The sequence below is a fragment of the Neolewinella persica DSM 23188 genome (genome assembly GCF_000373105.1).
Classification (GTDB): domain Bacteria; phylum Bacteroidota; class Bacteroidia; order Chitinophagales; family Saprospiraceae; genus Neolewinella; species Neolewinella persica.
Genome location: NZ_KB890415.1, coordinates 46222 through 161564 on the forward strand (window position 1 = coordinate 46222; position 115343 = coordinate 161564).

The window sequence follows — 115343 nt, forward strand, 5'->3', positions numbered from 1 at the left end:
AGGGTATAGTTGTAGGTGCCGTAGGGGACGTCGGTGAAAGCAGTAAAGCCGCCGGTGACCAGGGTCTGGTCGTAGGACAGGTCGTCGTTGTAGAGGCGCACGGTTACGCCGGTCGGTGGGAAGCCAATGCCGCCCGGAGGTGTCAGGTTGATGAACAGGTCGTTGGTGGTGCTTAAGGGCAATACCGCAGTTTCTGAAGCATTAGCCCCGGCAATATCCACGGATCCAGAACCGGCCTCATAGCAATCAGCGGTAACGGTGAAAGGATAAGTCCCATCGGCTAATCCGGAAAATACGGCATCTCCATTACCATCGGTGAGAACTGTTGTTGAGTTGAGGGTTACGGAAGCACCTGTAATTGCAGTAGCAGTTCCATCTTGGACTTGTATCGTTGCAGTTTGTCCGAGCATCGTCGTAAACGATGCTAAGAGAAGAAAAGACAAAAAGGTGATGTTTTTCATAAAATGATATTTAGCAAGCATTTTTACATACTTGATTTTTAAGTGAGTGTTGAATAGATTTAGTGGCTCTTTTGGTTAAGCGCAGCGATTACGGATCAAGAATTATTTATTATCTAAAAATTGTTAGGTCTCCGGTTCTTTTTTCGTTTATAATCAAGTCGCTATCTAATCCTTGATGAACAAATTTGATCAGGTAGGCATAAACTCCCGTAGCGCTTATCTCACCTCCAGGCAGGTTACCGTTCCAGGAGCCGTCTATGTTGTCACTTTCATATACAACTCCTCCCCATCGGTCAAAAATGATAATTTCATACTCCAGGATTTGACCGATTGCATCAACCTCAAACTTGTCATTGATACCATCTCCATTTGGAGAAAATGCATTCGGTATATACATATTGACCAGGTTGTTTACTGAGACTTGATACGTCGTTGAGTCAATACAGTTGTTTGAAGAAGTGACCAAAAGTTGGACGTCATATATCCCTGGTAAATCAAAGGTTGTCACGGAATTAAATGAACTACTTATCTCCCCATTTCCAAAATTCCATATCACCTCTTCAACGTCTCCCACTGTAGTATTTTCAAAATGGACCGTTGGCATAATATTAGAAGGTACAAAAGGGCTGTAAGTGAAATTAGCTTCAGGAGGATCAAAAACGCTGATTAGGTTTTGAGCATAGAAAGTGTTTTTGCAGTTTTCAGAAAAAACAACTTCTAAACTCACATCATACTCTCCTGCTTCATCATAAGATGTTGTAGCGTTTAAGAAGCCATCGCTGACCGTACCATTTCCAAAATTCCATTGATAGGCAATGCCAGGCGTAGGACTCAGATCATTAAATTGAACTTCTAATGGAGCACAACCTTCGAGAAAATCAGCTTCAAGGTCAATGACCGGCGCAGGGCTGACTTCAACCTTGATAGTGAAATTTTCGCTACAATCTGCATCTGATTTATAAGTGATAAAAAATTCTCCAGCCCCCGCTAAGTCAGGATCGAAAAGTCCTTCTGAAGCATCAATAATCCCTTGTCCACTCCATGTTCCACTTGCTATATTGGGCTCCAGTATCAAAGGATCTGCTCCCACACAAATACTTTGCCCTACAAAGTCAAAAATCTCTTCGTCAATAATAGTTACAATAATAGAATCCCTGATGGAGCAAAGTGTGCTGTCTAGTGTGCGGACATAGTAAATTGTTGTAGTGTCCGGGCTAAGGATCCTACTATTTCCTGCACTATTATCATCTTCCCAGTATATGGGGAAATTTGAAATGGCTTCAAGCGTCACAGTTTCTCCCCTGCAAATCGAAATGTCTTCATTCAGGGTAAGTTGCGGGTCAATACGGGTAATGATGACTTCATCAATCCACACATAGAAACCAAGAAGAGGATCGTCGCCTGCGATGGAATAATTTGCGGTAGCATAATCTCCCATATAACCTATATGGGCATATTCAAAATCTTCACTTGCCTGGTATTCAAGTTCTACTTTTGTCCACTCACTTCCAGCGATTACTTCTTCACAGGCTACCCAGTGGTCTGACATCGCGGCGTAGTTAGCAATATCCGGGCTGAAAAACGGGATGCGATCGTGATCGAAAAACAGGCCCCATTGATTGGTTTTAAATTCATTGTCAGGATCGTCCTTTTTGTTTTGGACCCAAAATGATATTTTGTAACATCCTCCGGCAACCATCGGCTCGGAGAGTTTTATTCCCGCCCATTCTCTGGAGCCATCAGCTCCATTGCCTTTCCAGCATCCCAATACTCCTTGCCCTTCGTAGGGAGTGCCACACTCTGAATTTCCTTCTCCCGTAGGACAATCTTCAAGGCTTGTTAAGTTGCTGCCAGGAGGGTGCTGTTGATGATGGTAATCTGATGTACCATTAGAGTTATACCAATAATTTAAGGAGCTAAGGGTATTCGGTGTGGCAGGATAAACAACGTTCCATAACTCAAAACCAGGGTCGGGAATAAGGTTTTGCGTATTTGCAGTATTGACTACTGCGAATGTTGCTGCCACAAGTAGAATTGTTTTATGAAGGAAATTCATAATCAATTAAATTTTAATCATTCTTTTAGCAGCTACTCCTTCATTTGTGAAAAAGGTAATCAGGAAAATTCCTGCAGGTAAGTCATGGATATTAATGCTCAGGTTTTGGTTGCTGAACACCGAATCTATTTTTAAGTGTTTAATGACCTTTCCAGCATAATCACGTATTTCAATACGAAAAGGAACGATACCTTCAGTTCCGAAGTCAATATGAATAAACTCAGATGATGGATTAGGGAATACCTTAATCTGGCTGGCTAAAACTGATTCATCAAGACTTGTTACCGAGTCTCCTTCTCTACAATCCTCATCTATTCCATTATCCGGAATTTCGATCGCATCAGGATTAATGTTCGCATTAGTATCGTCACAATCAGCGACAAAGTCAAAGCCGTCCATGTCTTCGTCTATTAGGTTTCCATACCGCATAACCAACATGTCATTACCTGAAATACCAGCCCACGCACCGGCAAGTACAACCTTTCCATCACTTTGAATCTTCACATCATTAGCCAAAGACCCTAAGCCCGTTGGAATTGGAGTAACCACATAACCTTGTTCACCCCAAGCGGTGTCCAAAACACCCATTGAATCTATTCTGACCGATAGAAATCCGCCAGGATCGCCCATTTGGAATGCACCTCCTGAAGAACCTACGGCGATTATTCTCCCACCGGGTTGCTCAATCAAAGAGCGGCCTCTGTCGTTCACATTTACGTCAAGAACAAAAGCTCCGTCTCGACCAAAGCTGAAATCAGGGGTTCCATCCTGGTGGTAAGCTAATACAATGAGGTCCGTACCGTTGACTTGGGCATTAGTTCCCGTCACCAGTATCTTACCACTTGAGTGAATGATCATTCCTTCTGCTCTATCTCCAAAAGGAGCTAATACTTCTCCATTAGTAGCAAATGAAGAATCTAGTGAACTTCCATCTTCCAGGATTTTGTAAATAGAAAGGCGGTCAGCTGCTGATGGGTGACTAAATCCACTTACCAGGATGTTTCCATCATCCGCAATCGCGATATTTTCCATTCCATTTGCGGTCCCATTGTCATTCCAAATGAAAATGCCATTATCTGAAAAGGTGGAATCTATAACTCCATTTTCATTGAACCTGCAAACTACATTCCTTCTGAAAAAATCAGACTCTTCACTTTGGCTTTGGCCAGCAACTACAATTTTCCCTTCGTCTGTTATAGCAATGCCACGAGCATAATCTTCTTCTGGGCCAATTGGTTGAATGGCTACTCCATTTGTGCCAAATGTGGTGTCTGGTGTCCCATCCGAATTTAGCTTTATAAGTAAAAAATCTGGATTAACGCGAGAGGAACCGTGTCCTCCCGCCGCTAATATTTTGCCATCATCTAAGACCAGAATATCATAGGCAAGATCACTGTAAAGGGGATTGACATGGTGGTGAATCCCATTTACAGCGAAAGTAGAATCAATAGTGCCGTCTACATTGAGGCGGACAATGGCAACATCGAAATTACTAACCGTTGAGAGGTCAGTGGACAAAACAAAAACCATTTTCCCATCATCTTGAAAATCCATGGCTGAGACCAGATCATGCCCACCATCGATGTCCCAACTGAAAATTCCATCATCGGCAAAGGATGAGTCCAACACCCCTACTTGGGCAATTATATTGGCTGAAAATAAAAGCAGAAAAAGAGTAGTGACTATTCCTTTCATAGTACAGGGTTAATTTTGAGGTTGCTGTTTAAGCAAATAAGACAAGAGTTGATTAGGGAAGGACTTCTGAAGTCCTAGTCTGGATGTACCGAATCGCACGATTGCAAGGCGTTATTGATGTTAGCTCCAGCCCTAACAGGATCCTGCCAACATCCAGGGTTGAAAGCATTTTAGATTGGAAAGATGCTTAAGTTTAGTTCTGGTTGTTTTGAGTATAATGTAAACTTAGGAAAACACAGGGCAAGAACTTGAGTATGCTCAGTCTTAAGGGTTGCGGAATATTCCGTTTTTGCACAACGTGTTGATATATAGGTGTTTATGGTAAATACCTCCTTCGGGTGGTACAGCGTCAGAAACATTGATTTAAGGGAGCTAGGCATACTTGTCCTTCACTAATTCTGCCTGCAGGGAAGGAAGGTGGTGGTTCGAAAAAGTCAGGTTCCGAGGTAATTTGCACCATCTTTTGGCGACACACTTCGCCAGCAAATAGCTTTCGAAGCGACCATTTTCACTGGATTGTTTTGACCACCTAAGCGAACTGGTCCGAACCATCTTAGCCATGAATCATTGCTTAGCGGCGTCTTGGCTATCTCTAGATGCACCACACCGAGAGACAGAAGAGAGCACTTAATTCCGCTTTGCTTCCGCGTCCCAAACCATGGCACCCGCGTCCGCGCCTGAACATTATCCTGGTAATAAGGAGGGCGGGGACGCAGGTGCGGGGGAGGTTGAAAAGCATAGACACACCTACGCAAGGATGAAATAATTGGTCAGTACTGATCCTCAGCGGTAGGGCCGATGTTTAAATAGTGATCGTCGAAGCTAAGTTAATATATTATTTAGTCTTATGTATCTTTGGTATTCACGTTCAAAATTCTTAGTGATTCCTGATCGTTTTCTGGTTTTAATCACCTCTTCGTCCCTGTACTCGTCTTGGTCATTGGGTAAATAAGTAGTAAAATAATACCGGTCTTCGGCATCGTCATTGTATTCTACCTCGACATTTTTGAAGTGAACGATGTAGTTTTGGTTGATCTGGGAAAAATGGAAGTGTGACTTGTAACTCAGTTCAGCCATCAGTTGAGAGAGTTGGCCCCGTTGTTCGATAATCGTTTGGTCCTTTAAGAAAATATAGGAAATCCTGTTTTGATACCGAATATAAATAATCTGTTCCAGGAGGATGTTATGGTTTCCGAGCGTGATGGATTTTTCCCTTTGTGATTCGTAAGCATTTACTAATAATTCCAGGTCTTCATTTTGATCCTGGATAATAGTGTTTTTAAGCAATAATTGCCGATTCTTTTCTTTTCGAAACCTGGCTCTTTGATAAAACACCCAGGCACTTAAAAGAACAATCAGAAAAAACACCCCTAGCGTAATTGCGATGTTTCGCAGTCGTAAAGTTTGAAGCTCCGTTTCTAAAAGGGCTTTATCTTTTTGAGCAATTACCCGCTTTGACTTTTCTTCATTAAACTGTTTTTCCAAGCGATTGACAGTTTCAAATTTCTGTTGATTATATAAACTATCTTGAAGTACCTGGGCCTGCTTCCTTAGTGCTAAACTACGGCTGTACTCACCTTTACTTTCAAAAATTTCCGATAAATTTTCCGTGCTGAATTGCTCTGTCTCTAAAAAGGAATGTTCCTTTGAGATTTTAAGTGCCTGGCTGGCCAAATCCTCAGCCCTTTCGAATTGCCCCATCGTAAAGTAAACCATACTTATGTTTGCTAACGTATTGGCTTCCCCCCAATTATCTTTTTCCTCCTGATACATTTCCAGGGCCCTCAGGTAATAGTTTAAACCTATCTCAAAGCTTCCTAATCTTTCGTGAGAGGCTCCAATGTTATTAATAGCAGTGATGATAGTTCTATAATCTCCGGCTTCCTTCGCTTTGTCTTGCGCAGTCTCATAAAACTCTAAGGCAAGCGTATACTGTTCCTGATCAAAAAAGAGGTTGCCGCGGTTAAGCAAAATACCCGGAATACCTTCAGATCTGCCTGCCTTTACCATAAGATCCTCCGCTTTCTCACTGTATAAAAGCGCTTGTTCAAAATTTTTGATAAATCTGAAACTTTCCGAAATATTGGCATACGAAGTAGCAATGTTTATCGAATCTTTTATCCTTTCGAAATGGACCAAGGCCTTCAGTTCCAGCGTTAAAGTATTTGCGTAATCTCCCTTCCGCCGTTCCAGAATACCTTGCAAAATATAGGTACTGCCAGTAAGTTTATGATAAAACGAAGAATCAACTGGGGAAAGAATTTTCAATTTCTCTAATACAATTTGACAGTTGTCCTCCGCCAGACCGTCTTTACTCAAGAGAAAGTATGCCGCTGCTTTGTTGAAGAATCCTTTGATTTCACCTTCTGGGTAGTCGATTTCTTTGGACGACTGGATAATACGGTCGCATAAGGTAACGGTAGAATCCGGAGAAGAGGCCCGCAGGTCAATGGCATATTTAATTAGGCTATCTACTTCTTCCTTTTGTGTAAGGACAGGTGCTGTCAGGTCAGTTTTATTTTGACAACTCCATGTCCACGTGCAAGCTATAATTAATGAGATGAAAAGGTAAATAGTCGTTATTCTCATACCGTCGGGTAGTTGGAATTAGTGGTCGACTTCATATGTATTCGACCATCCAATTTGCCATCGCGGCGCTGAAGTGAGCTTCGCTGCTGCCTGGCGGTGATCCTGCCTGAAAGCCTACCGTTGCTGCGGTTATGCTGAACTATTATCCATTCGTTCAGCAGTACACTAGGGGTGCTAAATGTTTGAATAATCATGAATTCAACCACCAGATAGCAAAATATGTAAGTGAGCTGAGCGTAATTTTTTTGTCCATCAGTCTTTTGTTCACAGACAAATATACAATCTGCCACGGAAGCAACAGGTTGCGCGCTGAAAACGACATGCCCGGCAATGGCTGGTAAACCTTCCTGGACTATTTCATCGCCCTGTCCAGGAAATAGACGGTCAGGCAATGGAGTGGTCGCAGCTTTTGGGAAGATTAGAAGACCTCTACCAAAGAAAAAAGGAGCTACGGCAAAACGCCGTAACTCCTTTATAACGTGGTCGGGATGACAAGATTCGAACTTGCGGCCCCACGCCCCCCAGGCGTGTGCGCTACCGGGCTGCGCCACATCCCGAATGGATGTTTAAATAACGGCCTCCGAAGAAGTCGTCAGGGGGAATTTTGGGGTGGTCGATACAGGGCTCGAACCTGTGACCTCTGCAATGTCAATGCAACGCTCTAAACCAACTGAGCTAATCGACCCTTTGTGCTTTTGCTGCTCCAGCAACGGCCGTTCGTACACGGAAAGTTGCGGGAGGAAGACGACTGATAACCGAAGTAGCGTCTTAAGCGGCTGCAAATATACAACGGTTACGGAATTAGGGAAATGCTGGGGCAATTCTTTTCCACAAAAGTTGAATTGGTGAGTTGGCGGATCACTGAGTTTCTCCCGCAAGTACCATGCGATGCGCTTCGCTTACTCCCCTTAGGCGAAGAAGCGTAGCGCAGTGAGTAGTAACAGCGGTAGCAACTCAGTGACTCGCCAACTCAAAGACTCTCTAGGCTTGAGCCGTAGGCGTAAAGCTCATTGGCGGAAAATTCGGCCCGTTATTGCCACCGCCGGCAGGCTCACCTATTGGCCCAAACTGCTTCTCATACTTCTTGATGTTGTCTGCCAAAGCACTGAGCAGGCGCTTAGCGTGCTGCGGGGTAAGAATGACCCGGCTTTTGACCTTCGCCTTAGGAGCATTCGGCACGATGCGGACAAAATCCACCACAAACTCGCTGTTGCTGTGGGCAATGATTGCCAGGTTGCTGTAAATTCCTTCAGCAATGTCTTCGGGTAGCTCGATGTTGAGCTGGTTGCCCTGAGGTTTTTTCTTTTCGTCAGCCATTTTGGTAATATTGGTCTGTTAGTCTATTGGTCTGTTAGTCTGTTGGCTTTAGTTGGTCTGCTAGAGTACCGGTCCAACAGACCAATAAAACGAACAGACCAATAGCACCAATCTATTTCTTCTTTGCTGGTACCTTTTTCTTCTTTTTGGGCGCAGCTTTCTTCTTTGCCTTAAAGGCCCCGGGCATTTCGAGCTCGATGAGTTTCTTGACCTCTTCAATGCTCAATTCCGCCGCTTCTTCCCGGGTCATCCGTTCCCCCTTCGAGTTTTTGGGGATCTTGATGGACTTTTTCTTGAAGCGAATGAATGGCCCCCAACGGCCTTGTTCAACGTCGATTTTCTCGGTGGTAAAACGTTGAATGTAGCGGTTGGCTTCCTTCTCTTCCTTTGCCTGGATCAGCTCGATCATATCATCTTTGCTGAGGTTGTCCGGGTCATAGCGTTTTGGGATGTTGATGAACATGCCGTTCCACTTGAGGAAAGGGCCAAAGCGACCAGCTCCTTGCGTAACGTCGAGTTCTTTGTAGGTCATCACCGGAGCATCGGCTTTCTTCTTCGCCGCAATCAGTTCCTTGGCCCGGGAAATTTCCACGCTGTGCGGATCTTCTCCTTTGTCAAGGCTGATGAAGGTTTCGCCCCAACGGACGTAAGGGCCAAAGCGACCGATACCAACAGCAGTTTCCCGTCCTTCGATATCGCCCAAAACTTTGGGGAGTGCGAATAATGGCAGGGCAACCTCGACTTCGACCTCCTCCATGCTCATGCCGGGAGGGAGGTTGGCGTATTTCGGTTTTTCGTCTTCCGCCAGTTCATCCGGAGCACCAAGCTGGAGTACTGGCCCGTTCCGACTTAGGCGGACGAGAATCGTCCGGCCAGTCTCAGGGTCCGTACCAAGAATACGTTCTGCGGAAACCCGCTCCGCGTTTTCGGTCGTATCCTCTACTTTTTCGTGGAAAGGGTTGTAGAAATCCTTCAGCATCTGCGTCCAGGAAATCTGTCCTTCGGCTACTTCGTCAAACTTCTCCTCCACGTCGGCCGTGAAGTTGTAATTCATTACGTCGACGAAATTCTCGTCGAGAAAATCCGAAACGGCCAGGCCGATGTCGCTGGCAAACAGACGGTTCTTCACCGCACCGGTCACCTCGGTTTTCTTCTTGCTGGTAACGTTGTTGTTCTTCAGCGTGAGTACGTCATACTCCCGGTCTTTACCTTCACGGGTTTCGCTGGTTACATAGCCGCGCGCTGGGTCCATGATTTTGGAAACGGTTGGGGCATAGGTAGAAGGACGGCCAATACCGAGTTCCTCCAATTTTTTGATCAGGCTCGCCTGGGTATAGCGGCTGGGCGCACGAGTAAACCGTTCTGTAGCGGTCATTTCCTTTAGTGGAAGCACCTGACCCTTACTGAGGGGCGGGAGAATGCCTTCTTCCTGGGCATCGTCGTCGTCATCGTCGTCTTTGCTCTCCAGGTAGACCTTCAGGAAACCATCGAACTTCAACACTTCACCCTGGGCGCGGAGATTTGCGTCTGGGACGGTGGAGATGCCAATGTTAACGGTCGTTTTCTCCAGCTTAGCGTCGGCCATTTGGCTGGCGATGGTCCGCTTCCAGATCAGTTCATACAGTCGCTGCTCGTAGCGATCGCCGATGTTGACCGTGTGGCGGTCAATGTAGGTGGGGCGAATGGCTTCGTGCGCCTCCTGAGCGTCCTTTTTCTTGCTTTTGAAGCGACGTACCTGGCTGTACTTATTGCCGAAGGCAGATTTTACCTCTTTCTCGATGGCGCTCAGCGCCGTCTCGGAGAGGCTGATGCTATCGGTACGCATGTAGGTGATCAGTCCCGCTTCGTACAGGCGCTGTGCGGCCCGCATCGTGTTTTCGGGATTCATGTACAGTTTGCGACTGGCTTCTTGTTGCAGGGTGGAGGTGGTGAAAGGCGCGGCAGGCTTACGCTTGGTTGGCTTCACCTCGATGTCGTTGATCTTGAATTCTGCGCCTACACACTTTTTTAAGAAACCTTCTGCTCCGGCTTTATCGTCAAAACGTACGGGGCTTTCGGCTTTTAGTAATACGTTCTTGCCCTGCTCGTTACGAACGGTGAAGATGGCATTAACCCGGAAGAAGGGACTCGGCTCGAAGGCCATGATCTCACGTTCGCGTTCCACCACGAGTTTAACCGTTACACTCTGAACCCGACCGGCACTCAGGCCGAATTTTACCTTTTTCCACAACACACCAGAGAGCTCATAGCCCACAAGCCGGTCGAGTATACGACGAGCTTGTTGAGCGTTGACCAGGTTGACATCAACTAATCTTGGATTATTGATCGCAGCGGTGATGGCGGGGGCGGTGATTTCCCGAAACACTATACGCTTGGTGGTTGCTACCGGTAGTTTGAGGACTTCACAAAGGTGCCAGCTGATGGCTTCTCCTTCGCGGTCTTCATCCGTTGCCAGCCAAACTTCGTCAGCTTTAGCCATGGCGGCTTTGAGGTCCTTAACCACCTTCCGCTTTTCGGGGGAAACAACGTATTTGGGGGAGAAGTCATTTTCAACGTTGACCGCTCCGTCGCCTTTATCCAGGTCACGTACGTGACCGAAGGAAGACTTTACGGTATAATCTTTTCCGAGAATTTTCTCGATGGTTTTCGCTTTAGCCGGCGACTCGACAATCAGAAGATTTTTAGCCATGGGATGTAATAGTGTGAAACGGGTAGTATATAAGGTTACGGTTTTAGGCGGCAATAAGTTGTGATGCCAGTTTTTTAAGTGCTTCATCCGTTGGGCCATGCACCATTTCGCCAGCATCGTTCAGGAAGGTATCTACATTACTAAGCGGCAGCTTATTGGGGCAAATCCAGCCGCCCATGTGATTCACCACGGTAGCAAGATGGTCAAGACCCCGTAAATTACCCGCTCTGCCGGAGGAAACACCGATCAGGGCAATGTGTTTGCCCCCCAGGTTTTTCGGATATTCATTTACGGAAATTCCGTCGATGAACAGCTTGACCACTCCTGGGAAACTGCCGTTGTATTCCGGAACGATGAACACAATTTTCTTCACGTCAAGGATAAAACGCTTCTGTAGTACAACGAGTGCCGGCGACATTTTTTTAGCGTCATACATCTCCTCGACATAATGCGCCATATCGATTTTCGCCAGGTCTAGTAACTGTGCCTCCACACCAGAATCTTTGATCAATGCCGTAAAGTGACGGGCAATCTGCAGTGTTCGGCTGTTGGAACGATTGGTACCAGAAATAACGGTGATCATAAGCATATCGGTTTTAGCACCGGGGCGCAAACCTACGATACAATTTCGGGATGGGAATGGTTTGGCAGTAAGAATGAAAGAATGGAGGAAGTAGGAAATAGCTGCTGCAGGTGTCGTTCAGAGTGCTTCTCTTGCCTGCTTTAGCCGGGACAGCCTAACGAATAATTGATGAATCAGAGGAGGTCTGAATGGTCGAATTGCTGCCGTAAATACCGTTTGCAGCCCTACGCTTGCTTAGGTGTAAGGCAATTGAGCGCAGCGAAAGGAGTGGTCTATTCGGTCACCCTTCCGTTATGCTCGCCTTCATTCCTTTGGGCGGGGCCGCGGGTGCAGGGGAAGTTTTTGGAGAAGGTGGGACGGAAAGCCAGTCGCAAAAGATGCCGGCAAGGTTGACCTGAAAACGCTGCAGGATCATCGGGCAGTACCACTGAAGAAGCTAAAGTTTCCGTCATTAACCCGACCATTAGCGGCCATCCTGCAAAGTAGCGCCCCTTCCCATTGTACCTTAGCCAATCCGCGCCAGGTCAGCGAGAAAACTTTTGCCATGAAGTCGTTCGGTAAGTTACTCCTTCAGCTTTTTCTTTTTATTGCTTTTGCAGGTATTGCTGAAGCCCAATCTCCCGATCAACAACTCATCGTCCGGTGGGAGCGTGGTGACGCGGCGGTAAAGACCAGCCTCCACCCGGCGGTGCAGCGCCGATGGTTGGCTAAGCCACTGCACATCGAACTGCTCACTTATCCGGACCCTGCATCCTGCGCCCTCGCCCAAAAAAAACTGGCCAGCCACCGGGGCGTCCGGGCCCTTGAATTCAACCAGGTAGTGTCCTTTCGGGCCGATCCCAATGATGCTTCTTTTAATGAGCAGCGGGACAATTTTGATCGCGCTGGCTACCGGGATGCCTGGGACCTAACCGCCGGCGGCAGTACTATTGAAAATCAAGACATCGTCATCGCCATCCTTGACGCAGGCTTCGACATCACCCACGAAGACATTCAACCAAACCTGTGGATCAATCCGCACGATGTACCAAACGATGGGGTTGATAACGACAATAATGGCTATGTGGACGATCGTCATGGCTGGGACATGACCGGAGATGACCCTAACCTTCCATCAGACAACCACGGCACCCAGGTTATCGGTCTGCTGGGCGCCAAGGGCAACAATGGAATTGGGGTGACCGGGACCAACTGGGACACAAAAATGATGCTGTTCACCATCCGGACCACGGCCCACATCATCGAAGCCTACGAATATATCCGAGAGCAGCGTCGCCGTTACAACGAAAGCAATGGCGCTGAAGGCGCGCTGGTAGTGGCGACCAACGCCAGCTTCGGCATCGAAGGAGGTACTTGTATCAACTACGCAGTGTGGGGCGGCCTGTACGACGAATTGGGGCAAGTAGGAATTCTTACGGCGGCAAGTACTGCCAACCGGTCTTGGGACGTCGATGATTTTGGCGATATGCCCACCGATTGTCCTTCAGATTACCTCATTGGGGTCGCTAACCTGGGGGAGAACGACGCGCTGTGGCGTTCCTCTGGTTTTGGCCGGGAGAGTGTGGACCTGGGCGCACCCGGAGAAATGAGTTTTTCTACCATACCGGCGGACCGGTACGGTTCCTTCGGCAGTACAAGTGCGGCGGCCCCCTACGTTACCGGCGCCATTGCCTTAATGTACGCAACTCCCTGCCCGGCGTTGCTGGACAAAATGAAAACCGATCCCGCAGGAGCGGCGTTGTTGGTTCGGGACGTTATTTTGGGCAGCACCCGCGAAAGCTCTTCGCTGCAATTCCGGACCTCCACCGGCGGTGTGATTGACGTAGCCGAGGCCCAGCGAGCCCTCTCGCTTATTTGTGATGGGACGGACCTACAGGACTTTACCATCAGCAGTGTCTCACCTAATCCTGCTGCAGATTTTGCCGTCCTGGAAACCAATGCCATTGTCTTCAGCTCCGGCGCAAGAGTGGACCTCTTTGATGTCATGGGGCGCCACGTAAGTAGCCGGATAGCGGAAAGGATTGGTTTTAATCCGATTAAGGTTCGGGTTGATCTCGTCGGGATTCCTGCGGGGGTGTATGTTGTTCGTTTGTCGGAACGGGACCGGGTAGCGGAGGCTAAGTTGGTGGTGCGATAGCCTTGGGAGAGGGTTTGTAACCCGACTTTCGCCAACGGCGAAAAACAACTCCCGGCACGTCGAAGTCAACCAATTGGGCTATGAGTACATTACCAATTTAATTAAAGCATCGGGCAAAGCCGCTACACTCTCCTGCTTAAGTCGGGCTGCAAGCCCCCCACCATTTAGACCATGAAAATTGCCCTCGCCCAAATTGCTCCCATCTGGCTAGATCGTGCTGCCACGCTAAAAAAGATCATCTCCTGGGTAGAAGACGCCGCCGCAGGCGGCGCCGAACTCGTCGTCTTCGGAGAGACCATCCTGCCCGGGTATCCCTTTTGGCTGGATGGCACCGGAGGCGCGAAGTTTGATGATGAAGTTCAGAAGGACTTGTTCGCGCACTACGCTACTGAAGCAGTTTGTATTGAAGAAGGGATGCTGGACCCGCTTTGCAGCAGTTGCCGGGAGCTTGGAATTGCTGCTGTAGTTGGGGTATTGGAGAGACCGCTGGATCGGGGAGGGACTTCGGTTTATTGTTCCCTGGTGTACATTGACGCTGATGGCATAATTCAGAACGTACACCGAAAACTGCAGCCAACCTACGAGGAGCGGTTGGTCTGGAGCCCGGGAGACGGGCATGGCCTGAAGACTTTTCCGATTGGGGGCTTCCAACTAGGCGGCCTCAACTGTTGGGAAAACTGGATGCCCTTACCACGTGCAGCGCTCTATGGCCAGGGAGAGACGCTCCACCTCGCCATCTGGCCAGGGAACGCCCGGAATACCGAAATTCTGACCAGGTTCTTAGCCCGGGAAGGCAGGAGCTACTGTGTATCCGTCAGTGGAATTATGCGGCCAAAGGATGTGCCCAAAAGCGTGCCTCATCGTAAACTGATTCTGAAGACACTGGGGGATATGCCAGCCAACGGCGGCTCCTGCGCAGCTGCACCCGACGGCAGCTGGATCATCGAACCGATTGTCGGTGAGGAAGCTCTGGTCTTTGCTGAGCTCGACCCCCGCCAGGTACTACGGGAACGGCAAAACTTCGACCCGTCCGGACACTACAGCAGGCCCGACGTTACCCAGCTGACGGTGAACAGGGAAAGACAACGGGTTGTACGGTACCGGGACTGATCCGTCTGTGTCTGTAACCGTATTTTGCACCAGCGTCCGCGCCTGAAAATTTTTCACCATTCGATTTACTTTGTCCCGGTTGAATAAATTAGAAGAATTTTAACGTTTAATGCCTGTTGCTACAATTCATGGATTGAACATCCCGGTTGATCCTCTGTTTTTAAAGCATTCGGCCTGATTAAAACGTGCCGATAATTAACCAACAACTTTACAGAGAACCAACAACCACCCAAACTATGCGTATCCTATTTTTAGTCAGTCTAGCCCTGATGGTTAGCTTTTCTTCTTGTGTGAGCAAGAAACAATACGATGAGTTGCAGGCCTCCACTGCCGCTAAACTCGATGCTCAACAGCAAGCTATTTCCAAGCACAACCAGGAAATTAACCGTTATGCCGAACGCCTCGCTGAGTGTGAGCGCCGAGAAGCAGTGGTGATCACTCGCGTGGAAAATGCGGAATCTCAGATCCGTAACCGCGACGAGCAAATTACCGACTTACGCAAGCAGCGTGATCAGCAGGTTACCCAAGTAGGTGATTTGACGGTATTGAGCCAAGGTGCCAACCAAAACATCAACAATACGCTCAAGCAGCTGGAGGGCAAAGACAAATACATTCGCCTGCTGCAAAACGCTAAATCTAAGGCCGACTCTATCAACCTTGCTTTGGCCGTTAACCTGAAAAGCGTACTTCGTGATGGCATCAATGACCAGGACGTAGACATCAAAGTTGACAAGACCGTTGTTTACATCAACCTCTCTGATAAAATGCTGTACAAAAGTGGCAGCTACGAGATCACCAGCCGTGCCGGTGAAGTGCTGGAAAAGATCGCTGCTATTGCTAAGAGCCGACCTAACCTCGACCTGATGGTGGAGGGGTACACGGACAATGTGAGCATCAATACCAACTGTATCAAAGACAACTGGGACCTCAGCGTACTTCGCTCCACCTCCGTAGTTAAAGCGCTGCAAAACACCTACGGCATTGATCCTAACCGGTTGATCGCTTCGGGCCGTGGTGAGTACAATGCACTTGTTGGCAACGATACGGCTGAAGGTCGTAGCACTAACCGCCGTACGCGGATCATCCTGCTGCCTAAGCTCAACCAGTTCTACGACTTGCTTGACCCAAAGCAGGTACCTGAATAGTCAGGAGAATCGGTCGTAGTCCACGATCAAATTACGGCGGGCTCTATCGGCAACGGTGGGGCCCGCTGTATTTAGGGGACAGAATTCAGGGCTTTCATCCTAGGCGGGCCAACGGCCCTACTGTAAGGGTACTGGCAAGGTGTCAAAAAGTCCCATCGGAAAAGGCCGCTGCGCAGCGCGCAAAGGAGTAAAACAAGTTAGTACATCCTGAGACTTGAAACCTTTATCCTAATTGCTGATCCCTGAATTCTGAATCCTAAAATACTGATCGCTGAACACTTTCTTCGTAGCTTACCCCTCCCTTAAACCAAATATTTTCATTCCATGCGTCTAATGCAACATAAGCGCGAAGCCTATTGGTTCTATCGCTATCTTTCTATTTTCTATGATAAGCTGGTAAATCCTTTATTCTGGACAGAGCGGATGCGCGAAAAATCGCTCGACGTAGGTTACTGGGATGAAGGAGATGACCTGACCGTAATTGACGTTGGCTCAGGCACAGGATTCACCACGGAGGGCATAGTACGTCGGGTACCGGCACGCAACGTAACCTGTGTGGATCAAAGTCCCCATCAAATGGAGCACGCCAAAGTAAAGCCAGCGTTGGCGGGCTGTAGCTTCCAACTTGGTGATGCAGAGAACATTCCTTTTGCCGATGATACTTTTGATCGCTACGTGTCTGCCGGATCCATCGAGTACTGGCCAGATCCTCAGCGTGGTCTCAACGAAGCTTACCGCGTCATCAAACCTGGTGGCTGGGCGCTGATGATTGGCCCGCTGGAGCCAGTTAATCCGATCAGTAAGTTTGCCGCCAATACCTGGATGCTATTTCCGCCAGAAGAAGATTACTTCCGCTTCATGGAAACGGCGGGGTTTGACCGCATTGACTATACCTACGTAGCGCCACAGTGGCAACGCAACGAACGCTACGGTATCGCCATCGTCGGCCGTAAACCAAAAGCAGGTAAAAGCCCGAACCACTATGAGGCAGTGGCGGAAGAGCAATCTCTGGTCGCCGTTTCTAATGAAGGTATGAGCCTCGGCCGTGGCATGTTGCTGGCCGGCCGCGTGCTGGCGGGTTCTGCTGCTGGTTTCATCTTTATTCCGATGGCTCTGGTCGCCTCCATAACCGCGCCACTGCGCGGTATCGATGCCAAGCCCGAACCATTGAACAAGCACCAGAAGGTGGCTTTAGCGGCGGTTGGAGTTGTGGCGGCCATATTCATCGTCAACCGGATTACCCGGAAATAATCAAGTTTTCACGTCATCGGGTTTTCAAGTTGTCGAGTTTTCTGGTTGTCAAGTTTTACCCATCCGACAACCCGACAACCCGATAACCCGACAATTCGACAACCCAACAACATGAACCTCAACACGCGAATTAAAGACTTCTATGACGCTTCCACACCCCTGTGGTTGAATACGTGGGGAGAGCAGATGCACCATGGCTTTTACGGCCAGGATGGCAAGCGGAAGGTTGGCCATCAGCAGGCTCAGCTTGATATGATTGAGGCCATGCTGGAATGGGGGCAGGCACCGGCCAGGGTTCGAAGGTTTCTGGATGCGGGTTGCGGTGTTGGTGGTAGTAGCCGATACCTGGCGCTGAAGTATCCTGCTGCTCTGGGATTAGGGGTTACACTGAGCCCGGTGCAGGCACAGAATGGAAGAAAGTATAATGAGGAGGCCGGGGTAGGGGACCGGCTGGCCATACGTGCTCAGGACGTCTATTCATTAGATGAGGAAGAGGACGGCCCTTTCGATCTCATCTGGAGTATGGAAAGCGCCGAACACATGGAGGACAAAGTTGCCTTGATGGACCTTTTCAACCGGCTGCTAAATCCGGGCGGGCAATTGATCATGGCAACTTGGTGTCACCGTCCGGAGCCTCCAATGTTGACCAAAAATGATCATCGGGTACTAGGTAAAATTTGTGACCTTTATCACTTACCTCCGCTGGTGAGCGTCCCGGTGTTGGGCGAAGCCGCAACCCAGGTGGGATTTACCGATGTGGTGACCGATGATTGGTCCGCAGCAGTAGAGCCATTTTGGGGCGCTGTAATAAATTCCGGGCTCGATCCGCGCAACTGGCCGGGTTTGATCCGTGCCGGATCAAGTACCATCAAAGGTGCCTGGGCCATGAAATATATGAAAGAGGGCTTCCGTACGGGGGCGATTCGCTACGGCGTACTGCGTGCCACTAAAAGTAAGTAGAGTCAGTAGTTAGTGGGTAGTACGTAGTGCCTGCATGCATGCTACCGCAAGTACAGGCAGCCACACGGCGCTTACCTTATTTATTCAATTTTTTAAAGCGACTGGGATATTAGCTTTTCGGTCACGCAGGATACACGGCACTACATACTACCTGCTACCCGCTACTGACTACCCACTACTTACTACAATATGATCACTTTTCTCCGTTTCGGCCGGGCACATACGCTGATTGGTACTTCGCTTTCGTTGTTGGCACTGTACCTAATGGCGTCCCGGCACGTGGGCGCGCATGACTGGCTGATGTTTGGCCTTAGTTTGTTCAGCTGCCTGGCGGCCAACGTCTACATCACCGGCCTGAACCAAGTGACGGATGTGGAGATAGACCGGATCAATAAGCCTTACCTGCCACTTGCGAGTGGAGCTTACACTATGCAAACTGGTAAGCTGATCGTAGGGGTTTGTGGTGTTTTAGCGGTAGTGTCGTGCCTGATCTACCGACCGTGGTTAATGGCTACGGTCCTGTCTAGTCTCGCCATCGGCACGGCTTACAGCTTAGAACCCATTCGCCTTAAGCGGTACCATTTCTGGGCAGCGTTCTGCATAATTGTCGTTCGCGGATTGATCGTTAATTTGCTGCTGTATTTGCACTTTCGAACGGCATTAGGGGCGGGGCCGCAGGTGCAAAGTTCGGTTTGGCTGCTGACCGCGATCATCTTCGTTTTCGGCGTCATCATTGCCTGGTTTAAGGACCTTCCCGATACCGAAGGAGACGAAGCTTACGGTATCAAGACCCTGACTTTGCTGCAATCTCGGGAGTGGGTCTATTCCCGGGGAGGGTTGTTACTCACCCTTACCCTGTTTTTGGCCGCCGCTTACAGTTTCTGGGTAGAATGGATATGGCTCGGCCTCGGACTGACAGTGCTACTGGCGGGCTACCGGTTTATTTCTTCCCGCCTCGACTTGTCCGACCAAGCCTCCATCGCCCGCTTTTATCAGGGGACGTGGGTGGTGTTTTTCGGCGTGTACATCGTGTTTGGGGTTTTGGGGTAGCCGCTAGGTTGCCCGGACGTCCAAAGCTGTATTTTGCCAGGAAGAAGTCCCAACCCCACTCCGTAGAAATGAGGTTGAAAGTGTCCAGGTTCGGGTCGAAATCAGCGGTATCTCCATACCACCCCGTCAACAATAAGTTGCCGTCCTTATCTAGAGGCAACTCGCTTCATTCGCTGGTAAGGCGATCCCTCCAATCACCCAATTGCCCCGGCCGCAATCCTGGTAGACGTCTTCCTCGTTTACGAGTACGATATTCTCGAAGGTTTCCAATAGTGGAAAACCCAGGTTGAACCGATTTGTCTCGGCAGCAAGTTCATAATCGAATAAGCCGGAAGCGCCGGCGCGGTTAAGGACCAATAAATTATTGTTGGCCTCGCCAAGCAATTGGAAGTTGAATTCGAGATTGTTGTACGAGTTATTGCGGAAGACAACGCTCTGGGTAGCCGCGACATCAGACCCCGATAATTCGCCGCTGGGCAAAAGCCATAGCCCCTGTGGTGCGTCGCTAAGGACAAAGCCCGTAAGGTTAGCGAAGCATTCATTATTGGCTACGAGGGTGTGGCGACTGCTGGCCCAGATTCCTGCTTGGTAACCAGTGACCGTGTTGTTGCGAACCCGGGCGTGGTCGCCTTTCATGGTCACAATGCCTGTAGCAAAAGGGGTGTCCGGGCGCGCGTAGAGCGCCTGAGCTATGAAGCGGTTGCCTGCGATAGATACGTAGTCACTACCCTCGAGAAGAACCCCGAATTGGTGGTTGGTAATGGTGTTATTCGCAATGATCGACCGTTTGCTGTCCTCCACCAGGACCGCTACGCCGCCCACGCTGCCCGATGGGCGGATGTCGATTCCGGCGATGAGCGACTTGGGCGCATTACGCAGGTGCAGGGCGGGGTCAAGAAAGCCGGCAATGATTTGGTAAGTTGTCGTGGTTACCTCGAGTACGGCTCCCTCCTGCCCGAGCAGATTGAGGGTATAGGGGATGACCACAGAGGACGATTCCCGGTGGAGGCCACTGGCCAGCCGCACCGTTCCTCGGGGGCCAGCTGCTGCGATGGCTGCCGCAAGTGCATCGACGGAACCCGCCGGTACGGTCACTACCGCTGCTTTTTGGTTAGACCCAAGCCGGGTCTCCAACTGCTTTCGGTCGGCGGCTAATTCGGCTTCCGCCTTATCGACTTTGGCCCTTACGGACGATAGGTCTACCACCGCAGCATCGACGGGAACGAGGCGGTCGGTTTCACAGGAGGATACCCCGCAAGCAAGGCAGCACAAAAAGAAAAGATAGGATAGCGTACGCATGATCTATATTGGTTAAGGTTGAGAGGTAAATGAGGAGGATGTAGCATATCCGGTAGTGGCCCCACGGTATTGATGGGACCACTATCAGATAAGCAGGGAATATGAAGCAGAGAATCCTTAGAAACAATTTACCTCATCGGCTGGCACCTCCTCGCCTCCCCAGATGGTGTTATCCGTGCCGCAATCGACGTAGGTATCTCCGGCGGGCAGCAGCGCGCGGTTCCTGAAAGTCTCCGGCAGGAGAAAACCCAGTGAGTACCGGTCGGTCTCCATGGTGAATTCGTAGTCAACCCGGCCGGCATTGTCGGTACTGTTGAAGACGAGCAGGTTATTATTTGCTCCATCGATCGCTTGGATGTTGACGTCAAGGTTGTCATGCGCACTGTTCCCAAATACCAGGGTACGGAAGGCTGAAAAGTCCGAGCCGGAGAGCTCCCCACTGGGGAGTTTCCAGGTGCCCGGCGTCGCCCGGCAAAGCACTAAGCCGAGGAAGTTAGTTTGCATTTCATTGCCGATCACCCGGCCGAAGCGGCTACAGGCCCAGATGCCGATGAAAAATCCAGAGACGTCGTTGCCGGAGACGCCGGCCCGGTCCCCCTTCATCGTCAGGATCCCGGTGGCGAAGGGAGCCTCGTTGGTCTGCCAGAGTGGAGTGCCGATCACCTCATTGCCGATAATAAATACCCGGTCGCTCGCTTCCAGCAATACCCCGAACTGGAACTGGTCGATCCGGTTTTCCCGGAGGTAGGTCCGCGGACTATCCTCCACCAGGATGCCCACGCCTCCGGCCACGCCGGTAGGACGGATCTCGATGCCGGTGATGTAGGTACGTGGAGCGTTTAGGACATGTATGGCGGGATCGAGCGAAGTCGTTGCGAAATTATGCAGGCCGGTGGTGACCTCCAGTACCGCCCCGGCTTGCCCGATTAACTTGAGCTGGTGAGGAATGAGTACGGTAGCCGATTCAGTATGGACACCACTTTCGAGTACTACGGTGCCGCCTCTGCCGGCTTGCGCAATGGCTGCAGCCAGGGCATCCACGGAGCCGCCGGGGACGCTTACGGCTTGGCGTTTAGGGAAGGAAGTAACCTCCTTTTTCCGCTCGGTCAGCTCGGCTTGGAATTCCGCCTCGAGCTTATTGGCTTCCGCTTCTAAGGCGGCAGCGGTGTCGTCTGGTGTTGTTATCTGAACAGGTGCTACTTCGCAGGCGAAGCAGAATAAGAAAACAAAGGAAAGGCAGTGGGTAAGGTAACGCATGGTATGGGTGGTGTTGTAATGGGTGAATCAGTTGGTGTTTGTCTCTCCGGACAAGCTGGGATAAAATTATTTACTCCCTTCCCCTGACCGCCCGGAGGTATGTTGCAAATACCCGGATTATTGGTGCATTTGGCTCTTTTACGGAAGATTTAGCTTTGTTCTGGCTTGCCTTTATTTCCCGTTCCGGTAGGCCGAAGGCGTGCGCCCGATTTCTTCCCGGAATACCCGGGAAAAGTAATCGGGGTCCCGGAAACCACAGTCGTAGGCAATTTCGGCGATCGTCAGGGAGCTCTCCCGTAGTAGGGTTCGGGCTTGCTGTATACGGACTGAACGAATAAATCGAGTGGTATGCATGTCCACTAGTTGGTGCAGTTTCCGGTGTAGCTGGGACCGACTGAGGTGGACCTCGCGGGCCAGGTCCTCTACACTGAAATCGGGGTCCGACAGGTGAGCCTCTACAACGGTCCGGGCGCGGATGATGAAGGCGTGCTCTTCGGGTTGTTCCGGAGGAGGAGCCGTTAAATCCGGAGGCGCAGTACCGAGCAGACCACGATAGTAGGTCCGTAAACGATCCCGTTGGCGCAGTAACTGTTCACAGCGAGTACGTAGTTCCCGGGGGTCGAAGGGTTTGGGAAGGTAAGCATCGGCGCCCCGGGAGAAGCCTTCGAGCCGGGAGGCCAGATCAACCCGGGCCGTAAGCAGAATGACGGGAATATGGCTGGTGGAAGGTGCCGCTTTCAGTCTTTGGCAGACCGTAAAGCCGTCCATCCGGGGCATCATCACGTCGCTGACGATCAGGTCGAATTCCTGGTCGTCGGCCAGCTCCAACCCTTCAACTCCGTCCCGGGCCATGGTAAGTTGGTAGTTATCCGCCAAACAGGCGCGGAGGAAGCGGCGTAAATCATCGTTATCTTCGATGACTAGGACGGAGTGGTTGGTGGGCGCGGCCGCAGGTGCCGGGCCGGTTACCCCATCCGCCGGCAAAGGGATGGCCTCCAAAGTAGGGGACTCCTCCAGAGGAGCGGACTGGCTGATGGGCAAAAGCAGGGTGAAGACAGCTCCGGCCCCGGGGGCGTTCTCCGCCCGGATGCTGCCCCCCATCAGCTGCACAATTTCCCGCACCAGGGCCAGGCCGATACCCGCCCCACCTTTATTATGGGTAGCCCGGTGGAAACGGTCGAAAATTAACGGTAGCTCCTCCGGCGGGATGCCGGGGCCGTTATCCCGTACAGTGATCTGAAGGTACTCGTCTTCAGCAGTGACCAAGAGGTCAGCGCTTAGTTCGACCCAGCCTCCGTCCGGGGCATGCCGTACGGCGTTAACCAGCAGATTGCTGAGGACCCGCTGGAGCCGCTCTGCGTCAAAGTCCATCCACTGCACCTGCATCCGTGCCCGAAAACGCAGCTCAATGTCGCGCGGCTGGGCGAGTGATTCGAAGGCCTCCAGGTTGTACCGAAGGAAAGGAAGAATGTCGGCCAGGCGGGGCTTCAGCTTCAGGAAACCGCTGTCCGCCTGGGCCAGCTCCAGGAGTTGATTGACGAGCCACAACAGCCGCTGCCCACCGTTACGGATCCGTTGGGCACGCTCCCGCGCCCGGCCGGAAAGCTGGTCGTAGAGGGCCTGTCCGTCACCCAGAATAAGCGTCAGCGGTGTTCGGAACTCGTGGGAAATATTAGTGAATAAGTGGGTTTTAGCAACGTCCAGCTCCTCCATGAACTGCCGCTCGGCTTGCTCTCGCCGGCGGGCTAACTGCTGCCGGAAAAAGTAATAAACCAGGCCCAGAAACAAGGCCAGGTAAGCGACGTAGGCGTAGGCATTCGCGTACCACGGCTCCCGGATGCGCAGGGAGACCACCTCGCGCGGGGGCGTGGTCGCGCCATCGGAATTACCGGCGATCACGGAGAGTTGGTAATTGCCGGACGGAAGATTGGGGTATTCGAGGGGCTGCCCTGGCAGCGCTACGCGCCATCCGGCGTCGAAGTTGCCGAGGCGGTACCGCAGTTGGTTCCGCTCGGGAGATTTATAGTGGAGGGCGGCGACTGAAAACGTCAGGTCGTTTTGGTAATGGGGTAGGGCAAGGACTTCGGAGGCTGTTTCTGGCAAGGGTTGCCCGCGACCATTTACGGTTACCGCCTGTAGTACGATCGCCGGTGGCACAGTGTCGTACCGGATTTTTGCGGGTTGAACGGCGAAAAGCCCTCGCTCGTTAGCGAAGAACAGTTCGCCGGTTCCATCGTGCCGGTAAGCAAACATTTCGTGGGCGTACCAATCTTCCCCCGTGTCGAGCCAGGTCGAAGCAAAGAGGCGGTGTTTAGTGTGGGAACTAAGCGGATCTACGGCGGTAAGGCCTTTTTCGGCGGCAATCCAGAGGAGACCTCGCTTGTCCTCCACGAGCGCTCGGGGGAAGCGCAGTCCGTCCTCGTCCAGGCTGGGTTCGGATAAAATTTCCCCGCTTTGTGGGTCATAGTGTAGGAATCCGGCGTCGGTAGCCAGCCACAGCTTGCCATCTTCCGCTACGGAGAAACGCCGGATCGTCCGGCTCATCGGGTGGGCCGTAAATTTCCTGGTGTTATCGTCCCACTCCACCAGTCCCGCAAAGACACTGGAAAGCCAGAGTTGCCCCGGACGGGTGCCTTCCTGAAGATCGGTAATGCTACCGAAGGCAAGATTCGGTTGCCCATCCGGTGCCTCCACGGGGTCACTGAAGAACCGCTTGATGTCTCCGTTTCCGTTCAGCGGGATGGTACAGATTCCCTTGCCGAAGCAACTCAGCCACAGGTGCTCCCCAAAGCGACGGACAGTCAGGTACACGGAGTAATCCGGTAGATCCATAAAGGGGTGTATAATTGTTACCGCTCCGCCGTCCAGGGGAACCCGGTACAGGGACTGCCCGGCGACAGCGTAGATTACTCGCTCGTCGGGCGTGGTTGCTAAACCGAAAATGCGCGGCGCAGGATTCCTGCCGGCGAGGAAGGGAAGCGATACGGGCGTGAGTTTCTCCGCGGCCCGATCCCATTGCCAGAGCCCTTGGGCCGCCGTGCCCAGGAAGATGAGATCGGATTTGGAACCTACCAACGCGGTGATGCCGCCGGAGTTGAAATCCGTACCTGGGGGGAGCATCCCCTGCAGGTCCACCCGCCTTACATTTGGCGGGGAGGGATCGATGATCTGTAAGCCCCGTCGGAAGCCCCCGGACCAGATTCTCCCGCGCCAATCACAGTAGAGGTCATTGGCACCGGGCAGTTGGTCAGTGCCATTAGCGGTGGTTGCTACCGCGCGCCGGTAGCGCTCCGTTTCCGGGTCGAATACCCAAAGTCGCGATGCGGGATAGCTACCAACGTTGAGCCATAGTCGTCCTTCCGGATCAATTGTCGGGCTCCCCATAAAGTTAAATGACGGCCCAGGCGGAGGATAAAATTTGGTCTGACCGGTGGCTGGATCAAAACGGATCAGGCCATAAAAAGTGGTTACCCACAAACAGTTGCGGGCTTCGTCTTTGACCATGCCAAGAGCATTATTCCCCTCCGGGAGCTTACTCCAGCGATGAGTGACGAAAGATTGGCTGTCGGGCTGGTAGCGAACCAGCCCCTGCTCCGTGGCCAGCCATAGCCGACCGGCATTGTCATGGCAGATGCCTTTCCTCAGGGCGTTTGTGGGCAGGGAAGTGGTGTCTCCGGGAAGGCTTAGAAAATGTCGGTAGGGGACCGTGTCCATGCCGGTTGTCTGCAGGTCATACCGGAATAAACCCGCAGCGCTGGTCGCTACCCACAGGTATTCACCAGCCTCCTCGTGCAGCGCCACTACGCCCACGCTGTCCGGAATAGCTCCTCCAGGTCGATCATCTCTGGGCGCAAAGGCCCTGAAGATGTCCTGACGTGCGTCGTACCGGAACAGTTTGCCAGCCGCAAGTTGGTATCCCAACCATAAGCTGCCGCTCCCTCCGGCATAGAGGATAGGCGATTCCCGCGTCGAGGATTCCGGATCGTGGGCGCGCGAGGGGTAGTAGCTCTTCATCCCGATACCGTCGTAGCGGTTAATTCCATCGTTGGTCCCCAACCAGACGTAGCCCCGCTGGTCTTGGGTGATGTTGATGACGGTAGGGTTGGATAAGCCATCCGTCACCGTAAGGTTGCGGAACCGGCAGGGTAGGTCCTGAGCAAAGGTGGACCAGCTCAGTAATAAGACCAGGTAGGGGCAAAGCAGAGTGCGCACAATGAGGTAACTATAGGGCTTTAACAAATATATGGGAATTTTCCAACGTGCTATCAGTCGATTGGGAGGGGCGCGCTTGCAATTTGTCATGCACACGATTGCGAGGACCCAGCGCCAAGAATGATCAGGTTACTCATCTTAGCCAGTAAATCATCAGTCCATGCTCCGCTACCTGCCCATCCGCCATTAGGCAGAAGTCGATTTCCTTGAACTTCGCCGCGTCATTGTTGATCACCCGTTGATCGGACGATACTTTTAGGATTCAGTGTACAGTGTTCAGGGGAAAGAGGTCAGAATTAAGGGGGGCAGGATTTAGTGTTTAGCAATCAGACTTTAGGATTCAGTGAGTAGTAATTAGCTTCCTACCGTATAGGAATGAACAGTTTCCTGTTTCCGGTATTTAGAAGTACTCAAGTTGGTGCATCCTAAACGCTGAGCCCTAATCTCTGAATCCTGAAGACTGGCCCCTGATCCCTAAATCCTGATTACTGACCCCTGAATCCTAAACACTATGCTTACTCCCGAAGAAACCGACCGCATCATCGCCATGGCCTGGGAAGACCGTACCCCCTTTAGTGCCATTGAATACCAATTTGGTTTAACGGAAGCTGACGTTATCAAGCTGATGAAGCGTGAACTTAAGCTGAACAGTTGGAAACGCTGGCGAGCCCGGGTTCAGGGCCGCAAAACAAAGCACGTCAAACTTAGGGAAGACGGCGTGGAACGTTTCAAGTCGAAAGCTCAGAAGCAGATCACTTACAACAAAATCTCTAAGAAAAAGTACTGACCCTATAGCGCGCCGCCCTGAGTAATCCAGCATTTCGGTGGCTGGCGAACCAGCCATTGGAATCATTGAAGTAAGATGAAGGCCTCCCACCTTCCCTACTACCATATCCGCAACGTAATCCCTACCTTCCCGGCCTAAACTAATTACCTATGGCCAAAATTGACCTCGACAACATCCCAACTACTGCACCTGAAGGCCTGACCAAAGACGACGCCAGAGACATTTCCCGGGACCGCGCAAAACGAATTGCCGAACTCCAGGCCAAGATGTTGGCAGAAGGGAAGCACTCTTTGCTAATTGTGTTTCAAGGAACGGACGGGAGTGGTAAGGACGGTGCAATGCGCCGTGTTTTCGGACAGTGTTCTCCCTTTGGCGTCCACGCTGTAGGCTGGAAGAAGCCTACAGATAAAGAATTTGCCCATGATTTTCTTTGGCGTATTCACAAGGAAGTTCCGGCAAAAGGAGAAATCGTGATTTTTAACCGCAGCCACTACGAAGACGTTTTGATTCAACGGGTTCACGGGTGGATTGACGAAGAAAAGGTAAATCGGCGGATTGAAAGCATCAACGCTTTCGAAAAGCTGCTGATGTACGATAATAATACCACCATCCTTAAATTCTACCTGCACATCAGTCGTGAGCAACAGGAAATTGAATTGATGGAGCGGGTTAATGAGCCAGAAAAGCACCACAAGCATAATGATGGCGACTGGGTGGAACGCCGGCACTGGGACAAATACCGCGCAGCCTACGAAGACGTCATCAATCGTAGTGAAATACCCTGGCACGTTGTTCCGGTAGACCAGCGCTGGTACCGGGATTATGTCATGACGGAGATCGTCCTTAATACCATGGAAAGCTGGAACATGGAATGGCCGGAACTCAAGACGGAAAGGGAATGGTAATTAGCGAGTTAGAGAATGGGAGAATTAGAGAAGGAGAGAATAATGGAAGTAGTTAATAAGCGAATAGCTGTCGCCGTGGCCACTCACTACGCTGCGCTTGTTTGCCTGTAGGATGAGATCGCGCAGCGATACGAACGGTGCTTACGGTAACCATTCTCTTATTCTTCCATTTAATAATTCACTACGCCGGCCAAAAAGAAAGCCCCCGATTCCACAAAATGCGGAATCGGGGGCTTCTTTATTCAGGTAACTGCCGAAGCAGCGTCGGAATCTTTAGAAGATGTACTTAACACCAACCTGCATCCGCCAGGCACTACCGAGTACGTCGGAAGTGTAACGGTATGTAGTAGTTGGGAAGTCACTGGTACCAGGAATGGTATTCAGGCGGTACAGTGGCTCGCCGTTGTCAGTAACCCCACGGTAGCTCAATGGGTTGCTCTGGAAAGGAACCTGAGCTACGCCCCAGTTGCTATTGAAGAGGTTACCGATGTTCAGGATATCAACAGTAAGGCGGAGCTTGTTGGATTCCGTCTTGGTGAATTTGATGTCCTGAGAGATGCGGAAATCGAAACGGTGCACCCAGGGGGCAATAGCGCCATTACGTTCGGTAACGCTTCCACGCTGCTCACTGAGGTAGTCGTCCTGATCGATGTAAGCATCAAAAAGGGTGCGCTGGTCCTGCTCAGAGAAATCTACTCCGTTAATGGTAACTGGCTCGAAGTTGAGTTCGCTTGCATTGTTAGGTACGTAAATCAGACGGTCGGAATTGTCACCAAAGTCACCTGCGTAGGTGTAAGAGTAACGGAAGGCGTTACCACCATCGTAGAACAGTCCAAGGGCAGTACCACCAATTTGGTAAGAGAGGTTACCCACTACGCGGTTAGGCGCGTCGAAACCTGCAAAGCCCAATTCCGGATCGTTGCGGTTTTCCTGTACTACTGAAGGCCAGAGAGAAGCAGCCTGTGAACCACCGGCAGCATCAAGGTCACGTGCCCGTGAGCGCGTGTAAGCAGCCATAGCGTAGAAACCATTGTCAAATTGCTTCGAAAGGGAAGCAGTAATGGCGTAGTAATCAGCTTTGCGGGTTGCATTGGTCAGCAGGAATACGTTCCGGAAGTCATCGTCGTTGCTGTAAGCACTTGTCCAGTAGCCGCGTTGGTCAGGACCGCTGAAAGTTTCGTCCGGAGCACGAAGTACTGGGTTGAAAGCAATCGGCGTTTGTACGTCTTTGTTGTAGATGAATTCCAGGGTACCCTTAACACCAAATGGCAGCTGCTGGTCAACACCAACGTTGGTACGCCAAACCTGTGGAAGCTTGAAGTTCGGATCGGTAACGTTCAACTCGTTAGATAATGCAATCTCTGGGTTCTCCGGAGCATAAGCAGTTACGTCGGGGTTGAAAGTGATGTTTTGATCAATAACCTCCTGGCCTTCGAAACCAAGACCGCCGCGAATAACGCCGGAACCGTTAATCTGGTTAGACAACCAAACGAAAGGAATACGACCAGAGAAGATACCCGTTCCACCACGAATTACCGTGCTGCGGTCACCGTTAAGGTCGTAGTTGAAACCTACGCGGGGAGAGAACAGTGGGTTTACCGTAGGAAACTGTGCCACATCAGGGGTGAAGTTGTCGCCCTCTGCGTTCTGGAATTCTTTGTTGAGTGCGTCCAGCAGCGGGTTGTTAGGAATGTCGATCGGGTAGAACGGCATATCCACACGAAGACCGGCGGTCAGCTTAAGGCGATCGTTGAACTGGTACTCATCCTGAATGTAAAGACCCAGCTGACCGAAGTTCGTTTCGTCCTCAGGCAGGTTGTTGGTGCCGTCGAGTGCGAAGCTACGAGCGTAAGCGATGGGGTAAACATTGGGGTTCTGGTTGATGACACCCTCAACGAAATCGTTGTAAGTAGCGTAACGGTAGAAACCGTTGAATACCGGGTTGAAGGCATTCACGAAGGTCATGTACTCGAAGTTTACGCCAGCAGTGATGGTGTGTGCGTCTTTGTACAGGGTAACGTTGTTGGTAATGTTCAGAACGTTGTTTTCCAATTTGTTACCAACCGTGAACAGCTCGTTACCAAGCGTCATGTAGTAAAGTGGCGTACCGGAAGCATCTGGCTCAAGTACTTCGATCATTGGGAAAGCCTGGTCTCCGGGAATACCACGCTTTGGATCGGCAACTCTGGTGTAGCCAATGTTGAACTGGTTGGAGATGTTGTCGGAGAAGATAGAGTTCAGTTCCGCAACGTAGCTGGTTACACGACGATCGTTGGTGTAGTTGTTGTTCCGGAAGTTGATGTTCTCAATACCCTGGCGTGAAGTGTTCCGGAAACGGGTGTTGATGAAACGTACAGAGTTTCCGTTTGTAGGCACATCGGAGAACGAAGTGTAGTCGTTGAAACGGGCGGTAAGCTTATGCTTCTGGCTGATGTTGAAATCGAGACGGAAGTTGATCCGCTCCTGCTCAGAGGCAAACTGGTAGCTATCGGGGGCACCAGTGTCGTAGCCATAGATGTTCTGAATTTGCTCGCGAACGAAGTTGGCTTCAGAAAGCGGTACACGGGAAATGATCAGGCCATCAGGCGTCTCACCTTCACGTGCAGCACGCTTGAGGAAAGAAGGAACAGCCTCTGTTTCTTTTTCGTAAGAACCGAAGAAGAAGAGTTTGTTCTTGATAAGTGGACCACCAATGGTGAAACCAAGAATTTCGTTCTTGGAGTCGCCAGCGTCTACTGAAAGCTCACCAGCTCTGGTTCCCTGCATCTGATCATTGCGAAGCAGGTAGTAAGCAGACCCTTTGAATTCGTTAGTACCTGACTTGGTCACGGCGTTTACGGCAGCACCAGTAAAACCAGAGTAGCGTACATCGTAAGGGGCAAGGTTTACACTCACCGCTTCGATGGCGTCGATGGAAATGGGGTTGCCACCGGCAAATTGACCACTACCCAGACCGAAGTTGTTGTTGTAGATGTTTCCATCAACGGTGTAGTTGTTGAAACGTGAGCTGGTACCAGCGAAAGATGTACCATTTGACTGAGGCGTCAGACGCGTGTAGTCATTAATGCTCCGGTTGATGGTCGGAAGACCTTCAATTTGCTCGGAGGTTACGTTGACGGATGCACCGGTCTTTTCGTCGGCGAACTCGGCGTTTTTAGAAGCGGTAACGACCAGCTCTTCAAGAACAACGGATCCGTCGGACAGTATGAAGTTGATCTTAGCCTGACCACCAAGGTTGAGGTTTACACCTTCCCGAATGTTTTCATCAAAACCAATGAAAGTGGCTGTGATGGTGTAAGGTCCGCCAACCCGCATACCCTGTATGGTGTAATAGCCGTTTTCGTTGGCTACGGTTCCATAGGTAGAGCCGGAGGGAGTGTGAACAGCAAGAACTGTTGCACCTGGCAATTCACCACCGTTAGAGTCGGTAATTCGACCGGTGATGCTACTGTTGGTGATTTGCGCATCCAGACCAAGGGAGACGCTTAAGATCACAAGCACTGTGAAAATAATCTGAGTAAAGATCCTCATGTAGGAGAAATTTGGATTAGTTGATTAAACCTTGGTGCACGAAGCACGAGCACCCTTAATTCGGCGCAAAGGTCCATCTCTTTCCATTAGCCAATGTTAACTTAATGTTAAGTCTTGGCTACTAATCTGTTCTCCTATGATTTATTAACGTTTGTCCCCTTTGTCCTGCCGGGCAAACACACGCTTTAACAGATCAGTATTTCGTAAAGCGGGGTTTTGGCGCAATTCGCTTTCTTTTACTTCCACTAAACCAAATAATCCTTCTAATGCCCGGTCAGTTACAAAAGCATCTAATTCAGGGTTAGTTTTTTTGACGAAGGGTATCTTATTGTAAGCGGTGACCACTTTATTCCAGTACTCGTTAGCGTTTACTTCATCAAGACTGGCCCGGATGATGGGTTGAAACTCCGCGGCAAGTGGCGTTGAAGTACTGCTTTGGAGGTAGCGCGTGGCCGCATCCTGTTCCCCAAGCAGAAGATTCATCGCATCCTTGATGGTGAGACCCTTTATGGCATCGACAAAGATGGGGCCAGCTTTTGTGGCGGCCAGCTCAGCTGCTTTATTGATCCGTTCCGTCAGGTCTTGCTCAACGTTACCAAATCCCGGTAGCGCACTAACCTTCTGAATAATGGTTTGTGCCTCCTCCGGCAGGAAAATCTTGTAGGGGCTGGCGTAGTAGCCATCTACGGCCGACAATGACGTGACGGCTTTGTCAACACCCTGGTTGAGGGCTTCCTTCAAACCATTGCCAATTTCTTCTTCTGACAGTGGATTCTTTCCACTAAGCACCGCATCGGCTTTATCGGAGGCTTGCTTGAGCAACTTGCCGAACTGGGCCTGGGCGGGAGCGGCAAAAAGCAGGGCCGCAAAAAGAAAGAGTACGGAGTAGCGAATACGCATGGTTGATCTTATTTGTTACGTTCAAAGGAACGATGGCTTCCAGCTTTAGGATGCATCCGGGCTGTTAAGGTTTACTTATTGTATTTAGGTTACCAGGTCACCGATCGCCCGAACGGACGACGATACTTCCACTTTCGGGTTCGGCTGTCGGGTAAAGTATAGTCGCCATACAGGCCGAAAATTGTAGTGGACCGAGGAGTTGCCTGATTGATCCGGTCCTCCTGCCGCCAGAATATTTCGAGCTTAAGGTGGTCCGTTGCTTTGTATTCCAGTCCTACCGTGTACCGTACCCGGCTCCATTCATCCCGCTGGTCAAAACGAAAGCGACCTTCGTATTCGCCAACGACGCCAACCCGATCACTTATTTCAGCCGCCAGGCCAATACGCGGACGTAGTGAAACCCTTCGGAGGCTACCGTCTTCTCCCGGAGGCCGGTCTTGCTGGTACCGTAGCCGACTTTCCAGGGTGAACGGACTATCGCCAAGCGGAAGCTTGTAGTTAAGGTCAGAAAAAACCCTCAGGGTTCCGGCATCACCATTTGCGGCCGGTTCAAATCTCGTGCCTGCAGTAATACTCAGGTTATTGGCCAGCGGCCGGTTACCGGCCAGTAGAAACAAAAAAGTACCGTCCGGGGAATCCGTGAGCGATCTGCGGTGCTCCGTTTCAATTACGTAGGCCCACTTTTTACTCACTTCATGCTCGAAGGAGACGCCGGTCCAGCTTTCCGTTTGCGCGGTTAGGATACAGGGGAGAAAGAAGGCTGATAAGAATAACCGTTGAGGTATAAGCATAGACATTGTTGCAGACAACACGGTGGTTGTGTCTTTGTTGGCTCCAGGGTGAATTTTGCTTATTGGGGTGGTGAAGGACTTCTTTAACTGATCCACTAATACATTGTAACATAAGGTTCGCTGCCAAAAATTAAAGCACCTTTTTACGTTTAGGGCGAGTGGGTCATAATTTAAGGCTAAAATCAACCAACACTTATTTTGAGGTATTTATCTAATATCCACTAGCCTGCCTGGTCAATTACCCCCTCTTTGATCAGGCGACTGATCTCCCGATAAATCAATGCTTTATCCGGGTGGGCCGTCAGCATCTCCAGGTGCCGGGCCACGGTGGCCACGTCGCCTCTGGCTGCAGGGCCCGACTGACTTTCCTTCGGGGCCATACCACTTTGTTTTAGCGCTGTATCACGGATGATGGGGAGCAAGGTTTCGAAAGGAATACCTACTTCCGTCACCAGCTCGTAGCTTATTTGGTGCAGCCAGTTTACGAAGTTGTTACTGAATACTGCCGCGAGATGGACCCGGGCGCGCTGTTTGTCGTTCATGGTAAAACTAAGGTCACTAAGCTTGCTACTCAACTCCCCCAGCACCTGCGTCAGCGCCTCATCTGAACCGTAATAGGCAAGCGGAATTTCCCGCCAGTCGCCTACGGTTTCGCCCTGGCGCAGCGAACGAATGGGCCAAAGCACCCCTCGCTGGCGGAAGTAAGGGTCAATCTGCGTCACTGGCGTGGTACCACTAGTGTGAACAATGGGAATACGGTCAGGAAAGGTATAAGACAGATTGGTGGAGACCATTTCAATGGCATCGTCAGGAACGGCAAGAAAGATGAGGTCCGGAGCCTCGGTCAGCTCATTCAGAGACATTACCCGTACCGGCCAGTCTGCCACAGTTTCCGGCTTCCGGCTCACCATGGTAACGGCGTAGCCGGCTTGTTGAAGCACCACGACCAGGTGCCAGGCCAGGTTTCCAGCTCCGATGACAACAATATTTTGCATAGCGGCGAAGGTAATGTGGCGCGAACGCAGGTGCAAGGAAGGGGTGTCAAATAGCCGTCACCGCACGATAATGGTAAAACGTACCTTTGCCAGCCAATAAACTAATAACGCGAATCAATAGCTAAAATGAGTACTGGTCTATTGAAACAGTCGCGACGACAAGCAAATAATTGAATGAGAGAAGGAGTGAATAGCTACCGCAAGTACCGTTCACTGCGCTACGCTTGCTCATCATGGCGAACGAACCGTAGCGAAGTGAGTGGTTATTGCGGTAGCCTATTCTCTCCTTCAATTATTCTATCACTCAATTATTAGCTGAATCCTAAGCTAGTTGTAAAGTAGAGAGACTCACATTAGCTCTTGATTCGCGTTAGTAGACCAATAGAACCAACAGACCAATAGTCCAATAGTCCAATGAAAGATATCAAATTAACCGAATACTCCCACGGCGCCGGATGTGGCTGTAAAATTGCTCCCGCTGTGCTTGACACCATCCTGGCCCAAACGGCTAAAGGCCCACATTTTCCCAATTTGCTGGTGGGCAACGACGAGCGCGATGATGCGGCCGTTTACGATCTGGGAGACGGGACGGCGGTCATTTCCACTACCGACTTTTTCATGCCCATCGTTGATGACCCGCTGACCTTCGGGCGAATTGCGGCGACCAACGCCATCAGCGATGTTTACGCCATGGGCGGAACGCCCATGATGGCGATTGCCATCCTCGGCTGGCCGATCGGCCAGCTGCCGCCCGAAGTCGCCGGTTTAGTGGTTGAGGGAGGACGACAGGCCTGCGCAGATGCCGGAATTCCACTGGCTGGCGGTCATAGCATCGATAGCCCCGAACCAATTTTCGGGCTGGCGGTCAACGGCCGGGTAGCTATCAAAAATTTAAAAAAGAACGGTGGTGCCAGGGTAGGAGACCAGCTATTTCTAACCAAACCAATTGGCGTAGGTATTCTCAGCACGGCTCAGAAAAAGAAAAAACTGTTGCCAGCGCACAGCCACCTGGCCGCAGACCAAATGGTGCGATTAAACAAAATTGGTGCAACGTTGGGTACGCTAAGCTACGTCCACGCAATGACCGACGTTACCGGCTTTGGCCTCCTTGGTCACCTTACTGAAATGTGCCGGGCAAGCGATACCACCGCTACCGTTCGTCTGACTGATGTACCGTTAATCGATGTCGATATTCTGGACCATTACCTGGCCGAAGGCTGTATACCAGGCGGAACCAAACGAAACTGGGCCAGTTACGGGCACCATGTATCACTGTCTTCCGACCGCCAGAAATGGCTGCTGGCGGATCCCCAAACCAGTGGAGGGCTGCTGTGCGCGGTGGCTCCGGAACATGCCAGCGAGTTCGCGGCGGTTTGTGCCGAGAACGGACATCCGGTTACTGCACTGGGGGAAATGGGCCCGTTGGAGGGAGCGACCCTAGTTAAGGTACAATAGCCTTCGGCTGCCTCAGTTTCAAGGAAAAGCAATTCTCCTATTACTACTGGATTGGGCGTAAGCCAAATTGTCGGACTGGTCGGGCGTAAGCACTCCAGTGCTACCGGTTAGTGCGACAATTGGTCTTATGCTCACTGAATTGGCGTTGCAGACGCCAGTTTTGGGCAACCTATTTTAATAAAAATACGTTAACTTATAGTAAATTCAATGTTAACTCAATGTAAAGTTTCTATATTTGTGTTCTTCTTTTAAATGACTTGGCAATTCGTTGCTAAAAAACTTATCGCCCTATGGCAACTAAATTACATAAAGAAAGCCAGCGTTTTACCGATAAGGTCGTCTTGGGTATGCTTGGCCTGGGGGTAGCCGCTTCATTATTTGGCACCCTGAACGCTTTGTTTGTTTCTGGTGAGCCTTACCTCAATGCTTTAGTTTATTTCTCCCTGGCCTTGGCAATGGGCGGCTGGATGTATTGGCTGATCAGCTTGCGGTTAAAGGTAAGTGTCAGCAATAAGAGCATTAAGTACACGATGTCTACTCCGTTCAACGAAGTATCCGAAAAGATTAAGTGGAAGGAGGTGAAAAAATGCACAATTGTGAAGACACCGAAAATCGCGCAGTGGCACGGAGCCAACCTCACGTATGGCGCAGAGTCACGTTTTAGCCTGTCGGGCCGCAGTGGTCTTTCACTTACGACCAAGAACGGTCGCAAGTACTTCATTGGGTGTGACGATGTGGATGAGTTGCAAAACGCGATGGGAAAACTAGCGGTTGGTTAAAATAGAACCGTCCTCAGGGCAGAAGGATGCACTACCGCTGAACAATTTCAGTACGCTACGACTTTCAGGGTCATAACCCAAAAGAAAGCCGAGTATGCAACCTGTTCTTAAATTGTCTTTACTTCCTAGCGGCCACAGCCACCAGGTCGACCACGGAAGTTATAAGGTCTTGCTAACCAACGTTGACGGCGTGGTCTACGCAGTTGAATCCAAATGTAGTCACTTCGGCCTTCCACTCAAGGACGCGGCCTTGTCCGGGCATCGCTTGAGGTGTCCTTTCCACCATGCTTGTTTTGATGTGCGGGACGGACGCCAGCTCGAAGCCCCCGGGCTCGACGGTCTGTTGACGTTCACCACTGAGGTTAAGAATGGGGAGATATGGGTATCCGATGATCCTTCCCCTGCTTCTAAACTTTCCTTTGCACCTGCGTCCGCGCCCAAAGAAAATACGCACTATGATTACGCTATTGTGGGCGGCGGTATTGCTGCGGCTAATGCCGTTGAAGGAATTCGTGAAACGGACGAAACCGGCAGCATTGTTCTGCTAACCCGGGAGTCGCTGCCACCTTACGACCGGACTCACGTAAGTAAGGCCTTGCTGGACGGAAATAAGGAGGTGGACGACCTCCCGTTGCGGCCCGCTGATTTTTATACTGAGCACGGAGTGGATTTGCGTACCAATTCTATAGTTTCAGAAGTAAACGTTGAGCAAAACACCATCAGCATTCTGGGAGGGCAATTCCTGACCTATGGTAAAGTACTCCTGGCTAGTGGTGGCACGCCACGCCATTTGGATGTGCCTGGAAATAGCCTGGGCGGAGTCTTCCTGATGCGCCGGGCCCAGGATGCGGAAGCGGTACGTGAAAAAGTGACTAAAGGATCCAATGTGGTCATCATTGGTGCTGGTTTCATTGGCCTGGAAGCAGCCATGAGTTTGGGTAAGCAGGGAGGGAGTATTACCGTTGTATCACCAGAAACTACCCTGTTTGTGAAGGTGTTTGGGGAGGAAGTAGGGCGTTATATTCAACAATTACACGAAAACGAGGGCGTAAAATTTGAACTGGGGCGGAGGATAAAAGAGTTACACGGTGAGCAAAACATCACTGCCGTGGAACTAGACGATGGCCGTACACTTGACGCTGAAGTGGTACTGGTGGGAATTGGCGTCGAGCCGGAAACAAGCTATTTAGTAGGGTTGGCTGCGGATAAGGATGGCGGAATCAGCGTAAATAATCACCTGGAGGCTGGCATGGCAAAAGTTTATGCTGCGGGAGACATCGCCCGCTACCCGGATCGTGAGGGTGCGGCCCGGATCGAGCATTGGAAAGTAGCCGCACAGCAGGGGCGGGTAGCTGGAAGAAATATGGCAGGGAACCGGGAAGCCTACACCATGATTCCCTTTTTCTGGACCAATCAACAGGGCGTTAACCTTCGCTACATTGGCCATGGAACCGACTATGATAAAATAGTTTACGACGGCACGCCCGGGGAAGGCCCTTTTTTGGCGTTTTACACTAAAGGTGAGCACGTTCAGGCAGTACTTGGCGTGAAGCGTGATAAAGATGTAGCGGCCATTGGAGAGTTGATTTTTGCTGGAAAAATGGTCGACTTTGATGACCTGGTGGGTGCTGATTGGAACAGCCTGTTGTAACAACTTGCAACTTTTTCAGCGCATTGCCCTGCGGAAACATATCTTTGCCGCCAGCCAACAACACCCCATTTATGCGTCATATCTTCAGCTTTGTCCTTTGCCTGTTTTACCTGGCGGGCATGCATGCTCAGTTGCCCAGTACTCAGGTTTATGTTTTTGACATCGCTACGGCCGATAGTGTCGTCACCTTCACCGAGCCTAAATACGTCACTGCTTTCAATCAGGGCGGATACAATAACCAGCCCTATTGGCTTGATCGCAACGTCCTTTTACTCTCCGTGCAACGCCCGGAAATGCAACAGCCCGATGTGTTTAGCTTCGACCTCAATACCCGCACCCAAACGCGGATGACGCGCACCCTGGCAGGAGAGTACAGCCCTAAGGGAATGGGGGATGGACGAAAATTTAGTGCCATTCGTCAGGAGTACCTTGGCCGGGACACTGTCCTGCGCCTTTGGGAATTTCCCACGAACCTGCAGGATAACGGACGCCCGGTATTCAAATACATCAACGGCATCGGTTATTACGAATGGCTCAATAGTGCCCAATTGGCGTTATTCCTGGTGGGTAACCCCAATACACTTGCAATCGCTTCAGCAGACGCAGATCGCCCGAGAACCCTTGCTAACAACGTAGGACGATGCTTTAAGCGGTTGCCCAACGGTAACCTGGCCTACGTCAGCAAGGATACGCCAAGTTGGACCCTGGTTGAACAAAACCTCTACCGCCTGACCGAAGCGCCTCGTGTGATCACTTCTTGCATCAGCGGCAGCGAAGATTTTGCTGTCTTACGTGATGGATCCTATTTAATGGCCGGTGGTTCAAAAATATACCGGTACGACCCCATCCGCAACCCACAGTGGCGGGAGGTCGTAGACTTACGCTTCTATGGCATTCGCAACATTTCCCGGATCGAATCCAATGGCTTCGGTAAATTGGCCATCGTAGCCGGAAATTAGGGGCAGAGATTCAGGGTTTAGTTTTCAGCATTCAGCTACAAATAATTTAGTACGTAGTATCCTAAATCGTAATGCTAAGAGTAAAACTTCATTTACTTAGGAACCAATTCCGGAACCTTGAGTCCTGAACCCCGAATACCGAATACTGACTCCTGAATACTGACTCCTGAATACTTTCTTCTAACCACTGAAATACGGTCACCACAAACTCAAATATGATAAACCGTATTTCGCAACCAACACCATGCCATGATCATTGGATGTCCTAAAGAAATTAAAAACAACGAAAACCGTGTAGCGCTGACCCCTGGTGGAGTCATGGAGCTTACCCGTCGCGGACACACCGTTTATATTCAGCATACTGCCGGTTTGGGTAGTGGTTACAGCGATGAAGATTACGTAGAAGCTGGTGCTGAGATTCTACCGACCATCGAAGACGTATACGCTAAATCGGAAACCATCGTGAAGGTGAAGGAACCGATCGCGAGTGAATACGGCTTGGTGCGTGAAGGACAGCTTCTCTTCACATATTTCCATTTTGCCAGCTCCAGGCCACTCACTGAAGCCATGATCAAAAGTAAGTCCATTTGCCTTGCTTACGAAACGGTGGAGGGACCAAACCACAGCCTTCCACTCCTTATCCCGATGAGCGAGGTAGCAGGGCGGATGGCGGTCCAACAGGGGGCCAATTATTTGGAAAAACCAAAAGGCGGTATCGGTATTCTACTGGGAGGTGTTCCCGGAGTGAAGCCTGCTAAAGTGGTTATCCTCGGTGGCGGTGTTGTCGGTATTCAGGCGGCTAAGATGGCGGCAGGCCTGGGCGCTCAGGTTATCCTAATGGACATTAACCTTGATCGCCTCCGCTATCTGGCGGATGTGCTTCCGGCCAACGTCCGGACCGTTTACAGCTCCGAGTACAACATTCGGAAGGAACTTTCCACAGTAGATCTGGTTGTTGGTGCCGTCTTGATCCCAGGTGCTAAGGCTCCCCACCTAATTACAAGGGATATGCTTTCTGAAATGCGGGATGGTTCAGTTGTTGTCGACGTTGCCGTCGACCAGGGTGGTTGCATCGAAACCTGCAAGCCCACGACGCACGCTGACCCTACTTACGTGGTTGACGGTGTGCTCCATTACTGTGTAGCCAATATGCCAGGTGCGGTCCCTTATACCTCAACATTGGCACTTACAAATGCGACCTTTCCCTACCTCCTTAAAATCGCTGAGCTGGGGTGGGAAGCAGCAACTGACGCCAACCCCGGTTTGGCAAGAGGCCTCAACATCGTTAAAGGTACCATCGTTTACCCACCGGTTGCCGACGCATTCGACTTATAGTCAGGTTTGTAACTAACCTGAGACCCGGGTCTTAGGGTGTTCAGGGTTTGGAATTAAAGAAGACTACAGGAATCGCTCGGAGGACGAGCGATTCCTCACGCTTGACAACCACTCAGCCGTCGTGACGGCCGGTAGACATTAGCATGGATATTCAAGAAAATTTTACCTTGAATATGACTGCTTAACGCTGACTGCTTAATACTTACGCCTGATTCCTGACTTATTTTTTTGACCCCCAGAACATTGAATTATGACCATCAATCTGCACCGCCTGGACGACGCTTTCCACATCCAGGCCACCAATGAGGACGGACTCACCATTGAAACAGACGGCAGCACCGCAATTGGTGGAAAGAACGCCGGAATGCGGCCCATGCAATTGGTGCTGTCAGCCGTAGGAAGTTGTTCGAGCATTGACGTGATCATGCTGCTGCAGAAGCAGCGCCAGGACCTGCAAGATATTCGTATTTCCGTCACTGGAACCCGACGGGAGGAAGAGCCACGCCTTTTTACGGGCATCCATGTTGCCTATACCCTGGTGGGAAATATTGATGATAAAAAGGCGGAACGCGCCTGTCGGTTGAGCATGGAGAAGATGTGCTCCGTTAGCTTGATGCTGAAAGCTGGAGGGATAGTGATTACCTGGGAGTACGAGGTGATTACTGCTTAAGAAAAAGCAGAAGTAGCGGAGACTCAACCGTTGGTAGGACAGGCCCTACCACTCGTGTAATGAGACTTTGATCTTTACCGAAAATTTTAGACTTTGTTGATGTGGTTTGATTTGGGGTCGCTATAATTGCCACCCTTTAATCAAAGTCAGATCTAAAGTTTTGAAGTAGGTATTTTGATGACTATCCCTGTCTCGGGGGTAGTCATCTATTTATTTTTGTGGACCAGCTGAAGCGAAACTTTATTATTCTGTGCATCACCCTTTACTCTTTACTCCAAGGCTAATCATTCGTCCCTTTCTTTTAGAAGACGATGTCCAGATTTATCGGCTGAATGCCGACTCAGAAGTGATGCAGCACCTGCCCAAGGACGAGGTATACACAAACGTTAATCAGGCCGGAATTTTCCTGAAGCGTTACCAGGCACAAAGGAAGGAATCTCTTTTCGCGCGCCAGGCCGTAATTAGAAAATCAGATGGTGCCTGGTTGGGCTGGTGTGGTTTAAAAAAACTTGAAGACGGTACGGTGGATCTTGGATTTAGATTTCATCGTAAATATTGGGGGAATGGCTATGCCTCGGAATCCGGAAAAGCTTGGTTGGAATATGGCTTCGGAGAAGCCAGCCTTAAACGAATCATTGGCAATGCAGCAAAAAGCAATATCGGTAGTCAACGTGCGCTGGAAAAACTTGGTTTTCAACGTTGCCCCGAGGAAGATTTCTACGAAGACGGATTTGATTGGTTGAGGTATGAAATAACGGGGTAGGGGAGTTGGCTTCTTTTCCCTTCATTGCACCTGCGGCCGCGCCTTATTAGAAACTAGGAACTAGCTCCTATTTACTTCCCAGCCGATCAATGGCCGCTGACAACCGATTGATCATCTTGCCCTGGTTGGCAATGGTGTCTTTGAGACCTAACATCTCATCATGTACATACCGCTGAATGTTCTGCGGCGATGGCAGGAACGGTGTAATACGCGCCCGGACGTACCAAATCTCCCGAAGATCAGCCAGAGAGACCCGATAGGACTCATAAAAATTGTTATCAGCGATGAGTTCTAATTCTTTGCTTTCCTCAATGAGGTTCTTCACTCTTCGTACCACTACGTCACTACGGGTTACGATGATGTAAGCGTAGTTATCCTTAATACCCGAAGCCCACAGCGTTGGTTCCAGAAAGGAACAGACAACTTTATCCCCTTCAAAAAGCGTTGGCTCCATGCTGTCTCCAGGGACGTCGAAACTCCGGTGGGTACCGACTTTATACTTGTAGTCTGGCAGGCTGTAGGTGGGTAGGTCCTGCACAAAGGAAGGATCACCTAATTCAGCTGAATAAACGGCCTGTGCAGGTAGTGGAACGTGAACGATCAACTCGTCTTCGTTCGGCGTTTGTATGGTGGTGAGGACCCTGAAACTCTGGTTGGTCTCTTCGGTCATGAACATCGGTCCATCGCCGGTCATAATGTAAACCGGATTCATTTTATACTTGTCGATAGCCTTACGCAATAACTCTATAGTTACATCACGTCGTCCTTTCAGAATTTCGGACAAAGACTGAGGCAAATAACTAAGGGAAAGGGCGAATTGACGACTTGAACGAACACGTTTTTCCTCGCGTAGCTTGTTGTGGCATTTGATGAAGCGCTGGGAAACTACGTTATTCATTATCCGGTTTTTAGTCCTATTGTGGTGATAGTTTGTCAAAGGTACGCGTAATGCGCGTTCCTTTACTAGTTACGAACGGATTTTTTTACATCAATTTGCGAATTATTCCTCTTGCTCAATTAAAACGTCTTTTTTGCCTGTCTTGCCGTTCTTTATCACTTCCTTGGCTTCTTCTACGTCGCCCTCTTTGCGCTCTTTTTCCTGACCAGGTGAGGCATTATGTTCATAGTTGAAAGTGATGACTACCGGGAAGTGGTCTGAGCCTATATGCCGGAGCCGTTTGAGTTCTACCAGGGCGAGGTCCGAGGAATGGAAAATATGATCCAGCGGCCAGCGGGCCAGTCTGTAGTCTGCATGGTAGGTAGCGTACAAGCCTCGTCCGCGGCGCGGATCCATTAAGCCGCTAAGTCGTTGAAACAACCTGGAAGAATGGGACCAGGCCACATCGTTCATGTCTCCGGCAACAATGGCATTACGCCCCTTTTCCTTCACTTCCATACCAACCAATGCCAGCTCGGCATCCCTTCCTGTACTGGCGTAATCTTCCGTAGGGCTTGGGGGCATTGGATGTAGAAAATAAAGATCAATCTCTTCTCCGTTCCCAAGAGTGATGGTGGCATCGATGCTCGGAATGTCATCTTTGATCCGGTATTTGATGCTTGGGTTTTGTAACGGTATCCTGCTGAATAGGTGCATGCCGTACAGGTTTTCAAGGGGAACATTTACACGGTGTGGGTATTCCTCCTTCAGCGCCGCATGGAGTGCTTTTTCCCAAACTTTATTAGTTTCTACCGTCAGGAGCAGGTCTGGAGAAACCTCAAGGGCCAGGTCAATAACCCGGTCATGTTCCTGATTAGTCTGCAGGACATTACAAACCATTAAGCTGAGTTTAGAATTGTCAGTTATGGGTTGCCGCGCTTGTGCGGATTGCTTTTTCCACAATGGTGTATATGGTGCAATTCGATACGTTTGGTAGCAGGTGGCCAGGAGGAGGGTAGCAGCAATAAGGTAATCGTATCTGTCCCATTCAGTATTCGTGAATAACCATAGGGCAGCAGCTAGTCCCAATACGAAAATCAGTTGTTGGCGGGGGTAATCGAAGCCTCTGATCCAGAAATCATCATATGGGAGAAAGGGCATCAGGGTACCGATGATGCCAAAACCTCCTAAAATGTAAGCGACGATTCGTAGTAGGAGCAAAATGGCTGTAATTATGGGGTTCTCATTTCAAACATGAAATATACGGAGTATTGTTCGTTCAACCTTAACCAAATGAAACGAACGACGTTTGCTCAATTGAACAGGCGGTCCCGCAACGTTGTATTGCCTGTACAACTTAACTAAAATTCAACTATGCCGACTATCCATACCATCGATTTGAAGTTCCTGGGAGAACCCGCCGCCATTGCCGCTTTTGCCGTTGAAGATGAGGCGGGGGTTACGCTGGTAGAATGTGGGCCTTTCGCTACCAACGATAACCTGATCAGAGGACTGAAGGAAGTGGGTATTAACCCGGGCGACGTACACACTTTGCTGCTCAGCCATATTCACTTCGACCACGCCGGGGCCGCCTGGTGGTGGGCACAACACGGCACGCAGGTATACGTACATCCTAAGGGCTTGAAGCACATGATTGATCCTACCCGGCTTTATGCTTCTGCTGCCCGGATCTATGGTGATGATAATATGGAACGGCTGTGGGGCAAAATGGAGAAGATCGATGAGTATGATATTGCGGCGGTAACCGATCGTAGCCGTCTTACCTTCGGTGGTAACACCTGGGTCGCGCACCATACCCCGGGACATGCAAGCCATCACGTAGCCTGGCAGTTGGGCAACATCGTATTTACTGGTGATGTTGGTGGCGTGAAGATCAAAGGAGGACCCGTAGTTCCGCCCCTGCCACCGCCAGACATCAATTTGACTCAATGGAAAGATTCCATCCAGCGACTACGTAGCCTGCGCGCAGAAAAGTTTTACCTGACCCACTATGGCCCCGTAGATGCGCAGAGTGATCACCTGAGTCAGTTGTCTGATCGGCTAGACAGCTATGTCAGTTGGGTTGGACAAGCACGTAAATCCGGGCAGTCAGAAGAGGAAATGACCGCCGGGTTTACAGAATTTGTTGAAGCTGATTTGAGGTCGAACGGCGTGACGGATGAGGTCATCGGTGCATACCGCGCGGCAAACCCTCCGGGGATGAGTGTGGCGGGTATCTTGCGGTGGTTTACTTATTTGGAGGCTTAAGGGACGGGAATCCGCCTCCCAATCCCTCTCTACGGGGGCTGCTCCCTACACAAATATCGCTCGTATTTAAACCCCTTCCCCGGCAGCTGCGAAGCACACGGCCGGGGAGGGGGGGCAACGGGCTCCAGATATGTAGAGCGCCTAGCCCGTGGGGGTAGGGTGTTCAGAATGTAGGAGATCTTGTTCACCCCTTTTTGGCGTTTGAAAGACCTTCTACATCTTACATGTCCTCCCGTCATACCAGCCTGCCGGCGGCCTACTTTTGAAGAGCAAAAGTAGCAAAACTCTTTGGCTGCGCCGGTGGCTGATCGGTTAACGAAGCCCCAAAAGCCTAAAAGAAAAAAACTCGCGCCGGAACCTGATGCCATGCTTCTAAACTTCTCGGTTACCAAAATCTGAAGCCAAAGCTCCAACTCTTGGCGCTCAAACAGTTTTTCTTTTTTAACGGCTTTTGCGCCTCCGTTAACCGGCCACCGCCAAGGCCGTCCTTCGTAAGTTAACACTTGGGATTCCACTTAACATTACTGGGCTTTTCGGCAAGATTAGCACCTTGTGAGGAAATCGAAGCTAGGTTTTTTATGCTTGAAAATCAGGGCTTTGACGCTTTTACTAAATTTTATTTTGCCCTCCAGCTTGGTAATTTTACCTGAAATGTGAGACGTTCCCTGCAACCGCCAGCTTCGGCCTTGGCCCCGGCCGTGAAGCGCCATCCGAAAAGGCGTTAAAAAATGCAAACTGTATGAGCCGCCACTAAGTGTTGACTTTTCCGAAAGGCCGCTATAACCGAAAATTTGAAGCGCGGAGCAAGAGGCTAAGGGGCGAGTTTTTGCATTTTAGTCTATTCGGATGACCCTTCGCGATTAGCCGGGGACACAGCCAAAGGCTTTTGTTTCTTTTGGCCCTCAAAAGAAAGCCCCCGGCAGGGAGGTGAGACGGGAGGTCACGTAGAAATAGCTCCAACCATTAGCCTGGAGCATTTTAAAGGCTAGAAAGGGGTGAGCTAAAAAGGCAACATTCTGAACACCTTAGCCCACGAAAAGGGCCACTAGGGCAGTGTCACCTTTTCACAAACTGTATCGTCTGAATCCAGCGAGCGGCTGCCTTCTGCCCAGTGGCTCGAACAGTATAGAGGCCAGCTGGCAGGCTGTCAACTGAATGTTGGAGGACTACTTCGCTCAAGGTGCTTTGAGACTGATGTAAGGTGTTGAGCTTTCTACCAGTGAAATCGAGTAGGTCAACGGTGATGTCATCACCGGCACCTTCGTCAATGGTCAGGGTAAGTACTTTGTCGACAGGATTGGGAAATAGTCGAATTGCGTCCTTAATGACCACCGGCTGATTACTTACCCGCGTTGCGGTAGTGGTGTTGTAATCTGGTCCGGTATTTTCTTCAGTAGCTATGGGGCGGATTTCGATGTTGTGAGGAAACTCGTTGGCTCCCAGGTCTTTCTCCGTTACCATGGCGGGGCGGGCCTGGCCCATCAGGTCAAACAGGATGTCGGTATCGATAGTGTCCATGCCGGGGAACTGGGGCAATTCTGCATAGCCGGGTAAGGCCGCATTTATGGCCGGGCTTCCAATAGCAAGACCGAAATAGCCGGCTGCATTTTCTTCCAGTTGAGGGTCGAGGAGCGTGAGGCCGCTGGCCGGAAGGTTGATGCCCAGCGTGCCGAAGCCGATGTTGCCGATCCAGGTTTCGTTGCCGGTGGCACTTTCGAAGAGCTCCTCGTTGGGCGCGGTGATGATATTGTTGGCCAAAGTTACGTTGGTGGGGGGAAAACTGCCACTACCTCCCCCGAGGAGCACCTCGTCGCAATCAACAATGGTATTAAACGCAATATTGATGTTGTCCAGCGGGTCGGATCTCTCGTTTTGCAGGAAAATAGCTCGGTCCTCAAGTCGGTTAAAGTAGTTGTTGTAGATGTAGTGGTTCTGCCCTTCCCGGACGCGGACACCGCCTTTGCCGTTGAGGAAAAAGTTACCGTACACAATGGCCTGGGAGCCGTGGCGAAGTACCAACTCGGCCTTCGTATTGTTTTCGAAAGTATTGAAACGGTAAACGTTCTGGGTGGCTTTGCTGGAGATTATCTCGCCGTCGCCGTCGCACTTTGTGAAGTAACAGTATTCGACTAAGGTGCGACTGATGAAATCAGCCTGGGAACTGACGCCGATGCGAATCGGTTCCACCCCTTCATCGTTGCCGCCACCGGGGAAATTTTTGAACGAACAGTGGCGAATTTTGTGGTAGCCCGGCTGATTGTTGTCAACGAGAATGGAGAGGATGTTTTGGTCTGCGACATTCAGACGATTCTCGAAATTGCAGTAGGAAATGTCAACGTACTGGCTCTCTTCTCTTACCCGTAGGTATTTGTAGCAGGTATAGGCACGGATATTGACCTGATTGAACTTGATATTGCTCCCTCTGATGCTCACCACGTCGGCGGTGCCGAGGTTACCACCTACGTACTGAAAGCCAATAAAGTCGATGTTATCACCATCGATCTCCGCCCGTGAGAAACCATTGAAAACGGTGCCACCGAGGTTTTCTGCCCGAACGGTCAGGTCACTTTTGGTAATCCTCATAACTACGTCGGGGTAGACGCCATCCGGCCAGACGATTTCGTCTCCCGCAGCGGCCTGACTATGCGCCGTGTTGAATTCCTGCGCGGACGTAACGATGAAGGTTTCCGCGCAAAGGGTGGAGGTGAGTAGGCAGGTAAGCAGCCATAGGGTTAAGTGGGTACGAATTTTCATGGTAGTTTTCAGCACTTGAATTATGTAAGGGGCCACACTACTGGACATTTTGGTAAACCCGATGATTTAGTTGCAGTGGTTCCAGGCGGTACATCCCTGCAACAACTGCAACAACTGCAACAATTCAGGAAAGAAGACCAATTGGATTTGGACCGCAAACCAAAATGTTCAGTAGTGTATTAAGGGGCACTAAGTTAAGATAGAATAGGAAGTAAATGTTTTGAAGGCTTACTTTTTATCCTGTATCCAATGGGTAAATGGCTTTAATTCCATCCAATTCGCAGCACCGTATCGTGTTCCGGTAATACCTTGAATTTCTCGGAGATGCAGTAGCCGGGGATGGCCATGATTTCGTCCTGGTCGTTTACGAGCAGGTAAATCCGGTCGCGCAGCCACACGGGAATCTTTTCGTCGATCATGTAGTCCTTGATCTTTTTGGTCTTACCGCCGAGACCTAGTGGTTGAAAGCGGTCTCCTTTTTGGCGGGGTCGCAGGTGCAGGGGGAGGGTGGGGGGAGCTAGGAAGAGTTGACCGGGCTCCTCGAGCGTATCAGGACGAGGTACAAGCTTGAGGTTCAGGCCACTAAATGAGATACGTTCAGGATAGGGTAGGGTCACGACAGCAACTGCTTTAAGGGGCGGCAATTTTGCGTCTTGCAGTGGGATCATCCTGAACTTATCAGGCGTAATGTAAGCCATGTATGAGGTGCCTGACAAGCAACGAGGCCCGGTTATGGTAAGCATTTGTCGGATCTGCTCGGGGGTGAAGTTGTAAACCGCTCTTATGTGAGAATACATAAAGGACTCCAGTTCCTGTGGCCTCCAGCCATGACGATGGATCGTCCGGAATCCACCTGAGAAGTCGCAATGCTGCTTCAACATGCTGGTTATTCCCTTCCCATAAATTCGATGGTCATCTCTTAAATTACCGGATGTTTTTATCCAACCCTGGGTTGTCAGACCTAATTCTTTCAGAAGAGGGGTTAGCTGATGACGGATGCGATTGCGCAAATAATCGTCTGTTTGATTACTGGCATCTTCCCGCCATTCCAGGTTGTGCTCGTGGGCATACCCTTGAATGGCGGCACGGCTACAATCCAGTAGTGGTCGGCGCATATCTACTCCCGCTATTGGGATGCCCGTCAAACCGGCAAGCCCCGTACCGCGAATGAGGTTGATCAGCATGGTTTCCAGGCTGTCGTCAGCATGATGAGCGGTTGACAGGAAAGAGCAGTCTTCTTGTTTGATGAGTTTTTGAAACCAGTCGTACCGTAGTCGCCGCGCCGTCATTTGCGTGCTTTCGCCGGGCTTAGCCTGGCCCCTGACGTCCACTGCCTTGCAATAAAACTTTGCACCCAGCGTCCGCGCCAACTCCTCCACAAAAGCCGCATCACCGTCGGAGGCTTCGCCCCGCAACTGGAAGTTCATGTGCGCGATGGCAAAATCGTAACCTTCGGCGTGCAGGACATGGGCCAACACGGTGCTGTCAAGACCTCCACTGCAGGCCAGCAACAGCTTGTCCTCCTTAGTGAACAGCTGTTCCCGATCAACGAAATCCCGAAATGTCTCAATGAGTGTTTTCATGTGATTTGGGTAGAGGGCTTGTAGCCCGAACGCGAACGGGGCTGGAGGCTCCCGGAGCGTGTAGCTGCGGCAGCTAAATCAAGAATGAAGAATTAAGAATCATCAATGCATTCTGTCGCCTCTGACTTCCATATTCTCCAACAGCTCCTTCTCAAAAGCCAGAAACTCCGCCCAGCGCTTGTCCACCACCTCCCGGTCGAAGTACTTGCGGGCCAGTTCGATGAAGAGTACGTAGTGTCCCGCCTCGGCAACCATGAATTTATGGTAAAAGTTCCGCAGGTCTTCGTCGGCGCAGTACAAACTCAGCAAGCGAAAACGCTCGCAGCTGCGCGCCTCGATCAGGGCACAGAGCAGTAGCTTTTCCATCAGCGACTGTTCGCGACCGCCACCTTTTCTCAGGCACTTCATCAGCCCGTTGACGTACTCGTCCTTTCTCTGGCGGCCGAGTTTCAGCCCCCTTTTGTCCAGTTCATGCAGGACCATCCGGAAGTGTCCCCATTCCTCGGTCACCACCGGCGCGACCTCCGCAACGATCTCCGGATAATCCGGATAACCCTGGATCAGTGATATACAACTGGTGGTGGCTTTTTGCTCGCAGTAGGCGTGGTCCGTCAGGATTTCCTCCAGGTCCATTTCCGCCAGGTTGACCCACCGGGGATCGGTAGGAAGTTTCAGGTTGAGCATTTGGACGGTGGCAGCGGTTTCCATATTGTGGTGCTTTAGTCTATTGGTCTGTTTGGGGCAGCAAGATACGGACTTTGGTTTGGCCGCAACCTTCGGGTATCTTGACCACATTATCGTAGTAACCAATCCAAACCATATTATGGCCCAGCCGGAAATACAGCGTTTTCTTGACATTCATATTCATCGGGAGCAGGTTCCCTTCGAAGTCGTTGAGGTCCACGAAGAGAAGCGGTACACCAGAAAATTGATCCGTTACGCAGGAAGCGAGGGGGATGAAGTCCGCGCTTTTTTATTTCTTCCCAAAAAGGAGGTGGTGGGTGCGGTGCTCGTACATCATCAGCACGACGGGGATAGGGTGATCGGGAAAAGCGAAGTTGCCGGCCTCGCCGGAGATCCGCATCAATTCTTCTGCCCGGCATTGGCCGAGCGGGGCATCATGACCCTGGCACCGGATTCGATCTGTTTCGAAGACCGGCGGACCAATATGAAAGGGCAGGGGCTTGAACCCGCCCCGGACCCTGATGATGACATCATGCAACACTTCAACGAAATGTGCTACCGACTGCTGAATGGAACCACTTTGATGAAGAAGGTGATCGAAGATTCTTCAATTGCCTTGAGCTTGCTATCTGAGCTGAATCCAGCGGGGCCAGACCGATTGGGCATCCTCGGACATTCCTATGGTGGTAATACGGTGATTTTTCATAGCCCTTTCGATGAGCGCATTAAGTTCAGCTGTTCCAGCGGTGCAGTATGTAGCTACCGGGAAAAATTCAGTACCCAGACCGGTATCGAAATGGCGGAGACTATTCCGGGATTCACTGCTCGATACGACATTGAAGACTTGCTTCGGCTGATTGCTCCCAGGCACCTGCTGGTTCTTTCTGCAGACGAGGATATCTACGCGATGGATGCTCCGGCGGTGTGTGAAGCTGTTGAGCCAGCTTTTGCTGCTGCTAATGCTGCCGATCATCTAACCCAGGTGCGGTTTAAGGGTGCGCATGCGCTGGATGGGGAGCGATTTGAGGTGATTTTGGGGTGGTTTGTGGAGAAGTTTGGGAAGGAGTAGCCCTGGAGCGAGTCAAGGGACCTTAAGGTGGCGAGTGTCTCCTAATCTGCATCAATTTTCACTTGCGGGCTATCTTTTTTGATAAAATACTGTATAAATCGGCGAAAACAAGAAAACCACACCAGTCCCAGGAAGTCCCATCTTTGCTGCCCAATACCACACCTCAAATGAAAGTAAGCAAACTCCCAGATCCCTTCAAATCCGCCCGCGAGGATAAAGGCTACGGCGAAATGGACGACCAGAACGACCCGGTAACCATGTTGCTGCGCCTGAAGGACGTTCGTAAATCCGCTCACAAGTACCAGACCTTTACCTCCGAAGCTAAGCCGGGGCGGATCGTGGTGCCATCCGAGGTCGCCATTCGTGATGTCCGGCAAATCCCTTTTGAGGTGGACCCACCGATGCACAGGGACTACCGCACATTGGTGGAAGACTGGTTTCGCCGGCCCAACGCTCCTGATTACCAAGCCAAACTTTCTGTACTCGTCGAAGAAGTCGTTGCGCTGGCACTATCGGCCGACAAGATTGAAGTAATCAATGAATTCTCCCTGCGGCTCCAGTCCCGGGCACTGACTTTACTGTTGAACGTCCCGTTGGAAATCTCTAAAACCTGGATTGACTGGGGCACCCACGTCTTCCGCAGCGAGGGCGAAGCCCTCGACGGCAACAAGGCGGCCATCCTTTACGATTACATCGACAAAGAGATCGACAAAGCCATCGCCAATCCCGGCGAAGACATGTATTCTGTACTGCTGGCCTCCGAGATCAACGGACGAAAGCTAACCAAGGAAGAAGTCAAAGGTGTAATGATTCTGACCTTTGCCGGTGGCCGGGATACTGTTATCAACGCCCTCACTAATACCATCGCTTACTTCTCCGATCATCCCGAATCACTGATCCGGCTGCGTAGGGAGCCCGAGATTATCGATAAGACCGTAGAAGAACTTATCAGGTACTTCTCCCCACTTACCCACATGGGCCGGGTAGTGACGGAGGATACTGTTGTGTGCGAGCACGCGGTAAAGGCAGATACCAGGGTGTCCTTATGTTGGGCTTCCGCCAACAGAGATGCTGCTGTTTTTGAGCGGCCTAATGAGGTGATACTGGACCGAAAGATGAATCCACACGTTGGCTTCGGTTTTAGCCACCACAACTGCCTGGGAGCTACCCACGCACGCCAGATCCTGAAAACCCTGATCAGGACCTTGACGGAGAAAGTTTCCAGCATTGAAATCCTGGAAAGCGAAGACAATATCGAGGAGTTGGGACACTTTAAGCGAAAGGTGGGCTTCCATAAATTGGTGGCTGTCTTTTCTTAGCGGTGAGGGCCTCCAGCCGTTCGTCCGACGAATTCGGCTGTAGCCCAGCCAAGAGGATCCACATCTACTCGCACCAAAAGATCTCCCAATAAATCATAAAATTACCATCCAACCATGCCAAAAATTACCTTCATAACCGCCACCGGCGAATCCATCATCGCCGAAGGCACTTCCGGTTCCGTCATGGAATTGGCCAAACAGTATAACGTAAGCGGTATCGACGGAGACTGCGGCGGCGTGTGCTCCTGCGCCACTTGCCACGTACACGTTGCTCCCGCAGACTTTAACAAAACGGGCGCGGCCAGTGAAATTGAAGCCGATATGCTGGAACTGGACGACAACGTCATCAAGTTCAGCCGGTTATGCTGTCAGATCGAAGTTTCTGACGCTGTTGATGGAGTAACGCTCACGGTACCGGGGTAGTCCTCTGCAACTAGCTCCATTTTACCTAAAAACTTTAATGCTTGGGTCATCCCTCTCCGGGGGAGAGGGACCGAGGGAGAGGCGCATTGGGAGACACAGCGACTGAATTCTTATCACCCTACATCCATTAGCTAAAGCCCTCGAAAACTTACCTATGTCAGAACAAGCCAACGACGCTCAAACCTGCGTAATTATAGGCGCCAGCCACGCCGGCGTCAACCTGGCCTTCAACCTGCGTATCGCGGGTTGGGCGGGAGATATCCTCCTTTTTGACGCAGATCCCGAACTACCGTATCACCGACCACCGCTTTCCAAAGCTTATCTGGCCAGCGACGACGGTTTAGACAGCCACCGACTTAAGTCGGCGGACAGCTACGTTCAACAGCAAATTACACTTCGCCTCGGGGTAAAGGTGAGTAAGATCGACCCGGACCAGAAAGTAATTACTTTAAATGACGACAGCGTTCAATCCTACGATAAGCTGGTACTTGCTACCGGAGCCCGGCCCTTAATTCCCCCTATTCCCGGACTGGATGCGGCGAACAATTGCTTCCCGCTGCGTACTGCTGCCGACGTGGAGAACATCCGTGAAGCAATTACGCCAGCAGGTGGAAAAAATGTCGTCATTATCGGTGGCGGCTATATCGGCCTGGAAACTGCGGCATCCATGAAAAAGCTGGGCGCTAATGTCACCGTCCTGGAACGTGAAGATCGGGTACTGGCCCGGGTAACTGCGCCGGTGATGTCCGACTTCTTTACCTGCCTGCACAAGGACAACGGCGTGACCATCGCCATTAGAAAGAACGTTTCAGCTATTGAGTCTGAAGGCAGTACTAACCTGGTTCGTTGCGCTGATGGCTCCGAGTATCCGGCAGATCTCATCGTGGTAGGCGTAGGCATCCGGGTGAATACGGAGCTGGCGGAAGCCGCCGGACTGAAGGTCCATAACGGCATTCAAATAGATGCCACGATGAAAACAAGCACAGACGATATCTACGCCATCGGAGATTGTACGTTCCACCATAACCCGCATTACGATCGTTGGGTCCGGCTGGAATCAGTACAGAACGCTGTGGATCAGGCCAAGGTGGCTGCTAAAGCCATTTGTGGAGAGGTAGTTGTTTACGATGCCATCCCCTGGTTTTGGTCTGATCAGTACGACGTTAAGTTGCAGATGGTGGGTTTGTCTGAAGGCTACGATGAAGTTGTCGTTCGTCATGAGATAGGCGAAGGCCACAAATTTTCCGCCTGGTACTTTAAGGGGGACACCCTGCTGGCGGTAGACGCGGTGAATAATGCTAAGGCTTACGTGATCGGGACCCGCTTCATTAAGAGTGGTGATTTGATTAATAAGGGGAAATTGGCTGATTTGGGGGTGGGGCTTAAGCCAGCAACTTTGGGTTGAGGTGTGGTGCGCTGCCCTCTCTGAGCACCTTGAGCTAGATAAAAAAGCCCGCCGATACCTAGCGGTACCAGCGGGCTTTATTCTGAGTCTCAAGAACTGAACCCTGGATCCTGAATTCTAAACCCTGAATCCTGAAAACTGAATCTTAAAAACTACCCTACACCCAGAACACCAGGTTCAGATCCTGCGCATGCGGCATCATCTTATGGTTTGGCCGCAGGCGGAAACCATATTCGTAGACACCAGCCAGGCGTGGATCCAGGCTGATTTCGAAGGTAGCTTTACCATCACTTTGCTTTTTGAGGGCAAAGGCCTCGGTTCGGCGAAGGCGAATCTTCTCCTCGCTCAGGCGCTCGTAAAAGCATACTTCCAGCAGGAGGTTCTTGGCGTCAATGCTATTGGTGTCCAGGACAACTTTGGCCGTAAAGGCCTCGCCCAGTGGGAATGCTTTGTTCACGGTATCAAAGCTTTCGCTTTCGATAACCTCAATGCCCTGCCAATTGGCGATAACGCTCTGCTTCCAAGTGGCGAATTCCTTCGCTGCCTTCCAGTTGGATTTGCTGGCAACCTGCTGGCTCTTACCCAGTGGGAAGTAGAAGCGCTCGTAGTAATCGTCCATCATCCGCTTCATCGTAAAGGTAGGTGCTACTTCAGCAATGATTTGCTTCACGTAGCCCATCCAATCCTTGCTGATGCCGGATTTATCACGACGGTAGAACGTCGGGATGATCTCATCTTCAAGGATGCTGTAAATGATCTCGGCATCGAGCTCATTCTGGAGGTGCTGGTCTTCGTAGGTACGCTCCAGCGGCAGGGCCCAACCGGCATCGGGGCGGTAGCCTTCGGCCCACCACCCGTCGAGGACGGAGAAGTTAATGGAACCATTTAACGCAGCTTTCATGCCGGAGGTGCCGGAAGCTTCGAGCGGTCGGGTAGGGGTGTTGAGCCAAACGTCAACGCCCTGCGTGAGGAGCTTGGCCATCTCCATATTGTAATCTTCCAGGAAAATCACCTTACCGGCAAATTCTGGCTTCTTACTAACGTGGATGATGTGACGGATGAGGTCCTGTCCGCCCTGATCGGCGGGGTGTGCCTTACCCGCAAATAGGAAGATGACCGGCTTGTCGGTCTGGTTCACCAGCTCGCGGAGGCGCTCTTCGTTTTTAAACAGCAGGGTTGCACGTTTGTAGGTAGCGAAGCGACGAGCAAACCCGAAGACCAGCGCGTCATTGTTGATGTTGGAGACAATGTCGATGATCGCCCGGGGGCTCTCGCCCCGGCGGCGCATATCGATCTCCAGCTTCGTGCGGACGTAGTCCAATAAACGAACTTTCAGCTTATGCCGAACGTCAAATAGTTTCTTGTTGTCAATCTCGTGAATCTTCCGCCAGATGTCTTTATTGCTCTGGTCGCGTACCCAGTCCTTACCGAACTTGGTGCTGTACAGGTCGTGGATGTCCTTAGCTATCCAAGTGGGGTAGTGGACAGAGTTGGTAACGTAACCAATGTGTATTTCCTCGGCGGTGTAGCCGGGGTACAGGGTGGTGAACATCTCCCGGCTTACTTCGCCGTGGAGTTTGGATACACCGTTGACGCGTTGGCTCAGGGCGATGGAAAGTTTGGACATATTGAAGTCCTCTCCCGCGTCGTTCGGGTTCTGCCGGCCGAGCGCGACAAACGCTTCCCAGCTAATGCCGAGTTCAGCGGCGTAGTTGTACAGGTAGTTCCGGAGCATGTGCTCTGGGAAGTGGTCGTGGCCGGCAGGTACCGGCGTGTGCGTAGTATACAGGCTGCTGGCGCGTACGGCTTCCACCGCTTCGGGGAAGCTCATCCCATCGGCAACGTGGTTCTTCAGGCGTTCGATGCTGAGGAAACCGGCGTGGCCTTCGTTGAGGTGATACACCTCAGGTTCGAGGCCCATGGCTTCGATGGCGCGGACACCGCCGATGCCGAGGAGGATTTCCTGCTTCAGGCGGTGCTCGTTGTCTCCACCGTAAAGCATGTGCGTCAGTGCACGGTCGTCCTGGCTATTGTCTTCATGGTCGGTGTCGAGCAGGAAGAGGCTGATGCGGCCGATGGGCAGACGCCAGATCTTTGCCTGGACGATGCGGCCGTGAATTGGGACGGAGACCTTCATCCAGGTTCCGTCAGCATTGCGGACGGGCTCAACCGGCAGCTGGGTAAACTTCTGCGCAGGATACAGGTGGATCTGATCGCCGTTCATGCTCAGCCCCTGGTTGAAATAACCATAGCGGTAAAGCAGGCCTACACCAAAGAGGTCGACGTTACTGTCGGAGGCTTCTTTGAGGTAGTCCCCGGCGAGGACGCCGAGGCCACCACTGTAGAGTTTGAGGCTGATGTGCAGGCCATATTCCATACTGAAATAAGCCAGTTTGGGACCTTTTTTCTTTGGCTCAGCGAGGTAAGCATCAAAGGATTTTTCAACGGCTTTCAGCTGTTTAAGGAAGGCTTTGTCTTTTGCCAATTCCTGTATACGGTCGGGGTCAAGCGTTTCCAGCAGGGCCACCGGATTGTAATTCAACTCGATAAAGCGCTTGGGATCAATGGAGGAGAACAGTTCTTGTGCATCAGCACTCCAGGACCACCAGATGTTATGGCTGAGCCGCTTCAAGGGTGCCAGTATTTCAGGTAACTGATTCTGAATAAATATGCGTTTGAGTTTCATTTCCGTATTGGTTTGCGTCATGATCATTAATCGACAAATTAAGAGGACGGGAAGTCTGGCGATATCGCCTTCGGTTTCCCGATAGCCGGTTGGGAGTGGGGTTAACAGCCTTGTTTTTTGTTAGCAATCTTCCATTCTGCAGGGCCGTCCTGGGACTCAAAATAGTGGCACCTTTCGGCTTTCTCTTTCGGACTTTCGGAACCGCGCGATATTTTCCTGGCAGTGATACATTTTGAGGTGCAGCAAGGCAAGGTGGCGCGGACGCGGGTGCAGTGGAAGTGTTGGGCGCAAGGTTGTCTTCGCTTCCGGCCGTTGGCCGGGAGGTAAAGGTTTGCGTCAAACCCAGCCGTCTTAGTAAGACGGCGGAGCCCGGAGTTTCGTGGAGAATACAACCCCTGGAGGAGTGGAAGCATAATTCAGCAAGCTTCATACACACTACTGATTACCTAATGCAAACCATCCCGAAGGTCTCTGAGCGGTGCCAAAAGTCGTCAATTCAATGGAAATGAGCAAGCTATTATCAAATTTATACTTGAATCTAAGCGCTTACCTTAGCCTACTTTGCTTTTTAATCAAACTTTCTTTGCACCTGCGGCCCCGCCCCCTAGTGAGTTGGAGAATGACTGAGTTAGTGAGTTGCTACCGCTGTAACTATTCACTGCGCTGCGCTGGTTCGCCATGGTGAGCAGCCCGAAGGGCAGCTAACGGTACATGCGGCAGCATCTCACCAATTCTCCAACTCAAAAACTCACTAAAAAGGCCCGCCCCCAAACTAATGGAGACGAGCCAGGCCTATTCGTGAGATCAGACCATGTAGTTAACCCTGTTTAGTAGAGGAACTCAAGCGCAACGCGGTCGTAGAAACCGAATTCTCCGTCCTCACTGCTGCTAAAACAAGCGAGCATCAGGGAATTGGCATCGTAGCCGGTAGGTGTTCCGGGGATATGTACCGCACCGTCAGAACCGGCGCTTTCTCCGGACTGACCACAAGACTGGCGGCTGAACCAGTCGGTATGGCGGAGTCCGAGACAGTGGCCGATTTCATGACCAACTACGTGCTCATTCACATTGTTATCGTAGTTGTTCATCCCAGCGTAGATCTGCACCCATTTATATGGGTTGCCACCACTTGGGAAGCCGGCAACGCCGCCTGCACCACTATTTTGGTACTGGCGGTAAACCACAATATCTGCATTAGTACTGGCCTGAAAGCTGAGGGAGAAGGTGAGCCCAATGTTCAAGGCGTTGTAATTTGCGATGGCCCAGCTTAGGCCGGTACGCATTTTCGTGGTCAGTGCGAAGTTGCCGCCAGTATAACCAATTACGGTGATCGTTTGGTTGTTGGAGACAAGGTTATTGGTTCGGTATTGTTTTGCCAGGGTGCGATCCATTTCCCGCAACTCGTCGAGTTGCTCGCGGGTCACGTCAACATCTCCTCCGATACGGTAGAGTGTTTCGACGCTGCCGTCTGGGCGGGTTTCGGTAACTTTTTCGACGTCGCTGAAGTTCATTGAATGCCCTTCAACATGGGCTTTAATGGGGGCTTCAAGACCAAGGTCAGGAACATTCGTGTGGCCATCTTCTCCCTCATCATGGATGAACTTGGAGAACTCAGCAACGGGAGCAGTAGTTTCGGTAAGCGCGCTGTCCTCGGTACATGCGGACAGGATAAAGAAGCCACAAAGGGCAACGAGTAAATGAGTAAATTTCATGAATCAGTTTGATTTATGTGTGGTGATATGGATAATATCGGTCTGATCCGGATACGTGGCTGTGGGCATGAAAATTCCATTCCGAAAGCGGCGCCTCCTTCGGTGGTAAAATCAAGTACAGACCAGTACCGGGGTTACCGACGGTTGGTTACTTAATAACAGGAAAGTGTTGGAAAGATGGTTTCTGTTGTCTGACCCTCAGTAGGGCATTTACTAATCTCAATTAGGGAAAAATCTCAAAAAGCGATAAATGCTAAGACAATTATTACATCCGTAAGGTAATTACATTTACCGGATAACAAAAGATTCTGTGAATTCTTTTTTAGTTAATCATTTTGAACTGGAATTAGTGGTTAAGGTAAATGTTCTTTTGCTAAAAATTGGTTTGGCAAAATATCTACGCAGCAAACGTTTAGATCGGTTTTGCGGTTAATAAAGAAAACTGAATTTTCCTAAACACTCAAATGTCTTCTGATGCCACTCTTGCTGTTACTACTCGGATTTTTCTTCCCCCGTCTCATTATTGCAGTCCTTTACTTTTTTACCGGATGGTTCCGGGATGGATTCGACGGCGTCTTGCTGCCCATCCTTGGATTTCTATTCATGCCAATCACCTTACTGTGGTACGGACTGGTACAATACTACTACGGTGGAGACTGGTCAACGATTCCCACCATCGGCATAGTTATTGCTGTATTGTTGGATCTTGGTCTCATTGGTCGGGGGGCAAAACGTAAGCGTGCCTGATTTTTTCCGAACTTTGCGCCATGCGAATCCTCCTTGGCGTTCTTCTGCTGCTGTTGTTGCTTCCCTTGTTGTTCTTCAACCGGGTTGGCACTCCGTTAGCTAACCATAAGCCTGCGGGTGACCCTGAATGGTCCTTATCCCGATGGTTCAGTGGTGCCTTCCAGGAAGATGCTGCCAGGAGGCTAAACGAACAATTTGGCGGTAGAAACACATTGGTCCGGCTCAATAATCAGAAGGAGTATTCCCTTTTCAATATTGCAACCGCACGTGATGTAGTAATTGGAAAAGAGGGCTATCTGTACGAGGACACTTACCTGAATACGGCTACTGGCAGAAACTATCAGGGTAGCAGGCATTTCGAGGACATGGGGACGAAACTCGCGCTGGTGAGAGACTCTCTGGCTAAGTATGGTGTGGACCTTTTGGTCGTGATGGCCGCGGGGAAAGGAACTTACTTTCCTGAGTATTATCCAGCAGCCTGGGATGGGCCACCACCAGCTCGAACGAACGAGGACGAGTTACTTCGGATCCTGGAAAACCATCAGGTTCCCTACCTTAATTTCAATGCCTGGTTCAAGGAAATGAAAGACACGGTACAGTATCCTTTATTTCCCAAGGCCGGTATTCACTGGACGAAATACGGGCAATACCTTGTAATGGACTCCTTGTTGAATTACCTGGAGGAAAGGCACCAGATAGACCTGCCTGATCTGGTGCTCGATTCAATTGAGGTGAGCGTTGAACAAAGAGGTAGTGAGGCCGATATTTTCAGAGGGCTCAACATCTTGCAGCAACCAGCGGGTTTCCCGCTTGCTTACCCTACCTGGCACGTTGAGCATCCGGAAAAGGAACAGTTGAAGACATTGGTTATCGGTGATAGCTTTTATTGGTCCTTATACCTCCATCAGCAATTCAGCAAGAAATTCCTGGGGAACGGAGAGTTTTGGTACTACTTTAACCGGGTCATGTGGAATGGCCGGGATGACGGTTCCATTAGTGATGTTCACTTACCTGAAGACTTACTTGGGTATAAACAAATCATCCTTTTTGAAACGGAGAGCCACTATCACCGGCTGTCTAATGGTTTTTTGGAAGCTGCTGTTGCAGCCTTTATCACTGGCTCTTCTCAAGAAAAAAGCATTTCGGTAGCGGAGGAGGATATCCAGGAAACCATGGAGCAAATTCGGAATACACCGAAGTGGTTAGAGCAGGTTAGCCAAAAGGCAATAAGGACGAACCGGACGCTAGAGGCTGCACTGCACAATGAAGCCCGGTTTTACCTGGAGGAACGCATCAGAAAAAAGCGTCTTCGGCGGGCTCAGAACCGGAAGTAGATAAATGGATTGAATCCCTGGCTGGTGATAACTGCACAGGAAAGGGCAAAAACCAGGAGGCTTAGGACAAGACGAAAGGAGGCTTCCGTAAGGGAATTGAGCTTTGTGGGGTATAAATACACCTCTACACTTTTTCCCCAGGTGGTTAATACTCCCCAGGACGCCAACAAACTAAACCCAAGCGTTGCCCAAAACTTACCCGTGGCCCCGGGCCAACTTTGGATACTGCCGTTGAACATGACGCCTAAATAGCTGGCTGCTTCCGAGAAGGTTTCCAGGCGAAAGAACACCCAGCCAATGATCACGATAAAGCAAGTGATGATCACTGCAGGCCATCGCCCAACGGCGGTTAGGAATCTGGTAAGGAATAAGCGGTCAAGGATAAGGAAGCAACCATGAAAAGCCCCCCAAATGACGAAGTTCCAGGAAGCGCCATGCCACAGACCTGAAAGTAGGAAGACTACCCACAGGTTGAAATACAAGCGCCATTTTGCACTTACCCGGCTTCCACCCAGAGGGATGTAAAGGTAGTCACGCATCCATCTTCCTAAGGTAATGTGCCACCTGCGCCAGAACTCAGTGATGGAGGTAGAGATGTATGGACTCTCGAAGTTCTCCGGAAACCGGAAACCCATCATGCGACCCAGCCCAATCGCCATATCGGAATATCCGGCGAAGTCGAAGTAAATCTGACCAGCATATGCAATTGCACCAAGCCAGGCGGTAGGAAGATCGAGTAGAGTGGGGTCGGTACCGAATATGATGTCTGCCTGCTTGCCCAGGACGTTGGCTATGAACACCTTCTTACCCAGACCAAGGGTGAAACGGTAAAAGCCCAAAAGTTTGTCTTCTGTTCGCGACGTCCTTTCACTAATCTGGTCAGCAACTTCCTGGTACCGAACAATGGGACCAGCAATCATTTGCGGGAACGACATAATGTAAAGCAAGTAATCGCTTACTTTTTCAAGTGGTGCGTGCGCCCGCCGGTAAACGTCTATGGAGTAGGTGAGCGTCTGAAAAGTATAAAAACTGATGCCTATGGGCAGGGCTACTTCGGTCCAGGAAAGTGAAGAGACGCCCCAAAGGCTCAGGGTAGCGTTGAGGTTGTCGATGAAAAAATTAGCGTACTTGAAGTAGGCTAATAAACCCAGGTTGAGGCCCAGGGAGGTGAGTAACAATGCTTTACGACGTCGTTCATCTTTTGCCCGGTGAAGTTGCCTGACGATGAAAAAGTCTGCAATGGTGGAAGCGACCAGAACAAAAATGAAACGTGGTGCCCCCCAGGCATAAAAGAGTAGGGAGAAAATAAGGATGACCAAACTCTTCCAGGTCTTTGGAACCAGGGTTAATACCAGTAGAAATACAGGTAAAAAATACAGCAAAAAGGGGATGGAGCTGAATACCACGGGGCGAAGGTAAATCGTCCGCAACTTGTAGCCACAACAATCGCCCGATTAAGTAATTTTAGTAGACTTGACTACAAGGAATACCAAAAGCAAGAAAGCTGGTGGGTCAGGGGACCAACCATTGGAAATCCCAGTTTTCTTGGACGTTACGTTCGACTAGTAACCGGCGGTTTCCCTCCCTGTTGAGTTGCAATATCTCTGCCCGGGTAATTTTTGTCTTAAGCACCAGGAAATTTACTTCGGCATAGTCTGTCTGATTCATCGGACGATCGGTCCAATCGTCAGGTAAGCCGTCACTTGGTTCAGTCAGTCGGGTGCCTGGTCGCGAAAGTGCGGCGTATGCTTTACGCGAGTGCTTTGGAAGATCCAGGAAAGTTTTCCGACACACTCTTTCGGGTAATTCAGTGGTTGGTCCCGAACAACTGAATTGTAATTGCTGTGTTGGAGACCAAAAGGTCCAGGCCATAAATCCTCCCCCTTGCTTTAAGTGAGAAACTTTCAACGATCGCCGATCGGTGTAGCAAAGAAGTTCTCCCTCTACCTTGCTGGCACCTCGCAACACCATCACTCTGGAATAAGGGATTCCCGTCGCAGAAACGGTTGATACTACTGGAGTGCCGTAAGGCAATTTCGGGCTGTTTTGCCCTTCGAGCAATAGCTTCCAGGCTGACTTCCAGAGGCTTTTCTGGGCTTTAGCGACCATTTTTCAGTGTAAAAGTGCGGTTATGGAAAATAGTTGAGAAAAATTATTATCAATTTTTGGACACTTTTAAGTGTGCAAAACTAGTAAAATGGGCTTAATCGCAGAATTTTTATCTGTCCGAATAAGATTTAGCGAATTTTCGCAAATCTTAACTGATTGATAACGTGGTGATAATGTTACTTTTTAGGGGGGCAGGCGTCAAATGAGTGTCCTAAGGATAGAAGACGCTGCACAGCGATTTTCTCAATGGATCAAAGATTTAGGTTTTTCATGATATGAATATGGGTTTTAGGTGTTTTTCTAGGAGGGTTCGGACATAGTCCGGACCCTCTCTTTTGTCATGGAGTATTGCCATTCGTAGTAACGCGGTCCTGCCTTGTATTGTCCAGAAGGTTTAAGGTGTGACCAAAAGGCTTTTTTACATCGTTGTCCGAAGGGTTTTACCTGATTCTGTTGTCCTAAGCCTACCTTCACCAACTTTCTTGACCTTTAAGGGCCTCTATGTTTGATATTGAGTGGTTAAACTATAACCCCGAAACACCTTCGTTCTATGTGGTTCTGCTTACCACACTCTTCGCGTTTTTCCTCTCGTCGCTGATTGCTATTACTTATGATCTAACGACGCAAAGCATTTATCGAAGAGCACATTTCTTGCAGTCGCTTATCCTTATCGGGATTGTGGCGGCAACCGTTATGCAAGCAATTGGCGACAGCCTCGCTCGTGGTTTAGGGATTATCGGAGCCTTATCTATAATTCGTTTTCGAACGGTACTGGACGACCCAAGAAACATTACCTTCATGTTCGCGTCGCTTGGCACTGGAATTGCCACGGGCGTACTCGGCTTTGGGGTTGCTCTTACCGGGGCCATCGTTTTCTGCCTTGGGGCAATAATCCTTAGGTTTTCGCCGATGAGTAATAACAATGAGTTAATCGGAGAGATTCGCCTGAAGGTGCCTAAACAGGATGAGCAACAAGACTCCATTGAACGTCAATTGAAAGGCCATTGCAGGGACTATGAACTAGAGCAAATCCGGTTTCTGACCGATAAACGTGTGCAAAATTATACCGAGGAAGGGATTCCCGTTATTGAAGAACAGTCACGTGACAATTTACAGGAATTCACGTATTTGATTCGTCTGAAAGACAGGGCATCTATTAATCAGCTTGCAGAAGACCTTAATAGTATTGCTGGCCTCGAAGAACTAAGGCTCAACTTCCGTAAACGCCCCACGAAACTATAGACCAATGCGCTTCAATTTATTTTACCCAATGGTCCTGCTGTTGGGGCTATCACTTGTGTTTCTATTCCGCCCGCCAACGGATGAGGACCTCAATTTTTTCGGCTTTGCCGAAAGCAACGAAACAACGGTCAATTACAACTACCCCGTAGTTATCGATCAACTGCTGGTCCGCCCTGGCCAGTCCGTAAAGGAAGGTGAGGCACTCCTGAAGGTGAGCCGGAGAAAGGCTAAAGAAACACTAACGGATCAAACTTTCAGAATTGCGGAGCTTCGTGCCGAAGAAAATCTCTGGCGACAACGTAAGCAGAGTGAAATGCAGGAAACAGCGTGGAAATCGAGCGACGACCTGTCCCGAATTAATGAGGACATTATCTCTCTCCGTAAAGAGCTCGCCTACAAAAAATCTTTAGCGGCAGGCTTGGAGTCCATCACCGTAACGGCTGCTGACTATCAACCGATCGAGGATAAAATTACCACTTTGGAGCTAGAGAAAGCCCGTAAGCAGGAAGCCGCTCAATTGAAGAGAGAAAGCCTGCGGCAGGAATTGAACCTTGGTAAAAATCCTTACGCCGAACAAATTCTTCGGCTTGAGGCCGAAATGGAGTTTGAAGAAGAACAGAAAGTTCAGCCCTTTATCGTAAAGGCACCTTCCGATGGTATCGTCGGTAACATCGACGTAAGGGAGGCGGAACACGTCCAATCCTATGCTACTTTGCTTTCCTTCTATGAGCCACATTCGAGTATTGTCCGTGGCTATGTCCACGAAGACCAGACGGCCAAAGTCGCTTTTGGTGATCTACTCCAAGTCTATTCCCTTAAAACTGAAGGTCGGACTTACGCTGGTCAAGTTGTTGGTCTCGGCTCCCGCATCGTTGAAATTCCTAACAGGTTGAGAAAACTACCCGATTTCAAGACTTACGGTAGGGAGGTTATTGTGGAAATATCTCCCGAAAACTTATTTCTGCAAAAGGAAAAGGTTGGCATCCGTCGGGAGCCAACAGAGCGGTAACTTCTCACCTGATTTAAATGCGGCCGATAAATGATTGAGGTTATGCTTTTACCTGAAATGATCAACGACTACTACCGAAAGGTCACTTGTCACAGTATCCCATTACTGGTAGTTCTCCTTAGTGTCCCATCGCAAACAACGGCACAACGAGTGATCTCCTCTATGGAATTCTTTGGTATTGGCATGGAGGAAGTTATGGGGACTACTGGTAGCAGACAGGGTAAAGCTCCCCCAATGCCGTGGTTCGAAGAGTACCAATTCCGAACGGAAACCAGGGACTTTGATGTTGAACGGCAGGAATACACTTTTCGGATGGCGCCAAGTACCGGGAGAAAAAGACGGGCTTTAACGGCATTGTACAACCACCAGGAATCTGCTCCTGACTTTGAGGCTTTGGAGTCGCAATGCGATGCCCTGGCAGATCGGTATGACAGCTGGCTGGAACTCTACCTGATGGATCAGGAGTTGACCATCCTCACTAAGTTGAGGATCGTCCTTGACGATCGGCAAACAGTTCTAAATCGTCAGGCTGGTAGCCTCGACTTTGATTGGTCCAAGCTGGTTAAGTTACGGCAAGACGTTACCGACCTCGACCTGCGATTCTCCCGTTTGAACACTGAAGTAGCCCGGATCAATAATAGTATGGGCCTGGTGGAACCTTCCTTTTCTTTTACTGGCTTCATCACTTTATCCCAAATTGGGGCCAGCTTCCCAGGGGCTTTCAAGTTAACTAATGATCCAAAATCAGACTATGAGCTGGAGACCGTTGCCCGTGAACTGGAATTGGAAAAAGCGGAGCAAAAGCAGTACTTTGATTTCGCCCAGGTGAAATACCAGGGGCCTCATTCCGACTTACCCCGGGAGCGCCTTTCTATCGGCCTAGCATTTCAGCTACCTAACTCTGGAGGAAAATTAGTCAAAATACGAGAGTTGGAATTAGAAGAAGAGACCTTGCGAAGGGAACAAGCAGCAGCTGTAGAAGCTGAAAAAGTTGGATACGAAGCAGATATGGCCGCTTGGCTGATTGATTATGGACACTTCAATTTTATGATCTCTGCGCATCTGAGAGAAAAGGAAGAATTGATACGAATAGGTAGCCAGCTAAAAAAGAAAGAAGGGTTTAGCCCGCTACCTTTACTAGAGATCGAAGAAAGGGCCTTAAGAAATGAACTCAGGCTGCTTGATCTATCTGCCAGCCTTTACCAAAAATACCTTAAAATCAGGGAAGGGGCCGGGGAGCTCTGCTCAGCAGTTAATGGGGAGTTGCTGCTCCAATAAGTGTGGAGTGATGTCCCTAAAAGATTCCTTTATGTCTTTGCGGTGGCGGTTATGATCCACAGTAAGGGATAGTTGTATTGGTGCTGTTGTCCTTTACGCCAATAGCACCAATACAACCAATAGACCAATAAAGTTACCGATTCTTTGTAACCGTAACCTCCAGATAAAAAGCCCCTGAATCAAGTCCGTTTGCGCCGACAACCCCAATGGTGACGGGGTAAGGCCGGGTGACCGCACGAAGCTCAACGCTACGGGTATGATCAGGTTTGGCCCGGCCAACGTGTTGGCGGTCCTGGTGAAAATCTGCTTCACAGCTAACGCAGCTGTACAGCTCTGGGGGCAGCGCATCATGGCCGCCAGAATAGGCATAAAGACTCATGTTCTGTTTAGAGTCTTTGGGAATCAGTCGGATCACCATCGTAGAGTACTTGGGAATCTCGGTTTTGAAAAAGACGTTGTTGCCGGTAAAAAACGCTTTGCGAGGTTCTACGAAACAGGCATTCTGGCTACTCCAGGCCCAGTCAAGACTACTAAGCGGCGTGCCCTGGTCGAGGTCCAGCTCATAGGTAAGGGATTCTCCCTGGCGGGCCTCAATGGCGTTCGGAGTACCCGATTGTGCCATAAGTGAGACGGCAAATATGCAGAGAAAAAGAAGTTGGAAAACGCGCATAACTACTTGGATTGTGTGGTGAAGTTAGGGAGTATCTTTTGGGTAGGAATCCATGAAAACCGGTAGATCCTGAAAATCATGGATTCCTTACCGGCTTAAAGACGAGGGGCAGCGCTTTATTCCATAGTCTGTTGTAAGATTAGTGAGTTGGTGCGTCACTGAGTTGGTGAGTTGCTACCGCTGGTCCCGCTCACTTCGCTACGCTCATTCGCCTTGGGTGCGCAAGCGCAGCGCTGCGAACGGCATTTGCGGCAGCCACTCAGTGACTCGCTAACTCACTGACGCACCAACTCGCTAAATCCTTGCACCTGCCCCGATAGCTATCGGGGCGTCCGAACCTAATTGCTCCGAATCAAAACCACCCCTCCGATCACCATCGTCACCCCAAGCACCCGCGCCCAATTAATGGGAGAGGTAGGCACACCGAGCCAACCATAGTGGTCCATTACGATGCTAACGGCCATTTGGACGGCAACCGTAAGCCCGAAGGTGAGCGCGACGCCAAGTCGGGGAGCAAGAATAATTATGGCGACCACGTACATTGCTCCCAGCAGTCCGCCGGTCCAATAGTACCACGGTAAGTGAGTGCCTCCTTTAATGTCCGCCCAGTTAGCTCGGGTGGCTAACAGGTAGAGCATCAGGCCGATAGTGCCAACTAAAAAGGAGATAAGCGTAGCGTAAACCGGACTTTTTACCACCCGCCCGATTTCACTATTAAGCCCGGCTTGAATGGGCAGCATCACCCCGGCAATGATTGCGATAAGGAAAAGTAGGGCTTGTTGCATTTACGCATTATATATTTGCGGCAAAGTACCAACAAAATGCTGAAAGAATTTCACAACCTGACCCCCGCCGAGCAACAGCTTATGCTCGATGCCATTCCCCTGATTACCATCCTTGTGGCTGGAGCCGACGATGATATCGACGAAGTGGAAATCGCCGAAGCACAGCGCCTGGCTGATATCCGCAGCTTCAATAAGAAGGGCCAGACCAATGCCTACTACGAAAAAGTCGATAATGACCTGACGGGCCGCATCATGGAAATGATGAAAGAACTGCCCAATGCGTTAGCACCGCGCCAGGAAGCCATCGTGGCTAAACTAAGTGGCCTTAACGATGTTTTTGCTAAAATGGACGAGCCCTTCGGCTATCTTTACTACAAAAGTTTTTGCTCTTTCGCCAAACATGTCGCGGAGTCACACGGTGGCTTTTTGCGCTTTATGACCGTTGGACCCAAAGAAGCTGAAGTCGTCAACCTGCCAATGCTCAATGCCGTAGAACGCCCTTCTAAAATTGATTACCCGAACTTACCATAGGTTTTAGTCAATAGTCTGGCAGTTCATGGTCGTTAGCGTACTGCTATGAACTACCATACTATGAACTTAGATGAGGCGCGGCCGCAGGTGCAAGGGAAGGTTGATTTAGCGAGTCACTGAGTCACAGAGTTGCTACCGCAAATGCCGTTTGCAGCGCTGCGCTTGCTCACCTTAGGCGAACGAGCGCAGCGAAATGAGTAGCAACAGCGGCAGCAACTCACCAACTCAGAAGGCGAACAAGCGCAGCGAAGTGAGTAGCAACAGCGGCAACCATACAATTATTCTCACACTCAATTATACAATTATTCTCTTATGAGCAAAGTAATGATCATCGGCGCCGGAGGCGTTGCTCGCGTTGTCGCCTATAAATGTGCCGAACACCCGGAAATATTCAGCGAATTCATGATTGCCAGCCGAACAGTAGCCCGTTGTCGGGAAATTGCGGCTGATATTAAGGAAGACCTTGGTTACGACCGGATCTCAACGGCCGGTGTTGACGCCGAAGACATCCCCGCTCTCACCACCTTACTGAAAGAGTACAAGCCCGTCATGGTGATCCACGTAGCCTTGCCCTACCAGGATCTTACGATCATGGAAGCCTGCCTGAATGCCGGCGTTCACTACCTGGATACGGCCAACTACGAACCTAAAGAGGAGGCAAAATTCGAATACAGCCACCAGTGGGCCTACCACCAACGCTTCAAGGCTGCCGGACTTACCGCCATCCTCGGTTGTGGCTTCGACCCCGGGGTGACCAGCATCTTTACTGCCTACGCCGCCAAGCATATTTTTGACGAGATGCACTATCTCGATATCGTTGATGCCAATGCCGGCGATCACGGCAAGGCATTTGCCACCAACTTCAATCCTGAGATTAACATTCGGGAGATTACGCAAAATGGTAAATACTGGGAAAACGGCGCCTGGATTGAGATCCCGCCATTCAGTATACGTAAGGATCTTAATTACCCCGACGTTGGCCCCAAAGCAAGCTATGTTCTATACCATGAAGAACTGGAGAGTTTAGTGAAGCATTTTCCGACCATCAAGCGCGCACGCTTCTGGATGACTTTTGGCGATGAGTACCTGACCCACCTTCGGGTAATCCAAAATATTGGCATGGCCGGGATCGAACCCGTGATGCACAAAGGCGTGGAAATTATTCCACTGGAATTTCTGAAAACGGTCTTACCAGATCCCGGAGAACTTGGGGAAAACTACGTTGGCCAAACCAGTATCGGTTGCCGCATTCGCGGCATTAAAAACGGCAAACCACAGACCTACTACATCTGGAACAACTGCCACCACGCTCAGGCTTTTAAAGAAACCCGCGCGCAGGGTGTAAGCTATACCACCGGAGTTCCTGCCATGACCGGAGCAATGATGCTCCTTACCAAAGAATGGGGCGGAGCAGGCGTATTCAACGTCGAGCAATTCAACCCCGATCCATTCCTGAAAAAGCTTGCGGTGCATGGCTTGCCATGGCATGAGGAAGTTGGGGGCGATCTGGAGTTGTAGACTGGCAGAGGGCTTGCAGCCCGACATTTGCCAATGGCAAATGAAACTGGCCCACAAACGCTGAATTAAGCTGACGACTTACTAACAATCGGGCTGCAAGCCCTCTACCGATGACGCCATGAAAATTGCCCTACTAGGCTACGGAAAAATGAACCAGCTGATTGCGTCCATGGCGAAGGATGCTGGTCATGAGATTGTTTTGACGGTAGACGAACACAACCGGGATAACCTGACAGCCACGCAGCTTTCTGCGGCCGACGTAGCCATAGATTTTACGCGGCCGGAGGCCGCGGTGGCCAATATCCGGCTGGCGGTGGAAGCTGGTGTTCCCGTAGTAGTTGGGACCACCGGATGGCTCGGCGAACTGGAGACCATAACTAAAGAAGTAAATGCTGCGCAGGGCACCCTCTTTTGGGCTTCTAATTTTAGCGTGGGCGTCAACGTATTTTTTGCCGCCGCAGCGCGGGCGGCACAGCTGATCAATCAATACGGAGGCTACGACGTTCGTGTGGAGGAAACCCATCATACCCAAAAGCTGGACGCACCCAGTGGGACGGGCATAACCCTGGCAGAAAGGGTGGGGGATCAACTTGATGCTTACAGTTCCTGGGCCCTGGCGGAGGTACGTTCCCCGGTTCCCCAAGCGTCCATTGCACCTGCGGCCTCGCCAGATCCTGATAAAACCCCTATACCCATCACTTCCGTACGGAAAGCGGGCGTTCCCGGTACCCATCTGTTAACGTTCTCCAGTGCAGTGGATTCGCTGGAACTAAAACATACCGCACATTCCAGGGAAGGTTTTGCCCGGGGAGCGCTTACTGCGGCCGGCTGGGTGGTTGGCCGTAATGGCGTGTTTACTATGTCGGATTTGTTGGGGATGTAATTTATCACTTCTCTCTCAGGCATCTGTACTTGGACCGATCAAATGTTGCGGCAACGGGGGGGCTCAAGCACTCGCGGCACAGTCGCTACACCCATAATGTTAAATGCGGAGGAGCCTGATTCTGGAGGTGGACTAAAGGATTTTCGCCTTGACGTAATGGTTGGCGGCCCAAAAAGAGCCCGCATGAAATTAATCTCTTGCGGGCCTTTAAATGTAATTCAGACAAAAAATATTGAAATAGGCGATTGTTAAACGCTCTGTAGTAGAAGCAGGGGCAAGGGGAAGAATGTTCGATGTTTATCCATAGATCTTGTCGGTAAGTCTAGTAGGGGTTGATTATTCACCTCCCGGGAACTTATCTTAAACAGAAAATGAAACCCACAGACAGAATCCATAATTACCAGCGGGAAGACGCTTTGGCGCAGGTAAATACCGTGATCGGCGGACACTTAATTTTGGGTACGTTAGCCTTGGCAGGAAATAATTTTCAATTTGCTGATAGCCCGCATGCGGTCTACTGCCTGGTCACTGCGGTAGTAGTTTTTGCCGTCAACATGATGTACGCATGGGACAAATTCAAGGTGAACTGGGCAATAGTTTTTGCGTACCTGCTGTACACGATCAGTGAGTTTGTTACTTATGGGTTTCCCGCGTCCATGCTGGAATTTGCAGGAGGATACAGCAAAGGTGCCATGCTTGATGGAATCATGTATATCGTACCGTTCGTTTATACTGGCGTCCGGTTTGCGCTGGTTTTACCCCTCGTCGCCGTCGCCTGGTACGCGCCTAAAAGCTCCAGTCCCGTTTCCAAAGATCAATGATGTCAAAGCTGACCTTAAAGGAAGTATCCGCCTTGCCCGCAGTACCATCTCCCAGTACAGCGTAAGTTCCAATCCGAAGCCGGCGACGCGCGCCGATTTTAAAGACGCGTTCTATGCCCACAAACACTTCCTGATAGCGGAAATTATCTTCGGGTAACCATAGAAATCCAGCTCCGGCAATCGTCTTTATCCTGGTCTTTTTTAGCAACGGTACGTTGTTGATCAAAGCACCGTTGAAGTGATGGATGTGGTGGAATTCGAAAAACAGGTTCGATGTGGTCAGCGAAGTATCCAATACGTTGAAAGTCTGCGTTGGATCGGAGAGCAGAAAGGGGTCAGACTCCCGGAAGCGTTTCAAATCAATGAACCGCAGGTCCCTGGTATTGATGAATTTGCCGGCCTTTAACTCGTAATTGGAGTTCCCAATGATCCCAAGACGAAGCTCCTGTTTTATGGATCCCTCCAGGTAGTCGAAGTCTATATCGCTGGACAGTGGGCCATTCCAGCCTTTCCGGTAGAGAATCTGGAAGGTAGGCCACCGGCTGCCCAAACGAATTTTACGATCAGGCTCCCGCATGTATTTCAAGCCAGGGGTGAAGGTGATTGCGGTGGTTGTACGCAGTGCTTCGTAGGGCTCGAACTCCTGTGGCTCTTCACTGTCTTCTACGATATCCTGAAGGAAGGAACTTGTGCGAAGACCGGTGATCGGTTTGCGGGCACTAAAGTCCACCTCGTTCCAAATGAAAAATCCATTGAATGCTTCAATGCTGTGCCGAAATCGAGTGGCTTCGAGTTTGATATAATTGGAAGGGCGAAGCTGGTTGAGATAGGCGTCAAACTGGTTGATGGATTCGAAACTGCGCCCGCCGCTGACGGAGATTTCACCCAGGTTGAAAGGATTGTAGCGGTGCCATATGTTGAAATTTCCCAGTAAATCCCGATTCAACAGGCCATAGTTCATACTGCCGCTGAAGTTGACCATTTTTCCATTTTCATACCTCCGGTTGTAACCTACGTAGGGTCCAAAACGCCAGCCACCTACTACGGAAAAGTTGATCAGTTCACCCAGGGAGCCTACGTAAAGGTGGCTTTTCTTAGCGTTGTTTCGAAAGCCTACGCCCTCCCATGCAAGTTCGAGCAGGGTTATTTTATTGTACTTAGCCTGGAGGCTGTCCTGGTATTCCTTACTGGAGGTAATGGCCTTCAGGCTATCCCGGATATTGATCATTTTGGCCTCCTCGGTAGTCAGGGCAACGGTTCTGCTACCTTCCCAGTAGGTACTGTCGCGCTTATAGGCTTCGCGGGTAGTGACGGCCACTTCGTTGCCGAAGAACTTGTCGGGAAAGGCATAGTTGTGCTCGTAGTTGCTGTAGGAGAGGGTGGTGTTTCCCCTGAAGGTTGCTTTTTTGCCTTGCTTGGCAACGTAGAGAAAGACCTGTTTGCTGACCGTCCAAAGGCTATCGATATGCTCAACGTATTCCTGTTGGAGGCGGAACGCATCGAAAAATTTCAGCGGGTATTTGCTGAAGGTGAGGTCAAGCCGATTAATGGTGTAAGTGTCTTCATTAATCCAAATGGTACCCTGGCAGGTACTGTTCCCACTTTTGCGGGGCGAGACCTTGATTTCATAAACGATCTGACTCCCTTCCAGGTTGGTACTCTCAAGTTTGTACTTATAGGCCAGTACGCCGGTAGTACTTAGCGGAGAAATTACGGGCGCGTCAGAAATACCGGTAAGCAGTACCATGTTCCGATAAAAGTTGAAATCTGTTTCGCCGAACCGGGGAATAAACAACCCACCGGTGTTGCCGTATTTTTGGTAAGCAGTCCGTTCCTCTTTGTATTGGCGGGGCTGTTTGAAGTTGAGGGTAACCTCCATTTCAACCAGATTGAGCCTGCCCAGCAGCTCTTTGCGGGCTTTTTCTTCCTCCGCGAAAGGATCAGGCATTCCGTTTTCTTCTTCTGGGGAAGCGTCAAGGGTTATCGCAGGCTTACGGTTGCGTTCGTTGCGTTCCACTTCCTCTACGGCTTTGACGTAGATGTCCGTCCGGTACGAATCGGCCGCCCGCAGGTGTCGGTCTTTCCGTTCCACTACCTTTTTGATGATGGCATAGGCAGGGTCTTTTCGGCCGGCAGCTACGGTGATCTCGTTTAACAGCACATCTGAGGTAGTCAGGCTGATGTTTAACTCATACGGCTCCAGGCCAATAATCACATTTTCTTTATGGGACGTATAGCCCAGACTGGAGAAAATGAGTCGGTAGTTTCCTTCTGTTTGCAGATTGAGTTCGTAATAGCCCTGGTCATCGGAAGTGGTGCCAGTAGCCAATTCCTGTACCAGGACGTTGGCAAACGGGACGGGCTCCAGGAATTCATTAGTGATGTAGCCCTTAATGGTCTGTGCGCCAAGTGGTATGACGCCCAGTAGAAGCAACAGCAGGATAAAAGTTCTATTCATTTGGCGGTAAGCGTGTGGGAAAAGAGGGGCGACTCCGATATAAGAGGAATGACGGACTAAAGACGTTGCAGGGCTTGTATTTAGTTGTCCTGACTTTAGATTTTAAGAGCACATTAGTAGTTTTCACCTGTTTGCCTGAAGGCTAAGGGATAGCGGAATCCAATATTGTCCTTTTCTCGTAACTGTACCCAAACCGTAAGGTTTGGGAGGCAGTTGACCTGAGATCAATAGCGTTTGCAGGCGCTCTGTGCCACGTAATTCTCCTAAACATTTTGCGGGGAACATGTTCAAACGTCTAATGTACTCCCCAAACTTATGCCCTTTGGGCATGCTTTTAACCTCTCTTGCACCCGCGTGCGCACTATTATGACGGTAAGCGGACAAGCTATTTTAAGTGCAGCACCCTATCTTGCGCATCTTTTACCGCAGGATTGCTGCAGCCTACTTTTTTATGCGACTCCGCGCTTTCGAACTCGACCTCTAGAAAAATATTCAATGAAAAACCTTACTTCTTTGCTACTGGCACTTTGTTGCCTTAGCGGTTCTCTTTTTGCCCAAACCAACCTGACGTTGGGAAACGCTGACCTACAGTTACCCAATGAAATCCTGACCGAATTCCACCAATACGATTTGGTGACCCTCGACTTAGAAGCATTGAATGAGCTGAAGAGTGATCAACTGGAATTCGCGCTGAAAACGGTTGACGGCTCGTTAAACTTCACCTTACATCGTTGGGACTTAAGAGCAGCCAACCACAAGATGGTCACGACTAAAACAAAAGGCTCCGGAGCATTGGTGGCCCGGAATCCTTCCGCTCAATTCCGTGGGAAATTGACAGATGGGGGCACCGCAGTATTTACCATTGATGAAAAATTTGTCCTCGGCTCTTGGGAAAAGGATGGAGAAACCACTAACCTGGAACCCCTCTGGCGCCTCTGGCCCGCTGCTCCTGACGATGTCTACATCGTATATCGTAACATCGACGTCAAAGACATGGTCGGTGCCTGCGGCACCGCTGCGGGCTTCCATGAACAGGTACCCACCACCGACTACAATAAACGAGCTGGAGAATGCTTCGAAGTTGAAATCGCACTAGCCGCCGACTTCGAGATGTTCCAGGACTTCGGAAGCGCCGCCAGCGTAGAAAACTTCATGCTTGGCACCCTGGCCGCAGTGCAAACAAACTATGACGATGAATTCCCCGATGCACTAACCTTTGTGGTGACGGCCACCTTTATCGCTACCACCAACGCCGAAGACCCATGGACCAATGACACCGACTCGCAGGTCTTGTTGCCAGACTTTCGAACCTGGGGAAGAAACGGTAATTTTTCTGCCGATTTCGACGTAGCTTCCCTATGGTCCGGCCGTGATTTTGATGGCAGCACCATCGGTTTGGCTTATATCGGTGTTGTCTGCACCAGCAGTGAATACAATGTTTTGCAAAACTTCTCCACCAATGCTGCTCAGTTACGGGTTCTCTGGGCCCACGAACTTGGCCACAATTTCGGGGCATTACATGATCCCGACGGTCCGGATGATCCAAGGCAGATTATGTTTCCGAGCGTCAACACATCTACGGAATGGTCTCAAACATCCATCGATGTGATTACTGCTTATTACGAAGGTGTTTCCTGCTTTGCGAGTTGCCCGATACCAGAACCTCCGGCTACTCAGGCGCAGGCGCCGGAAACCCTGGTTTGCGCTGGCGGCCTTGTTTCATTCTTCAATACAACTGAAGGACGGGTAAACGATTTATCCTGGTCCTTTCCCGGAGGAACACCATCTTCCTCCACTGAAGATGCCCCGGTTATTTCATACGCCGCTGCGGGTAATTACACGGCCACCCTTACCGCCACGAATCAGTTTGGTAGTATGTCTACCCCAATCGCCATCAATGTAGTTGACGGCGATAGTGGTGGACAGTTTGTCCTGTTTGTAGAGTCTTTCGAAAATGGGCTTGGCGCGCTGACGGTGATTAATCCCGACGCCGGAAGTAACTCCTGGGGATCACTGGAGGTGGATGGTAACCTGGGTAAGGTCTCCGCCGGCATCAACAACTTCGATAATAACAACTTAGGGCAAAGTGATATTTTGGAAACCCCTTCCCTGGACTTAACCCAGGTTAGTGCCCCCAGGGTTGAATTAGAATATGCCTATAATCGCTACGACGCTTTCAACAATGATGTACTTCGTATACTGATTTCTGTAGATGGAGGTCCCGCTCAGGTACTTTTTACCGGCCAGGAAAATGGTTCCGGTAACTTCGCTACCGGTCCGGATAATCAGGAAGTCTTCATCCCATCAACGGAGAGCGATTGGTGCAATGCGGGACCCGGATGTATTGATTTGGACCTGAGTGCCTTTGCCGGCGAATCCGACGTGAAGATCCAAATTGAAAACATCAATGATTTTGGAAACGTGATGTGGATCGATAACTTTCAAGTCGTAGGAACCTGTAGTGAAGTTTTGCCAGTAGAATGGTTAGGGTTCACGGCCAGGGCTTCCGGAAAAAGCGCCCAGCTTGACTGGCAGGTCAGCCAGAATGTGGACAACGACGGTTTTTCAGTTGAACGGTCCTCTGCCACCGATGATACCTGGCAAGCGCTCGGTTGGGTTCCTGCTGCTGAAGGTGCTAATCAATCGATTTCCTATGCCTTTACCGATGAAACAACCCGTGCCGGAACAACCTATTACTACCGCTTGCGGCAACTGGACCTCGACGGACAACTGTCTTTCTCCGAAGTCCGCACTGTAGCTTTTGACGCAGCAGAAGGATTGACCGTTTGGCCCAACCCTACGGATGGCCGGGTGAATATTGAGTCGTCAGACCTATCCGCAAATTATGCTTTGCTCAACGGCCTGGGGCAGGTGCTCCGTACCGGTAAGCTGGCCAATGGCCAGGCTACACTTAACCTACAGGATTTGCCTCCCGCGATCTATCTGCTACGGGTGGGGGAAGATAAGGTACTGCGAGTGGTACGCCAGTAGAAAGAATTGAATCGCAGATTACAACGGATTTCGCCATTAACGCAGATTAAGCCTACTGCATCTGTGTAATCTGCGATTCAATTTTTTTCCCTAACGCATCAGCAAAACCTCCCCAGCCTGGCTAACGACCTCCCCGTTTGTTAACCTGACTTCAATAAGGTAAACATACACCCCGATGGACGGTAGTTGACCATTAGGAGATCGCCCGTCCCAGGCGGCAAGTGCGTCGGTAGGGGACAGTTCTTCAGCGTGGTAGGCCCTGCCTCCCCAGCGGTCAAAGATTGAGAAACGTAGTATCTGCTCCACGCCGGGACCGGGGAATAACCTAAACTCATCGTTTACCCCATCACCATTAGGGCTGAAAACATTTGGGAGGTAAAAGAGATCTTCTTCACTAACGGATATTACCGTTTGATCTGTGGCCGAACAGCCGTTGATATCCGTCAGTATTGCCGAAACGGTGACGGTGGTTGGTGGTCGCAGAATTAGGCTGGGGCAGGCTGAGCAGGTATCCCCCAGGGAGGAACTCCAGTTGATGGTGTAGGTGTCGGCGGGTAGGTTGGTCTGTGGTAACAAAGTCACGGAATCCCCCAGGACAATGGAAAGAGTGGCTGGCAAGTCCAATAAGACTTCGCTGGCGGCTTCAACGGTAAGGAGCAATTCCTGATTGCAGCCTAAGCTGTCGATGACCAGCAAGGAATAATCATTTGGTGAAAGGTTGGTAAACTCGGGGGTGGAGATTGCCGGGCCGCCGTTGAGCGAGAAGCTCAACCCGTTCAGGTCAGTTGGGCCTGCTGTAATTACCCCGTCATTTTCTCCGGGACAGGTCTCTGGGCTTACGAAAGCGGATAGGTTCAAGTCTCTGCCAGCCGCTATGGTGAGGTTGGCGATGGCCGTGCAACCTTCGGCGAGGGTGGTAACGGTTACGGCGTAGTCTCCGGCAGCGAGGTCATTATTTTGGGCCTGGTCCGTGCCGTCCGGCCAACGGATGCTGACCGCACTGGTTGGCTGATTGAAAAACACTTCCCCTGCACCTGCGGCCGCGCCACATGCAGGTCGTAGCTGTTCTGCAGAAACGTTTAGTGCATCGACTTCCAGCGTAATCAGGTGCGTACTGTCACAGCCATTAGCCGCAGGAAAGACCCGTCTGTATTCACCAGGCGTACGTTCGGAATTTCCGAAAATCAGGGTAGAGTCACCCGCGCAAATGCTGATGGTTGCTGAAGTAAAGGCTTGTTGTCGGACGATCAACTCAATGGCCTGCGTACTGTCACAACCGTTCGCAGCAGCATAACGCCGTTCGTAGGTACCTGCGGCGCTTTCAAAACGGTCGAAGACCAGCATGGAATCTCCCTGACAAATACTGAAGGTTTCCAAAATCAGGGTGTCCCGCAGTAGAAATACGTCTAGTGTGTCAGTTCGCTCACAGTTGATACCTTCCACTACCTCAAGGTATTGTCCACTGGTAAATAAAGTAGTATTTCCAAAGACGGTGCTATCGCCAGGGCATAAGTACACAGAATCTCGGTTTCCAATTATTGGTTGGATCCTTATCCTGATGCTGTCGGAACTAAAGCAACCGCCGCCGAACTCCGCAGCAACAAGCAGTAAGGTATCACTCGTCGGGGCAAAGCGAACTTCCGGGCAGTTGATGCAGTCGATAAACGTACTCTCACTCCATTGATAGTTGGTGTAACCCGAAAGAGTGAAGGTCAGTGTGTCTCCCGGGCAAATCAGGGTATCCACGCCCAGGTTGATCTCTGTAGCGGGGTCGAATTTCACGCGGACGGTGTCGGTCTGAACACCTCCACAGGAGTCGGTGGCACGCACCCAGAAGTCGCCCTCTCCGTAGCCGGTAAAGCCTTTTTCGGAGGTGCCATCAACCCATTCGTAAGTAGCAAAACCATCCTGGGCAAGTAGGGGGATGATGGCGTTGGAGCAAAGCGTGGTGTCCGGCCCCAGGTCTAGTAGGGGGCGGGGCCGCAGGTGCAGGGTGAGGGTATCGGAAGCTAAGTTGCCGCAGCTGTCCGTGACCTCCAGCCAGTATTCGCCGGCCACATCGATGACAATGCTGTCGGTCGTTGCTCCGGTGGACCAACGGTAACTCACAAAACGCCGGTCGGTGCCCTCCACAAGAAAGTCTCCCGGGCAGAGTGAAGTATCTCGCCCTAAATCGATGGTTGGCAGTGCCGCGCAGCAGCAGTCATCCGCCACGTCCGGGTCGTCACAATCCACCAGGCCGTCTTCGTCGTCGTCAATTTGGTTGTTGCAGACTTCCTCGGAGGGGCAGTCTCCAGGACAACTGATGATGGTCTGGCTTAACGCTCCAGCTTCCCATTCCTCATCGATCGAGAATAAAGGTTGCCGAGAAATCTCCAGATCAATTGGTCCACTATTGATTTCCCCTTTTACGGTATAAGCTTCCTGTGTAGCCTCAAGGACGCACGTGGACGCCTCTCCGTTTGGACCGAGTCGCAATACCGAAAATACCCCTCCGCTTCTTTCATTTGTGTGGGTCAGGATGATATTATTACCATCCATGGCCAGACCTTCGCCTTTTAATCCGTTTCCGGTTGCAGGCCCCCGGTAGTTTTTTGACCAAAGCAAGGTGCCATTCCTGCTTATCTGCGTCAATTGTTCATTGAAACTAAAATCAGATATGTTGAAGTCAGAATTAAAGATTAAGTAACCTGCACTATTGACCACAATTTTATTGGGCCAATAGCCGAGATTGTTGATGGCTGCAGTGTGGTTGTAAATTTCAATTCTGTCAAGCGGTTCTCCTGCAAGATTAAACGTGTACAGTTCTTTGAAAAAGGAGTCGCTTGTGTCTCTTTGGCTCCAGCCTGAAACGACAATTAGGTCGTTATCAAGTTCTATATCCGTTGCGAACGGCCCCTGGTCGTTCTGTGAACCGGTATCGGTCCACAATTGTCTTGCCCATAGCACCTCCCCGGAAGCATTGAGGGCCAGTAGATTACTGCCTTGGGTTCTATTAGCGCCACCAGTTGAGCCTGCAACTGCTTGGAAGAAACCAGTAACATAATAAGTACCCGTCTCCGTGTCTATGGTGGCGGCATCAAAGTCTATTCGCTCATCTCTGATGTAAAGCTTTGTTGTACCCATAGGCAAGCTACCATCTACATTGTTGATCTCGACCATCAATCCAATCCTGCGGTTACTGATGGCATTTCCAACGACTTCATACGTCCCAAAGCAACGGTAGTTTTCTCCAGGCCCTGGGTGGAGGATTTCATTTAGGTGGAAATCTCCAACTTCAGTTCTCAGGCTTTTTGTCCATTGCACCGTGCCATCGTTGAGGGCAATCTTGAAGACAAAAGGATTAGAAGGTTCTCCATCAGTACCGTCTCGACCCAGGCCAGCTAAAAAGCCGTCCTCGTCAATAATCAATTTTCTTAGGGAGGAGCTTTCCCCTCTAAATTTCCTCTGCCACAGGATCTCTCCATCATGGTTCACTCGAAGTACTGTTGCCTGTTCATCTACTGTTCCTCCTAGAATGTACCCATCAGGCATTGGTATGACCTGATGGAAACTTTGCCTTGGCAGACCTCCTTCTGTACTATAGTTTAGCTGGAGAGGCATACCGCAATTTCCGGTCGTGTCAACCCCCGGGCAATCCAGCGCACAACTCTCCGGATTAAACGCAAGTCCCCCAGGCTCCGAGAAAAAGTCATTCGTGAAGTATTGGCTTGGTTCGGCAAAGAACTGAAGGCTACTTGTACGCAGATCTGTCTCTTCGCTGGTTACGGCTCCCCGTTCAAAGTCGTTACAACCAGCCACCGGCGTGCCAAAAGAGTTCAGGTTCAGCAAAGTCCCTTCCCGAAATGGGCGATGGAGGCCGGCCAGTACGACCTGATTGTTGTGTGTATTGATCATCTGGGGCATTGCCAAGAACCTTTGGCTACTGAAGTGAAAATGATCGAGGATGGTAGTGGCCCAACTAACCTCACCATTCCGATTGAGCTGGATCAGATCGGTTTGATTCGGAGGTGGGGCAAACAGAGAATTACCCACTAGCGTATAACCTTGGTTATTGGCGATCATCTCCTTAGCCGGCCCGGTTAAGTTAGGGAGTAGTCTAGCCGTTTTTTGGTCGCCGTTCAAGGCCGTTCGCAGAAAGTAAGTATTATGGGAAGTGGACGAATTTAATTCGGCGGTGATCGCAATTACGAGCTCATCTCCCTCCTTTACTATCCCAACCGGAAAGGAATTGCCCACCTGCGTGAGGTTGTATAACCGATTGGTTAGCGGTGTCCCTAATTCATCCAATACGACGAGAAAGGTGCCGTTACTCAAGGTTCCCGGGCTTGCTCCGCCATCGATACTTCCCAGCACGTAGTACCTGCCATTGTCAGGGTCATAGGCAGCGGAGTTGAAACGTAAGATCCCGTTGTTTTGATAATGCAACGGCCCAGTTGCGATGCTGCCGTCGGCTTTGTCGATGGTAAGAAATAGCCCATCCCGGTCAAATACCGTTATGGCCGAATTGGTGTTTTCAGTGTAACCTATGATGGCGTAGTTTCCGGTATTTTTCTGACTAAATAAACGATTGAAGATGGGGCGTACTTGCTCCGATTGGTAACTACGCGCCCAAAGCAGATTCCCGTTATTGGGATTGATTCGAACCATGAAGCTGTAGGCTCCAATGTTGCTAGCTGTCGAAGTACGCCCAATGGCCGCAAGTTGCCCTTCGTCATCGATCATCATCTCGGTGATTAAACTCCCGTTTCCGTCGGGGAAGACTTCCGTTTGCCAGAGAATGGAACCATCTTCTCTGACGGCCATCACCCAAAGCCTGCGGCTATCCCAAACGCTCAGATAAAAGCGGTCTCCATCGGGCAAAACTGCCGTCACCTCTTCTATTGCATCGGAGTCCGGCAGACCGTACAGATACGTGAAGCCCTCAGAACAGCCTTCATTCCCAGGGCAATCCGGCCCGGTACAAGGCTCTTCCGGAACCACTACTACCCGACAAAACTCCCGTTCACAAATCCCATTACTTTCGCGTAAACAAACTTCGAAACTGCCCAGGTCTGGGAAGGTCCGGGTGAGATTGGTTTCTGTACTTACCTGCGTGCCGTCGATTGTCCAAGTACTGGTCGTTCCGCTGCTAAAAACATTGGCGAAAGTTACGGAGCCACCCACGGAAAAACCATTGCTACTGTAGATGAAAGCAGCACGGACGTCACAAGGAGGGGCGCTGACTATTAGCGACCGACATCGCTCTTCGCCACACAAGCCATTGCTTTCCTGCAAGCAAACCTGATAACGCCCCGGCGCAGCAAAAGTGAAGGTCATATCGGGATCAGTGACAACCTGGGTTCCGTTGACGGACCAGGATGAACTTCCACCACCGGTGGAAGTGTTGGTGAACGTGATTACGGCACCGGTTTCATAGTCTGCTGTGGGGAAGGAGAAGTCGCTTGTCACGGGGCAAACTACGTGGATAACCCGTTCAATGGAGTCTGCCAGGCATAATGTTGGGTCGGCGGGAGTAGCAACCAGCTTGATGCGATAGGTTCCGACGGTGTTAAATGTCTGACTATAGTTGGCAGTTGTGCTTAGTAAGGTTGCTCCTTCCAGCCAGCGGAAGGTGGCTCCATTATTGGAAGTGTTGCTGAAGTTGAGGGTCGTGCCTACCTGCACCGTAACGTCGCCGCCGGTGTAATCGGCCGTAACCAGGCCCGGACAAGGCGACAGGCATCCCTTACTCTCCGTCAAGCTCCGGCGGATGCCATCAAGGAAAAAATGCATCCGGTCCCGTTGCCCGGCCGTGAAGGCAGAATAACAACGGAAGAAACCATAATCCATGTAGTTGATGTGCATGTCGTCCTGATCGGTGGCGAAGCCTGAATCGGTGTCCGTATCACAGCTGTTGGCACTTCCGCCGCATGGAACCGCCACGGTGGATTGGTCGGGCGGGGTATCACATACCCGGTCTCCGTTGATGGTGCAATCGTCGTTGGTGCAACCACCATCGAAGGTGTGGCGCAGGCCGAGGTAATGCCCCAGCTCATGGATAAGTACTCCGACTGCCGCTTCGTCGCGAGCAAGCCAGCGGGCCTCCATAACGATGCCGTCAACCCGGCCGCCGTGTGCCCCGGGGTAATAGGCATACCCTGCCAAACTATTTCCAAGGCCCAGGCCGCTCACTTCTTTTACCACCCAGACGTTGATGTAATCTCTTGGAGCCCACCGGCTGAGATCTTTTAGCATCAGGTCATCCTGAGTATTTAGGTTGGTCAGCGGAGAGGTGGTGCGCGTGATGCCGTTAGTTGCCAGGTTGTCGGGCGTTCTCTGCGCAAGGCAAACCTGAATTTGGGTGTTTGCCCCGGTTGAAGGGTCGTAATAATCCGTATTGGCGAGCGCCTGGTTAAGGAAATCAACACTTCGCTGTACGTCAGTATCTGGGATGTTCTCCGATCCGTTCTCGTGCACAATGTGAAATACGATGGGCAGGACGTAGGGTGGGGCGGCCGCTGACTTCTCTTGAGACAGGTTGCTCGCAGCTTTTGACCAGGCCGATTCAAGCGAATCTGTCCGGCGGGAATACGCCGCATTTTGCTTGTAAAGGTCAACGTTGGCTGCGTCAGCATAGCAGCTTAGTACATCCGGGTCTGGAGCATTGCCTGAGTGTACGGAGGGTGGAGAAACACCCGCCAATAAGGCAAGAAGGAGGTGTAAGATGTACATTTTCGGTGAGATTGGGATTACGGTAAGACTTCCACAAGATAGCAAGAATACTTAGCGCCATGCTGTCCTTGTGGATCAAATAACTATCCCAGCCTACTTTCTTCTTTACTATCTCAATAGCCGCATCAACTTCTTTTCATTCGCCAGCAGATCGTAAAAATCATCCATCCGTTTTAACAGCCGCTTCCTGTTGCGATTGTCGAGGCCCGGATAGGTCGCAATGAAATTAGTGGCTACTTCCTGGCGGGATTGAAAGTGCGTGCAAGCTGCCGTTAATTCTTCCGGGCTGACATCCTTACCCAGCCATTTGGGTACTAAAACGGAAGCTATATCCAGTTCCTCCCGAGGAACAGCATAATTTGCACCGACAAAGCCAGAGTAGTCGAAGTCATAAGGAATTGGGATCAGCTTGAGGGCTCCCTTTTTAGCGATAAATTCTACATTGTGCAGGTTGAAAACGTGCCAGTCGGTATTAAGAATCAGGTAGTTGAAAAGGCACATGTTAACGTAGGCAGAACGGTTGATGCCATCAGTGCTGGCGCGCCTCATATTGGGAATTTTACCTTCATAGCGTTCCGATAACTGTTCTTCGTCCTCTACCAGAAAAGCCCTGAGCACCTGGTCAGCATCCTGGTTAGTAGTCACCTGCAATGGAATAACCCGGTGATAGTTTTCGCTGTAGATAGCGTGCAATTCGTAGACCATTTGCTCCCGAATAGAATAGCCTTCTCCGACGCTTCCCCTGGAGCATTGTATTACAAGTTTCAGGTCGTTCAGGTCACTGAACCCGGCAGCTCGTAATGGAGACTTTTTGAGCTTTATTTTGAGGGAAGGGTTTTGGCATACCTCAAGCCGAACATGCCCCCTGCTTCGAACCCGGCCAGGAAACGTCAGCGTATCCCCAAAGGTATAGACCGTCATGTTAAGCGGTTGGTACTGCTTTTTACGCTTATTACGCAGCAGGTTTTTCCAATCGGTATCCAGCTCAACGCTTACGACGTCGCCCTGCTGATGTAAGCTGTCGAATAGAGAGGCCTGGGCCACCAGATGAATAGAAAAGAAGAGTAGAATGCAAGTAAGGGAGGATTTCATAGTGAATATATGGGGACTACAAATTTAAGAGATGTTTACTAGCTTAGCCCAAAATCCAGTAAAATGAAGTTTCTCCTTCTCTTGTTTTGTAGCTTCATTTTGTCCGTAGGGCAGCTCGAAGCAGCACTTGGGCCCCTTCCCGTGGCGGTTGAATCGGAAACCGTTCATTCGGGAAAAGTCACACCTGACCGGGCTGGAATGGAGGCACGCCTGGGTAGAAAGTTGAGGTTTTCAGAGCGTATTGCCCGAAAGCAGCAGAAGCAAGCACAAAAAAATGGCGTTACTGACGGGCTGGGAGTTGCCAGTTTTATCGTTGGTCTCGGAAGTATAATGTTACTGACCGCTGGTGGCCTGGGATTCTTAACGGCGATCGCGGGCCTGGTCATAGGAATAGTTTCCCTTGGCCGAATAAACCGAAATCCGGAATTTCGGACGGGTAAAGGTTTTGCCATCGCAGGAATTGCGATCAACGGTGGCTTGATCTTTCTGACGCTTTTGGCCTACGCAATCATTATCTCAGCCTTTAACTAAGTCAACAGGTCGCAAAAGCTTGCACTTTAACTTTTTTTGCACCTGCGGCCGCGCCTCCTGATGCTGTGTCTAAAGCCAGTCAACCAGCAAATCTGTACTTAATTTCCGCACTTTATCTTCAAAGCTAAACCAACCAGAACTATGCGATACATTTTACTCATTCAATTTTTTCTTATTTCCTTTTTTACTCAGGCTCAAAACGACGTTTTTGAACGCCTTTCGCTACCAGACAACGGCTCCCCTGATATCGAGAGCCCCGCCGGGTTTTTAGGGTATGAGCTTGGTAAACGGTTTACGGAATATGCCCGTTCGGTGGAATATTTCAACATGTTGGCGGAGAAAAGTGACCGCATAAATATCGAGCAATACGGCCTCACTTACGAGCAACGTCCCTTGTTGTTGCTGACCATTAGCGATGAAGAGAACATCAGGAATATCGACGCAATTCGTGCGGCTCAAATGCAACTGGTGGGGGCGCGTACGCAGGTGCAAAGGAACGGACAGCGGCAGAGTGGGGGAGCCCCCGACCTGGCCACACACCCGGTGATCAACAGCTACAGCTACAACATCCACGGCAATGAGGCCAGCAGCACCGAGGCCGCTATGCAGGTCGCCTACGAACTGGCCACTACCAAAGATCCCGCCCTGCTGGATGCCCTGAAAAAGACCGTGAACCTGCTATTCATCTGTATTAATCCTGACGGACGAGACCGCTACGTTTACTGGGCCAACTCCGTCGCCCGAAATACCGGCGGTGAGGAGCCACGTGATCTGGAACACTATGCTCCCTGGCCAAACGGCCGGACGAATCACTATTGGTTCGACCTCAACCGCGATTGGGTTTGGGGGGTCCACCCAGAAAGCCGAGGCCATACTGCCGCCTACCAGAAATGGATGCCACAGGTGCATACCGATTACCACGAGCAGGGCTACGACGCCAACTATTTCACGGTGCCGGGAACAACGCCCCGTAACCTGTTACTGCCCGACGCTTACGAAGTCTGGGCCGACACCTTCGGTCGGGCCAACATCGCCGAGTTCAATAAACAGGGACTCAGCTATTTTACGCGTGATGCTTTCGATTTTTACTACCCCAGTTACGGGTCCAGTTACCCCACCGTGATGGGGGCCATCGGAATGCTGACCGAGCAAGGGGGCATTTCAGGACACCGGGCAGTGGAGACAGCAGACGGCTTCATCCTTACGCTTCGGCAGCGGGTCTACGACCACTACACGACAAGTCTGGCTCAGGTCCGGGCTTCCGCCCGGAACCGGCGGGCATTGATCGATTACAGTATCGCTGCCTGGAACCCACTCAACAGCAAAGCGCCGGCAACGGCCTATGTTATCGAAAACGACGGCTCGGAATTCTTTGGGGACGTCCTGAAAATGCTCCTCCTTAATGGCGTGGAAGTAGAAAAAACAACGGAGGAAATTGCCGCTCCGAGCACCAACTTCCGCGACGGGAAGCGCGGGACCAATATCTTCCCCAAAGGCAGTCTCATCATCGGCACTGAACAACCCCGACACCTTTTCGTCAACAGCATCCTTAGCCAGGACCTGCAAATTGAAGACAGTGTGATGTACGACATGTCGACCTGGTCGGCCCCCCTGGCCTATAACCTGGAAGCTTATAGCGTGAACACCCCGATCCTCGTCGATACTGAACCGGTTGTATGGACCGAGAAGGAGGGTCGGGTGATCCCGGTTGGCTCAGCGGGAAAGTCTTATGCTTACGTCATCCGCTGGAACCAGCGAACGGCGCCCAAAGCACTGGCAAAACTCTGGAAGATGAATTACCGGGTACGGGCCGCCAAAGAACCCTTTATGGCCGATGATGGTACGGAGTTTCCCGCTGGGAGCCTCATCGTCCTCGCGGGCCGGAATCTGGAACACCAGAGCATCGATGCCGATATGCGCAAACTCGCCGCTGGTTTTGACGTGGACATCCACCGGATGTCTACTGGCCGGGTTAAGGAGGGTATGGACCTTGCCAATACCGGGAACTTCCCCATTAAGCAGCCTAAGGTGGCCCTGCTGGTAGAGCCTCCCTTCAATGTTTATACCAGCGGACAGATCTATTTCCTCTTCGATTGGGAAACAGAACTTCCGGTAGATCGCATTCGGGTTTCCACCCTGATGCAGACGGCTATCCCGAAATTTGGTTCCCGCTACGGGCTGGCGGACCTCAATGACTACGACGTGCTCATCCTGCCCGAAGGCCGTAACCTAAGTGCCGTTTTCGGCCAGAGCGAGCAAAGTATGCTCCGCACCTGGCTGAGCGGTGGAGGAACGATAGTCGCCATCGGCTCAAGTGCTGAATTCTTTACTAGTTCAAGCGGGTTCGTCAAGGAGCAAGAGATCAGTAAACCCGATAGTGATCTGAATAAGGAAGACGCAGCCGCCCTGAACTTTGATGAGCGGACGGATTTCTTCGGTAAGCAAAGGATCCCCGGTTCCGCCCTGAACGCAACGGTAGATGTTACCCATCCATTGGCTTATGGGGTGAAGACTGAAGTATACACGCTCAAATTCGGGGCTAATGCGCTAACCCCAAACCCTACCTTACAAAGCGTAGGCCGGTACGCTTCCGATGCTACGAAACTTCTGGCCTCCGGCTATGCTTCTCAGCCTAATCTGGACTCCCTGGCTGGGAAAACCTGGGCGGGTATTCGAAATGTTGGCCGCGGTAAAATTGTCTACTTCATGGACAATCCGCATTACCGGATGTTCTGGCGTGGGCCAAGCCGGATGATGCAGAATGCGGTGATGGTGGTGCCGGGGATGTAGCGCGCTTCGCGCTTGTTGCAGAGGTCGCTTCGCTCCCGTTGCAGTAGTTGCAGGGCGTGCTGCAACGTAGGGTGTCCAGTCTGATAGTAATCCTCCCCTACGTTTTTTGGTCTCGCATTGCTCCTACACGATGAGAATACTCCGCCTACGTGGCATCCCGTCATACCTGCCTGCCGGCGGCCTACTTTTCATGGGGAAAGTAGCAAAACCCTTTGGCTGTGTCCCCGGCTGATCACAAATGCCGCCCCTACCTGCCTAAAATGCAAAAACTCGCCACTTAGCCTGTCCCTTCGCGCTTTAAATTTTCGGTTGCAGCAGCCTTTCGGAAAAGTAGGAGCCTGGTGATGGCTCATACAATTTGCATTTCTTAACGGCCGGCAGGGGCAGCATTTGCGGCCGGGGCCAAGGCCGTAGCTGGTGGTTGCAGGGAACGATTTGCGTTTCAGGCAAAGCAACAAATCTGGTGGGTTAAGTAAAATACATAGGGCGAAAAAGGTATCAGACTGAACACCCTACGCTGCAACCCTTGCAACGGGAGCGTAGCGACTCCTGCAACCCCTGCAACAGAAGCGCGGCGACTCCTGCAGCGACCTCTAAAAAAAACGTGATTAGAGACAACTAACCTCAACCTTCACAACGTTCTATTTTTACAACAACTCTAGACACAAATGTCCTTTGATCCCCTACACTCTGCGCAGGTAGCACACGGTAAATTTCACCTCCATCCCTGGGAAGGTCAGGTATTGGTAGATTGGGCTGTATCGATGGTGCAGCATGGCTTTGACCAACATGAAATGGTGCAGCTTAGTGAGATGGAAGGCAAAAGCAGAGAACTTATTCACGAGGCTTTTCTAGCCGCCGCTGAAGTGGCTGGAATTAACCTTCCGTTCACTGATAAAGGAGCCATCAGTACTTATCTGTTGGATTTGCGGGATCGGGTACTTAGTAATGAAATTGACGCTGAAGCAGCTTTTGCTCAGGTACGCCCACTTGCCTACGACACGGAGGGGGTTCAACTCACTGGTTTGAGTGAACTCGATGAAGACCTTAACTTGGTGGACTCTGGCGAACTCCCCTGGCATCATGCCGATCTGACGTCAGATAATAGAGATGTTTTGATCCGCCGCTTTTTTCGGCGAATGCGGGTGATTGGCCGCCGTACTGTGCCTGCTGGCTCAGGTTCCGGTAGATCCCGTTATTACGTAGACAATGAATTCAGCCGGTACATTGAAATAATGGTCATCATCTATATTGGCCTGTTAACGGTAATCTACGTATTGTCGCTCATCGCCAGCTTTCTGTAAGCCAGGCAATAGTCCTGTTTCTCTGTTCTCCGGTATTTGCGCCCGCCCTCTCTTCCTGACAGTAGTACTCCGGTACAATTGCTTTGGAAAGGTAGCGGCTACCAATTCTGAAGCCCTAACCGCCAAAATCTAATTACCTTCGCGCCCTGATATGGAAAAAACGCTCCCCGCCATCCTCGAAGCCGGTGTACAAGCCGCAATTACTGACCTCTACGGTGCCGATGGCACCGCTGTGGAGATCACGCTACAAACGACCCGACGGGAGTTTGAAGGTGAATTCACCGTGGTAACCTTCCCCCTGACCAGGGTAGCTCGTAAGAAACCAGACGAGATTGCGGAAGATCTAGGGCAGTACCTGAAGGAAAAGGTCGCTGAGGTTGCTGATTACAACGTGATCAAGGGCTTCCTCAACCTTGTCATCTCAGACGAATATTGGAGAGACTTTCTGCTGACCGATGGTATTGCTGATGATTACGGTCAGGGTGCCCCCAAAGGAGAAACGGTGGTAGTGGAATTCGCGAGCCCAAATACAAACAAGCCCTTGCACCTTGGGCACGTCCGGAACATCCTCCTGGGGTGGTCCAGCGCACAACTGCTGGCTAAGGCTGGCTACGAGGTGAAGAAAGTCCAGATCATCAATGACCGGGGCATCGCCATTTGTAAATCTATGTTGGCGTGGCAACTGTTCGGCGGGGGGGCTACACCAGAAAGTACGGGCATCAAGCCCGATCACTTTGTGGGAGAATACTACGTACGCTTCGAGCAGAAATTTCAAGAGGAATACAAGGCTTGGCAGACAACCGTCGAAGGAAAGAAAACTTTCGCTTTGCATGGCAAGCCCGGGCAAACGACAGAAGCCTTTTTCAAAGGCTACAGCAAGAAGTATTTTAACGAGTACAGCGTACTCGGTGCCCAGGCCAGCGAAATGCTGCGGCAATGGGAAGCTGGCGACGAAGCCACCCGCGCACTTTGGAATAAGATGAACGGTTGGGTCTACAAAGGATTCGAAGAAACCTACGCCGCGCTTGGCGTAAATTTCGATAAGCTCTACTATGAGTCGAATACCTACGTGCTCGGCAAAGACATGATTGATAAGGGACTGGAAATGGGTGTCTTCCATACCCGGGAAGATGGTTCCGTTTATGCAGACCTTACCGACGCAAAACTCTCCGAGAAGACCCTGATGCGGGCTGATGGAACGAGTATTTACATCACCCAGGATCTGGGTACTGCGCGCCTTCGCTACGACGACTTTGGTGCCACCCGAATGCTGTACACCGTGGCGGACGAGCAGAACCATCACTTCGCCACACTCTTCGAACTGCTGAAGCGGCTGGATGAACCTTATGCTCCAGGCCTTTACCACCTCAGCTACGGGATGGTCGACCTGCCTACCGGCCGGATGAAAAGCCGGGAAGGAACCGTCGTCGATGCCGACGATTTGATGAAGGAGGTAATTCACGAAGCCCGGCTCGTTAGCCAGGAGCGTGCTGCCACCAGTGACCTTTCCGAAGATGATCGGGAGGAAATCATTCGCCAGATTGGCCTCGCCGCCCTGAAGTTCCACATCATCAAGGTTGGCCCAAAGAAGCGGATGACCTTCGATCCGAAAGAATCCGTTGATATGCAGGGCCAGACCGGCCCCTACGTGCAGAATGCCTACGTCCGGACCCGCGCCGTTTGGCGGAAAGCTGAAGAGAATGGAGTTGCCATTGACTTCGCATTAGCGAAGGATTATACCAAGCTTGCTCCCGCCGAGCGGGAGCTGATCAACCAGCTCTACAGTTTTCCCGAACTGATCAGTACTGCTGCAGAATCCTATGACCCGAGCCTGATTGCTATGTTCTGTTACGAACTGGCCAAGAATTTGCACAAGTTCTGGCACGACCACAGCATCCTCAGCGCTGAAACACCGGCTGCAGTAGCCTTCCGCTTACAGCTATGTAAGGCGGTGGGTAATACCCTGCAGGCTGGTATGCGCTTGATCGGTATCGAGGTGCCAGAGCGGATGTAGATATATACTTTGTGCTTGTGCTAAGGTTCCGGACCTTCAGGTATGGATGATTTAAGCCAGACCTGTAGGTCCGGCGCCTACTCAATATAGCCCACAGAGCGCTCTGCTAATAACAATATCAACTCCCGCTGAAAATACTTATACCGATCAGGTATTCCCAAAACCCTGACCTTCTTGCCAAACCGCGCACCGCCGTTTGTCATAATCGCTTTGCGGTGCCGCTCCTCCATGACCAGGACAATGTCCGCCCATTCCATTAACTCCTCCGTTAGCGGATTGGTCCCCTCTTTGCGGCAGAGCCTGAGGTTCGTTCCCGCCGAAGCAAATTCAAGGGATGGGTACTGCTCTGAGAAATAATCCTCGGCTGTTTTGGACCGTTGGATGTTGGCGGAGCAGACGAAAAGGATTCGATTCATGCTGCGGTAAACGCCGTAACTATGCTCATTAGTTCGGAAATAATGTCGGGGCATAAGTATTCCGGATAGTCACGATAGAAGAATTATCCCTGCGGCCTAAAGCTTTACCGACACTCCTCCACGTATCACCGTGCCTAAGGTCGAGAATCCTGTAACCTCCACAAAATCTGCATTAGTCAGGTTCCTGACGTCAAGAAAAACGCGCAGGTTCTCCGCCTTCAGGAATCGGTATTCCGCGTAAGCATTTACCAGGAAGTAAGGATCAAGATCAACTTCAAACTGACTGAAGTTGGCGTCGAACCAAACGTCAGGACGTTCTCCGGTGTAATGGCCGGACAGACGGGCAGTGAAGGGGGATTTTGCGGCATTAAAGGCTAGTCCGATGTTCCCAGTAGTCCGCGGCCGGCGGAAGAAATCTTCAGTTTCCGTAGGTAAACCGTTGAAATCGAAGGAGGAACGACGGCCTTTAACGTAAGTAAGGCTGCCGTTAAGGCTGAATTGTTTGCTTACCTGGCCAACTGCGGAGAGTTCGACGCCCCGGTCGAGTTGCTTATCCTGGTTTTCGTAATTGGAGGTATAAACGATTACGTCTTCAATCTCTCGTTGGAAGGCGGTAAAGTTTAAGGCGTATTTGCCCGCAGGGTGGCGAAGACTGGTACTCGCCTCTGCGGAAAACGCAACTTGTGGCTTCAAGTCAGGATTGGCGCCGAAGGGTCCGGCAAGCTGATCCAGCGTGGGACTTTGGAACGCATTGGATAGGGAGACCCGGCTACTCCATATTTTAGAGGCCTGGACGCCCAGGGCTATGGAAAAGTTGCTCTGGTTACCGAATTCAGAATGATTATTGAAGCGAAAACCGGCATCGATGTACAGTTTTCTGGCTAAGGTGAGGTGTGCCTGCAGGTAGGGGCTCAGGGTAGTGGCCGACTGGTTTTCGGCGTCTCCGTCAGGCACCAGTATTTCTTCACGTAACTGCGTTCCGAAGGTTAGGGCTACCAGGTCTGTCGGTTGGTAGGTGCCAAAAACATCACCCTGGTGACTACGGCCAAGGAATTCGGAGGTGCCGAAAGTCGCGTCTTCGAAAACGCGATCTGTACTGGCAAAAGTGTAACGGCCGCCGATGGTGGTTTTGCCTTTTTTATAGTCGACCGCAAGCCCGGGCAAGAGCAGATCATTGGTATAGCTGTTATCGCCGTCCCGGAAGGCCCCGGCGTCGTATTCGCCGTTGAATCCGGCAATGCGTAGCGTAGGTCGTAGGGTCAGGTACTGATTGGGACGGTAAATGAAACTGGTGCTTAAGTTCAGTCGTTGGGAACCGTCTTCCTGAAATGTAATGGTACTATCGGCAGGCATTTCAGCCTCGCTAAGCCCGTCGGTATCAAAATAATCGAAGCCAATACGATAGTCCAGTTTTTTAGTGGTGCCGGATATATTTACGCCAGCATCGAGTGTGTTATAGGTTTGGGCGGCGGCGCGCAGGTACAGGGTGAAGGGTTCTGAAGCATTGCCCCTGGAGGTTACCAGGTTGATGACTCCTGCTACCGCGTCAGAACCATACAATAAGGATTTTGCCCCGCGCAGGATTTCGATCCGTTGGATACCATCGAGCGAGAGTAGGCGCAAATCAACGGCTCCGCCCAAAGATGATGGATCAGTTAACGGTTGTCCGTCAATCAGAATTAAGGTATACTGGTTACTCCCATTGCGAAGGAAGATGGACTTGTCTTTGCCCGGGTTGCTGTAGGCGCCGTTGATGACAATACCGGGCTGCTCGTTGAGCAGCTGCGCCAGGTCCGTCGCCTGGGCAACTACGGCAGAATCAATGATGGTTACGTTTTCCGGACTTTCCGTGATCGACCGGGTAAACCGGGCACCGGTAACGATCACTTCATCGGTGGTGGTGCTTAAGTCAGGCACCTGGGCCTGGAGCGTCGTTGCGAATAACAAACAGCCCCAGAAGATAAGTGGAAATGCCGGGAGCGGTCTAATCGATAAACCCGGGCAGTTCCCGAAAATTGAGGGGTAATTATTCTGCTGGTACATAATACATCTGGTGGTTAGAACCGGGGATGAAACGATGTAGCAGCAATTGCAAAAGACATCAGTACAGCTGAAAAACGACGTGGCAAACTTTGCCTCAGTCCTTTCCCGGCACCTGCGTCCGCGCCCTAATTGGTATTTTGGTTCGTTGGTCTGTTGCACTGTACGAACAAATGCCTGATAGACCAACGAACCAATAGTCCATTTTGCTACTCCATCCTTTCCTCCGAAAGATAAAATAAGTATGGCGCTGCGGGCAGGTCTTCTGGCTGGTCCATGTTACTGATTGTAGGTCGCAAGTACCGCCTTCCCAAGCAGCAGCTCAGTGGCAAATGGTACCGAAACGGTCATGGTTTTACAGCTACGGGGATAGCTCCGGATTTACACCGGATTCCCTTTTAAAACGGGCAAAAACTATTGCCCGTTACCTTTAGCAACGCAAACATAGCACTTTTGTCGAGTAGGGGGAGTCTTTTGTCCACCATTCTAACGCCGATAAAAAGTCCTTACTATATTCGTTGCATTAACCATTGGTTCAATATCGGATTTGAAACTGGTTTTGACCAACCATATTCACATTAAAATACCCCATTATGTACGCTAGTGATACACTTGATGATAATTTGCTAGGTGATCAGGATTACACCCCCCGCTTTGCCAACTTCGGTCCACGTTTAGGCGCGGCCCTCCTCGATTTTCTGTTCACGCTTCCGTTGGTAGGTGCCAGCTTGTATTTTACCATGTTCGCTCCCAGCCTGAATGGCGTTATTGCCATTACACTCCTAAGCATGCTCTATAAGCCGGTCCTGGAAAAGACCATGGGAGCTACCTTAGGAAAGATGGTCCTTAAACTGAAGGTAGTTGCTAAAGAAGGACTTCCCATTAGCTGGACCCAGGCCTGGATGCGTTACCTGCCCTGGCTCATTGTTGTTGTTTTCAACTTTTACTTTTCTTACCAGTTTTTCCAAATTCCAGGCATCGAAGATGTAAGTGGTTATATGGAATACGTTCAACTTATCGCTGAATACCAAATGGAGAACGGTGTTTCTCCAATGATTCAGATTATGCAAAGCCTGTTGGGATTCCTGCCGCTTATATCGGCGCTTGTAATGCTGGGCAATGCCCGTCGGCAATCTGGTCACGATATTATAGCAGAGACTTACGTAATTCATACCCAGCCCAAGCTCTAGAGTCTGAGTAACGGCACTTTTTATGCTGTTCTTACTATCTATAGTTGCAGGCGCTACACTGTCCCATCAGGGCGGTGTGGGGCCTGCAACACCAGTAAACACTACGTGTCGGAGACTAACAAAGATGTTAATATTTTTCTATGTACCTTTGCACCCTCAAACAGGGCGCTTGCCGGTTTACGTAGTCAGATTCCTTATGCTTTGGAGTCGCCGTGTAGTAAACCATTTCGCCCGTAGGCCCCGTTGTTTCACCGTTTGGAACAACGTTTTAATACCGGCGATATGGAAAACTTTCAGGACAGCGCACTCCGCGATGACGTCAAACGTGCAGTAGCCGAACTCGGCTTTGTCACCCCCACTCCCGTTCAGCAAGCGGCCATTCCGGCCATCATGGAATCAGATCGTGACCTGGTCGCCCTGGCCCGTACCGGTACCGGTAAAACAGCTGGTTTCGGTTTGCCCATTGTAAATGACATTGACGTTGACGTTAAGGCCGTTCAGGCGCTTATCCTTTGCCCGACAAGAGAGCTTTGTCTCCAGATCGCCAAAGACCTCGATTCCTACGCCCGCTTTCGCAAGGGCGTGAAGATCGTTGCCGTTTATGGTGGTGCCCCCATTACCCACCAGATCCGTGAGATCAAAGACGGTGCACAAATTGTTGTTGGGACGCCTGGTCGTACGCTTGATATGATCAATCGCAAAAAACTAAAGGTCGGTGACCTGAAGCGGGTGGTGCTCGATGAGGCCGACGAGATGCTTAACATGGGTTTCCAGGAAGAGCTTAACGGCATTCTTGGAGCGACTCCAGATGAAAAGCAGACCCTGCTTTTCAGTGCAACGATGCCCAAGGAAGCAAAAAAAATCAGTCAGGAGTACATGACGAACCCTGCGGAGATCAGTGTCGGACACTCCGACGCCAGCAACTCTAAGGTCGTTCACCAGTACTTTAAGGTTCGGGCATCTGATCGTTTTGCCTTGTTGCGTCTGTTGATTGAATTGGACCCCGACATTTACGCCGTTATCTTCTGCCGGACTCGCCGCGAGGTAAATGGCGTTGCCGAAGATCTTCGCTATGCAGGTCACACCGCCGATGCCCTGCACGGTGACATGAGCCAGGCACAACGGGACGACGTAATGAAACGCTTCCGTAAGGGGCGGATCAAGCTGCTCGTTGCTACCGATGTAGCCGCACGTGGTCTGGATGTACAAGACCTCACTCACGTAATCAATTACAACCTGCCCGACGCTCCCGAAGTATACGTACACCGTAGTGGTCGAACTGGCCGCGCGGGCAAGGAGGGCATCGCCCTGAGCATCGTTACCGGGAAAGAGGTTCGTAAGATTCGCGACATTGAGCGGTACTCTAAGATTCAGTTCGAGCTGCAGGACGTTCCGAAGCAAGACGAGGTGTATCGCCTTCGTGCCCTTCGTTTCACCGAATCAGTCAAAAACGCGAAGCTTGACGATAAGGTTGCCGCCTTCCTGCCAGAGGTTATCGAAGCTTTTGAGGGAATTGAACGGGAAGAGCTCATTCAGAAGATACTTGGCTACGGCCTGGGCAGCCTCAGCAAGCAAATGGGTAGCCAGAAGGCGGTCAGTAATGCTCCTGAGGATTCCCGCCCGGACAAGAGAAGGGATATGGAATATTCTACCGTTGTCATCGGCGCAGGTCGTAATAACGGTTTCAATGTCCCGCAGATCATTGGTATGATTAACCGTAAAATGCCTGGAAAAAAGGTTGCCTTCGGTAAGATTGACATCCAGAATCACGAAACCTACGTTGGGGTAGATGCCCGCGAAGCTAAAAAAGTCGTTGCGGCTTTTGAGGGAGCAGTGGACCGTGGGACGGAACTCAACGTCCGCCTTTTTGAGGGTGGTACCAAAGTCAGTGGCCCTAAAGGTGACGGCGGAAAGGGTTTCGGTGGCGGTAAGAAAAAGCACTACCGGCCGGGCAACTTCAAGCCTAAGGGCGCTAAGCCTTTTAAGGGGAAGAAGGCTAAGTGGTAGCGCTGTTGCGTCGTTTTATCGTAGCCAATTGCTGCTTCAGTTCTTAAGGTATTGCGATAATATGAATGATTCTATCCTTCAGACTTGTCATTCTTCATAGGAGAGAATGTGTATAGTTGATGGTTATGTTACGAGCGAATATTAACTTCATTCCATGTTATTTCGTTACCTGATCCTCTTCGGCGGCATCGTGCTAATGATCACTGGCTGTAACAGCCTGATCAGCCAAAATTTTGGTACTCATCGCTTACGTACGATGGACGTAGCCTCGGCCGCCTCCGGGAGCCTTGGAGACGCTGACTACGTCCAAATTACTGAAGCCATCATTGGCGAAGCTTTTATCGTGGGACCGGCGCTGCGCAGCAGCGATGAGGATTACGTCCTTCGTCCTATTCTAACGCCTGAGCAAGCAACTGCGTGGCAAAAGGGGAGCACCGTAACTATTAACCTGATCGCCTGGACGGAGACTGCCGACCCTGCCTGTACGAAGCCACCTGGCTGTCCTCCCGCGAAAACTGATAAAGTGATCGGCCTTTTAAGCGAGCCAACCTGGCGCAAGAACCCAACGGAGGAGTGGCCCAAACAAAGGATTCAACTTGCGGAATCGGTGGCCTACTTACAACTTTACGAAAAGCCAATGGCCTGGTACTGGAACCTGCTCCTGTTTATTGCTGGTTTGGGCCTGGCCATTGTGCCGGAGGCACGACGATTTGCTAAGGCTAAGAAATAAGCCCCTTAACCACCCGTGTGGAGTACCAGGCAATCGCTGCCCTTTGGACGCTCACCTTAGGCGAACAAGCGCAGTGAGTGAAGTTTGCGGCAGCTATTTTCTAATTCAATTATTTTATTAAGCGCGGTCGCAGGTACAAGGTAATGGGATTAAAAGAGCAATGGAGGAGTGGTAATGTCTGGTTAGAAAATGCCTTAGTTTAAACTATGACCATATGTCGGTCGTTTATACCCTTTCCGTTCATGACATTACCTCCATGCAAGTAGATATTCTCGCCATTGGCGTTCACCCCGACGATGTAGAACTAAGTTCTTGCGGCACCTTGCTGCGACACGCCGAGCAAGGGTACACTTTCGGCCTGTTGGATTTAACCCGTGGAGAACTGGGCTCCCGTGGAAGCGGGGAAATTCGCACCATAGAAGCACTGGATGCTGCCCGGAAAATGGGCGCAAAATTTCGGGAGAACCTTGACTTGCCCGATGGCTTTATCCAATACGACGAAGCCACTTTGCGTAAAATTATTACCGTGATACGTCGGTACCAGCCCAAAATTGTTTTGGCCAACGCTCTCGACGATCGGCACCCAGACCATGGTCGTTCGGCCAAGATCGTTGCGGACGCCTGCTTTTACAGCGGATTGTTGAAAATTGAAACTTTCGGAGAGGACGGTCAACCACAGGTAAAGTGGCGCCCTAATGCCTTGTATCATTACATTCAGGACCGTAACCGTAAACCTGATTTTGTGGTCGATATAACTGATCATCTGACCCGGAAAATGGAGATCATCCGTTGTTACCGTTCTCAATTTGATGACCATGAGTCCGATGAGTTCAGTAACGAAGTCAAAACACCGATTTCAGGTAAGGACTTCATGGCCTTCATCGAAGCCAAAGGTCGCAGCTTTGGTCGGGAAGCCGGATATGATTTTGCTGAAGGATTCGAGAGCAGCCGGTATCCTGGAGTGAAAGATCTTTTTGATCTGGATTAGTGAATAATGGGATGAGGGAAGAACTACCGCTGCTGTCTGCGCGGTCCACATACTTCCCTGTATAAGTTTAGCTATCTCCTAATTCACTTACCAATTGTACGTACATCTCCTGCCAACCCGCCCATCCATAGATTTCTGCAAAGCTCGTGTTGTGCCAAAGTATCATGAACGGCCCGCCAAAGGGTTCTAAATCTGCGGCGAGTTGTAAGACGGATTGCTTTGCCGCCAGGGGGGCAAGGTGGAGATAGTTTTTCAAGGTAACGTCCATTGCAGCGAAGGGGTGGATCATTAAATTGGTGGTTTCTTCACGCTCCAGGTCGTACCAGGAGAAAGCAAAGTTGGTGCCAGCACGCCAACCAATTGCATCAGCGTATCCCATGCTGTAGTCATGCGTTATGCCGGCAAGGCGCAGCTGCCTGAAGGTTTCCGGCATCCGAAAACGTAGGAAGTGCTGCCTGGAATGTCGAACGGCCCTGCCTGTGATATCCGCCAGGCGTTTGGTTTCAATTGGAAACAACGCGGGTTGATCAGAACTTGGATAGCCAGGGTGAATGCCAACGACGTGCTTAGCCGCTAATCTCAGCATCCATTCTTGTTGTTCGGATGGTATCGGGTAGGGGTTTGGGTCGTGCCTGTCTGTGCTGTCAGCCAGGAGCCAAAAATATATCGGAGATGCCACGGCGTATGTCTGATGGAGACCCTCCAGAAAATCCAGGGTTTGATAAGGATCCCGCTGTTTTGGTGAAACAAACCGTTGCCATGCCCGAAGGAAGTGGCCTTGCAGAGCGTCCTGAAGTCCCGCGCCAATACCTCGCAGCCCGCGGTACTTCCAGGCCCATAGGAGGTCTATATCATAAGTGGGGATAAATTCAATGGCCGACGATTTTTTAGCTGGCAGGTTCGTAAATCTATTCCGAAGTGAGTCGCCCAGTTTTTTCGCCCACAGATTAACAACCGGCAAATGCAGGTAACCATTTCGAGCGGCATGGCTCTCAGAGGCAGGGAAGCGGTGGTGCTGGTCGGCGGTAAAATCACCGTATTCTTCATAGCGGGAGAGGCTGAAAAATATCATTGCCAGGTAGTCGTGGCTCAGCCCCTGAATTTGCGGTACTGAGAAGAAGAGTGGGAGGTCGTTATCTCCCCGGTTCACCTGTAGGTCTGATGATGTCGGATGGCTACCGCTCAGAAAACTGTGCGCTGGCCATTGTACGGCTAATTCTGGACCGGCGTAGGGGAGAAGGGTAACTTTTGCATGGGCTGTAACCTCTTGCCACTTCGTTAGTTCCGTCATTAACTGGAACCGGAAGCCAAGCTGGGTCCTGAGTTCTTTCAGGACGTAACGCAGCCTGGGATGGCGGTGCGAACTTAATACGGCAATTACAGTCTCAGGGGGCATGGGGGCTAAGGTAAGCGCTAGTTGAGAAATCAACTATAAAGCTGCTGCATCCACGGCAATCTCTAATTTTGCGGATTACTATGGTGCTTGATAAAAGCGAACAACGTTCCCGATGGCCCAACCCGTATGACGAAGGTTGTGAGAAGTTGTTTCCATGAGAGCCCTTAGGCGTCGCGCTGCCAACAAAGATGCTCCCATAGGGTGGCTTACACAACAAATTGGACTTAGCCGCTGTCTTTGTTGTAATTCACTTATCTTACCTCTATGCTACGTCAAATCTTCTTCATTTTTCTGGCCATCTTTCTTTCCACCAGTCTGTTTGGTCAGCAGCGATTGCCTGGTAATCAGAATATCTATGGCGCTACCGGAAAGGGGATCATCTATGATAATGAGATGACTTTCAATCTGGCCATTGCCACGCCTCGGAATTTCTTCTTTGGTGTCCGTTCCGGCAAGCTGATCGCTTTTGATAAGATGAAGTACTGGTCCGCTTCTTTTGGCGATATCCGGCACAGCCGCGAACGCCGGGAAAATCCCGATCGTATTAATATCCTGACCAACCGGGTCAGCCGGGCTTATGTTTATGGTAAAGAGAATCAATTGTACGCACTACGTGTTGGCTTCGGCACTCGTAAATACCTGAGCGAAAAAGCGCGGCAACGAGGAGTGGCAGTTGGGTATTCTTATGAATTTGGACCAACACTTGGCTTGTTGAAGCCTTATTACCTGGAGGTAGATGCCGGGGAACCTGGAAGCCCGGGTACCATTATCGATATCCGCCATACCGGCTCCAATACCGCTGCATTTTTAAATCAGGATCGCATCTTCGGCGCTTCCGCCTGGACATTGGGCATCGATGAAATTCAACTAAGACCGGGTATTCATGCCAAAGCCGCCGCGCATTTCGGTTTCGGAGCATTTGAGGAGGTTGCCAAATCGATGGAGGCCGGGATTATGGCGGACTTTCTTCTTGGTAACACGGACATTATGATCGAAAGTGATCTCACTCCCGGTGTTTCCAACAGTCCACTCTTTTTGAGCCTCTACATTAATTTGCAAATTGGCAAGCGGTGGTAGAGCGTAGGAAACAGTTCCCTACTCCTGATTTCCGGGGTTCTGTCTACTAGTCCAGAATCCAGCATTTCCTTTTCCTGCACAGGATAAAGGTGGCTTAACACCTTAGGCATCGCATCGAAAGCAGATGTTTGCGGCGAATTCAACATTTGCCCCATGGCTTTCTTTCGCTGTTTACTTTGCGTCCTTCTCTCTATTACGTTGCTTTCCTGTGGCACGGACGACCTAACGGCACCTTCAGGCTCTACGCTAAGAAGTTCAACTTCGGAGGTAGAGGGACTTTTTAAATTACAGGAGCTGAACTTGATCCTCGCCGCCTGGTCAGTGTTGAACGGGCCAACGGAGAGGAAGCATGGATCGTAGGCAATAACAATGCTGCGGCCGGGCTTTTTTTGCTGAAATAGCCCGACAGCCTGCTATCGCAAAAATTCAATCTCGCCATCTCCGCCGTAGCGAACCGCAACGGCGCGGAAAGCCCCCAACTCTTCTCGCTGTCGCCGTTTCACGGTATAGTCTGCTGCACGCAGAACGTCTGACCGTATCTTGCCGAAACTGGTGGGGAGTTGTTGTTCGCCCAGGCCTGCGGCCTGGCAGGTAACCAATGGCGCTTCCATGTCTTCACACAGCCGGTAGCAAAAACTGTCCATTGCCAGCCGGACGGCAACTTCGCCGTTATTATCGATGAGGGCCAATGGAACTTTTTTGCCAGCAGGCACCAGCAACGTAAGTGGTCGCTTATGAAAAGATAGTAAAGTATAAAGTCGGGGGTGGATTTTCGGACACCAGGCAAACAACGTTTCCTGATCTGAAAATACCAGCTCCGGCCGGTTCACCGATGAGGTGGGGCATACCTTCAGCAAGCGGTCTATGGCGAGCGGGTGATGGATACTGGCCGACAGTTGCCACAGGTTGGCTGTTGGTAGTAATACTAGTCCGCCGGTATGTAGTGTGGACAGAGCTTGGGAACCAAGCGGAGGCAACGGATGGTGCATCTCGGGAAGTGGGTTAGTCCTTATGTTCATGCTAAATTTTGGAAAGTAGCGTACCTCCCTAATCGGAGCGGTCGCCGAGGTTTCAATACATTCGTGAGGCTGCATAAACCTATTTGTCCGGAAGGGTTAGAACCGGAAATACATCTATGCTTTAGTTTTTAGGACTACAATTCTGTCAGCAGCAACTCAAAGCGATAACTTTACTTTATTTAGAAGCGGCTTTCAGACTAGGAAACTGTATTTTACCGTTCAGATTGTACCCTCCCTAAAATTTTAAGATTGAGCGTGTTGAAACTTATATCTTCCTGCCTGCTGCCCCTTTTTCTACTTCTGCTGATTCCGTTAGCTGATTTGTCCGCTGGCCATATCGTAGGTGGTGAATTTACCTATACCTGTCGGGGCTGGCTCAACAACGATCCAAACTCCGGTATAAAAGTCTACGATGTCCGGATCAATATGTATCGGGATTGTATTGGACAGGGTGCATTTTTTGACGGTGCAAACCCCTCGGACGTGCCGCCGGGGCTAAGTACCGCCGAAGGAAACATCTCCATATACAGGGGGACTACGCTGGTCACGCCAACACTGGTTATCTCGTTGGACAATTTCTCCGATGTTCCCGTCAACCTGGGAAACCCCTGTTTAGTACTTACCGAAGAAGTCTGTCAGCAGGTTGGAGTTTATGAATTCACCGTGGAGTTGGAAGTGTCAGATGAAAGCTATACGTTAGTTTATCAGCGCTGCTGTCGTAACGAGGCTATTATTAACCTGCAGGTTCCGGACGAGATAGGAATAACTTATTTTACCACCATTACGCCGGAATCTCAGCTGCGGTGCAACGCCAGTCCGGTTTTCAACATCGACCCTCCGATCGCTCTTTGTGCGAATGAACCCTTTCAAATTGACCTTGGAGCTACGGAACGGGAGAATGACAGCCTGGTCTACTTTTTCTGCGATGCAGTAGTAGGGGGTGGCCGTGACGGCCTCGGCCCGGGCGGTCCCCAAACAGCAACAACCTTTGATGATGTAATTCCGCGCATCGAATCTCCCCCCCCGTATACTTCTGCGCGCTGGCGTGGACCTCAATACAGCCGCAATCAGCAATTGGGAGTAGGTAGTACACTGACGCTTGATTCACTGACGGGAGTCCTGTCCGGGGTACCCATCTTCCGCGGCACTTTTGCACTGGCAGTCTGTATCCAGGAATGGTCACGTGATAGTGTCCCGTTGTTGCTAAGTGAGACCAAACGTGAGTTTCAACTTACGGTCAACCTATGTGGCAATCAGGTTTTTGCCGACCTGCTCGAAACCGAGATAGACGACCAGGGCCGTTTCTTTATTCGGCAGTGTGGTCCGGGGCAAAACACCATTATTAATGAGAGCACGAACATTGCTTTTATTGAAGAATATGATTGGGTTCTTCAGGGCCCGGAGGGACTGATTACTGGTTCTAACCGGGATTTTACCTCCAACATTACTACCGTCGGTACTTATGAAGGGACGATGATCCTCAACCGGGGCTCATTTGCCGATAACTGCCGGGATACGGCAGATTTTCTCCTTGGCGTATTCCCAAGTGCTGATCCGGATTTCGAATTTACCACGCCAGGATGCGATGACGAACCAATCGATTTCACTGACCTTACAGTTCCTCAGGGCACAAATACCATTACTGATTGGCGGTGGGATTTTGCGGATACTACGCCGCAAGATGACCGGCAAAACCCCCGGCACCGTTACTCTATCCCGGGTATCTTTAATGTGGAATTGACGACCACCGACGACAATGGCTGTATCGCGTCTACCACCAAGCCATTGTCCTATTTCCCCAGTCCGCGTACACTACTAATTGAACCGGACGAAGGCTTCGGGTGCGTACCTTTTACCAAAGACTTTATTAACCTGAGTCGACCAATTGACGATACGTACATCTTTGACTGGGAGTTTGGGGATGGCGGAACGGCTGATATAGCCAGCCCAACTCACATTTATGAAAATAACGGAGTTTACGACGTTTACCTTGGGGTAACCAGTCCGACGGGCTGTTTTGTCGACACTACCTTTGTTCAGTTGGTAGACGTTCGGGATGCTCCCGAAGCGGGATTCACCTGGGCGCCAGAAGAGCCAACCAATATCTTACCGGATTTTCGGGTATTTGACCAAAGCGTTGGGGCCAATCAGCGGCGGTACACCGTCCGCAATCGGGTAGGTGATCAATTATTTACCACACCAGCGGATGATTTCGACTATACGCTCCGCGATACCGGTTCCGTTTTTATTACCCAATACGTAACGCATCCGAGTGGCTGTGTTGATACACTGACGAAGGATCTGCGTCTTCGCCTGATCAATACCTATTTTATGCCAAATGCCTTTACGCCAAACGGGGACGGCCTGAATGATCTCTTTGAGCCAACAGGGTTATTGGTTGGCGTTACCGAGTATCGCCTCCGGGTCTGGACTCGCTGGGGAGAACTCATTTATACCACGCTGGATACGAAGGAGGGCTGGGACGGAATGTTTAATGGCCGCGAGAGCCCCGGCGGAGGTTACCTCTGGGACGCACAATACATCGATGTGAACGGAGACATGTCTTCGTTTAAGGGTGGGGTAGTGCTGGTCAGGTAGACTTATGGTCTTTCAACTTCCGGTCATAACATTTGGCGCGGTCGCAGGTGCAATGGAAAGTCGAAGCAGAGAAAAGTCTGATGCGGTAATTGCTGCTGCATAATCCTTTCGAAATCGCTTCGGTTGCTTACCAAGACGAGCAAGCAAAGTTTGGAGAGAAGCGGTGGCTGGTGCCTCAGATAGTCTTCATTTCGCGTATTGCTTCTTTTACCATTCCCCTGCACCTGCGGCCCCGCCCAAAAACCAAGGCGCCCCACCCAAATGAATGGATGAGGCGCTTTAAACGTTATAACCAGAGGACTTTAATCTCTGACGAATAAATACTGCGTGGAGCCACCGGTAGTGCTGGCATTACCTTCACTTGGCAGGACCATTGCCTCGACGTACTTCCAACCATTGGAGATCAGGTAGTTCACTGCGTGCATTACGGAGTTGAAACGGATGCGCTTCCCGTCCTGAGGGTTTATGACCTCCATATTGTTCCTGCCACCACCCTGGATACTTTGGCCGTAGTCAATAAAGATGGTGACTTTATTGGAAAGAAAACGCTCCTGAGCAATCATCCGAATCATGGACACTTCTTCCAGATTATTGATGTTGACACCGTCGACAACAACCTGGGAATAAGCGGTCGTAGAGGCGGCAACTGCGAGTATGAATGCGAAAATCAACTTTTTCATTTGGTATTGTTTAGTTTGATGCTATAACCGTTGCGGAGGTAGATTTATCTGTTGAAAACGCTAGTATAGCTTTTTCTTAACAAAATAGCGACGGCATGCCGACGTTTAATAACCAGTTATCGGATCGTCGGGTTGTTCAGAACCGGATTTTCCAGTTGTTTGACACCCCGACAACCCGATGATCCGATTACCCCGACAACCCGACAACCTGATACCCCGATACCCCGATACCCCGACAACTTACCTACAATGCTACTCGTACTCAACTTATTCCTTGCGCTCAGTCTGAATTCATTTTCGACTCCTCCCGACGCTCCCGACACTCCCGTCGAGTGGATCGGCGACACTACGGTAGATATGGGTGATTTGAAAAAAGGCCAGGATCATGACTACGTTTTCCAGTTTCGTAACATCACTGATGCTCCGATCCTGGTAGAAAACGTTCGCGCAGGCTGTGGATGTACGGCTACGAAGTGGGAAAATATTCCAGTTGCTCCAGGGGAGCTGGGTTCGATTAACGTCAGCTATGACGCGATGAACGTGGGTTATTTCCGGAAGTACGTTAAGGTTTACTTCCACGATCATAAGGGGGGACACAAGCTGTGGTTGGAAGGTTTTGTCGAATGATGTCGACGATTTATCTGATTGGCACCGCGTTGCTGCCGGGAGTTTGTACCTTCGGCCCCGAATAAAAAATTATCCTATGACCTGGTTGACCTGGGTACTACTATTGGGCTACGTAGCCCTTAGTTTTGCGCTCTACCGTCTGTTTCCTAAAGCTGGTAAGCCAGCTACCTCCGGATTGATCCCTGTTTACAACATGATGGTTGTGGCCGAGATCGTAGGACGAAAACCCTGGCATGCGCTCTTGCTGCTGATCCCTTACTTCAACGTCTTCATCTTTGCAGGACTAATGGTTGATTTGGCCAGATCATTTGGCCGGTTCAATTTCTTTGAACACGTAGCATCGGTGGTTGGCTCCTGGGGATATTTTGGTTGGCTAAGTACCAAGGATACAAACCACTATAAGTACAACGGTCCGATCCTGGTGAAGGAGCGGGCTTTCCGTAAGGAGTTGGTCGCTGCAGAAAAAACCGGCGATAAACGGGAAGTCAATAAAGTGCACGGCGCTTACCCGGAGTTTCAAAAGCCATTTTATCAGGACTGGGCCGAGGCGGCGATCTTCGCCATTTTCGCAGCGGCGTTTATTCGCCTGCTGCTCATCGAATCTTACATTATTCCTACACCTTCGATGGAAGGTAACCTTAACGTAGGTGACTTTTTGTTCGTCTCCAAGGTTCACTACGGGCTCCGTTTGCCGGAAACCCTTCTGATGGTCCCACTTGCGCATAACCGCGCGCCATTCATTGGTGGCGAAAGCTACATCGAAGGGGCAGAGCTGCCTTATCGCCGCTTGCCTGCAATCGAGAAAATAGATCGTTACGACCCAGTGGTATTTAACGTGCCAGCTGGAGACAGCGTCTACATCACTCAATATCGTAATCATTACCCCTTTGAACGGCGGGCGGGAATGTTGTCGGCTCAAATGGAGCGTGCCATACAGACAGGACAACTGGAGCTCACTACGCGCCCCAGGGATAAGCGGGACCACTACGTAAAACGTGCCGTTGGCCTCCCGGGAGAACGCCTGGAGATCAAAAACCGGCAGGTATTTATCGATGGCAATCTGGTGGAAGATCCGGAGAATGTCCAGTTCTCTTACGTACTGGACCCGGCACCTAAGGACATTAAGCCCGAGTGGAGTGATTGGGGCATTAGTGCGGAAGATCCACATCCCGGGCCAAATGGAGAACTTCGCATCTTCCTGAGCAAGGAGCAGAAAGAAAAACTGGAAGCCTCTGAGCCCGGTATGACCATCACCCCAACTGATAAGACGCCGGAGGGAGGCATCCGTATGTACCCGCACGATGCAAAGTATTATGGGAATTGGTCCGTCGATAATTACGGCCCCATCATCATCCCGGCCAAAGGAATGACCATCAAGCTGGACGATGCGAAGCATCGGCTATACTGGCGTTGTATCAAGGTTTATGATGAGAACCCTTCTTACGAAAGTCGCGGGAATAAGTACTTCCTCAATGGAAAAGAAATAACGGAGTATACCTTCAAACAGGACTACTACTGGATGATGGGGGATAACCGCCATAACTCTGAAGACAGCCGCATCTGGGGCTTCGTTCCTGAAGACCACGTTTTAGGCAAACCGCTCTTCGTCTGGTTCTCGATCAAAGAAGGTAACCTGTTTAATGGGGTCAATTGGCACAGAATTGGACGTAATGCGTCTAAGCAAGGGGGGCTTTAGCCCTGCGGGCTAATTAGACGAAAACTTGCTTCGCCTGTTTTCTTGTAGACAGGCCTTCGGCCTTTGTAGAAGGTAGACGCTTCCGCATGCAGTGCTACCAAGCGCGAAGTGCGTCTACCAAGAAAATGAGCGAAGCAAGTTTTCGTCTTAAAAAGCCTCCGGCTTTTACTGAATCTGTCCGTCTCCCACCTTTACGTTGAAAGGCTTACAGAAGTAAAGGACGTAGGCGTATTCGTTCAAGCCAGCACCGGCGAAGGTGTACTCGTGAGCGCCATTGAAGGTCTCTACCGCACCAATTTCATAAGCTCCACTAATGGTATTAGGGTTGTTGCTGAGGTAAACGAATAGCCCGGGAAGTCGATTGTCGGCGTTGTAATCGTCTCCGAAAGAAAGATTCAGGTCTCCACCGGGGAGTTCCGTCAATACAAAATCACCCTTTAACGGGTAGCTGCTGGTGGTAGCAACGCTGCCAGTCCGCATCGTGGGCTCCACAACCACGGTCGAAGCACCTACTTCAATGGACGTGGTAAGGGTGGCGATTTCTCCGAATTCATCCTCGAAGGAAACGGTAATGTTGGTATTGCCTTCGGCAATAGCCGTTGCGAGGCCTGATTGATCAATAGCCAGTATTGCCTCGTCTGCAGAACTCCACTCAGGCACAACGGTTTCTTCCTGGCCTACGTTATTTATGAACTGGTGCTGAAATTGGTAGGTTGTACCTTCTTCAAGGCTGCTGACCGGGTTCTGAATTCGAATTGTGGGACTAACATAATCTTCCACGATGTCATCACCGATACAAGAAGCAAACAGACAAAGTGGGAGCACAAAAAGTAAAGAACGCATATTGAAGATATTTCTCCCGAAGTTACGAGGAGATTCAGTACGTGGATTGTTGGCACGGGCTTGTTGTCGGGAATGCGACTAGTGGGAGTGCTGGGCTTTTGAAATAGGGTGGTATAAGGGTTGTCCTTCGTGCTCAAATATCTAAGCTATTTACTGGCCAGCTTCATAGGTTGACCAAGGTTATGCTCCGTGATAAACGCTAACTATGTTGACTGCGCCGAAAAAATAAGAATTAGGCCTACATTCCAACCCTTAACACGATATTTGCAGTTCCTAACCATACCATACCAACATGAAAAAATCTGGCGGACCAGTCAAAGATTTTTCCCTTGCAAAGCAGGCTTTGAAAGACTTTGACGAATTGACGGGACAACAGAAACTGCCGGACTTCGGGGATACCGAAGAAACTTTTCGGCATTTATCCAACTCCGAGTTGAAGAACAATGCCCGTCTTTTTAAAATGATGGGTATGGACTGGCTGACGAACCTCATGTCCACCCTGGGTGTGGGGGCGGTCAATCTTGGGTTACCCGGTGCTGCCTGGATGGTGAAAAGTACGATCTACCGACAATTCGTTGGTGGCACCAGCCTGGTCAATGCACTTCCGTTCATCGAGCGGTTATACGAACGCAACGTTACCAGTATGCTGGACTACGGAGCCGAAGCCAAGAGTACCGATCAGGACTACAATAATTTTATGAAGGAAGTTCTGCGGGGCATTGAGTTCAGCGCTGAGGCCCCCGCAGCTAATGCGGTAGTGGTAAAAATGACGGCACTCGCCCCCGATGCTTTACTGGTAAACCTTAATGATCAGGTTACCGACTTCGACACCACGACAAACGCTGATTTGCAGGCAACCCTCCGTCGCCTGGATGCTATTTGCGGATTGGCAGAAAAAAGAGGAGTGCAGGTTTACATTGACGGAGAAGAAAGCTGGATGCAGAATACCATTGACCAGCTGGCAAACCGAATGATGTCCCGCTATAACCGTAAGGACGTTATCGTACTGAATACGTTTCAGCTTTATCGTCACGACCGGCTGGCCTACCTGAAAAGGAGTCATGAGACTGCGCAACAAGAAGGATATAAACTAGGCGTAAAACTCGTACGTGGTGCCTACATGGTAAAGGAAAACACCCGGGCAAAAGCTAAGGGGTACCCCACGCCCATTCAGCCCAGCCTGGAAGCCACCCACGCTGATTTTAATGCTGCGGTGAGGTACTGCGTTGACAATGTCGAGACGATTTCCTGCTGCATTGGAAGCCATAATGAGGCAAGTATTCGCTTGCTTACAGAATTGATTGCTGAAAATGGATTGCCACGAAATCACCCACACCTGCGCTGCGCGCAGCTCCTGGGCATGAGTGGTAACCTAACCTTTAATCTTGCAGCTAATGGGTACAATGCTTCCAAATATATGGTTTACGGACCAGTGAAAGAAGTGCTGCCTTACCTGGTAAGGCGTGCGCAGGAGAACGCCAGTGTCACCGGGGAAATGGGGCGGGAACTGGGATTGATCCAGGAGGAGATTAAGCGCAGGAACCTGGCCTAAGCTCCAACTAAATACTGTTTTTCTGTCAAACGACACCCAACAGTTCGTTAACGGTCCCCTTCATCTCAGAAAGCAATCGTAATTTCGCCCCCGCAAAAATCAAGCTCATGCGTCTGCTCATCTTCTTAATCGCCCTAACTTCTATGGTCTCCTGCGGTGACCCCGCTGGCGCAACCGGTACTTCTTCAGGAAGTGATTCGGTCACCAGTACAGTAACAACTGCAAGCTTAGAGGCCCGGCAACTGGAAAGCCCGGATATCCGCGTAACACTCACCGGAGCTCAACAGGAAGGTGTGCTGTTAATTGGTCAGTTTGCGGAGCAGCAATACAAGGCCGCTGAAGGTGTTGTTGACGGTAATTCCGTTGTCTTTAAGCAAAGTGAGCCTTTTAAACCGGGGCATTACTACGCCTACTTCACCGATGGTTCAGCCATGCAGATGTTGATCGATCAGGACCAGACCTTCTCGCTGTCCGGAAATAAAGGCGGCGCCCTCTCTGAGGTTAAAGTAGAAGGTAGTCTCGATAATCAGTTGTTGTACGAAACACTTGCTTTCGAAGCAGACATGGCCGAAGAATTCCGGGTAGTAACCCAGGGACTGGGCCAACTCCAGTCGGGCTCACCTGGCTACGTAGAATTGGAGGCCGAGAGAGCAGCCCTGGTAGAGAAGCGGGAAGCCTTTCAGGACGAGCGTTTCAATAAGTACCCCAATTCTATATTTACGGCCTTCAAGCGTGCCGGCCGAAACCCCCGACTGCGTGAAATTCGCCTGGCTGATGGTTCCCTGGACGAAAAAGCCCAGGTGGATGGTTTCCGGGAGGACTTCTGGGACGGCGTCAATTTCGCCGATATTCGCTTGCTCAACACCCCGGTCATCTTCAATAAATTGAAGCGGTACATTACTGAGTTGACCCCGCAAAATGCGAATGCCATCATCGAATCTACCGATATGCTGATGGAAAAGGTCTTGCCACATCCGGATTACTACAAGTTTATTGCTAACTGGATCACGCTTCAGTATGAACCCGGAAAGACCACGGTGATGGACGGTGCAGCCATCCATGTCCATATGATCCAGAATTACTTTACAAAGGAACGTGCTTTCTGGTCCGACAGCATGACGGTTTACGGACTCCAGCAACGCGCTGATCAAATGGCTTACAGCCTGGTTGGTCAACAAGGTCCGGACGTTACGGTACCTGGTATCGACGGCAAACCGAAACGCCTGTATGACCTTAAGAAACCATACATCGCAGTATTTATGTTCAACCCGGATTGCGAACACTGCATTGAAGAGACCCCGAAACTGGTTCAGGCTTACGAAGGGCTCAAGAATGAGTTGGACATCTACGCGATTGCCCTCGATACAGACGCTGCTAAATGGAAAAGTTTCGTAAAACAGTACGGTTTGGATAAGTTCACTAACGTGTACGACCCAACTAACCGCTCCATTTTCAAGACTTACTACGTAGACAATACGCCAGAGCTTTACCTGCTTGGCCCTGATCGTAAAATCGTTTCTAAGAACCTGAAAGTAACGCAGCTGGCACAGGCTATTGAGTTGGCCAAGTCTAAGAGTAAGTAGGGCACTTAGTCCCGGACTTTCTCCCCATTAATTTCCATCACGAAAGCATCAGAGAATAAGCGCTGCACCCGTTCAAGCGCGTCCTGCAATTCATCCTCCGTGCTGTATTCGAGGCGGGCCCCGATGCGGGTGTAACGACCTTCAGGTTCGGAAAAAGAGAGGAAGCCGGCGGCTTCTATCCGATCAATATTTTTATTGACGTTGCGTTGGCTGCCAAAAAGACCGGTAGCGATCAGTGCAATATTTTTACCATTAGTCTGTGCCGGAAAGGAAGGCGTGGCGGCGGGTGTGGTTTGAGTATCCGGTTCAACGGGAGTAGAAGTGGTAGGAGTTGATGACGTTGGTTCCTGGTTGACCCGGTCGTCGCCCAGGCGGGGTGGATCTTCTGGCTTGATCGTTTCTGCTTCTACCGCGCTCGGACCAGGAGAAACATTGACGCGGTTAGAAGGAATATCTTTGGACGGTAAGCGTGGAGCTTCAGTAGCTGGTGTATCCGGAACACTGTCAATTGATAATTGAAAAACCTGATAAATACCCGCAAAAACGAGAAGGACAAATAAAAATGCCGCTACGTACCAGAGCGCCTTTCTGAGTTCCGGGTGGTACAATACCACATCACGTTTCCGAACCCTTGTGGTACTGTTAAGACCATTATCTTTCGCAGCCTGCGGATTTGCCATCATCGGATCTGCGGCTGCCCGTCGTTGCTTTTCTGTGCGGACGATGGGGCGAAGTTCAATGCCAGGAAGTCCAAAGCTCTCCTTGCTAAAATTGTCTCCGGCAGGGGTGAACTTCAGTTGCTCGTCATGGTGTTTGAAAAAGCGGCCGATGCCCTCAATGGTAAAAGACCGGCCGGCATCGAGGTTCTCCCGCATATTGCGAATGAACTCCTCCAGCGATTTACTGGCCTCCGAATGGGTGTACGCTCCGCTATTTTCAAGAGCGGCAACAATCCGGCCATCATCGAGTACCAGGTTGGCGTTAAAAGTGACCAACTCAGATGGTGGAAGCGCCTTGCCCTCCATAGGGCTGATCAGTGCCGGCTGGGGTTGAAGCCGCAGCGTTCCTAGACCAGGGAGGCAAACCTGGTCCTCTTCCATCAATAAATGACGTATGGTGTCGGTAATGGTCGTTGACATATCACAAAGTTAGCAACTTAGGGTCAAACGCGTTTTGACTTTGCCGGTAAACGGTTTTTGCACCTGCGGCCGCGCCAGAAAAATCAATGGTAGAATAATAGAATGAGCGAATGATTGAATGGCTGCCGCTCTTACCACTAACTGCGCTGCGCTTGTTCGCCTTGATGAGTACCCGAAGGGCTGCGAACGGTGCTTGCGGCAGTTATTCTCTAATTCTCTCCTTCAATTATTCAATTATTTCTCAAAGCTGCTTATTGTACAAAATCGTCTCCGTACTAACACCCAGCATACTCATCTCCAGTACGTCGGGCGTGAGGCGGATAATGCCGTAACAATCTGTACCCCCCGGACCAGAAATCGTAAAGCAGGCAATTTCCATTTCTATCCCTGCATTACAGGCACCGGGGCAGTTGGCGTGGTAGGTCATGGCTTCCTGAAAGAGCATCTCACCGTTGTAGTACGTGGTGTAATGGTCAGGTGTGAACTCAACGATTTCTTGATTGTCAGCACTATTGACCCACATTCCGGTAAGTACAGAAGCAAGCTGCGCTTCTGCGGAATTCGGAGCTGGAGAATAGGTAGAAGGCGCGGCCGCAGGTGCGGTGGAACCGTAAGATGCAGGGGCCGCAGGATCGCCTTTTGACGCCTGGGACGGATACAGGGGGGCTGATTGGTAAGTCCCTGGTAAATCACCCGGTGTGCCTTGAGCCTCCATGGTTGGTACGGTACCTGCAGGAACGGGCATCGGCGTTGAGCTGCTCATTGGCACCGGACTGGAGGCCGGATCATACGCCGGGCCCTCCAGGCCAACCGGAGGCTGCGGCGCAGCTTCGGCCGTTTCTTTATTTTCCAGCTTCATAATTTTACAGCCGACGAAAAGGGTCAGGGATAATAAAAGCAGTAGTAGTCGCATGGCTGGGTTTTTAATTAGTAACGTATAAAGGCGGGTGATTGTCAATAAAAGTAACAACTTCTGACGGACCATCTGTTAAATATAGGTAATCCGCGTAGGCCTTGCCCTCCGAAAGTTGGGTGATCAGCGCAAATAGATTAGTCTCTTCTACGTAGCGCTTTTTGCCCAGAAACACCATCGGACTAACGTAACCAAAAGTGACGTAATGGTTTTGTGTGGCATCCATGAAGATTTCCTGGGTCGTGCCCGCGCTCCCCGGGGCGTACACGATGCCGTAAAGTGCAATGGCCAGCAAGGTGTCTTCCCGAATGCTGTTACTGAAATACTTAGCAATGTACGTGGCAAACAAGTTGCTTGGTTCATGGCCGTAAAACCAGGTAGGGATCGCAAGGCTTTCGGTCCCTTCGGGAAAACGGTCCAGAATGGCGTAAGCCGCCGCCTGAAATCCGGGGTCACGGTAGGTAGGTGCTTTGGCCAGGGTATCAAATACCCAGGTCAATTCTTCTTCGGCCACTCCAGCAAGGTAGGCCCCCAGGTTGGCTGCTTCCATGATTCCAGGGCCGCCGCCCGACACAACAAAATAACCTGCTTCGGCAAGCTTTTTTGCGGTCCGAAGGCTGGTCCGGTAGTCATCTGTATCCCGGCCTGTTCCGTGCCCTCCCATAAAGCCTACGGTCTTACGACGGGGTAGTCCATCCGCATTGAAGTCCAGCAAACGGCGCAGCCCCTCATCAATGCTGAAGTCGTGAAGTCGCTGCCAAAGTGCCTCGTTGATGCTGGGGCAACGCTTTGCTTCCTCGAAGTGCTGGTAAATATTGAGGTCTATGCTGTTGTCCACCACTTCACTGTAACCGGACATGAGCTCCCGCCAGGTGTACAGGTTTCTGCGCAACGGCCGGTAAGGGAGGCTCTCCGGTGCGTGCAGCAGGTTGGCACCGCGTTTTCTCAATGAAAATTCTGTTTCCAGCGGCATCTTGCAGCCGACGAAAAGGGTAGTATCGTCCACTACATAGTCAGCCCAATTGAAAGTGAGTTCGGTCAGGTCTATATCCACCAGGGTTGTTCCGGTCAGGTCTTTGGTGCCGGAGAGTACCCAGTCATCGTCAATGGTTCTTAATATAGGGCAGGCTTCATTGCCAAATTTTGTGGACATGGGGTCTGGTTATCGGGTTATCAGGTTGTCTGGCCGTAACCTGAATTGGCCCCAAGGCTCAAGTAGCCGAAAGGAGAACAGGTTCTCTGGGGTCTGGTTAGCAGGTTGTCTAGCCGTCAGGAACTCGTTAGTTTACGATGTAGACGTAGAATTTGGGGCAAAAGTAACCGACGACCATCGTTTATGATAAGAAAATCGGCGGCGGCTTCTTTTTTGTCGTCGGGCCACTGTTTGGCGGCCCGGGCAGCAAAGGCTGCTTCGTCTACACCGTCACGTTGCATAACCCTGGTTTTTCTAATGTCTTCTGATGCGGCGACTACGATAACACCGGCGAAGTCATCCTGTCGGCCAAGCTCAAAAACGATGGCCGCTTCATACAAGGTATAAGGAGCCGTTTGCCGGGAGCGCCAGACGTCAGCATCCCGATGAACTGCGGGATGAACCAAACCGTTGAGGGTCGCCAATGCCTCGTCGTCAGAAAAAACTTTCTTGGCCAGCCAGGGACGGTTCAGAGTCCCGTCGGGTAAGTAAGTTTCTTCTCCAAATGCTTGCTTCAAGGCAGAAATCAATACCTGGTCCTCGTGCATCAAACGCTTGGCTGCGGCATCAGCATAGTACACCGGTATACCCAATTGTTCGAATTGGTGACAAACGGTGGATTTTCCGGAACCTATATTACCGGTGACGGCGTAGTGGTGCATATTGGTGCTATTGGTCTGTTGGACTATTAGTACTTTTGGTCTGTTGGTACTGTTGGCGTATT

83 protein-coding genes, 2 tRNA genes and 1 riboswitch are annotated in these 115343 nt (G+C 50.7%); of the genes, 44 read left to right on the forward strand and 41 right to left on the reverse strand.

Features of this window, described 5'->3' with window-relative positions:
- The 10 genes from B036_RS33870 to B036_RS34415 form a co-directional block, all read right to left on the reverse strand.
- Positions 1-461 (reverse strand): peptidase associated/transthyretin-like domain-containing protein (locus B036_RS33870; protein ID WP_169435028.1); only part of this gene is annotated, 461 nt, incomplete at its 3' end.
- A 109-nt stretch (positions 462-570) separates the two neighbouring features.
- The gene (locus B036_RS0103120) at positions 571-2517 is read right to left on the reverse strand and encodes a T9SS type B sorting domain-containing protein (RefSeq protein WP_020567229.1); all 1947 of its coding nucleotides are present in this window, start codon (positions 2515-2517) and stop codon (positions 571-573) included.
- 6 nt (positions 2518-2523) lie between these two features.
- A complete protein-coding gene (locus tag B036_RS0103130; RefSeq protein WP_020567230.1) occupies positions 2524-4212 on the reverse strand; it encodes a T9SS type A sorting domain-containing protein in 1689 nt (562 codons plus the stop codon).
- Between the two features lie 822 nt (positions 4213-5034).
- On the reverse strand, positions 5035-6801 hold the full coding sequence (locus B036_RS0103135; RefSeq protein ID WP_020567231.1) for a tetratricopeptide repeat protein: 1767 nt from the start codon (positions 6799-6801) through the stop codon (positions 5035-5037).
- 480 nt (positions 6802-7281) lie between these two features.
- A tRNA-Pro gene (locus B036_RS0103145) sits at positions 7282-7358 on the reverse strand.
- 53 nt (positions 7359-7411) lie between these two features.
- Positions 7412-7486: transfer RNA gene (locus tag B036_RS0103150), tRNA-Val, on the reverse strand.
- Positions 7487-7782: 296 nt separating this feature from the next.
- Complete coding sequence (locus tag B036_RS0103155) at positions 7783-8118, reverse strand: DUF3467 domain-containing protein (RefSeq protein ID WP_020567232.1); 336 nt, start codon at positions 8116-8118, stop codon at positions 7783-7785.
- A 112-nt stretch (positions 8119-8230) separates the two neighbouring features.
- The gene (topA, locus tag B036_RS0103160) at positions 8231-10807 is read right to left on the reverse strand and encodes a type I DNA topoisomerase (RefSeq protein ID WP_020567233.1); all 2577 of its coding nucleotides are present in this window, start codon (positions 10805-10807) and stop codon (positions 8231-8233) included.
- 43 nt (positions 10808-10850) lie between these two features.
- Complete coding sequence (locus tag B036_RS27870; protein ID WP_020567234.1) at positions 10851-11390, reverse strand: NADPH-dependent FMN reductase; 540 nt, start codon at positions 11388-11390, stop codon at positions 10851-10853.
- 411 nt (positions 11391-11801) lie between these two features.
- On the reverse strand, positions 11802-11936 hold the full coding sequence (locus tag B036_RS34415; RefSeq protein ID WP_020567236.1) for a hypothetical protein: 135 nt from the start codon (positions 11934-11936) through the stop codon (positions 11802-11804).
- Between B036_RS34415 and B036_RS31590 the strand changes: the two genes are divergently transcribed.
- From B036_RS31590 to B036_RS27885, 6 genes are all read left to right on the forward strand, one after another.
- Positions 11935-13527, forward strand: a complete 1593-nt coding sequence (locus B036_RS31590; protein WP_020567237.1) for a S8 family peptidase — start codon at positions 11935-11937, stop codon at positions 13525-13527. The two genes, B036_RS34415 and B036_RS31590, sit on opposite strands and share 2 nt — an antisense overlap.
- A gap of 171 nt (positions 13528-13698) precedes the next feature.
- The gene (locus tag B036_RS0103185) at positions 13699-14637 is read left to right on the forward strand and encodes a carbon-nitrogen hydrolase family protein (RefSeq protein ID WP_020567238.1); all 939 of its coding nucleotides are present in this window, start codon (positions 13699-13701) and stop codon (positions 14635-14637) included.
- Between the two features lie 236 nt (positions 14638-14873).
- On the forward strand, positions 14874-15782 hold the full coding sequence (locus B036_RS0103190) for an OmpA/MotB family protein (protein WP_020567239.1): 909 nt from the start codon (positions 14874-14876) through the stop codon (positions 15780-15782).
- Between the two features lie 324 nt (positions 15783-16106).
- Positions 16107-17033: a methyltransferase domain-containing protein gene (locus B036_RS27880; protein ID WP_083926115.1), complete on the forward strand. Its 927-nt coding sequence runs from the start codon at positions 16107-16109 to the stop codon at positions 17031-17033.
- A gap of 111 nt (positions 17034-17144) precedes the next feature.
- Entirely contained in the window at positions 17145-17993 is an 849-nt protein-coding gene (locus tag B036_RS0103200) for a methyltransferase domain-containing protein (protein ID WP_020567241.1), read from the forward strand.
- 189 nt (positions 17994-18182) lie between these two features.
- Positions 18183-19043 carry a homogentisate phytyltransferase gene (locus B036_RS27885; protein WP_020567242.1) on the forward strand — a complete coding sequence of 287 codons (861 nt, stop codon included), beginning with the start codon at positions 18183-18185 and terminating at the stop codon, positions 19041-19043.
- A 150-nt stretch (positions 19044-19193) separates the two neighbouring features.
- Here the strand turns inward: B036_RS27885 and B036_RS0103210 are convergent, their stop codons facing one another.
- The 3 genes from B036_RS0103210 to B036_RS0103220 all read right to left on the reverse strand — a co-directional run bounded on the left by B036_RS0103210 (position 19194) and on the right by B036_RS0103220 (position 25838).
- Positions 19194-20342 carry a right-handed parallel beta-helix repeat-containing protein gene (locus tag B036_RS0103210; protein WP_020567243.1) on the reverse strand — a complete coding sequence of 383 codons (1149 nt, stop codon included), beginning with the start codon at positions 20340-20342 and terminating at the stop codon, positions 19194-19196.
- A 117-nt stretch (positions 20343-20459) separates the two neighbouring features.
- On the reverse strand, positions 20460-21599 hold the full coding sequence (locus B036_RS0103215; RefSeq protein ID WP_020567244.1) for a right-handed parallel beta-helix repeat-containing protein: 1140 nt from the start codon (positions 21597-21599) through the stop codon (positions 20460-20462).
- Between the two features lie 171 nt (positions 21600-21770).
- On the reverse strand, positions 21771-25838 hold the full coding sequence (locus B036_RS0103220; protein WP_026231639.1) for a hybrid sensor histidine kinase/response regulator transcription factor: 4068 nt from the start codon (positions 25836-25838) through the stop codon (positions 21771-21773).
- 484 nt (positions 25839-26322) lie between these two features.
- Between B036_RS0103220 and B036_RS0103225 the strand changes: the two genes are divergently transcribed.
- Positions 26323-26598, forward strand: a complete 276-nt coding sequence (locus B036_RS0103225; protein ID WP_020567246.1) for a TIGR03643 family protein — start codon at positions 26323-26325, stop codon at positions 26596-26598.
- A gap of 149 nt (positions 26599-26747) precedes the next feature.
- Positions 26748-27503, forward strand: coding sequence for a PPK2 family polyphosphate kinase (locus B036_RS0103230; protein WP_020567247.1), 756 nt, complete (start codon positions 26748-26750; stop codon positions 27501-27503).
- Positions 27504-27776: 273 nt separating this feature from the next.
- Here B036_RS0103230 and B036_RS0103235 read toward each other — a convergent pair whose 3' ends face one another.
- From B036_RS0103235 to B036_RS0103250, 4 genes are all read right to left on the reverse strand, one after another.
- Complete coding sequence (locus B036_RS0103235; protein ID WP_020567248.1) at positions 27777-31034, reverse strand: TonB-dependent receptor; 3258 nt, start codon at positions 31032-31034, stop codon at positions 27777-27779.
- Between the two features lie 144 nt (positions 31035-31178).
- Positions 31179-31934 (reverse strand): DUF4197 domain-containing protein, encoded by a 756-nt coding sequence (locus B036_RS0103240; protein WP_020567249.1) that lies wholly within the window; start codon positions 31932-31934, stop codon positions 31179-31181.
- A gap of 89 nt (positions 31935-32023) precedes the next feature.
- Positions 32024-32725 carry a DUF2490 domain-containing protein gene (locus B036_RS0103245; protein ID WP_020567250.1) on the reverse strand — a complete coding sequence of 234 codons (702 nt, stop codon included), beginning with the start codon at positions 32723-32725 and terminating at the stop codon, positions 32024-32026.
- A 221-nt stretch (positions 32726-32946) separates the two neighbouring features.
- Positions 32947-33720 (reverse strand): Rossmann-like and DUF2520 domain-containing protein, encoded by a 774-nt coding sequence (locus B036_RS0103250; RefSeq protein WP_020567251.1) that lies wholly within the window; start codon positions 33718-33720, stop codon positions 32947-32949.
- 414 nt (positions 33721-34134) lie between these two features.
- On the opposite strand from B036_RS0103250, the gene selD reads away from it, so the two are divergent.
- The 7 genes from selD to B036_RS0103285 all read left to right on the forward strand — a co-directional run bounded on the left by selD (position 34135) and on the right by B036_RS0103285 (position 41332).
- On the forward strand, positions 34135-35175 hold the full coding sequence (selD, locus tag B036_RS0103255; protein WP_020567252.1) for a selenide, water dikinase SelD: 1041 nt from the start codon (positions 34135-34137) through the stop codon (positions 35173-35175).
- 290 nt (positions 35176-35465) lie between these two features.
- Positions 35466-35954: a hypothetical protein gene (locus B036_RS0103260; protein WP_020567253.1), complete on the forward strand. Its 489-nt coding sequence runs from the start codon at positions 35466-35468 to the stop codon at positions 35952-35954.
- 94 nt (positions 35955-36048) lie between these two features.
- Positions 36049-37605, forward strand: coding sequence for an FAD-dependent oxidoreductase (locus B036_RS0103265; protein WP_020567254.1), 1557 nt, complete (start codon positions 36049-36051; stop codon positions 37603-37605).
- A gap of 71 nt (positions 37606-37676) precedes the next feature.
- On the forward strand, positions 37677-38564 hold the full coding sequence (locus B036_RS0103270; RefSeq protein ID WP_020567255.1) for a hypothetical protein: 888 nt from the start codon (positions 37677-37679) through the stop codon (positions 38562-38564).
- A 249-nt stretch (positions 38565-38813) separates the two neighbouring features.
- The gene (gene ald / locus B036_RS0103275; RefSeq protein WP_020567256.1) at positions 38814-39899 is read left to right on the forward strand and encodes an alanine dehydrogenase; all 1086 of its coding nucleotides are present in this window, start codon (positions 38814-38816) and stop codon (positions 39897-39899) included.
- A gap of 250 nt (positions 39900-40149) precedes the next feature.
- Positions 40150-40569, forward strand: a complete 420-nt coding sequence (locus B036_RS0103280; protein WP_020567257.1) for an OsmC family protein — start codon at positions 40150-40152, stop codon at positions 40567-40569.
- Between the two features lie 250 nt (positions 40570-40819).
- On the forward strand, positions 40820-41332 hold the full coding sequence (locus tag B036_RS0103285) for a GNAT family N-acetyltransferase (RefSeq protein ID WP_026231640.1): 513 nt from the start codon (positions 40820-40822) through the stop codon (positions 41330-41332).
- A 67-nt stretch (positions 41333-41399) separates the two neighbouring features.
- Here B036_RS0103285 and B036_RS0103290 read toward each other — a convergent pair whose 3' ends face one another.
- Together B036_RS0103290 and B036_RS0103295 are read right to left on the reverse strand one after the other, a co-directional pair.
- Positions 41400-42230 (reverse strand): LexA family transcriptional regulator, encoded by an 831-nt coding sequence (locus B036_RS0103290; RefSeq protein ID WP_026231641.1) that lies wholly within the window; start codon positions 42228-42230, stop codon positions 41400-41402.
- Positions 42231-42332: 102 nt separating this feature from the next.
- A complete protein-coding gene (locus B036_RS0103295; RefSeq protein WP_020567260.1) occupies positions 42333-43430 on the reverse strand; it encodes an endonuclease/exonuclease/phosphatase family protein in 1098 nt (365 codons plus the stop codon).
- A gap of 153 nt (positions 43431-43583) precedes the next feature.
- Between B036_RS0103295 and B036_RS0103300 the strand changes: the two genes are divergently transcribed.
- Positions 43584-44477 (forward strand): MBL fold metallo-hydrolase, encoded by an 894-nt coding sequence (locus B036_RS0103300; protein WP_020567261.1) that lies wholly within the window; start codon positions 43584-43586, stop codon positions 44475-44477.
- 1056 nt (positions 44478-45533) lie between these two features.
- On the opposite strand, the gene B036_RS0103305 is transcribed toward B036_RS0103300, so the two are convergent.
- The 3 genes from B036_RS0103305 to miaE form a co-directional block, all read right to left on the reverse strand.
- On the reverse strand, positions 45534-47231 hold the full coding sequence (locus B036_RS0103305) for a chondroitinase-B domain-containing protein (protein ID WP_169435029.1): 1698 nt from the start codon (positions 47229-47231) through the stop codon (positions 45534-45536).
- Positions 47232-47494: 263 nt separating this feature from the next.
- On the reverse strand, positions 47495-48814 hold the full coding sequence (gene tilS, locus B036_RS0103310; RefSeq protein ID WP_020567264.1) for a tRNA lysidine(34) synthetase TilS: 1320 nt from the start codon (positions 48812-48814) through the stop codon (positions 47495-47497).
- Between the two features lie 102 nt (positions 48815-48916).
- Entirely contained in the window at positions 48917-49522 is a 606-nt protein-coding gene (gene miaE / locus B036_RS0103315) for a tRNA-(ms[2]io[6]A)-hydroxylase (RefSeq protein WP_020567265.1), read from the reverse strand.
- A 55-nt stretch (positions 49523-49577) separates the two neighbouring features.
- Here miaE and B036_RS0103320 point away from each other — a divergent pair, with 55 nt between their 5' ends.
- The 4 genes from B036_RS0103320 (at position 49578) to B036_RS0103335 (ending at position 53714) form a co-directional block, all read left to right on the forward strand.
- On the forward strand, positions 49578-50567 hold the full coding sequence (locus tag B036_RS0103320; protein WP_157472018.1) for a dienelactone hydrolase family protein: 990 nt from the start codon (positions 49578-49580) through the stop codon (positions 50565-50567).
- Positions 50568-50734: 167 nt separating this feature from the next.
- Positions 50735-51886 (forward strand): cytochrome P450, encoded by a 1152-nt coding sequence (locus B036_RS0103325; protein WP_020567267.1) that lies wholly within the window; start codon positions 50735-50737, stop codon positions 51884-51886.
- Between the two features lie 114 nt (positions 51887-52000).
- Positions 52001-52309: a 2Fe-2S iron-sulfur cluster-binding protein gene (locus B036_RS0103330; protein ID WP_020567268.1), complete on the forward strand. Its 309-nt coding sequence runs from the start codon at positions 52001-52003 to the stop codon at positions 52307-52309.
- A 154-nt stretch (positions 52310-52463) separates the two neighbouring features.
- Entirely contained in the window at positions 52464-53714 is a 1251-nt protein-coding gene (locus B036_RS0103335; protein ID WP_020567269.1) for an NAD(P)/FAD-dependent oxidoreductase, read from the forward strand.
- A 157-nt stretch (positions 53715-53871) separates the two neighbouring features.
- Here B036_RS0103335 and glgP read toward each other — a convergent pair whose 3' ends face one another.
- Both glgP and B036_RS0103345 read right to left on the reverse strand, forming a co-directional pair.
- Positions 53872-56400 (reverse strand): alpha-glucan family phosphorylase, encoded by a 2529-nt coding sequence (gene glgP, locus B036_RS0103340; RefSeq protein WP_245557438.1) that lies wholly within the window; start codon positions 56398-56400, stop codon positions 53872-53874.
- An 827-nt stretch (positions 56401-57227) separates the two neighbouring features.
- Positions 57228-58112: a M57 family metalloprotease gene (locus B036_RS0103345; RefSeq protein WP_020567271.1), complete on the reverse strand. Its 885-nt coding sequence runs from the start codon at positions 58110-58112 to the stop codon at positions 57228-57230.
- 474 nt (positions 58113-58586) lie between these two features.
- Between B036_RS0103345 and B036_RS27890 the strand changes: the two genes are divergently transcribed.
- Positions 58587-58859, forward strand: a complete 273-nt coding sequence (locus B036_RS27890) for a hypothetical protein (RefSeq protein ID WP_020567272.1) — start codon at positions 58587-58589, stop codon at positions 58857-58859.
- 20 nt (positions 58860-58879) lie between these two features.
- Positions 58880-60193, forward strand: coding sequence for an alginate O-acetyltransferase AlgX-related protein (locus tag B036_RS0103355; RefSeq protein ID WP_020567273.1), 1314 nt, complete (start codon positions 58880-58882; stop codon positions 60191-60193).
- Here the strand turns inward: B036_RS0103355 and B036_RS0103360 are convergent.
- Positions 60178-61599: an MBOAT family O-acyltransferase gene (locus B036_RS0103360; protein WP_026231644.1), complete on the reverse strand. Its 1422-nt coding sequence runs from the start codon at positions 61597-61599 to the stop codon at positions 60178-60180. The two genes, B036_RS0103355 and B036_RS0103360, sit on opposite strands and share 16 nt — an antisense overlap.
- 106 nt (positions 61600-61705) lie before the next feature.
- On the reverse strand, positions 61706-62302 hold the full coding sequence (locus B036_RS0103365) for a hypothetical protein (protein ID WP_020567275.1): 597 nt from the start codon (positions 62300-62302) through the stop codon (positions 61706-61708).
- Positions 62303-62803: 501 nt separating this feature from the next.
- Here B036_RS0103365 and B036_RS31595 point away from each other — a divergent pair.
- The 3 genes from B036_RS31595 to B036_RS0103380 are packed head-to-tail and all read left to right on the forward strand — an operon-like array spanning position 62804 to position 65831.
- A complete protein-coding gene (locus tag B036_RS31595; protein WP_020567276.1) occupies positions 62804-63544 on the forward strand; it encodes a DUF4956 domain-containing protein in 741 nt (246 codons plus the stop codon).
- Between the two features lie 4 nt (positions 63545-63548).
- Positions 63549-64553: an HlyD family efflux transporter periplasmic adaptor subunit gene (locus B036_RS0103375; protein ID WP_026231645.1), complete on the forward strand. Its 1005-nt coding sequence runs from the start codon at positions 63549-63551 to the stop codon at positions 64551-64553.
- A gap of 42 nt (positions 64554-64595) precedes the next feature.
- Positions 64596-65831 (forward strand): hypothetical protein, encoded by a 1236-nt coding sequence (locus B036_RS0103380; RefSeq protein ID WP_157472019.1) that lies wholly within the window; start codon positions 64596-64598, stop codon positions 65829-65831.
- 133 nt (positions 65832-65964) lie between these two features.
- On the opposite strand, the gene B036_RS0103385 is transcribed toward B036_RS0103380, so the two are convergent.
- Positions 65965-66501: a hypothetical protein gene (locus tag B036_RS0103385; protein ID WP_044101709.1), complete on the reverse strand. Its 537-nt coding sequence runs from the start codon at positions 66499-66501 to the stop codon at positions 65965-65967.
- A 338-nt stretch (positions 66502-66839) separates the two neighbouring features.
- Positions 66840-67286, reverse strand: a complete 447-nt coding sequence (locus B036_RS0103390) for a DMT family transporter (RefSeq protein ID WP_020567280.1) — start codon at positions 67284-67286, stop codon at positions 66840-66842.
- 36 nt (positions 67287-67322) lie between these two features.
- Between B036_RS0103390 and B036_RS0103395 the strand changes: the two genes are divergently transcribed.
- The 4 genes from B036_RS0103395 (at position 67323) to B036_RS0103410 (ending at position 71039) form a co-directional block, all read left to right on the forward strand.
- Positions 67323-67817: a hypothetical protein gene (locus B036_RS0103395; protein ID WP_020567281.1), complete on the forward strand. Its 495-nt coding sequence runs from the start codon at positions 67323-67325 to the stop codon at positions 67815-67817.
- A 312-nt stretch (positions 67818-68129) separates the two neighbouring features.
- Positions 68130-69335, forward strand: coding sequence for a saccharopine dehydrogenase family protein (locus tag B036_RS0103400; protein WP_020567282.1), 1206 nt, complete (start codon positions 68130-68132; stop codon positions 69333-69335).
- Positions 69336-69453: 118 nt separating this feature from the next.
- Entirely contained in the window at positions 69454-70218 is a 765-nt protein-coding gene (gene dapB, locus B036_RS0103405) for a 4-hydroxy-tetrahydrodipicolinate reductase (RefSeq protein WP_020567283.1), read from the forward strand.
- A gap of 371 nt (positions 70219-70589) precedes the next feature.
- Positions 70590-71039 carry a hypothetical protein gene (locus B036_RS0103410; protein ID WP_026231647.1) on the forward strand — a complete coding sequence of 150 codons (450 nt, stop codon included), beginning with the start codon at positions 70590-70592 and terminating at the stop codon, positions 71037-71039.
- On the opposite strand, the gene B036_RS0103415 is transcribed toward B036_RS0103410, so the two are convergent.
- Entirely contained in the window at positions 71005-73497 is a 2493-nt protein-coding gene (locus B036_RS0103415; RefSeq protein ID WP_020567285.1) for a DUF5686 and carboxypeptidase regulatory-like domain-containing protein, read from the reverse strand. The two genes, B036_RS0103410 and B036_RS0103415, sit on opposite strands and share 35 nt — an antisense overlap.
- A gap of 495 nt (positions 73498-73992) precedes the next feature.
- Between B036_RS0103415 and B036_RS0103420 the strand changes: the two genes are divergently transcribed.
- Complete coding sequence (locus B036_RS0103420) at positions 73993-76488, forward strand: M12 family metallo-peptidase (protein ID WP_020567286.1); 2496 nt, start codon at positions 73993-73995, stop codon at positions 76486-76488.
- A gap of 90 nt (positions 76489-76578) precedes the next feature.
- Here the strand turns inward: B036_RS0103420 and B036_RS0103425 are convergent, their stop codons facing one another.
- Positions 76579-83202 carry a M43 family zinc metalloprotease gene (locus B036_RS0103425; RefSeq protein WP_020567287.1) on the reverse strand — a complete coding sequence of 2208 codons (6624 nt, stop codon included), beginning with the start codon at positions 83200-83202 and terminating at the stop codon, positions 76579-76581.
- Between the two features lie 108 nt (positions 83203-83310).
- A complete protein-coding gene (locus tag B036_RS0103430; RefSeq protein WP_020567288.1) occupies positions 83311-84294 on the reverse strand; it encodes a hypothetical protein in 984 nt (327 codons plus the stop codon).
- Positions 84295-84357: 63 nt separating this feature from the next.
- Between B036_RS0103430 and B036_RS0103435 the strand changes: the two genes are divergently transcribed.
- From B036_RS0103435 to argS, 4 genes are all read left to right on the forward strand, one after another.
- Complete coding sequence (locus B036_RS0103435; protein WP_020567289.1) at positions 84358-84825, forward strand: DUF4190 domain-containing protein; 468 nt, start codon at positions 84358-84360, stop codon at positions 84823-84825.
- Between the two features lie 141 nt (positions 84826-84966).
- Positions 84967-87615 carry a M14 family zinc carboxypeptidase gene (locus tag B036_RS0103440; protein WP_020567290.1) on the forward strand — a complete coding sequence of 883 codons (2649 nt, stop codon included), beginning with the start codon at positions 84967-84969 and terminating at the stop codon, positions 87613-87615.
- A gap of 668 nt (positions 87616-88283) precedes the next feature.
- The gene (locus B036_RS0103445) at positions 88284-88919 is read left to right on the forward strand and encodes a hypothetical protein (RefSeq protein WP_020567291.1); all 636 of its coding nucleotides are present in this window, start codon (positions 88284-88286) and stop codon (positions 88917-88919) included.
- A 151-nt stretch (positions 88920-89070) separates the two neighbouring features.
- Positions 89071-90933: an arginine--tRNA ligase gene (gene argS, locus B036_RS0103450; protein ID WP_020567292.1), complete on the forward strand. Its 1863-nt coding sequence runs from the start codon at positions 89071-89073 to the stop codon at positions 90931-90933.
- A 77-nt stretch (positions 90934-91010) separates the two neighbouring features.
- Here the strand turns inward: argS and B036_RS0103455 are convergent, their stop codons facing one another.
- The gene (locus B036_RS0103455; protein WP_020567293.1) at positions 91011-91349 is read right to left on the reverse strand and encodes an arsenate reductase/protein-tyrosine-phosphatase family protein; all 339 of its coding nucleotides are present in this window, start codon (positions 91347-91349) and stop codon (positions 91011-91013) included.
- A gap of 96 nt (positions 91350-91445) precedes the next feature.
- Positions 91446-93296, reverse strand: coding sequence for a TonB-dependent receptor plug domain-containing protein (locus tag B036_RS0103460; RefSeq protein ID WP_020567294.1), 1851 nt, complete (start codon positions 93294-93296; stop codon positions 91446-91448).
- A 331-nt stretch (positions 93297-93627) separates the two neighbouring features.
- Positions 93628-93836, reverse strand: a riboswitch (cobalamin riboswitch).
- Positions 93837-93982: 146 nt separating this feature from the next.
- Between B036_RS0103460 and B036_RS0103470 the strand changes: the two genes are divergently transcribed.
- From B036_RS0103470 to bshB1, 4 genes are all read left to right on the forward strand, one after another.
- Positions 93983-94579, forward strand: coding sequence for an RDD family protein (locus tag B036_RS0103470; protein WP_020567295.1), 597 nt, complete (start codon positions 93983-93985; stop codon positions 94577-94579).
- A gap of 282 nt (positions 94580-94861) precedes the next feature.
- Positions 94862-96586: a DEAD/DEAH box helicase gene (locus tag B036_RS0103475; protein WP_026231649.1), complete on the forward strand. Its 1725-nt coding sequence runs from the start codon at positions 94862-94864 to the stop codon at positions 96584-96586.
- 154 nt (positions 96587-96740) lie between these two features.
- Complete coding sequence (locus tag B036_RS0103480; RefSeq protein ID WP_020567297.1) at positions 96741-97316, forward strand: hypothetical protein; 576 nt, start codon at positions 96741-96743, stop codon at positions 97314-97316.
- 214 nt (positions 97317-97530) lie between these two features.
- Positions 97531-98304, forward strand: coding sequence for a bacillithiol biosynthesis deacetylase BshB1 (gene bshB1, locus B036_RS0103485; RefSeq protein WP_020567298.1), 774 nt, complete (start codon positions 97531-97533; stop codon positions 98302-98304).
- A gap of 67 nt (positions 98305-98371) precedes the next feature.
- Here the strand turns inward: bshB1 and B036_RS0103490 are convergent, their stop codons facing one another.
- Entirely contained in the window at positions 98372-99700 is a 1329-nt protein-coding gene (locus B036_RS0103490) for a polysaccharide deacetylase family protein (protein WP_020567299.1), read from the reverse strand.
- Positions 99701-99964: 264 nt separating this feature from the next.
- Between B036_RS0103490 and B036_RS0103495 the strand changes: the two genes are divergently transcribed.
- On the forward strand, positions 99965-100777 hold the full coding sequence (locus B036_RS0103495; protein ID WP_020567300.1) for a hypothetical protein: 813 nt from the start codon (positions 99965-99967) through the stop codon (positions 100775-100777).
- Positions 100778-101190: 413 nt separating this feature from the next.
- Here the strand turns inward: B036_RS0103495 and B036_RS32840 are convergent, their stop codons facing one another.
- Positions 101191-101796 (reverse strand): L-threonylcarbamoyladenylate synthase, encoded by a 606-nt coding sequence (locus tag B036_RS32840; protein WP_169435030.1) that lies wholly within the window; start codon positions 101794-101796, stop codon positions 101191-101193.
- A 255-nt stretch (positions 101797-102051) separates the two neighbouring features.
- Between B036_RS32840 and B036_RS0103505 the strand changes: the two genes are divergently transcribed.
- On the forward strand, positions 102052-104394 hold the full coding sequence (locus B036_RS0103505) for a PKD domain-containing protein (RefSeq protein ID WP_157472020.1): 2343 nt from the start codon (positions 102052-102054) through the stop codon (positions 104392-104394).
- Positions 104395-104696: 302 nt separating this feature from the next.
- Here B036_RS0103505 and B036_RS0103515 read toward each other — a convergent pair whose 3' ends face one another.
- A complete protein-coding gene (locus B036_RS0103515; RefSeq protein WP_020567303.1) occupies positions 104697-105074 on the reverse strand; it encodes a hypothetical protein in 378 nt (125 codons plus the stop codon).
- Between the two features lie 249 nt (positions 105075-105323).
- Between B036_RS0103515 and B036_RS0103520 the strand changes: the two genes are divergently transcribed.
- Both B036_RS0103520 and lepB read left to right on the forward strand, forming a co-directional pair.
- A complete protein-coding gene (locus tag B036_RS0103520) occupies positions 105324-105701 on the forward strand; it encodes a DUF1573 domain-containing protein (protein ID WP_020567304.1) in 378 nt (125 codons plus the stop codon).
- Positions 105702-105777: 76 nt separating this feature from the next.
- A complete protein-coding gene (gene lepB, locus B036_RS0103525) occupies positions 105778-107397 on the forward strand; it encodes a signal peptidase I (RefSeq protein ID WP_020567305.1) in 1620 nt (539 codons plus the stop codon).
- Between the two features lie 165 nt (positions 107398-107562).
- On the opposite strand, the gene B036_RS0103530 is transcribed toward lepB, so the two are convergent.
- The gene (locus B036_RS0103530; protein ID WP_020567306.1) at positions 107563-108240 is read right to left on the reverse strand and encodes an Ig-like domain-containing protein; all 678 of its coding nucleotides are present in this window, start codon (positions 108238-108240) and stop codon (positions 107563-107565) included.
- A 292-nt stretch (positions 108241-108532) separates the two neighbouring features.
- Here B036_RS0103530 and B036_RS0103535 point away from each other — a divergent pair, with 292 nt between their 5' ends.
- Both B036_RS0103535 and B036_RS27900 read left to right on the forward strand, forming a co-directional pair.
- A complete protein-coding gene (locus tag B036_RS0103535) occupies positions 108533-109792 on the forward strand; it encodes a proline dehydrogenase family protein (RefSeq protein ID WP_020567307.1) in 1260 nt (419 codons plus the stop codon).
- Between the two features lie 107 nt (positions 109793-109899).
- Positions 109900-111375, forward strand: coding sequence for a redoxin domain-containing protein (locus B036_RS27900; RefSeq protein WP_020567308.1), 1476 nt, complete (start codon positions 109900-109902; stop codon positions 111373-111375).
- A gap of 5 nt (positions 111376-111380) precedes the next feature.
- Here the strand turns inward: B036_RS27900 and B036_RS0103545 are convergent, their stop codons facing one another.
- From B036_RS0103545 to coaE, 4 genes are all read right to left on the reverse strand, one after another.
- Positions 111381-112514: an HU domain-containing protein gene (locus B036_RS0103545; RefSeq protein WP_044101711.1), complete on the reverse strand. Its 1134-nt coding sequence runs from the start codon at positions 112512-112514 to the stop codon at positions 111381-111383.
- A gap of 241 nt (positions 112515-112755) precedes the next feature.
- Positions 112756-113427 (reverse strand): hypothetical protein, encoded by a 672-nt coding sequence (locus B036_RS0103550; RefSeq protein ID WP_020567310.1) that lies wholly within the window; start codon positions 113425-113427, stop codon positions 112756-112758.
- A 10-nt stretch (positions 113428-113437) separates the two neighbouring features.
- Positions 113438-114580: an LOG family protein gene (locus tag B036_RS0103555; protein ID WP_020567311.1), complete on the reverse strand. Its 1143-nt coding sequence runs from the start codon at positions 114578-114580 to the stop codon at positions 113438-113440.
- A 116-nt stretch (positions 114581-114696) separates the two neighbouring features.
- Positions 114697-115281, reverse strand: coding sequence for a dephospho-CoA kinase (gene coaE / locus B036_RS0103560; protein WP_026231654.1), 585 nt, complete (start codon positions 115279-115281; stop codon positions 114697-114699).
- Positions 115282-115343: the final 62 nt, after the last annotated feature.

What these genes read in the sequence shown, in the direction of transcription:
- B036_RS0103475 (WP_026231649.1), top strand. Translation starts at nt 94,862, where the DNA reads ATGGAAAACTTTCAGGACAGCGCACTCCGCGATGACGTCAAACGTGCA.
- B036_RS0103185 (WP_020567238.1), top strand. Translation starts at nt 13,699, where the DNA reads ATGAAAATTGCCCTCGCCCAAATTGCTCCCATCTGGCTAGATCGTGCT.
- B036_RS0103135 (WP_020567231.1), bottom strand. Translation starts at nt 6,801, where the DNA reads ATGAGAATAACGACTATTTACCTTTTCATCTCATTAATTATAGCTTGC.
- B036_RS0103385 (WP_044101709.1), bottom strand. Translation starts at nt 66,501, where the DNA reads ATGCGCGTTTTCCAACTTCTTTTTCTCTGCATATTTGCCGTCTCACTT.
- B036_RS0103390 (WP_020567280.1), bottom strand. Translation starts at nt 67,286, where the DNA reads ATGCAACAAGCCCTACTTTTCCTTATCGCAATCATTGCCGGGGTGATG.
- B036_RS0103395 (WP_020567281.1), top strand. Translation starts at nt 67,323, where the DNA reads ATGCTGAAAGAATTTCACAACCTGACCCCCGCCGAGCAACAGCTTATG.
- B036_RS0103210 (WP_020567243.1), bottom strand. Translation starts at nt 20,342, where the DNA reads ATGCGTACGCTATCCTATCTTTTCTTTTTGTGCTGCCTTGCTTGCGGG.
- B036_RS0103330 (WP_020567268.1), top strand. Translation starts at nt 52,001, where the DNA reads ATGCCAAAAATTACCTTCATAACCGCCACCGGCGAATCCATCATCGCC.
- B036_RS0103265 (WP_020567254.1), top strand. Translation starts at nt 36,049, where the DNA reads ATGCAACCTGTTCTTAAATTGTCTTTACTTCCTAGCGGCCACAGCCAC.
- B036_RS27870 (WP_020567234.1), bottom strand. Translation starts at nt 11,390, where the DNA reads ATGATCACCGTTATTTCTGGTACCAATCGTTCCAACAGCCGAACACTG.
- topA (WP_020567233.1), bottom strand. Translation starts at nt 10,807, where the DNA reads ATGGCTAAAAATCTTCTGATTGTCGAGTCGCCGGCTAAAGCGAAAACC.
- miaE (WP_020567265.1), bottom strand. Translation starts at nt 49,522, where the DNA reads ATGGAAACCGCTGCCACCGTCCAAATGCTCAACCTGAAACTTCCTACC.
- B036_RS0103305 (WP_169435029.1), bottom strand. Translation starts at nt 47,231, where the DNA reads ATGAAAATTCGTACCCACTTAACCCTATGGCTGCTTACCTGCCTACTC.
- coaE (WP_026231654.1), bottom strand. Translation starts at nt 115,281, where the DNA reads ATGCACCACTACGCCGTCACCGGTAATATAGGTTCCGGAAAATCCACC.
- B036_RS32840 (WP_169435030.1), bottom strand. Translation starts at nt 101,796, where the DNA reads ATGAACATAAGGACTAACCCACTTCCCGAGATGCACCATCCGTTGCCT.
- glgP (WP_245557438.1), bottom strand. Translation starts at nt 56,400, where the DNA reads ATGAAACTCAAACGCATATTTATTCAGAATCAGTTACCTGAAATACTG.
- B036_RS0103455 (WP_020567293.1), bottom strand. Translation starts at nt 91,349, where the DNA reads ATGAATCGAATCCTTTTCGTCTGCTCCGCCAACATCCAACGGTCCAAA.
- B036_RS0103515 (WP_020567303.1), bottom strand. Translation starts at nt 105,074, where the DNA reads ATGAAAAAGTTGATTTTCGCATTCATACTCGCAGTTGCCGCCTCTACG.
- B036_RS0103230 (WP_020567247.1), top strand. Translation starts at nt 26,748, where the DNA reads ATGGCCAAAATTGACCTCGACAACATCCCAACTACTGCACCTGAAGGC.
- B036_RS0103375 (WP_026231645.1), top strand. Translation starts at nt 63,549, where the DNA reads ATGCGCTTCAATTTATTTTACCCAATGGTCCTGCTGTTGGGGCTATCA.
- B036_RS0103270 (WP_020567255.1), top strand. Translation starts at nt 37,677, where the DNA reads ATGCGTCATATCTTCAGCTTTGTCCTTTGCCTGTTTTACCTGGCGGGC.
- B036_RS0103555 (WP_020567311.1), bottom strand. Translation starts at nt 114,580, where the DNA reads ATGTCCACAAAATTTGGCAATGAAGCCTGCCCTATATTAAGAACCATT.
- B036_RS0103250 (WP_020567251.1), bottom strand. Translation starts at nt 33,720, where the DNA reads ATGCAAAATATTGTTGTCATCGGAGCTGGAAACCTGGCCTGGCACCTG.
- argS (WP_020567292.1), top strand. Translation starts at nt 89,071, where the DNA reads ATGGAAAAAACGCTCCCCGCCATCCTCGAAGCCGGTGTACAAGCCGCA.
- B036_RS0103365 (WP_020567275.1), bottom strand. Translation starts at nt 62,302, where the DNA reads ATGGTCGCTAAAGCCCAGAAAAGCCTCTGGAAGTCAGCCTGGAAGCTA.
- B036_RS0103325 (WP_020567267.1), top strand. Translation starts at nt 50,735, where the DNA reads ATGAAAGTAAGCAAACTCCCAGATCCCTTCAAATCCGCCCGCGAGGAT.
- B036_RS34415 (WP_020567236.1), bottom strand. Translation starts at nt 11,936, where the DNA reads ATGGCAAAAGTTTTCTCGCTGACCTGGCGCGGATTGGCTAAGGTACAA.
- B036_RS31590 (WP_020567237.1), top strand. Translation starts at nt 11,935, where the DNA reads ATGAAGTCGTTCGGTAAGTTACTCCTTCAGCTTTTTCTTTTTATTGCT.
- B036_RS0103470 (WP_020567295.1), top strand. Translation starts at nt 93,983, where the DNA reads ATGTACGCTAGTGATACACTTGATGATAATTTGCTAGGTGATCAGGAT.
- B036_RS0103420 (WP_020567286.1), top strand. Translation starts at nt 73,993, where the DNA reads ATGAAAAACCTTACTTCTTTGCTACTGGCACTTTGTTGCCTTAGCGGT.
- B036_RS0103280 (WP_020567257.1), top strand. Translation starts at nt 40,150, where the DNA reads ATGACCATCAATCTGCACCGCCTGGACGACGCTTTCCACATCCAGGCC.
- B036_RS0103480 (WP_020567297.1), top strand. Translation starts at nt 96,741, where the DNA reads ATGTTATTTCGTTACCTGATCCTCTTCGGCGGCATCGTGCTAATGATC.
- B036_RS0103155 (WP_020567232.1), bottom strand. Translation starts at nt 8,118, where the DNA reads ATGGCTGACGAAAAGAAAAAACCTCAGGGCAACCAGCTCAACATCGAG.
- B036_RS0103130 (WP_020567230.1), bottom strand. Translation starts at nt 4,212, where the DNA reads ATGAAAGGAATAGTCACTACTCTTTTTCTGCTTTTATTTTCAGCCAAT.
- B036_RS0103430 (WP_020567288.1), bottom strand. Translation starts at nt 84,294, where the DNA reads ATGAAATCCTCCCTTACTTGCATTCTACTCTTCTTTTCTATTCATCTG.
- B036_RS0103235 (WP_020567248.1), bottom strand. Translation starts at nt 31,034, where the DNA reads ATGAGGATCTTTACTCAGATTATTTTCACAGTGCTTGTGATCTTAAGC.
- B036_RS0103215 (WP_020567244.1), bottom strand. Translation starts at nt 21,599, where the DNA reads ATGCGTTACCTTACCCACTGCCTTTCCTTTGTTTTCTTATTCTGCTTC.
- B036_RS0103415 (WP_020567285.1), bottom strand. Translation starts at nt 73,497, where the DNA reads ATGAATAGAACTTTTATCCTGCTGTTGCTTCTACTGGGCGTCATACCA.
- B036_RS0103335 (WP_020567269.1), top strand. Translation starts at nt 52,464, where the DNA reads ATGTCAGAACAAGCCAACGACGCTCAAACCTGCGTAATTATAGGCGCC.
- dapB (WP_020567283.1), top strand. Translation starts at nt 69,454, where the DNA reads ATGAAAATTGCCCTACTAGGCTACGGAAAAATGAACCAGCTGATTGCG.
- selD (WP_020567252.1), top strand. Translation starts at nt 34,135, where the DNA reads ATGAAAGATATCAAATTAACCGAATACTCCCACGGCGCCGGATGTGGC.
- B036_RS27880 (WP_083926115.1), top strand. Translation starts at nt 16,107, where the DNA reads ATGCGTCTAATGCAACATAAGCGCGAAGCCTATTGGTTCTATCGCTAT.
- B036_RS0103495 (WP_020567300.1), top strand. Translation starts at nt 99,965, where the DNA reads ATGCTACGTCAAATCTTCTTCATTTTTCTGGCCATCTTTCTTTCCACC.
- B036_RS0103355 (WP_020567273.1), top strand. Translation starts at nt 58,880, where the DNA reads ATGCGAATCCTCCTTGGCGTTCTTCTGCTGCTGTTGTTGCTTCCCTTG.
- B036_RS0103520 (WP_020567304.1), top strand. Translation starts at nt 105,324, where the DNA reads ATGCTACTCGTACTCAACTTATTCCTTGCGCTCAGTCTGAATTCATTT.
- B036_RS0103550 (WP_020567310.1), bottom strand. Translation starts at nt 113,427, where the DNA reads ATGCGACTACTACTGCTTTTATTATCCCTGACCCTTTTCGTCGGCTGT.
- B036_RS0103225 (WP_020567246.1), top strand. Translation starts at nt 26,323, where the DNA reads ATGCTTACTCCCGAAGAAACCGACCGCATCATCGCCATGGCCTGGGAA.
- lepB (WP_020567305.1), top strand. Translation starts at nt 105,778, where the DNA reads ATGACCTGGTTGACCTGGGTACTACTATTGGGCTACGTAGCCCTTAGT.
- B036_RS0103445 (WP_020567291.1), top strand. Translation starts at nt 88,284, where the DNA reads ATGTCCTTTGATCCCCTACACTCTGCGCAGGTAGCACACGGTAAATTT.
- B036_RS0103240 (WP_020567249.1), bottom strand. Translation starts at nt 31,934, where the DNA reads ATGCGTATTCGCTACTCCGTACTCTTTCTTTTTGCGGCCCTGCTTTTT.
- B036_RS0103290 (WP_026231641.1), bottom strand. Translation starts at nt 42,230, where the DNA reads ATGAATAACGTAGTTTCCCAGCGCTTCATCAAATGCCACAACAAGCTA.
- B036_RS0103435 (WP_020567289.1), top strand. Translation starts at nt 84,358, where the DNA reads ATGAAGTTTCTCCTTCTCTTGTTTTGTAGCTTCATTTTGTCCGTAGGG.
- B036_RS0103530 (WP_020567306.1), bottom strand. Translation starts at nt 108,240, where the DNA reads ATGCGTTCTTTACTTTTTGTGCTCCCACTTTGTCTGTTTGCTTCTTGT.
- B036_RS0103535 (WP_020567307.1), top strand. Translation starts at nt 108,533, where the DNA reads ATGAAAAAATCTGGCGGACCAGTCAAAGATTTTTCCCTTGCAAAGCAG.
- B036_RS0103190 (WP_020567239.1), top strand. Translation starts at nt 14,874, where the DNA reads ATGCGTATCCTATTTTTAGTCAGTCTAGCCCTGATGGTTAGCTTTTCT.
- B036_RS0103490 (WP_020567299.1), bottom strand. Translation starts at nt 99,700, where the DNA reads ATGCCCCCTGAGACTGTAATTGCCGTATTAAGTTCGCACCGCCATCCC.
- B036_RS27885 (WP_020567242.1), top strand. Translation starts at nt 18,183, where the DNA reads ATGATCACTTTTCTCCGTTTCGGCCGGGCACATACGCTGATTGGTACT.
- B036_RS0103440 (WP_020567290.1), top strand. Translation starts at nt 84,967, where the DNA reads ATGCGATACATTTTACTCATTCAATTTTTTCTTATTTCCTTTTTTACT.
- B036_RS0103410 (WP_026231647.1), top strand. Translation starts at nt 70,590, where the DNA reads ATGAAACCCACAGACAGAATCCATAATTACCAGCGGGAAGACGCTTTG.
- B036_RS0103400 (WP_020567282.1), top strand. Translation starts at nt 68,130, where the DNA reads ATGAGCAAAGTAATGATCATCGGCGCCGGAGGCGTTGCTCGCGTTGTC.
- B036_RS0103380 (WP_157472019.1), top strand. Translation starts at nt 64,596, where the DNA reads ATGCTTTTACCTGAAATGATCAACGACTACTACCGAAAGGTCACTTGT.
- B036_RS0103260 (WP_020567253.1), top strand. Translation starts at nt 35,466, where the DNA reads ATGGCAACTAAATTACATAAAGAAAGCCAGCGTTTTACCGATAAGGTC.
- B036_RS31595 (WP_020567276.1), top strand. Translation starts at nt 62,804, where the DNA reads ATGTTTGATATTGAGTGGTTAAACTATAACCCCGAAACACCTTCGTTC.
- B036_RS27900 (WP_020567308.1), top strand. Translation starts at nt 109,900, where the DNA reads ATGCGTCTGCTCATCTTCTTAATCGCCCTAACTTCTATGGTCTCCTGC.
- B036_RS0103425 (WP_020567287.1), bottom strand. Translation starts at nt 83,202, where the DNA reads ATGTACATCTTACACCTCCTTCTTGCCTTATTGGCGGGTGTTTCTCCA.
- ald (WP_020567256.1), top strand. Translation starts at nt 38,814, where the DNA reads ATGATCATTGGATGTCCTAAAGAAATTAAAAACAACGAAAACCGTGTA.
- B036_RS27890 (WP_020567272.1), top strand. Translation starts at nt 58,587, where the DNA reads ATGCCACTCTTGCTGTTACTACTCGGATTTTTCTTCCCCCGTCTCATT.
- B036_RS0103545 (WP_044101711.1), bottom strand. Translation starts at nt 112,514, where the DNA reads ATGTCAACGACCATTACCGACACCATACGTCATTTATTGATGGAAGAG.
- tilS (WP_020567264.1), bottom strand. Translation starts at nt 48,814, where the DNA reads ATGAAAACACTCATTGAGACATTTCGGGATTTCGTTGATCGGGAACAG.
- B036_RS0103345 (WP_020567271.1), bottom strand. Translation starts at nt 58,112, where the DNA reads ATGAAATTTACTCATTTACTCGTTGCCCTTTGTGGCTTCTTTATCCTG.
- B036_RS0103300 (WP_020567261.1), top strand. Translation starts at nt 43,584, where the DNA reads ATGCCGACTATCCATACCATCGATTTGAAGTTCCTGGGAGAACCCGCC.
- B036_RS0103200 (WP_020567241.1), top strand. Translation starts at nt 17,145, where the DNA reads ATGAACCTCAACACGCGAATTAAAGACTTCTATGACGCTTCCACACCC.
- B036_RS0103245 (WP_020567250.1), bottom strand. Translation starts at nt 32,725, where the DNA reads ATGCTTATACCTCAACGGTTATTCTTATCAGCCTTCTTTCTCCCCTGT.
- bshB1 (WP_020567298.1), top strand. Translation starts at nt 97,531, where the DNA reads ATGTCGGTCGTTTATACCCTTTCCGTTCATGACATTACCTCCATGCAA.
- B036_RS0103120 (WP_020567229.1), bottom strand. Translation starts at nt 2,517, where the DNA reads ATGAATTTCCTTCATAAAACAATTCTACTTGTGGCAGCAACATTCGCA.